Source organism: Chryseobacterium indologenes (assembly GCF_001295265.1).
GTDB classification, from domain to species: Bacteria; Bacteroidota; Bacteroidia; order Flavobacteriales; family Weeksellaceae; genus Chryseobacterium; species Chryseobacterium indologenes_A.
Map to the genome: position 1 here is coordinate 1 of NZ_LJOD01000012.1, position 115,343 is coordinate 115,343.

Consider the following 115,343-nt stretch of genomic DNA (forward strand, 5'->3'; position numbering starts at 1 on the left):
TAGTAACTTATTTCGCTTGTGACCCGGCTGGGATTCGAACCCAGGACCCATACATTAAAAGTGTATTGCTCTACCAGCTGAGCTACCGAGTCGGCCACTTATTTTAACAAGTTTTCATTTAAGTAATGTCCCTTGTTTTAAGTGGTGCAAAGATATGGGTTTTTTCGTTATCTCAAAACTTTTTTGCAAATTTGTTTAAAAAAAATTCATGATAATTTCACTGATCGGATACATGGGTTGTGGCAAATCTCACGTTTCCAAAATATTAAGCGAAAAAATAAATTTCAGGTTAATTGACCTGGATAAAGAGATTTCCAGGCGAAATAAATTAACGATTCCTGAAATTTTTGAAAAAAAGGGTGAAATCTACTTTAGAAAGCTGGAAAGAGAGACATTGGAAGAGATACTTGCTACCGAAGAAAATATAGTTTTAAGCCTGGGTGGAGGAACTCCTGTTTATTATAATAATATGGAGATTATTAATCATAACTCTAAAAGTGTATTTTTAAGAGCTTCTGTGGCCACTTTATCAGAAAGGCTCTCAAAACAGAAAGAAAAAAGGCCTTTAATAGCCCATATTTCTGATGAAGATCTTCCCGAGTTTATTGCCAAGCATTTATTTGAAAGGAATATATTTTACAATAAAGCCCAGTTTAGTGTCATTACGGACTCCCGAACTCCTGAAGACATTGTTAATGAAATAACAGAAAAGCTCTATCTCTAGAACTTTTTTATATCAATCTTCGCTTTCGGCATCATCACCTGTTTCTCCAAAAAAGTCATCCCAGTCTGTGAAATCGGAATCAACATCATTTCCTACGTAATCATCCATATCTCTTCTGTCTTTTTTAGTAGGCCTGCCCTCCCCTTTGCTTCTGTAATAATCCTGGGCCATTTTACGCATCTTCAGCAGTTCATACTGTTCTTTATCCGTTACATCCTGTATATGAAGCGGAACCAGCTTCGCCCCTATTCTGCTTTTGGGAATCTGAAGAACTTTAATTTTATAATCAATCTGATTTTTCCTGATCCTGATTACATCTCCTTCTTTTACTTCTTTTGATGACTTTACGGCAGATGTACCCATTGATACCCTGTTCTTTTTAATTTCCTCTGCTGCAATACTCCTCGTCTTATAAAAACGAATACTCCATAAAAATTTATCTATTCTCATATTTTTTTATACTTTTGCCGTTATATTATCTGTAAAGTAATTAAAGTTTTTTGAAATGAAAAAAATATTTTTATATATCCTTGCGGGGTCTTTGTGTTTTACTGCATGTAAAAAGGATGATGAAGCTGGTGATTATCAGGAGCCTGAAGATATTAATGTCCAGAATATGTATGACGATCAGGCCATTCAAAAATTTATGAATGAGAATTATCTGGATGCCCAGGGAAATATAAAAGCATTTAGCAGCACTGATCCTTCTGATGACAATGAAAAAAAACTGAGCGAGCTGCCTAAAGAAACATTACCTTCAGGTACAATATACATTACAAGACCGGGAGCACAGCCCGATGATATAAATCCAGCTGCCGGAAAAGCCATTGGAGAAAAAGACATCATAAGAATTATGATGAGTGCTAAAACCTATCTTGCAGTTAACACTGACGGGAATTCTATGTTTTCTCCTTCTTCAGTAGCAACCTTTTTAGGCTACAGTCCTGTTGACGGAAGCGGAATTCCTTTGGTAGATCCTAAGTTCTATTATATTGCTCCTTCTGATCCTTTAATTACAGGGGCTACAACTACTGCTGCTGCACAGCAAAGTTATTATATGATAGAAGGGTTTGGTGAAGCTTTGAGAAAATTTAAAGCTTTTGATCAGACCGACGACTCACCTTATAATCTTCAGGGAGTAATCATTGTACCATCAAGAGCTGCTTTTGCAAGGGATGCCCATTATAATTACAGCGGATATTCCTTCAGAAACAGAACATTCGTTTTCAATTTCCAGGTATATAAAACAACGGCAAGACCGTAATAATACACGGCACAGTAAAAATAAAAAACCGTAATCATCAATTGATTACGGTTTTTGTTATTTAAGATCTTGCTTTCTGCTTTACATTTCCTAAAATATCAGGGAAGTAAAGATCCGCCAGATGATCAAATTCATCTCCTCTCATAAACATGGTTGCATCTACTTCTTCATAAGAGCTTCTTCCTGCTGCTGCAATCAGTTCATTACATGTGTGAAGCGTATTTTTATGGAAATGATATACTCTTTCACTTTTATCAGTTACATCAAGCCCTTTAATCAGCATTTTATCCTGTGTGGCAACACCTGTCGGACAGTTATTGGAATTACATCTTAAAGCCTGGATACATCCTAGCGAGAACATGAATCCTCTTGCATTATTACACATATCTGCTCCCATAGCCACAGCTCTTAAAATATCAAGACTTGTCAGTACTTTACCACTGGCAATTACCCTTACTTTATTTCTAACGTTGTAGTTATTAAGGGTTCTGTTAACGAAAATCAATGCTGGTTCCAGAGGCATTCCTACTCCATCTGAGAATTCCGGCGGTGCAGCTCCTGTTCCTCCTTCAGCTCCATCAATGGTGATAAAATCCGGATAAATTTTCAGAACATTCATCTGAACGCAGATATCTTCAAATTCTCTGGTATCTCCTATACAAAGCTTGAAGCCTACCGGCTTTCCTCCTGAAAGCTCTCTAAGCTGCTGTACAAATCTCAACAGGCCTGCAGCATCTGAAAAAGCACTGTGCGATGGCGGTGAAATAACCGTCATTCCTGGTTTCACGTGACGGATTTTTGCAATTTCCGGTGTATTTTTCACTCCCGGGAGCACTCCTCCGTGTCCTGGTTTTGCTCCCTGCGATAATTTGATTTCAATCATCTTCACATTAGGAAGTGTAGAATATTTTGTAAAGAGTTCCGGATTGAATCTTCCTTCTTCATCCCGGCATCCGAAATATCCGGTACCAATCTGCCAGCATAAATCTCCTCCTTCCAGATGATACGGCGAAATTCCGCCTTCTCCTGTATTGTGATAAAAATTTCCTTTTTTGGCTCCTCTGTTTAATGAAATCTGCGCCCTGTCGCTTAATGCTCCAAAACTCATGGCAGAAATATTAAACAGGGAAGCATGGTAAGGCTGTGTACATTGTTCGCCCCCTACCCATACTCTTGGAAGTTCTTCTGATGGCGACTTTGCATAAATGGAATGTTTGATTCCTTCATATTTTCTGTGATTCACTTCTAACTGCGTTCCAAAAGCAACGGTGTCGCTCAGATTTTTGGCACGTCTGTATACTGCAGAGCGCTGATTTCGGGGAAATGGCTTCCCGTCTGTCTCTCTTTCGATGAAATACTGCTGCATTTCGGGTGAAATACTTTCAAAAAAGTATCTGAAGTACCCCAGTACGGGAAAGTTCCTCAAAATAGCATGTTTTGACTGGTAAGCATTGTAAACACCCAATGCATAAATGGCGGACAGCAGGATTGGTATCCAGTAATGCGCTCTGATCAGTAATGCTACAATCCACGTAGCGATTACTAATACAATTCCCCAAGATAAAAACTTATCTCTCATGAATGTAGTATTTTAAAGTTAAAAATAAATTTAGTAGAAATTTTGCAAAGAGACTATGCTTTTGCTAAAAAACTTTCGTAAGAAGATTGCACAGAAACCGTGCCATCTGACAGGATTTTTTCTAAATTCAGAAATTCGATTTGGTTTACGGATGCCTGGTCAAAATCTTTCTGGACTCTCACATAGTTTTCTGTGAAGCCAAACATTTTTCCGTCTTTATTTTCGTGCTCCCAAAGTACTGGAAGCGTTTTCCCAAGCTGGGTCTGATAAAATGCCATTTTTTTCTTTTCAGAAAGTATTCTCAGCATTTTATTACGTTTTTTTCTTTCGGCTACGGGAACAACCCCATCCATGCCTGCCGCTTCCGTATTTTCTCTTTCAGAATAGGTAAATACGTGAAGATAGGTAATAGGAAGCTCATTCAGGAAGTTATATGTTTCCATGAATTTTTCTTCTGTCTCACCGGGAAACCCTACAATAACATCTACACCAACAGCTGCATCAGGCATTACCTCGCGGATCTTACTGATTCTGTCTCTGTATAGCTTAGTCAGGTAGCGGCGTTTCATTTTTTTCAAAAGATCGTCACTCCCGGATTGCAACGGAATATGGAAATGCGGAACAAAGCTTCTGCTTTTGGAAACCAGTTCGATGCTTTCGTTTTTTAACAGATTCGGTTCAATGGAAGATATTCGGATTCTTTCAATGCCTTCTACCTTATCCAGCTCTGAGATCAGATCCAGGAAAGTATGTTCATGTTTTTTATTTCCGAATTCGCCTTTACCGTAATCTCCGATGTTTACTCCGGTAAGAACAATTTCTTTGATGTCTCTACCTGCAATTTCTGCTGCATTTTTAAGAACATTCTCGATGGTATCTGAACGGGAAATTCCTCTTGCCAAAGGAATGGTACAATAGGTACATTTGTAGTCACAACCATCCTGAACTTTCAGGAAAGCTCTGGTTCTGTCACCAATAGAATAGCTTCCGATAAAGAAATCGGTTTCTTCAATTTCGCAGGAATGAACAATACCCTGGTGATCGGTTTTTTGCAGATCATCAAGATAGCTTAAGATATTGAACTTTTCTTTAGCACCTAAAACAAGGTCTACTCCTTCAATCTGCGAAATTTCTTCAGGTTTTAACTGTGCGTAACATCCTACAATAACTACAAGCCCTTCAGGGTTAGCCTTCATCGCTCTTTTTACGTGAAGCTTACACTCGCGATCAGCATTTTCCGTTACAGAACAGGTATTGATTACATAGATATCTGCTCTTTCATCAAAGCTTACCTTATCATAACCTGCATCTGTTAACTGTCGGGCAATAGTAGACGTTTCCGCAAAGTTTAATTTGCAGCCAAGTGTATGAAATGCGGCAGTTCTGTGAAAAGTAGACATTTATTACTCCTGAATTTTCTGGGTGCAAAGATAGTAATTTTAATAAGAATTTCTAAATTGATTCGGTCTATTGTTTATATTCTTCTCTTACTTCAGGGCTGTTAAGGAAGCAGACGGAAGAAAAATTAGAATCAGGCTGATCTTCTTCGGACTTTTGCAAATCTTTAATACATTCTTCCCGGATCCGCCATATTTCCTCTAATTTATAACTGATCTTTTCATCATCCAGCCATTTTTGAAGAAATCTTTTATGAATTGATATTTTCTCAGAGACAATCTGGTCGTATTCTATTTCTGATTCCGATAAAATATTGTTTTTAAAATTATTGTAGCTTGATCCGGACTTTGTAAAATCATAATACTGATCTCCAATCTTTAAATAATTATGGGCTTCGGGAATATAGGGAAGACCATATTTCTGAAGTGTATTTTTTATAGCCGGAGCATATCTGGAATCCATTTTAAACAAGCCAAGCATTAATTTTACAGCATTTTCATTATTCTCCAGTGCCAGTTTTTTCAGTACGGCATGTTTTGTACTGCAGGTTCCGCATTTCTCCTCAAAAATGCAAAGGATATTATTTTTATCCCGGTTTCTCTTATAGGGAATTTTGGCTACAAACTGGGATGCTGTATGGAAATCACGGATATTGAACTCAATACATTTTTCTGAAACAATTCCATTTTCACCATTAATGGTAAAGTTATGCATTTCCATAATCTGAGCTTTTTGAAAACTTATCTTTCATCTCATTATTAAACTCGTCCGATTTATTTCTTGCAATAGAAAGTGTTTTCCAGTCTTCATTCTTCATTATTTTCGCAATATAAACCATCTGCCCGATATGATAGGGGTAGTGAGCTATCTGACGGATAATGGCATCCAGAACGGTATGCGCCTCTCCTCTTATATAGACTTCTGAGTATATATTATCATCATTGACCTGATCTAAGGCTTCAAAAAGACATTGCCAGCCTTTTTCCCAGTATTCCAGAACCTCCTGTTTGGTTTTGAAAGTATTGATGAATTCATCATCGCGGTTCCTCCAGGGCTTTTCACCATCTTCCGTTAAAAAATTCGTCCATCTTGACAGCATATTTCCTGCTATATGCTTTACAATAACCGCAATAGAATTGCTTTCCCCGTTGGGCTGCCAAAAAACCTGTTCTTCGGAAAGCTGCCCGAAAGTTCTATCACCCAGTGATTTATAATATTCAAAACGTTTTACAAATAGTTTCTTCATATCCATGATTCTTTAAATCTAATGTACTATTTTTCACAAAAAAACCATCTCTTTATGAAATGGTTTTATCTATCAATTTTATTTCAAAATGCCTGAAATACTATTCTTTGATTACTTTTTCAGAAGAGGATGTACCATCCCCGAATTCAATATTAACAACATATACTCCTTTAGGAAATGAAGAAAGATCCAGCTTATCAGATGAATCTGCCATTAATACAATTCTGCCCGATCCATCCAGAACCGTTGAGGATTTAATTTTTTTATCCGTCTTTATATAAAGCTCTCCTTTTGTAGGATTAGGATAAATACCGCCCCAGTTCAGTTTTATTTCCTGAGTACCCAGCTCTCTGAAAGTCATTTTATACATGGCCGCAAACTGAGCCGCTGAAGTCCATCCTGCCGAATAACAGCTGTTTCCGAAGCAGTTTACATTCCAATGAGAGACCCCCGGGTCTATAGCCGTCCAATTGGTTCCGTTATCTGTGCTTATCCATGATCCTCTTGCCAAATCATTCGGACTTGTGGCAATCAAAGTATTTTTACCCGGAACATACGCAATGTCATAAATTCTATTCACCACCGATAACCCCGAAAACGGAACTTCCGACCATGTTACTCCTCCATTATCAGTTCTGTATATTTTTAAATCGGTCTGAGCGCCTGACGCCTGTCCTGTCTGTAAAAAAACAACACCTTTATTGGCATCACTCCAGGCCATTAAAAAATCATTGAACTGTCCTCCCTGAAATGAACCTGAAACTGGTGACCAATGTACCCCCTTATCTGTAGATTTATAAATTTTATAATCTGTAATTCCATTGTTTATATTGTAAAAGCATAGAAACATAACACCGTTTACTACATAATACTGGTGATACCCAAATATTCCTGTCATTGGCCCGGAAATGTTACCAAGCGGTACCTGCGACCAGCTGTCACCACCATTTTGAGTGGTATACATATCGTAAGTAGATGCCTGCGATCCGATAACCCAGCCGTTATTGGCATCAAAAAAATGAACTGCGATCCCTATTGATGGCAGTGTAAATTGTTTTATCCAGTTGGTCCCTCCGTTGGTCGTTTTCCAGACTTCTCCAAGAGTGGAAGTGCTGGTTGGACCTGTAGAGCCATTAGGACTCATTACCCAGGCCGTTGTTGCACTGACTCCTGAGATTGATGCTATGCTGTACAGTTTCGCATTATTACCTATATTAAAAACGCCCGGTGTCCAGCTGGTTCCTCCGTTTGAAGTTTTGGTAAAGACACCGCCTGTTGCGGTATTGGCACATGCCCAGACGCTGTTGACATCATATACGTGCATAGATGTCTGACCTGCACCGCCTGATCCGGCATTCTGTAAAATCCATGTTTGGGAAAATGTGGGGATTCCTATTATTAATCCCAGCAAAGTTGTAAAAATTTTGTTCTTCATATATTTAATTTGGAATACACAGGATCTTTAGCTTTTCAGCTTCAGGCCTGTTTTCAGTTTCATAGTTTTTAGTTTGTTTTGAATAAAAGAGTCTCCAACTTATGTGGAGACTCTTTATCGTTTCTAGGTGTATTATTCTCTATTTTTCACAACGATCCATCCTGAATACTTGATTGGTGTACTCTTTTTGTCGTTTTCATTCCAGGTTACAGAGTACCAGTAGTTACCGGTTGGTACTTTCCCGATACCATTCACACTTCCGTCCCATTTGTATCCGTTCTGTTTATTTCCTTCATGGATCTTAATTCCGTATCGGTCAAAAATACTGAACACAAGATTCGTCTTATTGGCTAAAGCAGAATAGTCAATTACATCATTAATACCATCTCCGTTCGGAGTGATTACATTAACAAGATTAGGGACTACCACTCCTACTTCCATTGGTGCACAGTTATAGGAATCTTTTACATAAACTTTATGATCACCTCTTGAAAGATTAGTGAAAATATTAGAATCCTGCCAGTTGATATTATCCATTGAGTATTTATAAGGTACTGTACCTCCCATCACAAATACGGTAATGGTATTGTTTGAAATATCAACCCCGGTGATGACCGGCTGTTCAGAAGCGTATACTTTCACATTCTGTGTCACCACACAACCTCCTGATGTAAGTTTCACCCAATACGTACCCACTCCTACATTGCTGATAGCCTGGGTAGTGGCTCCTGTACTCCATTGATAATTAGTAAATCCTGGACCTGCATCCAGCGTAGTTTTATCAGCTACACAAATAATCTTATCCTGAAGAACATTAGAATAAACCGGGGAAATCACAATCAGGGTAATCTTAGCAACATTGTAGCAGCCCTGTGCATTAAAGACCCTTACATACGCTACTCCGGTAGGTGCTACATACGCCGTAGGAGTAAGAATTTCATTGGTCTGGTTTATTGCATCTGTTAATGAAGGATAATATTTTTTGATGGCACCGGCCTGCGTTGTCACCGTAGGTCCCGTAAGATTAAATGATCCTGTGGAAGGATTATTTTCCAGCGCGCATGTTCTTATTTCAGCATTCTGTACGGCGGGCACAGGATAGAATTTCAGGAAGATCTGAGCTACAGAAGTACATCCGAAAGGTGAAGTAACCTTCACATAAATAGTTCCTTCTGCGGAAGTAAATGTCATAGGATTGGTGATTTCCCCAACTCCAGCATTAAGATCAGGAAGGCTGTGATAATATTTCTTGGTAACGTTAGGATCTCCAATAATATCGGCACTCGTAAGGTCATACACCGCAGTTCCTGCATTGTTATTGTTACATTGCGTTAATGTAGCATTTCTTGTTGTAATTTTTCCGTCTCTGAATTTAAATAATCCAACCTGCTTACATTTATTAAGCGGACTGTTTGGATTAGTCGGATCTGTGTAGCTGATACTGTAATAATAAGTAGGACCTACAGTTACGGAAGTAGGGCCGGTAATTGGATTGGTGCCTGTTAAAGCCGCATTCTGGCTTGTATGATAGCTAACAGAAAAATTAGGGTTTCCATTGATGATTCCTGCAGATAAAGTGGTAAAATCAAATACAGCAGGATTGGAACAGATCACAACCTCTCTTGGGTCTGCCGGGTTAGCGGCAGGCACTCCCGGAGGAGTAAACGGAAACGGCTGAGTAGCAGGGTCTGTAAATGGCGATGCCAATGTTGCCGTTCCTCCCCATGTTAAAGAGAACGGGGCCATGGTTGGATTGCTTGCATTCACCCAGTTATCCAGATATAAATAATAGGTTTGCCCCGGCAGAACATCCAGATATTTACAGTAAGGAGTTGTTGAACCTCCGGCTGCACTGGTAATTGTACTCGTCATATTCAATCCTGTAGAAGCTCCAACTCCTACAACAGTAGCTGCATTACAACGAATGGGCGTACCCAGATTGGAGCAGTTTACATTGGGGCCGTAGATTGCCCAGTCATAATCTGCATCCTGATCATTCGGAACCAGGTTAAAAGTAAGCGTACCGCCTGTAGCAATGGTAATTTTATACCATATGGAATTATGTTCTCCTTCTGTCAGGCAGCCTCTCAGGTTTTCATTAACATTCCCAATCCCTGAAGGACTGTAGGTAATACTGGAATTTCCGCAAACTGCCAGTGCAGACGTACAGTCTGCCTGTGAGAAAAGAAATTGCGAAAGTGAAAGAAAAATAAACAGTAAAAATTTCTTCATAGATATATAGTTTTTTGTTAAAATAAATCACCAAGCATATGATATACAAGGCAATACCAAATATACTCATAATTTAATTATAAACAACAAAAACGATTAAATTTTGAATTATTTTAATTAAATTAAAGATTTAACGAAAAACTACACACTTTAAAAGTAAATTACTTTATGCTTGTAATATTTCCACACAGATTTTCAAGATGAAATATTTTGTGAAAAGGACTTTTCACCTGACTTAAATGTTCTTTATCCTGAATAAAGGTATACCGTGAAGCAATGGAGTTCATATCAGAAACAATGACCAGCCAGCATTCATCTACTGAAGTGTCATAATAAGGGAACTTTTCATTTTTCTTTTCAATAAGTTCAAGAATTTTTTCAGAACAGAGTTCATCAAAAAGGTTCATACTGTATTCGTGGGTAATAAAGACATTTCTGCGGTGAAAAGATTTTCTCAGACTTTTTACACAGCCCACCGCTTTATTTTTTTTAATGCTTTTATAAATATTGAGAATATTTTCCTGCTGTTCCTCGGGGTTATCCAGTTTAAGGTGAGGATGAAATTCTAAAAAATAAACACCACGATATTTCGTAGTGTCTTCCTGTTCTAATATTATTTCTGCCTGACGGAACATTTTATTCAAAGTGCTCTCTGCTTTTTTCATATCCAGATGATTAATCACTTCGGTCAGTTCTATTCCGATTTTTTTGTCATTGAGTTTGGCGATAAAGTCAGGGCTTTCGCAGGTAAGGTTCTCAAATTTTACTTCGGGGAAATGATGCATGAAAGAATTGAGAAGCAGGATTTCAGATTTCTTTCTATACTTTTCACGGTCATGAAGAAGAGACGCATCTATGGTACGGTGATACTTTTCTATCGGCTTTTTTTTCAAATGCCGGTTCAGGTAATACAGGCTGAGATTCTTGGTCAGATCTTCATCAGAAAATGTCTTTTTCATGTGCATTTTTTTATGGGTCTGAAGAATACGTGCGCAATCCGCTTTCACTATTAGAACTTTTTGAAAATCAAAAAATTATATACTAAAGGTAAGTAAAAAAACTATTCGGAGGATACTTTTAAATTAATTTATCAAATAATTAATATAAAGTTTATTTTCATAATTAATACCTTTGCCCCTTCTAATACAAAACTGTAATTTATGGATTTTAGAAATTTTAAAATACCTTACAGCATCAATCCACAATATTCTAAAAAAACTGCTTATTTTTCAATGGAGTTTGCCATTGATCAGGTTTTAAAAATATATTCGGGAGGGCTGGGATTCCTGGCAGGTTCTCACATGAGAAGTGCATACAATCTTAAGCAGGACCTTATCGGGATCGGCATTCTATGGAAATTCGGTTATTATGATCAGGCAAGAAACCATGATCAGACCCTCCAGCCGGTATGGACCCGAAAAATGTACAGCTTTCTGGAAGATACAGGAATAAAGTTCCAGATTGAAATTCACAGTGCCCCGGTTTGGGTAAAAGTATGGTATCTGGATCCTGAAATATTCAATACAGCCCCTATGTTTTTCCTTTCAACAGATGTTCCTGAAAATGATCACGTTTCCAAAACCATCTGCCATAAATTATATGATGCCAACGAATCCACTAAGCTTGCCCAGTATATTTTATTAGGAAAAGGAGGAGCGAAGCTTCTGGACGAAATGAATATTCAAAGAGATGTTTACCATCTTAATGAAGCCCACGGGCTTCCTGCAGCATTCTACCTTCTGAAAAAATACAATGGTGACCTGAACAGGGTAAAAGAAAAACTGGTATTCACAACCCATACTCCGGAAGAGGCAGGCAACGAAAAGCATAATCTTAGATTATGTTATGACATGTCTTATTTCTCCGGATTCAGCATGGAAGAGGTAAAAAGTATTGAAGGCTCTGATGATGACCGTTTCAACCATTCACTGTGTGCCCTGAAAATGGCAAGAATTGCCAACGGGGTTTCCCAGCTGCACGGCGTGGTTTCCAGAGTGATGTGGAACAAATATCCTGGAATCTGTGAGATCACTTCCATTACCAACGCTCAGGAATTTAAATACTGGGCAGACAAACCGCTTTATAATGCGAAAGACGAAAATGATGAAACCGTTTTTGATTACCGCAAGAAACATTTAAAAAGCAGACTCTTCAAAATAGTGGCAGACCAAACCGGAAACCTGTTCAGTCCGAATGTTTTCACCATTGTATGGGCAAGAAGATTTGCAGGATATAAACGGGCAGATCTTCTTTTGCACGATAAGGAAAGATTCTACAGACTTCTGAACAATCCCAAATATCCGGTACAGATCATCTGGGCAGGAAAACCTTACCCTATGGACTATACAGCTATTTCAACATTCAATTCACTGGTGGAAGAAAGTAAAAATCATAAAAATATGGCTGTTCTTACCGGTTATGAACTCTCTTTAAGTAAATCTCTGAAACAGGGATCTGATCTATGGCTCAATAACCCAAGAGTTCCAAGAGAAGCTTCGGGAACATCAGGAATGACTGCTGCGATGAACGGATCTGTCAATCTATCAACGGATGACGGATGGATTCCTGAATTTGCCAGGTCAGGCGAAAACTCTTTCGTTGTTCCTAAAGCAGATTATCTGAATATGAGCATTTACGAACAGGACAATTATGACCTGAATAAGCTTTATGAAATTCTGGAAAATGAAATTCTTCCAACTTATTATGACCATCCTGACCAGTGGAGAAAAATCCAGTATAATGCAATGAACGATGTAAAAGATCAGTTCAACAGCGACAGGATGGCCGATGAATATTACAAGGTTCTTTATAATCAGCAAAATAGTTAATAGCAACCTGTAAATCAGCAAAATAAAAAAACCGTGTGAGATTTTCACGCGGTTTTTTATTGAAATTAATCTTTTTTCTTTTTAGGCACTTTAAGGCCTTTTTCTCTGGCCTCAGAAATACCAATGGCCACGGCCTGTTTTCTGCTTGTTACCTTTTTCCCGGAAGAAGATTTCAGTTTTCCTTCCTTGAATTCGTGCATTACCTTTCCTACTTTGTCCTGAGCTTTTTCTGAATATTTTGTCTTGCTCATGATACGATTTTTTTAAGATTTTGGCAGGGATACCCCTAATTCATACACTTTAGCGTGCTTAAGATATTTACATCGTTCTCTTGAAGTTACCGATTCAAATTGATCATTTTTAATCACAATAATCGGGTCTTCTGAATTTTCAATTTCAAAACTGGCAAAGTACCGTTCATCGGGACTTGTTTTATCGTTTCTTGCTTTTATTTTCTGCAGTTCATCTGCGTATTTTCTGAATCCGGGATCCGAAGAATGGATAAATTTATATTCATCACCTGCATACGCATAGTAATGAAGCTTTTTTTCAATCAGGCCGGCTTCATCTGTGATCTGAGGATTATCATTTCCATCTTTAAAACCTATTTCAACTAAAGTACCCCCTTTTTTATGGGCACATTCTTCGGCATCTTTGAAACTTGAGAAACCGGTATAAATGATGCGGTCATTCAGATCGTAACGGTTAAGTTTCTGGTTGTATGCATTCGTTTCCATAATTATTATTTTAATTGATTGATATTAGTATACATTCAATTTTTTTGCCAAATTTATTTTTTCAATAAAACTCACTACCTGATGATATTTTTAACTCATTTAGAAGTTCAATCCAAAAAAATTCAATATCATTATGAAAAATTCAAAGAAAATCACAAGAGAACAGTTAAAAGAAATACAGGGAGGAGGCCTGCCGGGAATGAGAAGATGTCTGGATCCGGAAACATGCCAGTACAGGCTTGGCTTTATCGGAGGAGACCTGGAAACACCGTGCAACCTGCTCTATCCTATCTGTGCTCCGAGAGACTACTACCGGTGATAGAAGATCCGATTATTGAAGGATAATCAAAACAACCAGGATATGAGGTACTGGTTTTGTTTTATATGGTTATATACGTAAGATTTATTAAATTTGGAATCATTAAAATTTGAAATGAAAAAATTCTTACTCACACTTACCATTGCTGCTGCATTTCAGAGTGTATCGGCTCAGGAAATTACTTTAGATAAAATATATTCAGGATATTACCGTGGAAAAGGGATTGCCGGGATTGCTTCCATGATAAACGGAGAAAACTACCTGGTGATTGAACCTTCCGGAATTGCAAAGTATTCTTATAAAACCTCACAGAAAGAAGGAAACCTGGTGGACGGGAGCTTTGAAAGCTATGAATTTTCTGATGATGAATCCAAAATTCTTTTACAATTAGAAAGCCAGCCTATTTACAGACATTCATTCTTAGGAAAATTTGATGTAAAAGACCTGAAATCCGGAAAAACAATCAGCCTAAATAACGGAAAACCTGTTCAGGAACCAAGATTTTCTCCTGATGCTTCAAAAATAGCGTTCATTGCAGATAATAACTTATTCTATCAGGATCTTAACTCAGGAAAAATTACCCAGATCACCAATGATGGTAAAAAGAATTCAATCATCAACGGTCTTGCAGACTGGGTATATGAAGAGGAATTCGGGCATGCAAGACAATATGAGTGGACGAAAAATTCTGATGCCATTGTATTTGTAAAATCGGATGAAAGCCAGGTTCCGGAAATCTATATTCCTATCTACGGCAAAAAGCTGTATCCGGATGAAATGCGTTATAAATACCCTAAAGCCGGAGAAAAAAACTCTGTAGTTTCCGCACAGCTTTACCGCTTAGATACCGGAAAAATTATGCCGCTCAACTTAAGTTCTTTCAAAAATTATTACATTCCGAATGTTTTCCAGACGGCAAAACCTGATGAAATTGTTCTGATCACTTCCGAAAGAATTCAGAATGCTTCTGATATTTTAAAGGTAAATACCAAAACCGGGGCAGTTCAGAAATTATTCACTGAAACGGATGAAAAATGGATTGATACAGACAGCCCTACCCTGGAATTCCTTGAAGACGACTCTTTCCTCTGGGCTTCTGAAAGAGATGGTAACCGCCATCTGTACTGGTATGATAAAGACGGCAAACTAAAAAAACAGATTACTAAAGGCAACTGGGAAGTAACCGATTATTATGGATTCAACCCGAAATCCAAAGAAATTTATGTTCAGACCACAGAAAAAGGCAGTATTAACAAGGTAGTTTCCAAAGTAAATATTGAAAACGGAAAATCACAGTTGATTTCTAATGCAGAAGGAAATAATTCAGCCAGTTTCAGCAAAAACTATAATTACTTCATTGAAACCTCTTCTACAGCCGGAAAACCTTACACTTTTGTATTGAAAGACGGCAATGGTAAAGCGGTAAAAGAACTTCAGAACAACAATGAGCAGCTTCAGAAGCTGAAAGCAGATAATTTCGTGGAAAAAGAATTCATCACAATTCCAAATGCTGTGGGTGACCAGATGAATGCCTGGATCATGAAGCCTAAGAATTTTGATCCCAATAAAAAATATCCTCTGTTTATGTTCCAGTATTCAGGACCGGGATCGCAGCAGGTGGCTAATTCATGGGATAACGGAAATACATTATGGTTCAATCATCTGGTACAGAAAGGCTACATCGTAGCTTGTGTAGACGGGCGTGGAACAGGGTATAAAGGCGCTAAGTTCAAAAAAGTAACTTATATGAATTTAGGAAAATATGAAATTGAAGACCAGATTACGGCTGCCAAATGGTTCGGAAATCAATCCTATATCGATAAAACAAGAATCGGAATGTTCGGATGGAGCTTTGGTGGGTATATGACCAGCCTGGCGATGACGAAAGGAGCTGATGTTTTCAAAGCCGGAATTGCAGTAGCACCCGTTACCAACTGGAGATATTACGACTCTGTATACACGGAAAGATTTATGAGGACGCCTCAGGAAAATCCTGACGGATATGATAAAAACTCCCCTACAGAATATGCCAGATTACTGAAAGGCAAATTCCTTCTGATCCACGGAACCGCTGATGACAACGTACATTTCCAGAATTCAATGGAATTATCGGAAGCCCTTATCCAGAACAAAAAACAGTTTGATTTTATGGCTTACCCGGACAAAAACCACGGAATTTACGGAGGTCAGACAAGACCACAGCTGTATCAGAAGATGACAGATTTTATCTTAAATAATCTATAAACCAAGATAGTGAAGTGCTGGTTCTCAGTAATCTGTTTATTATGGGGTTGTTTTATGCTCTCTCAAAGAGCATTCATAAAAGATGGAAATGAGGCCATGCTTTATGAAGATAAAACATGGTTACCTTCCGGGAATTATCCGGATTTTGTTCACGCTCCTTCATTAGAAGCTATCATAGATCATCAGGTTAAAGTGCTCCTTTTTAAAGACCACCTGGAAATATGCTGACCAAAAAATAGAAGCGCTTTTTGAAAAGATCCCTGTAAACAAGGAAAACTTTGGAAAGAAAAGAACAGAATCCTCACTTGTGAAAAGCAAAATAGTCTACAGCGGGCTGTATTTTGATCCTGGAAAATGGACCATCACCAGTGAACAGCATGAAAACGGAGCCAATGAGTACAGATTCAGAGGTACTTTTAATCCGGAGCTTCAGGGTTCATTCGGAAGTTATAAGGGCAACCATTCTGTAACTACGCTTGAAAAAGCAAAAAACAGTGTTATTTCTGTCTTCCTTAAATCTCCTGAAATATCAGTCAGAAAGAAGGAGTTCAGGAAGGTAAACGGAATTGATATGTTTTATATAAGATTTTATGAAATAGAAACCGGTTATGAAGTTATCCAGAATCATTTTGTGACCAACGACGGCTACTATACGGTTATAGAAGCAGCAGTACCGGAGAAGGTATTCAATAAGAATGAAGCTGCCATGGAAGAACTGATCAACGGGGGAATAAAAATCCAAACGGAAAAGCTAATATATGACAATACTGCGGCTCCCGTACCGCCTCCTGTTATCCCGAAAAATTAGAAAAAGTCATAACATCCTCTTCATTTATGAAGGGGATTTTTACTATTTGTTTTATTAATCGTTTTACGGATAAATTATTTATTTTATCAATTAAAATTAAAAACTTATTTTTGGAGGAATTTGAAATTTGAATATAATGAAGACTAAACATCCTAAAGGCCTGCCCTACCTCTTTTTCACAGAAATGTGGGAGCGTTTCGGGTATTATCTGATTCTCGGAATCTTTGTTCTTTATGTGATTGAGCCTGCCGGTATGAAAGGCGGACTCGGACTGCCGGACAAAACAGCTGATGACATTTTCGGAACTTACATCGCATTGACCTACCTGACGCCTTTTCTTGGAGGTTTCCTGGCTGACAGGGTTTTAGGCTACATCAAATCCATTTACCTGGGCGGAATTCTGATGGCCGCAGGATATATCGGAATGGGAGTTTTCAAAGAACTTCCTTTATTTTATGCCTCTCTGGCATTGATTATCATAGGAAACGGCTTCTTTAAGCCTACCATTTCTACGCTTTTAGGAAACCTGTATTCTGAAGAACCTTACAAAGCGAATAAAGACTCCGGATATAATATTTTCTATATGGGGATTAATATCGGAGCATTTATCTGTAATATCATTGCAGCATTCATGCGTAATAAATTCGGATGGGGTGAAGCTTTCATTACGGCCGGAGTGGGAATGCTTATTGGTCTTGTGATCTTCAGCATCGGAAGAAAACATTACATCCATGCAGCACAGATGAAACCTGTACAGGAAGGAGATACCAAACTTTCTGAAATCCTGATGAAAGTTTTTGTTCCTGCTTTGGGAGCAGGAGCTATCGGCTGGTTCATGACGGATATTTTAGGTCATAATATTTTCGGAAGCTCAAGTACCGATGCCTTCATCTTTGCGTGTATTCCGGTTATTTATTTCTATGCATCACTTTATTTTAAAGCAAAACCGGAAGAAAAGTCTTCTATTGGGGCATTGCTTTCTGTATTTATGATCAGCATGTTCTTTTGGGCCGTTTTCAAGCAGAACGGTACAGCCTTAACGAGATGGGCTAATTATTATACGGACAGAAGTGTTCCTGCTGCTCTGGAAAAACCTTTGGAAGGAATTTATATGGTTGAAGGAAAAAGCTTTGAAGATAAAGAAGTTCCTGTATATGACAACCAGTTCCGTTCTCAAAAAGACGACAATGGAGACACAAAAAAAGAAATGGGGAAAGATGTTTATTTTAAAAATATTTCACCCGAACAACGTGCTGCTTTAGAAAAAAATCCGGAAAGTAAAGTATATCTTTATAATACAGAACTGTTCCAGTCTATCAACCCATTCTGGGTAATTGCCCTCACACCGGTTGTTGTAGGATTCTGGGCATTATTGAGAAGAAAAGGAAAAGAACCTTTAACACCAACCAAAATCGTACTGGGGCTATTTATTTCCGGTTTATCATGCCTTGTGATGGTTCTTGCCGTAATGGCCGGAGACAACGGAGCTGTAAAAGTTTCCCCGCTTTGGCTGGTAGCAGGATACGGAGTGATTACTATTGGTGAACTATGCCTTTCTCCAATGGGATTGTCCTTTGTTTCCAAGCTTTCGCCTGCCAGAATCACGGCTTTGATGATGGGTGGATTCTTTCTTGCCAACTCTGTAGGAAACAAGCTTTCAGGGATCCTCGCCAGTACATGGTATAATTATGACAACAAAATGAATTATTTCCTTGTAAACTTTGCTTTGTTAATATTTGCCACCCTTTTAGGCCTTTCTATGCTAAAAAGATTAAACAAGATCATGAAAGAAAAAGGACATTAAACATTAATTTGTATAAAGAATAGTAAGCTGCGGAATGGTTCCGCAGCTTTTTTATTTAAATATAAAATTAAAACCTTGTCAAAAACTCAAAATAAACTATATTTGTCAGTCTTAACAAAAATTTAACAAGAAATATGGATACAGCTCAGCAGAAAGGACATCCTAAAGGTCTCTATCTTCTGTTTTTAACAGAAATGTGGGAACGTTTTTCTTACTATGGAATGCGTGCTATTTTTGTACTTTACATGACAAAAATACTCCTTATGGATGATGCCAATGCATCAGAAATTTATGGAAGTTATACAGGATTGGTCTATCTTACGCCACTTTTAGGTGGATATCTGGCTGACCGGTTTTTAGGTAACAGAAGAAGTATTGAAATTGGAGGATTACTGATGGCCATTGGACAATTCATCCTGTTCTTCAGTGCTTCCACTACGGGAGCCAGCGCCCTTACCCTGATGTGGCTGGGACTTACAATGCTGATTATTGGGAACGGATTTTTCAAACCGAATATCTCAACCATGGTTGGGCAGCTTTATCCTCAGGGAGACCGTAGGGTAGATTCGGCGTTTACCATTTTTTATATGGGTATTAACCTTGGTGCATTTATGTCTCCTCTTGTGTGTGGTACTTTGGCAGAAAAAGTAGACTTCAAATGGGGATTCTTAGCAGCAGGAATCGGGATGCTGATCGGTTTGATCACCTTTATCACTCAAAAAAATAAGGTACTGGTAGATGCTGACAATAAGCCTATCGGGATGCCAAGAAATAAGTTCGGACTTGTTCAGCTGCTTATTGTTCTGGGTTCTATTGGTTTGATTTTCTTTTTAATGAATTTCAAAACCATGTTCAACAGTGATCTGGATGTTATCGGATACCTTATTTACGGGGCTATGATCCTTATGCCTCTGATTGTTCTTACCGATAAAACGCTTACCAAAGATGAAAAAGACCGTATTATTGTGATCTTCATCCTGGCATTCTTTGTAATTTTCTTCTGGGGTGCTTTTGAGCAGGCTGGTGCTTCATTAACGATATTTGCAGACAGACAGACGGACCGTAATCTTTTCGGCTGGGAAATGCCTGCAAGTTACTTCCAGTCTGTAAATGCTTTAGCCATTTTACTTTTGGCTCCTCTTTTCTCTTCATTCTGGCTAAGACTGGGGAACCGTGGCAAAGAACCTTCTTCTCCTAAAAAGATGGGATATGGTTTAGCCCTTATTTCTTTCGGTTATGCAGTAATCGCTTATGCGGTTTACGGACTTGGAATGATGGATAAAGTTTCTATGTTCTGGCTTATCGGTCTGTACGTAATCCACACTATGGGAGAACTTTGTCTTTCACCAATCGGGCTTTCCATGGTATCTAAATTATCTCCTGCACGTTTCTCTTCTTTGCTTATGGGAACATGGTTCCTTGCCAATGCAGCAGCCAATAAATTTGCGGGAACATTATCCGCACTAATTCCGGGTGGTGGAGAAAACGGAGGTCCTGCAAAAACAACTTCTTTCTTAGGATTTGAGATTGCCAACCTATTCGATTTCTTCATTGTATTTGTTATTATGTGTGGCCTGGCAGCACTTATTCTTTTCGTGATCAGCAGATGGCTTGAAAAGAAAATGCACGGAATCAAATAATAAATTCAATCAATTATATAAAAACCTCTGTTAAGTCAGAGGTTTTTTTTATTTTCGTATGATGGAAATTTCCGAAGATTCTTTATTTCTGTCCGTAAAGGAAATCATCAGACAGTCGCGCGAAAAAGTTTTTCGAATAGCGAATTCTACCCTGCTGCTTACTTACTGGCAAATCGGAAAATTGATTGTAGAGGATGAACAACAGGGAAAAGAACGTGCAGAATACGGAAAGTATATCCTGAAAAATCTATCCCAAAAGCTTACTCTGGAGTTTGGAAAAGGGTTTGGTGAGAGTAACCTAAGGAACATGCGTTCCCTTTATCAGACATTTCCAATATGTGACGCATTGCGTCATGAATTGAGCCGGACTTACTACAGTCTGATGATAAGGCTTAATAATTCGGATAAAACAAATCATTGATCAGGACAGAATCCGTTTTGAACCGGATCAGAACAACAATAAAAACCCTTATTAAAAACTTAATCATATACAATTATGAGCTTAACTCTAGAAGAAATACAGAATTTTAAAGGAAAATATCCCAGACAGATCTGGAGCCTGTTTTTCTCTGAAATGTGGGAACGTTTCTGCTTTTACGGAATGCGTGGAATGCTGGTCTTCTTTATGATCTCCCAACTTAATTTCCATGAAAAGGAAGCCAATCTTCAATATGGCGCTACACAAGCTTTCGTGTATGCCTTTACATTTGTAGGCGGACTTTTTGCCGACAAAATCCTCGGATTCCGGAAATCGCTGTTCTGGGGAGGTCTTCTGATGATTGCAGGCAGCTTGATTCTGGCTACAGATCCCCATAAATTCTTTTTCTTAGGAATTGCTTTTACGGTTGTAGGAACAGGTTTCTTTAAACCCAATATTTCTTCAATGGTAGGGCAGCTTTACAAACCGAATGATTCAAGAGCGGATGCCGGCTTTTCACTTTTCTATGCCGGGATCAATCTGGGAGCTTTACTAGGCGGGTACCTTTGTATTGCTATTGGTAAAGGTGAGCTTCTTGGGAAAACTATTCCGGAAGCCATGAGATGGAATATAGCTTTCGGACTGGCTTCAGTAGTTATGGTCGTAAGTTTGGTTAATTTTATTTTCACTCAGAAAAGATTAGGAACAATTGGGCTTCAGCCGGGGCATCCTTTGGCAGAAGTTAAAACAGCTCCCATTCCGAAGTGGAAAGAATTCGGAGTATATTTATTGTCATTGGTCTTTATTCCGGTTATTATGATAATGGTTGCCAAAACACAGTACACGGATTATTTTATGTGGACTATTGGCCCTCTTACTCTTCTTTATCTATTCTATGAAATGTCTAAAGTAACAGCTTCTGAGCGAAAAAAACTATGGGCAGCTCTTGTTTTTATTATTTTTTCAATCTTATTCTGGGGAATTTATGAACAAAGTGGCGGTTCCCTGAGTATTTTTGCTGCTAAAAATCTGAATAAAGATCTTTTCGGACTGGATCCCAACGGAGTAAATAATTCCGGAGGAGCATTCTTCATTATTTTCCTTGCCCCGCTTATCGGGCTTTTATGGATCTGGTTGAACAAACGAAAAATTGAACCCAATACCATTATCAAATTCGGTTTAGGATTTATTTTTCTCGGAATAGGTTATTATGTTTTATTTGCCACAAGATTTTTTGCCGACCTTCAGGGAATTACCTCTCTGAACTTCTTTACTCTGGCTTTGCTGGTTATTACATTAGGGGAACTTTGCCTTTCACCTATCGGACTATCCATCATGACTAAACTCTCCACTAAGAATTTACAGGGAATGATGATGGGAATGTGGTTTCTTGCTTCGGCTTACGGACAATATGTTGCCGGAATTATAGGAGCAAGTCTTGCTACGGCAAAAGAAGGATCTACCAATTATGATGCTTTAGTTACTTATACCGATGGTTATAAACAATTGGGATTATATGCAGTAATTGCCGGAGTGGTATTAATTTTGATATCTCCGTTTGTGAAAAAATTAATGCAAGATGTTAAATAAAAAGTAGGCAAATTATGCTTATTTTTACATAAATATCAAAATATGAAGAAATTTTTAAGCATAACCCTATTATTTATATTAAATTTCAGCTTTGCTCAGGTAAAGTGGATGACTGTTGAAGAAGCGATAAAAGCCCAGAAAGAAAATCCAAAAAAAATTCTTATTGACTTTTATGCAGACTGGTGCGGACCGTGCAAGATTATGGATAAAAAAACCTACGGTCATGCAGTAATTGCCCAGATTCTGAATGACAACTTTTATCCTGTAAAATTCAATGCTGAAGAAAAAAAGACATTTGAGATTTTCGGAAGAACATTTGCCAATGAAAATACGGAACATAAAAAAGGAAGAAATTCTCTGCATGAGTTTACCCAGTATATGAATGTAGGCGCTGTTCCAAGCACTGTTTTTCTGGATGAAAACGGTGGTCCCATCACCATACTTCAGGGTGAATTGTCTGCCAAAGAACTGGAACCTTATCTGGAACTGATCTCCAAAGATCTCTTTAAAAAGATCCGTACCAGAGAGCAGTGGGAAGATTACCAGAAAAAATTCAAATCTAAGATCAAAGATTAATCAGGCAGTCCGAAATTCGGATCTCCTTATACTGAATTCAGACTTCCTTTTTTTGGAAGTCTTTTTTATTTTCCCGAAATTCGAAGCTTTGTTTTCCGATAGATGACTTTAGAAACCTCCATAGAATATGTAAAAGGAATAGGTCCTGAAAGAGCCAAACTCATTAAGAATGTGTTGGGCATTTCTACAGTGGATGATCTTCTGAACTTCTACCCTATCCGCTATCTGGACAAAAGTAAGATTCACAAAATCTCCCAGCTTCAGGAAACGAGTCAGGAAATTCAGCTTAAAGGAAAAATAACTCAGGTTCAGGAGATCCAGACCGGAAAAACAAAAAGACTTTCGGCAAAATTTAATGATGATACCGGAACTATGGATCTGGTGTGGTTTCAATATTCAAAATGGCTGAAAGAACAGATTCCTGTCAACCGGGAAGTTTATATTTTCGGAAAAATTAATGTATTCAACCGTCAGTTTTCTATGCCGCATCCGGAAATTGATGCGGAGGAAAAGAAAGAAGGGGACAGCCGGCTGAAACCCATTTATCCAAGTTCTGAAAAACTGACCAAAAGAGGATTGAACCAAAGATTTTTCCAGGTTATACTAAGAAATATCTGCAGGGAAATCCCTAATCTGATTGAGGAAAATTTCCCCGAATACCTGATAAAAGCTTTTAAATTTTTATCCAGGCAGCATACTTTTTTAAACATTCATTTCCCCAAGGATATGGAGCATTTTGAAAAAGCAGATCACAGGCTGAAGTTTGAAGAATCTTTCTTTTTTCAATTGGGATACGGTCTGAAAAAGCTGCATCACAAATCTCAGGCTGTTGGCAACCCCTTTCCTGTCATAGGAGATCATTTTAATACTTTTTACAACCATCATATTCCTTTTGATCTCACCAATGCACAAAAAAGGGTTTTAAAAGAAATACGCATGGATATGAAGAGGCCTATCCAGATGAACAGGCTTCTGCAGGGCGATGTAGGTTCCGGAAAAACAATGGTAGCGTTATTGACAATGCTGATTGCTATGGATAACAGTTTCCAAAGCTGCCTGATGGCGCCCACTGAAATTCTTGCCCAGCAGCATTACAACGGAATCAAAGACCTGTTACATGAAACCGGGATTAATGTCCGTCTTCTGACAGGCTCTACCAAAGCGTCGGAACGTAAAGTTATTCATCAGGAGCTTGAAGACGGTTCTCTTTCTATTTTAGTAGGAACACACGCTGTATTGGAGGATAAGGTAAAATTTAAAAACCTAGGACTTGCCATTATTGATGAGCAACACAGATTTGGTGTTGCACAGCGGGCTAAATTGTGGGCTAAAAACAGAATTCCTCCGCATATTCTGGTGATGACTGCTACCCCAATTCCGAGAACACTGGCAATGAGCTTTTATTCTGATCTGGATGTGTCTGTTATTGATGAGATGCCAGTCGGCAGAAAACCCATTATTACAGCTCACAGACGCGAAAAGGACAGGACTTATGTGTATAATTTCTGCAGAGACGAAATCAGAAAAGGAAGGCAGATTTATTTTGTATATCCTCTGATTGAGGAATCTGAAACTTTAGATTATAAAAATCTGATGGAAGGGCTTGAACATGTGATGAATGCATTTTCAGATTACAATGTCACAATGCTTCACGGTAAAATGAAACCTGATGAAAAGGATGCAGCCATGAATTATTTTGCCTCAGGAAAAGCTGAGATTATGGTGGCCACCACCGTTATTGAAGTTGGGGTGAATGTCCCCAATGCTTCTGTAATGGTTATAGAAAGTTCAGAAAGGTTTGGGCTTTCCCAGCTTCATCAGCTAAGAGGCCGTGTAGGAAGAGGAGCTGAACAGAGTTACTGTATCCTTATGACTTCTGATAAAATGTCTAAGGAAAGCAGGACCCGTATTAAGACGATGACTGAAACAAATGACGGATTCAAAATCTCGGAAGTAGATATGCAGCTCAGAGGCCCGGGAGATATTTTGGGCACACAGCAAAGTGGTGTTGTGGATTTCAAAAAGCTGGATCTTGTTAACGATTCTGCCATTATTAAAACAACCAAAAATGCGGTTGATAAAATACTGGAAACCGATCCTCACCTGAACCGACCGGAAAATATAATCATCAAAAATTATTATCTGAAATACTATAAAGGCAAGAACAAGTGGAGTAAGATATCATAAAAAAACCGCGGAAAGAATCCTTCCGCGGCCCCCTTATAAAACTGTTATTTAGAAGAAATTACTTTTTGTCTTGTTTCAAAAAATTTATTTTAATAGCCGGACTTTAATATTTTGTGATGTGGTGTGAAAATATTTATATATTATTTGAATGCTTTATGGTCCTGGCTATTAAAATAAATTATAAAAAAACAAAATGAATTATTTTTCCAACTTGCTTATTATAAAAACTAACTGTGTCTAAGCTGAAGGTGTGGGAATGAAACGAATATTAATACCCTTCAACCTGGTCAAGTTTTCATGATTGTACCGTTTTGTTTAAAGATCTTCTATGCTTTATAGTTGGAAATTAATATAATTCATTTTGTTAACTAACATCGTTATTTATACTCTGTACATCTGATCGAAATAATCAATCTTCTGCCATTTTCTGCTTCTTAATATAGTTAATTTGTGTTGGCTTATTTTACATTTACAAAATTGATGATATTGACTGAATTTATTCTTATATTATTTTAATTATTCGTTATAAAATTTTCACTTTTCTGTGAATAGTATGCGATAAATACTTTTGTTTACAACAAAAAAAATAATTCAAAAAACTCCTGTTCATCATACTTTCATAATAAAATTATCTTTATTCAATCCTGAGGTATGATATTGCCAATTGATCACAATAACTTCTGTAAGAACCTTTTTTAGTTTTTCGTAAGTTTCAGGTTTTCTGATAAAAATATTAGCGCCGTTTACCAGGAGTTCCTCAATTTCCGCCTCTGAAATTGTATCGGAATATACAGCATTCACCATATTGCTGAATCTGAAATCTTCTTTTATTTCTTTAATGCAGCTCATGCAGGTTCTATCCGACATATCATAATTCATGAACAGAATTTCAGGAATTATGGCATCCTCACTATTCAAATAATCCATCAGGTCATACTTATGATAAAAACACTGAACCTTAACTTCAATTTTAAGGTCTTTAAATATACTTTTAAAGAAGATCAGGTTTCCTTCATCCTGATCTGTGACAATCACATTCAAAAATTCCTTATTCATACTGCATTTTGGAATGAACGATCATACTTTGCGCTTTTCTCCTCTTTGATATGAACTTTTGAAACTGAGAAGGTGTTATTCCTGTTGTATTTTTGAATTGGGTGCTGAGGTGCGCCACACTGGAATAGTTCAATTTATGGGCAATTTCCGTCAGACTTTGCTTATTGCTGATGATCAGTTCTTTGGCATATTCTATCTTTTGAAGAATAATAAAGTTTTCTATTGATGTATAAGCCAGTTCTGAGAACAGATTAGAAAGATATCCATAGCTGTGCTTCAGTTTTTCAGCAATATAAATAGAAGCTTTCACAGAGACAGGCTCTTCAGAGAAGACAAGCTCAACAATAGCATCTTTTATTTTCTGTACCAAAGCTGTTTTTTGGCTTTCAATAATTTCAATCCCGTAATCTTCAAGATTTTTCTTAAAAAGATTATGCTGCTCCTGTGTGATGGGTTCATAAAACTCTACTTCACCAAAGTTCAGCAGCCGGTATTTCAGTCCGTGTTCCTTAAGTTTCTCATCCAACACCTTCTTACAGAGTGCGTTGAAATCAAATTTTACATACATTTTCATCCTTACTATAGTGTGTTAAATTATGAAGTAAATATAATAATTTATTTCAATTGAAAGTGAAATAGGAGAAACTTTTTTATTCTTTTCAGTAAAAACAAAAAACTCCTGCATTATTGAATACAGGAATTAAACACTAAGGATGAAAAAAATATACTGATAAAAAGCTGCTACAGCTCAAAACCAAGCATATGAATGTATTGTATAAGTGATTTGGTTCTGGAACAAAGATGAATTAAAAAATCATTTCACTTGTTATAGAATTACCACATATTTGTTACAGAATTTTAAGTCAATTATTCGTGAATTAAGAATTCCATCATATAATCGTCCATTACAAAGCCATTCCCGATATCAAACACTCCTTCACCATAAACACTATACCCCTGGGATTCATAGAATCGTCTGGCTTCATTATGTTTATTCACATTCAGAATAATTCTCTGATCCCCATTTTCAGCAGCCTTCTGATTCAGAAAAAAGAGCGATTCCTTACCAAAACCTTTGCCTTTGCTCTCCGGCACCAGATAAATACGGTGAAGCTTCGTTGTGTTTCCATCATAATGATGCTCATACCCTATAAATCCTTCATAAGAATCTGTATTTTCATCCTTAATGAGGTAGTAATAATAATTGGCATCCTGAAAATGTCTGGTCAGTTCAGCTTCAGAATACATTTCTGAAAGCATATACTCCATTTGTTCATTGGAAAGGATCTCTGCATAGGCATTTTCCCATGATCTTCTTGCAAGATTCCGGATTAGCGGAATATCTTTTTCTGTTGCTTCTATTAATTTCATAGTTTTTATGATTAAAAAAAGTGAAAAGCCGGAACTTTTCACCTTGTATTTTTATAAATTGTGAAATATATTTCACAGGCAATGGTTCAGCTGAATAAACCATTAACCTGTTAGTTATATAGTAGCCATTTCTGCTTTAATTTTTGCATAAAGTCCTTCTGAAGCCGGAACCAAAGGCAGTCTTAAGTAGTTTTTTACAATACCTTTCTCTGCTAAAACCACTTTAATTCCGCAAGGATTTCCTTCTGCAAAAATAAGCCGGGTGATTTCTACCAGTTTATTGTGGATCTCATAAGCTTCTTTCACTTTTCCGTCAAAAGCCAGTTGAACCATTGTTGAAAATTCTTTCGGATAGGCCTGTCCGATTACCGAAATCACCCCGTTCCCTCCTGCGAGTGTTACCGGAAGTGTATATTCATCATCCCCTGAAACTAAAGAGAACCCTTCAGGTTTCTTTCTAAGGATATCAAAATACTGAAGAATATTCGGTGCTGCCTCTTTAATCATCACCAGGTTTGGAAATTCTTTGGCCAGACGGATTGTAGTATCTGCTTCAATATTCTGCCCCGTTCTGGATGGAACGTTGTAAATAATGATCTTCTTTCCTGTAGATGCCAGTACTTTATAATGCTGGTAAAGTCCTTCCTGATTAGGTTTGTTATAATATGGAGATACGGAAAGCACTGCCTCAAACTCAGAAAGATCTGTTTCTTCAATCTGTTTCTTGACTTCCAGAGTATTGTTGCCGCCAATTCCTAAAACCAAAGGAAGACGTTTATTATTAACCTTAATGATATGCTCAATTACCTGTTTCTTTTCTTCATCAGAAAGCGTTGCAGCCTCAGCTGTTGTTCCCAATACTACCAAATAACTGGTACCGTTATCGATGTTATATTCAACAAGTTTTGTCAAACTATCGAAATCAACGGATAAATCTTCATTAAAGGGCGTTACCAATGCAACACCTACTCCTTTTAAAATGCTCATCTGTTCGAATTATTTTTGTCAAATTTAATAATTTACCGTAAGAATTTATAATAAATAATAATGTTTTATTATACATATAATTATATTTGCATATACTAAAAGATATTATGAAAAATAAATTCTTGTTACTAGGAATTGCTCTGGCCTCACTGACTGCCTGTAAAACAGCATCTACGCTGCAGCTGGCACACGTACAGCCCCAGAAAAACATTTCTATTAATAATGAGCTAAAGAATGATGAGGCATTTGTAAAAGTTATTGAACCTTATAAGCAAAAACTGGATAAAGAGATGAACCAAAAGATCTCCCACACCAGTGTAGATCTTACCAAACAAGGTGATAACAGCAATCTGGGCAATCTTTTGGCAGACTATACATTTGATGGAGCTGATGCATGGGCAGAAACACATCTGAAGAAAAATGTGGATGCCGCACTGATCAATATCGGAGGAATCAGAACCACCATCGGAAAAGGAGACATTCTCCTGAAAAGCATATTTGAAGTAATGCCTTTCGAAAATGAAGTTATCATTGTGAAACTAAAAGGAACAGATCTTCAGGGACTTTATGATTACTATGCAAAAACGCAGGTAAACAATCCGGTTTCCCACTTATACATTGAAACCAATAACGGACAGCTTACTAAAACCTTAATCAACGGAAAACCTGTCAACCCTTCCCAGGAATACTACATTGCAACTTCAGATTATCTGGCTCTGGGAGGTGACAATATGAAGTTTTTCTCAAAAGGAGAAGCTATTCCTACGGGAATCAAATTAAGAGACCTGTTTATTGAATACTTCAAAAAAACTCCTGAAATAGTTCCTAACACAGATGTTCGTTTAAATTTTACCGGCAAGAAATAATGGATAGAAAAAAATTTTTAAAAGCAATAGGCGGCGGATCTTTGGCAATGGCTTTAGCTCCCCAGATGATGATGGCGGAAGAATTAAAATTCAATCCTTTTAAATCCGCAAATAAACTTACCATCCTTCATACAAACGATCAGCACAGCAGGATAGAACCTTTTGATGCCAGTTATACGAAAAACCCCAATCAGGGAGGGTTTGCAAGAAGAGCAAGCCTGATCCAGCAGATCAGAAGCCAGGAAAGCAATGTATTGCTTCTTGATTCAGGGGATATTTTCCAGGGAACTCCTTATTTCAACTTCTTTGGAGGCGAACTGGAGTTCAAACTGATGTCTATGATGAAATATGATGCATCCACAATGGGAAATCATGATTTTGATAACGGTCTGGACGGATTTTTAAAAGTACTTCCGAATGCTAAATTCCCTTTCATCTGTTCCAACTACGATTTCAAAAATACAGTTCTGGACGGCAAAACCTCACCTTATAAAATTTTTAATAAAAACGGGATTAAAGTCGGAATTTTCGGAGTAGGAATCCAATTGGACGGGCTTGTAGGGAAAAAGCAGTATGGAGAAACAATCTATTCAGATCCTGTAGACGTGGCACAGCATTATTCAAACTTCCTGAAAAATGAGCAGAAATGTGATCTGGTGATCTGTCTTTCCCATATCGGCTACGATTATAAAGATGAGCCTAATAAAATAAGTGATAAGATTCTGGCCGCTAAAACCGAAAATATTGATATTATTCTTGGAGGCCACACCCACACTTTCCTTCCGGAACCTCAGACATATACCAACAGACAGGGTAAAAATGTCCTGGTAAACCAGGTTGGATGGGCAGGTCTGCTTTTAGGCAGAATTGATTTTCACTTTGACAGTAATAAAAACATACAGCATATTTCCTGGAATAACCAGGTTATTGACAGCAGCATAACAGCATAATATGAAAAAACTTTCTATAATTTCTCTTGGTATTTTAGCATCCCTGCAGCTGACAAAAGCGCAGGTCATTACCTCAAAAAAATGGACGGATCTTTTTTCCTACAACAATGTCCTGGCTATGAAGGAAGACAACGGGAAAATAATTGCCGCTACCGAAAACGGGATATTCTATTATACAATCTCAACAGGAGAGATTACAAAGTTATCAAAAGCCAATGGTCTTCATGATACGGGGATTACGGCTTTTGACTATAACCCACAGACCAAAACCGGAATCATAGGGTATAGTAACGGATCTTTAGATATTATCACCCCACAGGAAATCAAATATGTTGTTGATATCCCTATTGCAACCGGATACAACGGAAGCAAAAAGATTAACCATATCTCAATCACAGGAGATCAGGCAGTCATTTCTGTAGGTTACGGACTTTCCATATTTAACCTGAAAAAGAAAGAGTTCAGCGACACTACCTTTTTTATGACAGGAGCGGGTATTTATGAAGCCAGCAACGAAGCCGTTATTTTTCAGAATAAAGTGTATTCTGTAACCAATAACGGGCTGAAGACCCATGAAATGAATACCACCTTCCCTGTATATTCTACCTGGGTAACAGAAGTACCGGGTTCATTTAAACATATTGATGCTGAATCTTCCATTGTATTTTCATCTGCAACCACAGCTTTCATGTACAATAATGGAACCCCCACTGCGCTTCCATCAACTTTTGGAGACATTCGGGATGTAGTGGTAGCTTCAGACCACTTTATGGTCACTGATCTGGCCAGAATCTATACGTACAATACCAACGGAATGCCTCAGGGAACTGTAAGCGTAGGTGAAGAATGCAACACAGCTATAAAAGCAGCCGGGAAAATATTTGGAGGAACCATATTATCCGGAATAAAAGATGAAAACAGCGTCATTTATAAACCGTCGGGACCATACTCTAATTTCGCCTACAAAATCAATTTATACGATAATGATCAGATTTTAGTATCCTCCGGTGCAAGAATAGACAGATATAACGGACCTGTAAACAACCCTAAAAAACCTGGTTTTTATTATTTTACCGGCGCTGAATGGATCTATCCGTCCTTTTTCGTAGGAAATACTGGACCTGTTAATGTGATGGATGCTGTTTTAAACCCGGGTGATGCCAGCGAAGTATTTTTTACCAACTATACCATCGGGGCACAAGGAGTATACAGAATGAAATATAACCCGGGCAACAAAGATTTTGATATGGTAAAATATTATGATCTTGGCAACACCAATGCATATTACAGCCGTCCTGTAGGTTTCACAACGGATAATCAGAATAATCTCTTCGTTTCGGTCTCGTTTTACGATCCGGTTGCCTCTATAGGTATTTTTGATAAAGCAGCTGATAATTTCACTATTAAAAAATTTAATATCTCAAGTGATGCCCTGCAAAAGCCTCTCTTTTACGAAAATATGCTATGGATTCCTACTCCAAGAACGAATACCTTCATCGTCTATGATTATAAAAATGCAGCCAACCTGTCTGATGATACTGAATATATTCTAAAAGACTCCAACGGATTTGCCGGTAATGCAAAAGGAACAATATCTGTTGCTATTGATAAATCCGGAGATGCCTGGATCGGTAGTGACAGTGGATTAAGAATATTACCCAATGCCGCTACAGAAATAAAAGCCCCATCTCCAGAGGTATCCCCTATTATTATTGAGCAGAACGGGCTTGGGGAAGAACTTTTCAGAGACGGCCAGATTCTGCAGATAGAAATAGATGCCGGAGATCATAAATGGATTTCCGTAGACGGAGGAGGCGTATATTACCTTTCTTCTGACGGCCAGCAGACGATTAAACATTTTACGAAAGAAAACTCTCCCTTACCTACCAACTCTGTTACCGATATTAAAGTAGATAAAAAAACAGGTAAAGTATATTTTGCCACCTATAACGGAATTGTAGTGTATCAGGGCGATGTAGCCGATGTAACGTCTAACTTCGGAGATGTGGTAGTATATCCCAATCCTGTTGTGTACTCCAACTTTAAAGGAAAAGTAACCATTAAAGGGCTTGCTGAGAAAACCAACATCAGAATAGCCGATGCGGCTGGAAACGTGGTGCATTCTGCTGTCGCAAGAGGAGGGTATTATGAATGGGATCTTAACAATAACAAGGGCACCCGTGTCGCTTCAGGGATTTATTTTGTATTGATGACCAATGAAGACGGTTCAGATAAAGCTACCGCCAAAATAGCTGTAGTTAATTAATGAATTCACAAAACGGATTTCTACTTTCAATCATAAAATATGGCGAAAATGATGCTGTTCTGCATTGTTTTACAGAAGAAGACGGCTTTCAGACCTATTTTCTAAAAGGAGTATATTCTAAAAGAAATAAAAAGAAAGCCCTGCTTCAGCCTTTGAATAAACTCAGCTTTTCCATTAATCCTGCCAGAGGAAACGGAATTCCATCTGTTTCAAGGGTTGAATTACTGAAGACCAACGATACTTTTACCGATATAAAAGCCAGCACGGTTCTGTTTTTCATTTCAGATTTTCTAAATCAGGTATTGAAACATGAAAATAAGAACCTGAATATCTTTTTCACAATTGATGAATTTCTCAATGAGCTGATGAATAAAAATTACCAGTGCCACCTGCTTTTTATGATCAGTATTTTAAAGATTCAGGGAGTAGCCCCGTTGGTTAATGACGGTGTATTTTTAGATCCGGAAACCGGAACATTTTCAGCCGTTGAAGCCCATCAGCTATTCGGACAGGAAATTTCCTCGCTCTGGAAAACAGTCCTTATTTCAGAAAATATATACTCAGCAAAAATTCATTCTGCTTTAAGAAAAGACTTTCTGGACAGCCTGCTCGTCTATTACCATTATCATATAGCAGGCTTTAAAATGCCAGCCTCCCTGGAAGTGATCCAGCAGATTTTTGAATAAAGACCGGAAGCTATTTTTAGGTATAGGTATTGAAGCCTGCTGGTGCCAAAAACTTTGCGATTTCCGAACCAACTCCGCTGAAAGCTTAACGATTGCGACCTGATATGAAGTGATATTTCCATATTTGAATTTGATGTTACTCAAAGTTATGGAAGAAATCAGCAAAGAAGCTTTTGAGTTTAAAATTTTCTTAAAGTTTCCTGTACATCAGATACTGGGGACCGCTTCTCCCGATCCTCGTTTTTCCATCATAAGAATATCCGGCTTTGCGGTAGATATGATAGGCCGATTCGTTTTTCTGGTTGACCGCCAGTACAATTTCATTACACGGGCTGAAATTCTCCCGGACAAAATCATCTACTTTCTGCATCGCTTCTTTTCCGATTCCTTTGCCCTGCATTTCGGGATTTACAGATAAAGATCTTAGCAAAACAGAATGTTCATTATCGGTCAGCTCCAGTTTATCTTCCCCAAAATCAAGGACAAAAAAGCCTGCAGGCAGTTCATTATATATAATCGTAACCGCAAATGACTTATGATCATTTCTTTCTTCTATTCTCCGGAGTGCCTGCTCCGCTGTGGAAGTAAAACGCAGCTGATCTTCATCCAGGGCATAATTAACCCCGGAAAAGTCATCTTTTTTGAAGAACCGCAGGGTTACCATAACTAATGATGATAAATATCTTCATACATTACCCCAGCTTTTATTGCCACCGGAAGCTTGTTTTCTTCCGGAACTATCGGACAGTTGTAATCATAAGCATTATATGCACAGAAAGGCTGATATGACTGGTTAAAATCAAGCACAATTGTATTTCCTTCCGGAATTTTCAGGTCCATATATTTTCCGCCTCCGTAAGTTTCTTTGCCATTGGTTTCATCACGGAAAGGAAGGAAAAGATAATCCTTATATTTTTTCTGCTTCATGAGATCCAGACTCTGGTACAGGGTTAGAGTATAGGGTTTTTCATCCAGCATAAAATTTACTTTTCCATACTCCCTGTACTTCTTGGTTTTCCCGGAAGAAGTAGGAAGTTCAAAAGGTTCTGCATTTCTGGTTTTAATCAGCTTTGCAGTTACTCTGTATTTACGGCTGAACGGAAAAAAAGGATGTCCTTTAAAGTTGGTGAAATGATCTCCGCGCAGAGGTGTCTGCTTAGGGTCTTTGTATTCTGCATTAAGGTCCTGCTGGAATTTTTTAACTGCCATAACTTCTCCTGACACAATTCTCTGTGAGAAAACCATCAGGGGAAACATCAGAAATAAAATGATATATTTTTTCATAATCTGTTCCAAATTATAAGTAAAACTATGAATTTTCAATGGGATGAAAAGTTAAAATTCTGATAAAATAGCATAATCTGTTTTAAATAAATCCCCGCCTTATTTTCCTAGCATATTTTTTGAAAGGCAATGCCTATGAACAGAAAGCAATTTATCAAAACAGGTATTCTGGCTGTATCCGGATTTTATTTCCTTCATTCTGATCTTTTCCGGGCGGCACAGCGTCAATCTGAAAATTCAGAAAACACAATGATTGATGCACCAATCATCATTATCGGAAGCGGTTACGGAGGTGCTGTTTCGGCATTACGCCTTTGTGAAGCCGGAAAAAAGGTAGTTATGTTGGAAATGGGTCTTAACTGGGAAAAAGCCGGAATTCCTTTCTCTAATCTGCTCAAACCCGGGAAGAGCGCAGCATGGCTGAAAAATAAAACAATTGCTCCGTTCATGAATATATTCCCGCTGACTCCTTTTACCGGAACACTGGACCGGATGGATTTTGAAAACATCAGTATCTGGGCAGGCAGAGGTGTTGGCGGCGGTTCCCTCGTTAATGGCGGTATGGCAGTTACTCCTAAAGAAAGCTATTTCAAAGAGATTTTTCCTGATCTTGATGCGGAAAGGTTTTACAATTATTATTTCCCTCTTGTACATGAAGAGCTGAAAGTCAATGTGATTCAGGAACAATTTCTGAAAGACTGCCCTTATTATCAATTTACGAGAGTGGGAGAATCAGAAGCGCACAAAGCCGGATTTAAAACAATGCGGGTTCCTAATGTTTATGATTTCCAGTATATGGAGAAGGAATACAGAAATGAAGTTCCCCGTTCTGCACTCAACACGGAAGTGATTTATGGAAATAACCACGGAAAAAACAGCCTGGATAAAACCTATCTGAAAAAAGCAATGGCAACCGGAAACCTGGAAATTCTTGACCTCCACCGTGTGGATTACATTAAACTGAATGATGACCAGACTTATTCTTTAAAGGTACAGGAAACGGACACTTCCGGAGCCTCTGTTTCTGAAAAAATATTCACCTGCAAAAAGCTGATCCTTGCAGCCGGAACCATGGGAACATTGAAGTTGCTGCTACATTCTAAGGCTGTAAACGGATTTCCTGTTCATGAGCGTATCGGGAAAAACTGGGGCAACAATGGTAATTTTATGACAGGACGAAACTGGGTAAAACCTTTATCCGGGGGAACCGGGGCAAAGCAATCTACGATTCCCGTTGGCGGGATTGATAACTGGGACGACCCTGAACACCCGTTTTTCACAGAGATTGCGCCATTACCTATGGGAATGGATGTTGCTACGGCTTTGTATTTATTAATCAACAGGGTTGACAAAAAAGGGGAAGTCACTTATAATCCCGGAAATGGTGAACTGGTCCTGGACTGGAATGAACAGCATACCGCAAAAATGAGAGCCAATGCAGATTATTTTATAAAAAAAATGAACAGGGCTAACGGGGGCACAAGAAGTCATTTACTTTTTAATAACGGATTCGGAGCCGATATATGTTACCATCCGCTCGGTGGCTGTGTTTTGGGAGAAGCGACCAATGAATATGGAAAGCTGAAAGGACATGAAAACCTTTATGTGATGGACGGATCTTTAATTCCCGGAACTATTGGCGTTAATCCGTTTGTAACAATTACTGCTATTGCAGAATACTGCATGGAAAACCTTATCAGGCAGAATGAATTTACTTATCTTTAAAGCATTGATTTTACTTCTGCAAGATAATTCCGGATATCTTTTTCCAGCTGATCGGGATAGGTAAAACTAAGTTTTCCGGCCAAAGCAGTGCCCAGCTCATGAACGAGATCTGCAAAAGCAAGCAAAGAAGCCCAGTTTTCTTCAATATTACTTCCTGAGAAGGTGGCTTCTACCCTTTTCCATAAATCTTCAGGAAGGTATTTCGGGAAAAGTCTTCCGTGTTTATTGGTTGTAATATTACTCCATCCCTGTGATCCGGCAATATGCCATTCTATGAGGGGAACCAGATAATCTGTCCTTATCACGTTTTCAGACATGAATTTGGCGTAAAAAATATCACCTCGCTGAAGACATTTGGCCACATAGGTTGTATCCCACCAGAAATCATTGATCAGTTTACTGAATTCCTCTTCTTCCGGCTTATGAATCATCACTGACTGATAGGTTGGAGGCTTTAATCCTTTAGTCAGGTCATCTTTATCAACCAGGATTTTATATCCTACATCCCAGTCTTCAGGAAGAGATTCCTGCTGAACTTCTGCAAGAAAATCCACTTTCTGGTAAAGCTTGAAATCCACTTTTACATGATCCCGGTACAAAACCATTTTCATAGCATGTTTTCCTTCAAAAACTCGGTCATCTTCTTCTATCATGGAGATAGGAGTTCCAAAAAGAGAAAGCCATTCATGATGAGATTCATAAGGTTCTCTGTTTTCAAAAACAAGTTCCACGTCAAGATCGCTGAAATTATCTACAGGAGCATAAGGATTCACCAGTGAACTCGTCAGCAACACGGCACGAATATCCGGATTATTTTCTGCCCAGCTGATGATCTGCTTCAGTTTCTCTTCTCTTGTCTTCATAGGCTTAGTAAGACTCTGAAATTTTCACCCGGTATACATCCATTGAATTTCTTTTAATAGATTCCACAAAGAAACCGCCTTCTTCAGGAATTACTTCTTTCAGATCAAAACTTCTGCAATCCCGCGGAAGTCCCGAAAAGATCAGGGTAAACCAAAAGTCCTGCATAAACGGAACGGGTGTCCAGTTGGGATATATGGTGATATTTTCGGCATGAATCAGCCTGCTTTTATGTTCAGACTGGTTATCGAAAAGATAGGTTGAATGCCAGATTCTGATTAGATTTCCTAAAAATGGCGATGCCGGAAAGCAGCAGTGTACAATAACCTGCTTTTCCTCTTCTGCTTTTGTCTGAAGAGATTCCAGGAGTTCTTTTACGATAATTGGCTTTACAACAACTTCTTCCACCTTTTTATGAGTAATAAGTAATGAACCTAACGGATAATGTATTCATTACTTATTACCCGTTACTCATTACTTATGTTAATATTCTAGTTCTAATTTTTCTTTGGTATAATTTCTCAGCTTCTCGGTAAGCTCAGGATGATCGGCCAGCTTCTGTCCATAGGAAGGCACCATTTCCAGCAGCTTTTCTCTCCACTCTCCATTCAGCTTTTCAGGGAAACACTTTTCAAGAACGTTCAGCATGGCATATACCGCTGTGGAAGCCCCCGGTGAAGCTCCAAGAAGGGAGGCAATGGTTCCTTTTTTATTTACAACCACTTCAGTCCCGAATTCCAGCTTACCGCCTTCTTTCTCATCTTTTTTAATGATCTGTACTCTCTGTCCTGCTACTTTAAGCTCCCAGTCCTCTTCTTTGGCATCTTTGATGAATTCTCTCAAGTGCTGCATCCTTTGGGATTTTGTCATGGCAACCTGTTGGATAAGGTATTTGGTAAGAGGGATATTATGCCACCAGGCGCCAAATAATGACCTTAAATTTTTGGTATTAACGCTTTCCGGCAGATCAAGATAGCTTCCTTCTTTCAGAAATTTAGTGGAAAAACCGGCAAAAGGGCCAAATAAAAGCGCTTTTTTACCATCAATAATTCTAAGATCGAGGTGAGGAACCGACATTGGCGGAGCATCTACAGTAGCCTGAGTATATACTTTAGCGTGGTGCTTTTCTACCAGCTCCTGATTATGGCTTACCAGCCACTGTCCTGAAACCGGGAAACCTCCGTACCCTTCACTTTCTTTAATATCTGAACTATCCAGCAGCGGCAGGGCATATCCTCCGGCTCCAATGAACACAAAATCTGCAACCACCTCCTGTTTATGGCTGTGAATCCTGTCTTTTACTTTCATTTCCCATTTACCGTCTTCTCTAGGATCTATATCTTTTACCTCATGATACAGGAACACCTCAACATTGGAATCTTCAAGCAGGTGTCTTCCCATTTTCCTGGTCAGTGTTCCGAAATTCACGTCTGTTCCCATATCCATTTTAGTGGCAGCCATTACTTCAGATCCGTTTCTTTTACTCATTACCAAAGGAATCCATTCTTTAAGCTGTTCGTGATCGGTAGAATATTCCATCCCGGAGAATAAAACAGATTCTGACATTTTTTCGTAGCGCTTTCTGAGATATTCTGCTTCTTTTTCACCGAATACCAGACTCATATGCGGGCATGAGTTAATAAAATCCTTGGGATCCTGAATATATCCTTTAGTAACCAGATATGACCAGAATTGTTTTGAAATTTCAAACTGTTCGGCAATACTTTCTGCCTTGGTAATATCAATGGTTCCGTCTGGCTTTTCAGGGGTATAATTAAGTTCACAAAAAGCAGAATGTCCTGTTCCTGCATTGTTCCAGGCTGCGGTGCTTTCTTTAGCAAACCTTCCAAGCCTTTCAAATATTGCAATTTCCAGTTCAGGATCAAATTCGTGCAGCAGCGTTGCTAAAGTGGCGCTCATAATTCCGCCACCTATCAGGACAACATCGTACTTTGGTTTCGGTGTTCTGCTTGTAAGCGATTGTGACATAATTTAAAATTTTACTTCAAATTTCGGGAAAAGTTTTATAAATAAAAACGCGTTTAACGATTTTAACACGTTATTTTTTGGCGTAAAAATTCTTTCTTCACCTGCAAAATATTATGATGGAAAGTATCAATAGATTTTCATTGAAAGAAGTGATTATAGGCCATATTTCCTGTTTTTTTTATCATCAGACCCCACATTTTTACAAAAATCCACTCTGATTTGGCGATAACAAAATTCTCATCAAAAGGATTTAAGATGTTAAAAAAAATTATAAAAATATAAGTTGTTTTAAGTTTATGATAAAAAATCCTTCAACAGTAATCATTTACACTATAACGATTTATCAATATTTTGTGAAAAACATTGAATACAAATTTGAAATTATCACTTTTTATTGAATAATAAGCAATATTTAACATTTTTGAATGCGAAAAAAATATTAATATATTATATATTTTATGTAATTTGCATTAAAATAAACACAGTTTAAGATATAATTTAATTAAAAATATTTCTTATTAAACATAGTACAGATGAAAATTATTAATTTCGTAAGTACATTTTTCGCAACAGCGGCACTGGCCCAAAGCGGAAATGTAGGAATCAACACGTCCACACCGGACCCCAGTGCAATTCTGCACATTGAAAATTTCAACGGAATACCGGCTACTGCAACGGCCACTGTTTCAGGTGGTACTGTTACCGGCATTACCGTAACAAACGGCGGAAGCGGGTATACTACAGCCCCAACAGTTAATTTCTATGGAGGCGGAACCATTATAAACGGTGGAAATAAAGCCCGTGCCACCGCTGTCATTTCAAATGGTTCTGTAACAGGTATTACCCTTAACAACGGAGGAAGCGGCTATACTTCTGCACCGTCAGTGACTGTATCGGGAGGAAATAAAGGACTTCTTCTTCCTAATCTTAATATTGCCAGCCTTAGCAGCACCACAACCCCGGTTAACGGGCCGGTAAACGGACTTATTGCTTTTAATGGAGGAACAAACAGCAATAATAAGGCACTGCATATTTTCAACAGCACATTAAGCCGCTGGCAGAGCACCATAGATGCTGAAGATACTCCCAAGGTAGCTTATCTGGATTTCACAGGATCTTTATCTGCACTGGATAATGCAGCTGCCGGCATTAATACGTTGCTTCTGGTGAACCCTCCTTCTATTTCCGGGGTTTCCAATATCAATGGCTTTAAGGTCGTCCAGAATACTTTGTCAGGAGGCTATTCACTGGTTCTTCCCCAGGGAAATTATCTGGTAGAGGTTAACCTGAATCTTAATTCTCCGCCGGAAAACCCTTCAGGTCAGGGAGGAACTGCTCCTTTATCTGGAAGTTCTTATTACCTTATGGGATATTTCATTGATTTTTACGGGGATACTTATAACAATTCCACCAATACATTTACGGCGGGAGTCAATACAAGAAAGGAAATTCCGATTGTTTCCAAAACCAGCACCAACCATCTTGCTTCCTGGTCTTATTACTACAGTGTTCCGGCTAATGCGAATGCCAATATCATCGGAGGATTGAGACTGAGATTCGGAAGAATGCAGAACAGCACCTTCTATGACCTGGTTAATATCATCCCAACCGGATCTTACATCAAAATATCTAAAATTTAAACACTTATAACATGAAAAGAAATTATATCCTGCTATTTTTGTCAATAGCTCATATCCTGTGTGCACAAGTTGCCATTGGGAAAACAAATGTAAACACTTCTGCTGTTCTGGAAATATCTGAGTCCACCAATAAAGGTGTACTGCTTCCAAGGGTGGATATTGTGGATATATTAAATAATACGACCCCGATTAACAATCCGGCTGAAGGGCTCCTGGTTTATAATAAAGGAAACTCTATCAGTCCCGGATTATATTTATGGAAAAATAACCGCTGGAGCCAGATTGCAGACACCTATAACCTGGTAAGTTATATGATGCTTCAGAGAAATACTGATTACCCCATATTAGGAGGTTTTGCCAATGGTACTTACAAAAATTTTACTGATGCAGCGTTGACTGTTGTATCCAATGATATCGGAGCCTCTTACAACACAGCTACCGGAGCTATTACTCTTCCGGGAAACAGCGGATATCTGGTGAATGTATGTCTGAATATCAAAACAACCCTGGAAAGCAATTCTGCCGGTATCGGGAGTACGCCAGTACACCTTCATCAGTATCTTGTACGACTCTGGGATCCTGCAACCAATACACAATATGGCAAAACAATCAGCATCAATGCCCAGTCTATTGCCAGTAACAAAACCCATACACTTAACCTGAGCTTTTCTTTTGTAACAACATCCACCACTTCTATCAGTCTGATGCCTTCTATAGCGCATGACGCAGGAGGTACCTATCAGCAGGCAGCCGGGGGAACTCCTCCTAACAATGGAGAAATCATTATCACCAATGCAAAAATTGATATTCAACGGTCTGCACTTAATCAATAAACGAACAAAAAATGAAAAAATATATTTATATCATCTGTATGGCTGTATTGTTTAACAGCGCTACAGTAAAAGCCCAGGTTGGCATTAATACAAACACGCCTAATTCAAGCAGTATACTGGATATTAACTCAACCAACAAAGGTGTTCTTTTTCCACAATATGATCTTATAAGCCTCAACAGCACAAGCAGCCCGGTTTCCAATCCTACGGACGGTCTGATGATATACAACAAAGGAGGGGCCTCTGTTCATCCCAGGGGGTATTATGTCTGGATCAGAAATCAATGGCAGCGTGCTATTCTTTCGGGATCGGAGCCTCAGAGTATGTCCCTGACTATAGGTTCGGGTACTTTGATTCCGGCCAACAGCACCAATAACACGCTTACAGGGTTTACGGTTGCTTCCAATAAAATTACAGGCGCTTCGCTGGGTTCTGACACTTCATCAATTACGTTACCGGCGGGAACCTATATCATCCGGTATTCCGTAGACACCAGCAATGCCAATAATAACAGTGGACCGGCCAATACTCAATATCTGTCCCAGAATTTCACCTGTACACGTTCTTATCTGACGAATTCTGCCGGTACTGCTGCTATAACAGAATCCAACAGGATGTGTGAGCTCTCCAGTTCTTTTACTTTTTTCCAGGGAACCTATTTTCTTACTCTGGCAGCTCCTTTAACGTTTAAACAAAGGTTTGAATTTGATACCGGGAACGGATTTACCGCCAGTAATCTTAATGCAAGATCCTCATTTGTACTGGTGATCACGAAAATGAGCCAGTAAGAAGTTTAAGTATATATAAAAATAAGGCCTTATCGTAAAGGCCTTATTTTTTTGATTATGCAGGTTTTTCTGAAGCCTGATTAAAGATGTTTGTTGATAAGTAATGAACCGGTATAAGGCAAACTATCACTGGCTGCCCAGCCACGTATTCTGAACTGAATCTGTATCTGGGTTCCGGCTGTAATTTGCCCCATCCAATGTACGGGAGTTTGTAATGTAGCAGTACCACCACTCGGCCGATCTCCTGCCATATATGATGTGGCAATTTCCGTATTATCAGTCATATTCATAATCCGTATTCCTTGTATCTGCCCACCACCACCGGTAACAGCCAGCTGAATATTTCCCGAAAAAGAATAAAGCGAGGTTTCGGGAATGGTAAAAGTTCCTGTTGAATGGATATTATTTTGATCATAATACTCTGTAGTAAAATTTATTACAGTCCATTCAGAAAAGTTGGTATTTGGATAATTGAGTGTTCCTGTACTATTTCCCGAAAAAACATGCTGGGTAGTATTGTTATTGGTAATCTCTGTCTGCAATTCCGGAATTTCACTGAAAGCCTGCCAGGCACTATCTGCCCAGATATAAAAGGTGTCTTTTAAGACGTGGTTGGGGGCAGTTCCCGCATTATTCAGGTTATACACGATAAGCCCTTCATCGGCAGGCAGCACAGGAATTGTGGAAATATCTGTAGTACCCTGAAGATTCACCCGCGGGATCAACAACCCTTTATCTGCTGACACAAGATCTAAAACAGCACCCGGGTCCGGAGAGGTTGTACCTATTCCCACCTGAGCTTTTAAAGCAGATATGGTTATAAAAAAGAGAAAAGAGAGTCTGAATTTCATTGTGTTTCATTTTATTGTTAATGTCTGTAAATATTAATCGTACCTGATTCTAACCGGTAAGTTCCTGCACCTAAATTACTAAACCTGTAATTAAAGATCAGGTTGGTATTAGCATTAAAATTTCTGGTTAGGGTAACTGGAATGGATCCTCTATTAAATGATGGTATAACCTTCACAAAGCTGGTTGCAACCGTTGTTCCATTATTTATAATTCTAAGCTCACCTATATTAGTAATCGTTGAACTTTTACTTAAGTCTATCAAAATTTCTACCGTGTAAACTCCACTCTTTGGAAAGATATATCTATCACTGTTCCAGGCGAAATGTTGGTCCAATAAAATTTCTGCACCTGCTAAAGGGATTGTTTTAAAAATAGTAGTTCCAGCAGTATCTGGTTGCTTTGGTCCTACATTAGCACTGAAAACAAGAATAGGTATACGATCCTTATCAGTAATGTTATCGGCAATATTTGTGCTGCCTTGAAAGTGGTACTGGCCATCACTTCCCCAATAAGCAAGCGCTTTGTCTATTCCATTGGAAATATCAGAGCTAGTGTTATATACCATAAGACCGTTAGCCGGAGAAGAAATAGGGGTAAGGGCATCCGTGTTGTTTATTATAGAAAATCCCGGGATACGGAGTGCTTTTGTATTACTATCCAGCTTAAGCATGGCAGACGGTGTCACATTGGAAGACCCTATCACCACCTGTGCCCTACAGATAGATACAGAAATCGTAAAGAATAAAAAAAATAAAAACTTATACATGACTTTATGGTTATTGATTAGATATTTTGCGGATTGATACATTTGGAGTTACTATTCTATAAGCAGAACCTGAAAAAATTAATTGAAAGCTAATTGAATCTCCTACCTCAAGATTAGTAGCAAAAGTATTGGATGCTCCAGCAAATGCCGCTAGCTGATCTTTAGAACTAATAAACTTATGAACAGGTGTTCCATTTTTGAGAATTTGAAAGGTTGTTGTTCCAACTGCTGCTGTATTGGCTCTTATCTCAACTGCATAAGTGATGATATAAACTCCGCGCTCCTGTATCAAATACCTGTTATAAGTAGCACCTTGTCCTAAAGCACCTGCAGGTTCGTCTCTATATAAAGTGTTGAAAGTAAGCAAATTGGAACTTCCGGCTGCAAATGTAGCAGAAATGTTTGTATTGCTTGCGGCAAAAACAGGTTTGACAAAAGGAATTTTAGGTACCTCTGCTTTGCTTTCCGCCTTGGTCCACATCAGCTCCCATGCAGTCCCATTGTACACATAAGGTCCTTTTTTCACTGCATTCTTTCCTGTCCCGGCTATACTTTTGTTGTAGATTACAAATCCAACCTTGGGATTGGGGACTGTAATTTTATCTGCTGCTGAGGTGAGTGAAACCACCGGAAGCATCAGTCCCTTGTCGGATGCTGTAATATCAAGGATGGCAGAAGGATGGGGATTATCTGTCCCGATACCTACACTGCCGAGCTGGGCCATTGCATGGCCGTAAGAAACAGACAATAACAAACAGACCATTGCTTTCCTATTTATCAGTTTGTTTACAATATTGAGAAAATGATAATGTTTTTTCATACGAAAGACCTTATTAATTGAATAAAAAATTAATTGAATAAGAAATTTTTGCCGATATGCAATTTAGGAAAAGCTAAACACAAAAACACGCCTGATAAAAACACTAATACATTGATTATTTACTACTTATAAGTAAAAAAATACAATTATTTTAAAACACAATAAGGTGAAATCAGAAATAATAAAATATAAAGACGAAGAAATAAAGTATTTTTTTCACTTTTAAAAAAAATAAAAATTTAACTTAAAAAAAACATTTTGTATAATATTACACATCAATAAATACAAATTAATTATTTATTTATAAGTATTATTAGGAAATACTCTATGGAGAAGTACAAAGTTTCATAACACAAACTATCTGTACAGCGGGCAAAATAAAACCATAACAGGTATTCTGTTATGGTTTTATGTGAAGACTTAACGTCTGTTTATAAATCATAGCCGGGCTCTCACCGGAATTTCACTAATTCAACTTCGCGGTCAGCTTTTTAAATTGCTTTTCAGCATTCTTACCTTCGTAAAGAATGGCATACACGGTATCAATAATCGGTAATTTAAGACCTTTTTGTTTTGCTGTTTTATAAATGGAATCTGCGGCATAGTAGCCTTCCGCTACCATGTTCATAGACTGGATGGCAGACTTTACAGTATACCCTTTACCGATGAGATTTCCTAAGTTACGGTTTCTTGAGAACAGAGAATAAGCTGTTACCAGAAGGTCCCCCAGATAAGCACTTTCGTTAACATCTCTTGGAGCTTCATAAATAGCTTCCAGGAAGGTTTCCATTTCACGGATCGCATTTGAAACAAAAACAGCGGTAAAGTTGTCTCCATACCCCAATCCGCTGGCTATACCCGCCCCGATGGCAAAAATATTCTTAAGAATTGCACTGTATTCATTTCCCAGAATATCCTTACTTGTATGGACTTTGATAAAGTCTGAGCTGAAAATTCCTTCAAGCTTTTCCGCCGTTTCATCTTCCACGGTTGCTATCGTAAGATAAGAAAGCCTTTCCATAGCCACTTCTTCTGCGTGGCACGGACCAGCAATCACCGCCTGGTTTCTGAACCCTATTTTAAACTCATCACGCAGGTAGTGCGCTACCACATCATTTACTTTAGGAATTATTCCTTTGATTGCTGAAACAAAAATCTTATCTGAATAATCACAGCTCATTTTATCCAATGTATCGGACAGGTAAATGGACGGTGTCGCCAGAACAATCACGTCACAGGCAGATACCAGTTCATTGATATCCGTTGTCAGCTTTAAGCTTTTCAGGTTAAAATGGGCAGCGGTAAGATAGGTCGGGTTATGCCCGCGGAGCTCTATCGCTCCTTTTACAAACTCACTTCTTACACACCAGTGTACTACCTTACAGTTTTCAACAAGCATTTTCACGATAGCAGTGGCAAAACTTCCACTTCCTACCACCCCTACAGAAACCTCTTTATTATTCTTTTTTGGATTCGAGGATTCTGAAATTATTTTCTTTTTAGCCATAATTGGAATGTGAACTGCAAATATATTAAAACAAGATGTAACAAGGCTTTTGAGAGTAATGATAAAACCCATATTCTGAAAAAATTAACACATCCGCACAATTAAATGCTTAATTAAACGTTAAATACAGAAAAATATAATTTTTATTTAAAAATAACCCGCAAAACGTATTTTTACTTAAATTTGCACGCTTACAACCGTTTTATAATATACTAAGAGAAGAAATATGAAGAAATTTCTAAGCAGCAAAAAGAACGTAAACATTCTTCTTGGAGGACTTTTACTAGTAGTTTTTGCACAAGGTGTGGTGATCGCCAGGCTGTTTTCTCAGAAAGATGACAAGACCTACGAGATCAACCTTGTAAAAATAAACACTGAAAAAGACAGTGTAGATTACTTAAAAATGAAAACAGATCTCACTTTAGTAGATCAGACTGTGGCACAGCTTAATTCATTCCTTAAATCCAAAGACATTTCGAATGAAAAACTGATGGCCCTGAGCAAAGACAGTATTTCAAATTCTGTATATCTGGCCAAACAATCCAACCGATACAGCCAGTATTTAATGGATCTGCAGAACAAACTGATGCAGGTTCCCCTTGGAATGCCAACCGATGGCTATATTTCATCTAACTTTGGCATAAGAAAAAATCCTATTCCTTTCAAAACCGTATTTGCATCCGTAAAACCTGCTGTTTCAGCAGAATCCAAACCAGCTACCGCCCCTGCTCCAAAACCAGAGGTAAAACCTGTACCTGTGGAAAAAATTGTAGAAGTTACGGACAGCTATGGAAATAAAAGAGAAATCAAAGTAATGGTTACTCCAAAAGTGGCTCCCGCAGCTCCTGCACCAGCAGCTTCTTCAGCAAAATCTGTTGCAGGAAACATAACTTCCAAAGCGGCAACGGAAAAAAACAACCCTCCTGCAGAAGCTGACCAGATGCAGTTTCACAAAGGACTTGACATTGCTGTTGCTTATGGTTCCGATGTAAGAGCCGCAGCAGCAGGAACTGTTATTTTCTCCGGTCAGAAAGGAGGTTACGGAAACTGTGTTATCGTTTCCCATGGTAACGGACTGGCTACACTTTACGGGCATTTATCACAGCTTGTTTCAAAAGTTAACGATAAGGTAAAAGTGGGACAGGTTATTGCCAAATCCGGAAATTCCGGACGTTCTACCGGACCTCATCTTCATTATGAAGTACACAAAAACAATACACCGGTTAATCCGAAATTGTTTATGAATTTATAACAACCAACGGCTGCCTTTTTAGGCAGCCGTTTTTTCTTTACAGATTTAATTGTGAACGTAAAAAGTCTAAGGTCTGTAGATTTTTATATTGTTATTTAATTAAAACGTAACAGGGTAGAAAAAGCTGCTGTACAAACGGACAGCAGCTGTAGTATTTATTTCAGGATTCTGAATGTAGCTTTCAGATGCCTGAATGATCCATCCGGACCGGCAATATTCGTATACACAAGATTTTTATTGTAATCCTGAATATGGGTAACATTGAAGCCAAGATGAGGTTCATGCCAATAGACCATAAAAATATTCCCAGCAACTTCTACAGCAGTATACTGCACCGTATCTGTACTGTTTTTTGAGCTTCCGCCCGTTCCGGTGAATGTCATTGTTTTGTTATCTTTAAAATCCAGAAGGAATTTTTCGGTTCCGAAATCCACTTCAATCTTACGGCCGATAGCAGGATATGGAGATTGAAGCCTCCATTGCATTTCTCCAAAAAAAACTTTTACGCCCATTTCCAGCTCTTCTTTTCCGGAAAGTTCAGGATACTTTCTGGCCATAAAATTCACAACCGCATCTGTTGTCCTGTTTTCTGTAACTGCTTTTCTGTAATTCTCAAGGTAGTTTTTCATAAAATCAAGAGACTTTGGAGACAGAGAGTTTTCTGAAAAATGAGAAGGGACAACCTGTTCCGGTTTCAGGGCTTTCATCGCATCAATCTGAGCAATCCACAGATCAACAGCCTTCAGGTTCTGAGTATCTGCCATCCACAGATGCGAACCCGTGGAAACAGAAATTCCTCCGGCAACTGTTTTTAAGGAAGGGATCCATAAAAAACTATGGGCCGGATCTTCAGGGTTCTGTTTTATTTCAATCTTATTTCCTTCCAGATCCGGAATAGTATTTACCGCTTGCGGAATGATAATTTCTGCCGGAGCATCTTCTTTGAGCTGCGGTTTCCATACTGCTATTTTATCATCTTTTGAAGCTGAAATAAGGTAAGCAGTCTGAGCAGTGGAAACAATTTCTGCGTCAGGAAATGCTTTATGAATCACATCTAATCCGAAATAGAAATCGGGGTCGCTGTGGGAAATAAAAACAGTTTTCAGATTTTTTCCTGTCGCTTTTATTTCTTTTACCAGCTGTTCAGCGTATTGTTTCTGGAACTGGGCATCAATAAGCACAGCATCCTTATCTCCATAAATGATTGTGGACGTAACAGAAAAAATTGCTTTTGCCCCCGGATTGTATACTTTAATCTTCAGATTTCCGGCTGACAGCATGCTTACGAAAGCCAGCAGAACAATCAGAGGTAATACTTTCTTTTTTAACATGGGTTGGTTTATGATGATTTAATAAGCGGCGGTAAAACGTTCGCGGATGTGGTTGTTCTGTTCCAGCTCATCCACAAGGGCTACTGCTACATCTTCTACGGAAAGACGGCTTCTTCCGTTTTCGTCAAAAACCGGAGTTTCCAGGGAAGTTCTGTATTTTCCTGTTCTTTCTCCTGTATTGGCCTGATTCATTTCAATGGCCGGGCTGAAGAACGTCCAGTCTAAGGTATTATTTTCCTTGATTTTGTTAAGATAATCCCTTGCTGCTGTTGCTCCGGGCTTATAGGCTTCAGGAAAATCAGGTGTGTCTACAATCTGTACGTGGTCTGGTGTATACAGGCTCCCTGCCCCTCCTACTACAATCAGTCTTTTAACCCCGGATTCTTCCACTGCTTTTTCAATGTTCTGAGATCCGTTCAGGAAATCATGGTAAAGATTTGGGTTTGCCCATCCTGCATTGAATGCGCTGATCACAGCATCGCTTCCTTTTAAAGCTTCTGCCAGCTCATTTACATTATTTACATCCACACTTTTTGCGGTTACATTGGTTTGTGTTTTTACCTTCGATGCATCTCTCACTAAAGCTTCCACTGCATATCCTCTTCCTGCTAATTCATTAACGATCTGTGTTCCTACAAATCCTGTTGCTCCAATTACGGCTACTTTTTTCATTTTGTTTTATTTTTAAATTAATTGTAATAAATTTTGTTACATTTACAGATAAAAAATTTTATCCAAACTGTTCGGAAAATTCTTTCAATGACTTGTTTCCCAGGAAGCTGACCACCAGTTTATCGGTTTCTTCAAACAAGGTATCCAGATGTACATTAATTTCTTTCCCAACACTACAGGCCGGATTGGGATTCTGATTTTTCTTCCCTAAAACTTCCGTGTTTTTCACGGCCTGGTAAATTTCAGAAATGCTGATTTCTTCGGCACTTCTCGCTAAATGGCTTCCGCCGTCTTTCCCTTGTCTGCTCGCAATAAGACCTGCCTCTCTCAATACGCTGATCTCCTTTCGGACAACCACCGGATTGACATTGATGCTGCCGGCGATCCAGTCGGATGTAAGCCATTCCTGAGGACTTTTCGCCAGTAGGGTCATAATATGTATTGCTGTAGCAAATCTTGTATTGTTCATTGTAATTACCGGACAAAGGTAAAACATTTTTCTAAATGTAACAAATATTATTACAGTTAAATTTTTCTTAAAGGATTAACCGGTCTAAATCCAGCAGCAGATAATTGATGTTCTGATTAATGGTTCTGGTTGCCGATTGCATCTGGTTGAGCATAGCTGCCCGGTTATGAAGGTCATTCGCCCTGTAGTACCCTCCATCACTGAAAATCACCGACTGATCTGCATTTTGCCTGTCATCATCAAACTGGTAATGCAGCCATCGTTCTTTCATATTTCCGATAATGGAACGGGATTCTCTGTTTGAGAATTTTTTTTCTGTATACATGTACCAGATGAAAGGCGGAAAATTCGGGGACTCCAGTTTTTCTCTCCAAATATCTCTTAAAAGATTTCTCTGATGAATAAATTCCACTTTTTTACCTTTAGGATTGAGAGTAGCAAGACCGAAGCCGGCTCCTAAAACCCCTCCTCCGATATCTATGGCATTACTCCAGCCTTCATCTTTCACAATTCCGCCTGCAATGGAAGCAGCTGCTCCTGCAATAATAGAATATAGAATCAGTTTGTTATTTCTTGAATCATTCAGGTTATCCACATAATTTCCGATCTGGGCCACTCTTTCCCCTTCACAGTCAAATTCTGCAGCAACAGCATCCAGTTCTGTAAGAGCAATGGTAATTTTACTGTTGATTTTACTTTTAAGCTGCAATACTTTCACCTGGGAAGCCAGGGAAGAGTCTTTTTTCAGTTCCATGATCTGGTGAACCTCATCAAGGTTATCCAGTGCATTCAGAATAAGGATACTCTGGTCAGAAAAAGTCTGTTTCAGGTCTTTGTTCGCTGCCAGAATGGAATCGGAATTATAAGACGGGACTTTATTACTGTAATTGTATTTGAAAGGCGCTTTGCAGTAGCTGTCTTTAAGGGTGAGGATATTCTGTCTGATGACCTGGTTTTTTCTGGAAACACAGGAAGCCATCAGCACAGAAACAGCCAAAAAATAAAACAATTTTTTCATTCAGTCGGATATTTAAATACGATCAGGACAGTCCGGACCGCCTGATACAGCTAATTTAAGATAAAATTCTTTCCTTTTAACCACCGAACTTAAAATTTAGTTCAGTTTAGCCGTATTATAAATAAAAAAATTTACCTGAATACAGGTAAATTTTTAAATATTTTCAGGCATTACTTACTTAATATCCAGCAATTCCACTTCAAAAACAAGGGTACTGTTGGGGCCGATCTCTTTACTGATCTGCTGATCTCCATACGCTAAATGCGGCGGGATAATCAGTCTCCATTTGCTGCCTACAGGCATCAGCTGAAGAGCTTCCGTCCATCCTGCAATTACTCTGTTTAAAGGGAATGATGCCGGGGTACCTCTTTTTACGGAGCTGTCAAAAACTTTTCCTGCAATGGTTGTTCCGTGATAGTGGCATTTTACGGTAGATTTAGGTCCCGGTTTTGCTCCGTCGCCTTCGGTAATAATTTCGTATTGTAAACCGCTTGGAAGCTGTACAACGCTTTCTCTCTTACCATATTCATGCATATATTCCTGACCATCTTTCAGGTTTTTCTCCGCCTGTTCTTTTTTACGTTTAAATAACATATCTGCTACTCCCATACTATAATTTTTTACAAAGATAGGTCTTTTTAACGTTGAAAATAGTTTTTCCGTCTGCTGAAAGAATTCAAACATCTTTAATATTATGTTAACACAAAATCAGAAACTTGGCGTTATAATTGAATTTAAAAACTAAATGCCACATTCACTAAAATATAATAAGAAATTCGATGAGCTGAATGAAGAGGAAAAAAAGCTTTTGGAAATCAATAAAAAAAGTATTGCTGATTTTGTTGAACACTCCTCCTCCATCAGCGATGTCAACTACGCTACCCGGAATGCCCATGCCAAAACTTATGCAGTTACGGAAGGCTTTTTCTATGCTGATGAAAATATTCCCGAAGAATTTCGCCATTTCTTTGACAAAGACAGATTCGACCTAATCATCCGGCTTTCCAATGCCCGGCTCAAGATTAAGAATTCCGGGAAAGATATTCCGGCCTATGGATTTGCAGTGAAAATAAAGAATGAAAACGGAGGAACTATCGCTAATTTTCCACTGGTGAATTTTCCTTTATTCCCTGTTAATTCAGTTTCAACATTTCTGAAGCTTTTTACCGCTGTGAACAGGCTGTATATGAAAAAATGGAACAGTATCTTCACTATCCTTGCCCAAAGCATTAAAATAATTCCATCCTTATTAACTTTATCTTTTGCCAGAAATATTCTGAAGCTGATCCGTAAAAGAAATGATTTTATCCTGTCTTTTGATTATCATTCTGTAGGGGCTTACCGTCTTGGTGATCATATCATTAAAATAAAGTTAATCCCACAGTCTGCTGATCCTCATTTTGGAACTCAGCTTACCACCAAAGAAGCCGTAAAAACCTATTTGAAAGATCATGATTTTACAGCTGAAGTTTTGATTCAGCTTTGTTATGATCTGGAAAACCAACCAATTAACAGGCTTAACACAGAATGGAAGAATTCTCCTTTTATTAAAATCGGTGAGGTGCTGATAAAGAAAAATTCTCTTCTTGATCCGCGGGACTGTACCAATGAGTTGCTTTCATTTAACCCGTTTGAAAGTATGGCTGCTTTTCAGCCGGTGGGGAAAATTCAGAAACTGAGGGATGAGGCTTATAAAACTTCAATACAGACGAGAAGGAAGATCAATAAGCTTTTGCATGGGAAATAATTTCCACCTGTCACAGAAGAAAGAATATGCCCAACCTGTGTATTCTGGAGATAAAAATATTCATCAACATTTGTGGAATATGTGGGAAATTTCAAGGAAAAAATTCGGGCATCCCGGCCTATGAAATATTTTTAAACCACAAAAGACACAAAAGGCTTTACGCTTAGTAGAGATAAGTTTACAACACGACGCATAAAAGGACACATGAGTTTTTAGAAATCTATGATTTCTTTTGAATAATTAATTGAAAGAAAAAAAGACTGCCATGATAACAGTCTCTGTGATTATTTAAATTTCCGGTCTTCTTCTTTAATAGGTAAATCGTTGATGCTTGCGAATCTTTTCTTCATTAATCCGTTCTCATCAAATTCCCAGTTTTCATTTCCGTAGGCTCTGAACCAGTTTCCGTCTTTTGTACGGTATTCGTATTCAAAACGGACCGCGATACGGCTGTCTGTATGGGCCCAGTATTCTTTTTTAAGCTTATAATCCAGTTCTTTTTTCCATTTGCTTTGAAGAAACTTTACAATCTCTTCTCTTCCGTTGATAAAAGTATCCCGGTTTCTCCATTCACTATCCCGCGTATAAGCTTCAGATACTTTTTCAGGATTCTGGCTGTTCCATGCGTCTTCTGCCATCTGTATTTTTTGCATTGCCGTTTCAAAGGTGAAAGGCGGAAGCGGATGTTTCTGTTCCATTGTTAAGGTATTAGATTGGTGATTATTTTTTTTGAACGCTCTATTAATTCATTGGTCCTGAAAACCTGGCTTTCGATAATACTGCTTTCAAAAAGCATATAAATGTGATCAGAGAGGGCTTCGTCTTTCAGTAATTCCAGAAAATATTTTCTGAGTGCTGCTTTATGGTCCATGATCTCCTTCATTATTTTTACATTATCTGTAGGAATTTCCGACAGAATATTCAGGAAGCTGCATCCCCTGAAATTCTCTTTTTCATTCATATACATCAGGAAATCAAAGGCTGTGAGGATTCTGGATTTCAGATCTTTACTTTTTGCTGAAAATTGTTCAAGCTCATTAAACCAGTAAACATGTCTTACTTTAAGAAATTCTACGCAAAGGTCTTCTTTGGACTTGAAATACTGGTAAAAGCTGGCTTTTGCCACGCCGGCATCTGAAATGATCTGGTTGATTCCTGTAGAGTTATACCCCTGCCTGGCAAACAACCCGAATGTTGCTTCTACAATTCTTTCTCTTGGAGACATCATAATATTTTGTTTTTGTGTTCTGCAAATCTACAACAAAAAGAAAATATAGACAAACCGGTCTGTATTTTATTGTAAGATAAAAAATGAAGACGGAGCACGGCAGCTGATAGCTTTTACAGGAAATGTCCGGATATTATTGATTCAATATTAAAATTTCTATGAGTTCAAAAAAAATGGTCACACCTGCGTAAAAAAGCAATTCTCCATTATTCAAATCAAAAAAAATCCCCCGGAATAAAAATCCCGGGGGCTTGTCTGTATTATTTTATCTGTTCTTCATTTTCTTCCAGTTTCTCTTTCTCCTCTTCTTCCTTATCAGGGAAAATGATGGATAATAGAACCGAGATGACCAATACCCCTCCTACAATTCCTAAAGAAATCGGAGACGGAATATGGATCCACGGCGCAATAAGCATTTTTACCCCGATAAAGGACAGGATAATCGCCAGTCCGTAAGGAAGCTTGCTGAACATATGGATAAAGTTCGCTAATAAGAAATATAATGATCTAAGTCCCAGGATAGCGAAAATATTTGATGTATACAGGATGAACGGGTCATTGGAGATCGCGAAGATCGCCGGAATTGAATCTACTGCAAAAAGAACGTCTGTAAATTCAATTACCCCAACCACAACTAAAAGTGGTGTTGCCATTTTGATTCCGTTCTGTACTGTAAAGAATTTATCGCCATCGTAATTATCGGAAACTTTCCAGAAACTTTTGATGAGTTTTGCTCCTGCTGTATTGCTGTAATCTTCATCATCACCGTCATCACCATCTCCCCATGATTTGATCCCTGCATATACAAGAAATAATCCGAATAAGGTCATTACGACGTTGATTTTTACGGCTTCTCCGAAGATATTCATTTCAGGAAGGTAGGTCAGATTGATCAGTCCTACTCCGGCAAAGATAAATATCGCCCTGAACACCAATGCACCGATGATTCCCCAGAAGAGAACTTTGTGGTGAAGGTATTTCGGAACTTTAAAGAAACCGAAAACAAGAATAAAGACGAACAGGTTATCTACAGAGAGGGCTTTCTCAATCCAGTAGGCAGCCTGATACTGGGTAAATTTCTCTATCGCCAGCGCATGGCTTTCGGGAGTTCCGTCTGTATTGAAAACCCAGTAAACGACTCCTGAGAATACCATGGACAGCGAGATCCATACGACAGACCAGATGGTAGCTTCTTTGGATGATACTTCGTGACTTTTTTTATTGAATACTCCTAAGTCCAGGAGCAGCATGATAACGACTGTTATCGCGAATCCCCACACCAGGCCAGGGTGCAGATCTATAATACTTTGATGTTCCACTTGAGTTATGTGTTATTATATGACAAAAGCAATAGCTGTACAGGGTACAAGTATTGCTGTTTTATTTATTTTTCTGATTGATAATTCCTTACAAATAATTCATCTGTACGGTCTGTATAGTCTGCTCCAGTTTTCGGTCTGAAGTGGGATCTCCGATAGCATTGAATTTCCACTCTCCGTTTCTCTTGTAGAATACTCCCATAACCATGGCAACATGTCCACTGAAAGAAGCATCGTTAGCAACGTCATATTTAGCAAAAATTTCTTTCACATTCGTTGGAGTTCCTTCGTAAATACGGATGGAAGCAAAGGGAATTGTTGCAAAATCCTGCCCCTGGTAGCTGTTCAGTACCATGGCAACATGCTCAACGTTAGGTTCCAGCTGGCTGAAATCTACCGTGATTACTTCATTATCCAGCCCGTCATCACCGTTTACGTCCCCTGTAAGGTCGTCTCCGCTGTGTCTTACGGAACCGTTTCTTGATTTAAGGTTTCCAAAGTAAATTACCTCTGTAACGTTTTTGTTTGAGTCATATAAAATGCAGCTTCCGTCTAAGTCTACTGCTTCTTTTTTAGTTCCAAATAGTCCTTTTTTTTCAATCGCACCCCAGTTGATCCCCACACACGCCTGGTTAAGCGTTGCACCGTTCTCTTTTTTCAGGTTGATTCTCTGACCTTTTTGTAAGTTAATCGCCATGTTTTAAAGTTTGTAATTGTTGTTATTTTTACGAAAAGCAAATGATTGATCTGCTTCTCAAATTTCGTTTTAATTATTATTCAAATTCAGATTAAGCATTGCGCGCAGGATATTCGTTTCTTCGTCAAAATCGAATACTTTGCTCATAATGTCTATGTTTTCCAGGTTCCGGAGATAGTCTTTCAATACGTTTTCCACTTCCGGAGTGAGGGTCCGCTTTCTTTCATTCATAGAACCTTCCAGCTGCTCATTTTTATTTTTCAGCTGGTTGATGATGGAACTCTGATTGGATTCATTTTCGGATATATCCAACTTATCTAATTCATGCTCAAAAAGATAGAGTTTTTTATCATCTATACTGAAAATAAAATAATCATCGGATTGAAAAATCTTAAAAAGCTCATACTCATGAATCCCGATAAGATAACCGCAGACAAAACGGACTTTAAATCCCTGTATATTCAGTCTTCCCAAAAGTTTTCTTTCGATGGCAAAATCCCTGTATTGATAAGCAGGAAAAGTGCCCGGCTTCAGCAATGTTTCATCTGCCTGTGTGCGGTAAAATTCCTGTGCATATTTTTTATGAAAATACGTCACATCATCCCAGTTAGCCGTAAAGGTATCTTCTGTGAGGTCTTTATACACTGTCTTCAGATGCCGGGAAAATATACCGCTGTACATTTTCCTGTCTGTCTCAAAGCTATCAGCTCTTTTTTCCTCAAATCCTGTAATATATTTGCTGTTGACATCAATTTCGTTAATGACAGCCAGCATTTCGTTTTCCTTCTGCCTTTTGATCTTGTTGAGAAGCTCAATCAGGCTGTCGGTATACTGAAGGTGGAAAAGTTCCAGCTTATTAAAGTCCAGTGCCTTATTTTCCTGGAACAGATTATGGATAATATCGGTTTTAATGTAAATCGATATAATGTCAATATGTTCAAAAAAATTAGCAAGAAGCTTAAGCTTAGTTAACCTTCTTCTGCTCTGAGACATTATGGTTGCTGCATCATCCCCCACCTTGGTATCCTGTTATTTAACCTCTTACGTTGGCTTTTAATTCGTGTTCTAATGTCTGAAGATCCTGATCCAGTTTTCTTCTGCTTTCCGCACCCTGCTTCTGGATTTGTTTTACTTCATTCAGCGTATTGATAAGCATTGAAGTTGTTTCTCTTAATGTTTCCACAGAGACAATAGTCTGCTCGTTCGCTCTGGCAACATTCACTGAATTCTGTCCAAGGCGTTCTGCATTCTTTCTTAGGATCTCTTCTGTTGTGGAAGACACTTTCTGCTGAATTTCAATATTCTGCTGCTGTCTGTACATCGCTACAGCCAGTGACAACTGGTTTTTCCATACCGGAAGTGTTGTCGTAAGGATGGTTTGTGCTTTTTCTGCAATAGAAACGTTGTTATTCTGTACCAGCCTGATCTGCGGAAGGGACTGCATCATGATCACACGAACCACTTTAAGATCTGCCATTCTGCGGTCTAACCTTGCAATGAAATCTCGTTTATCCGCAATCTGATAATCCTGATAGTTCTGCGGAGCAGCTTCCATCTGAGCCAGTTCAGCAGCAGCTCTTTCCATTCTCAGACTTCCTGCAATTACAAGGTCTTCAATCTGCTTGATAGAGTTCACATTGCTTTCAAAGATCGTCTGAAGAACAGCATTATCTTTTGTAGAAGTAATGATTCCTGCATTTACTTTATAGGAGATCTGCTCGATATTATTGATGATCTTGTCGTATTTGGTAAACAGATTTTCAACCTGGGTTATGACCTTCTTCATGAACGGCAATTTGCTCAGGAAGCTTTTTACTTTATTACTGTTCAGTTCATCTACGTCTACATAATTAAGCTCAACAAGCAGGTCATTGATAAGTACCCCTACTTCTCCTGAGTTGGATCTTCTTACATTTCCTAAGAAGCTGTCACTCTGATTGGAAAGCGTTTTCTGAAGCTCGGCACCGTAATTTACGATAGATCCCGGATTGGTTTCATCAATTGAATTGGCCAGTACTTCATACTTCTGACGGTCTTCTGACTGCATCTGCGTCAGGTTTACATTTCCTTCCCTATCCACAAGAACCGGTGGTGCTGTATTTTGAGCAGGCTGCGCCGGAGGCGTCATTGGAGCAGGCTCAAATGTTTTAAGAGGCTCAATAGATCCGTATGGATCCGTTGGCTGATTTCCCTGATTATCCATAATTACTTCTGATAAATTGATACAAACTTGTCAAGGCCATCACGCTGTCCTGCGCCTACGGCCTCAAATTTCCATTCTCCGTTTCTGTTGTAGATTCTTCCGAATTCTACTGCCGTTTCGATTGAGAAATCTTCGTCCAGTTCATATTTTAAGATTTCTTCATTCGTATCTGTATTGAAAATTCTGATGAAAGAATTTCTTACCTGTCCAAAGTTCTGTTTTCTGGAATCAGCTTCGTGGATGGTTACTACAACTGTAATCTCTTTGATAGCGGAATCTATTTTTGTAAGATCTATTTTGATCTGCTCATCATCTCCCGATCCCTCACCGGTAAGGTTATCTCCGGTGTGGATTACAGCTTTATCCGGGGATTCAAGGTTGTTATAGAAGATAAAATGGTTATCTGAAACCAGTTTTTTATCTTCTCCAAGCAGGAATAAAGAAGCGTCAAGGTCAAATGCGGTTCCTGTAGAAGTATTATTGATATCCCATCCTAAACCTACAGTGAATTTAGGTGCGTTAATGTTTTCTCTTTGTCCTTTTTGTAAGTTAATAGCCATAGTGTAATTCCGTTTGTGTTAAAAAATTGATGTTATTTTCGTATTCTTTTATTAAATGATAATTATTGCTGATCGCCAGCTCCAGAAGAAGATCCATCTGCTCCTTCTTTACTTTAGACGTAAGATAGTCAAAATTACTTGAATCCAGCCCTAAAATATATTTTACAATTCTGGTATTAAACTGAAAACTTGGTTTCAGCATGACTTCTGCAATATGTTTTACGTTTTTTACTGCATAATAATTGAAGAAGTTTTCTATTTTCGGATCAATATCAGAATTCATCAGCTCTGCATAATACAGAAACATAAAGTCTGCTTCCACATTATACTGGTTCAGAATTTTGTGAACCGTGTATTCGTGGCTTCCTGTAATTTTTATATCGTCTATAAAAATACAAAGTTTTCCTCTTAAAAAATCTTTATCAATGTAATAAGTATCGTTTGCGATAAGATTTTTACGGTCTTCAAAGTTCAGATTCCCATAATCTGTGATGTATGTATGATTTCTGTTGATCTTAGAAAGGATACTTGACCTTTTTCCTTTCTGAAAAAGAAAATGATCCAAATGCTTTTTAAAATAAAAGCATAAAAAATTAGAGGCTGTAGGAATCGCCATATATGGGCTTGGAAGCACTACGATCTCTTTGTCTGTATCTAAAAGATATTCATATCCGGCAATAAAGCCATCAAATAACTCTTTCGCAAATTTTTCAGCATACGACTTATCGCCGTATTTGAAATAGCTGTATTCTGCGGGCGAAAAAGTAAATTCATCCGCCGAATGAATGTGATGTAAACTGTATCTGTTGTCCATATTGATTTAGTGTTTAAGTAAGTGTGCACTGAAACCGAAATCTTTTGCTCCCTTGTAATCGGCAACCGGATTATCTCCGATATGTAGAATTCGGTGAAGTGGCAGCTCCTGATCTGCAATGTTATTCTTCACTTCCTGAAAAATAAGCGGATTGGGTTTGGAGCAGTTGATCTCATCAGAATAAATATGAAAATCTATGTATTGATCCAGATTTTCACCTTTGAGGAATTTCCTCATCGTTGTTCCTTTAATGAAACCTGTATTGCTTAAGATGTTGATTGTTTTTCCTTTATTTTTAATTTCATCAAAAAAACGATGAATATTTTCAAAAATAACAACAGGCCTGTATTCCAGAAAAAGCGCTTCACTTTTCAGATAAAATTCTTCCAGGCTTTTTCTATCCAACTGTTTTACATCAACATTCATTGAATTCAAGATCAATAAATAGATTTCAAAAGTATCTATATTCCCTCCGGTTACTTCATTGATGGTATTGCAAAGATCATCGTAATATTTTACAGCTTTCGCAACTTCATCAATTGATTTATCAATATTGAAATACGAGGAGAACAGCTCAACTCTTTTTGTTTTAAATTCAGGATGAGATTTGATTAAGGTGAGCCACAGGTCAAAGGAAAAATGACAGTGGTTATGAATGTCGATATCTGTTTTCAATCGTTTTAAGTTAAAAGTTTTATTTAGCTTCTTGAAAAAGATTTAAAAATTTTCAATCATCAACAAGTGTTTAATTTTCATTTCTTCCCAAAGATAAAATTTTTATCATAAATGCATCACTTTCATTATATCTTTTAAGATATTTTAAGATTTTTTTATGGATCAGACCGGTTATAAAGGATAGACTTAAAAATATCTTTAACCAGATTTCGTAAAAAAATGTTCAAAAAATTTTTGACAATTGAAAAAAAATTATAATTTCGCAACCGATTATCAATCAATAATGTCAACAAAAATGATAAATATTATAACTTTAAGCAATCCTGTCAGAGCTGTGTACTTTGGCAGCACTGAATATTTATCTGAATAGTTCTGTAGATCTTTTTTACTAAAAATATGTTAAAAGACCTCTCTGTTCAGACAGGTCTTTTTTGCTGCCCAATTTTCAGACTTTAACCCATCAGAAATTCTGGTGTCCGGTTACGTTTTGCTCTGAAATATACCATATCATCATTCATCAGTTTGATCTCCTATATACATCGTATAAGAATTATAAACTGACAGAAATCCTTCAGGCCGGAAATTTCCCGGTCCGGGAACTGCTATGCATTTTTCAGAAGAAACTTACTTCACCGTACTCCCAGAAACTGATATTCAATAACATAAAATCAACCATATCATTCAACAACATGAAATACAATACACGAAATATAGGAATCATAGCACACGTAGACGCAGGAAAAACCACTTTATCAGAAAGGCTTCTTTATTACACAGGACTTATTCATAAGATCGGCAATGTAGATGACGGCAATACTACTATGGATAAAGACATCCAGGAGAAAAACCGGGGAATTACCATTTCATCGGCTGCTGTCTCTACCCAATGGAAAAAAGGAGGAAATGTATTCAATATTAATATCATTGATACGCCGGGCCACATTGATTTTGCGGTAGAAGTGGAACGCTCTTTAAGGGTTCTGGACAGTGTAGTCGCTGTTTTCTGCGCTTCTTCCGGAGTACAGCCGCAAACCGAAAACGTATGGTTCCAGGCAGAGAAGCACGGTATTCCAAAGATCTGTTTCATTAATAAAATGGATAGAACCGGAGCGGATTTCTTTAGTGTTTTAAAAGAAATTGCAACGAAGCTCAATACCATTCCGTTAGCATTGCAGATTCCAATAGGTGCTGAAGACCATTTTGAAGGCGTTATTGATCTTGTGAAAAAGAAAGCGCTTTACTGGATTGATGAAACCGGGGAAACTATTGTGGAAAAAGAGATTCCGCAAAGCTATATCCAGGAAGCTGATGAATACAGAGCTAAGCTGATGGAAACCCTTGCAGAACATGATGAAGCACTCTTTGAAGTTTTTATGGAATCTGAGCAGGAGGCTTCCCTGGAAATGATCACAGCTTGTATACAGAGAGTTTGTACAGCAAGACTGGCAGTTCCCGTTTTATGCGGTTCTGCTTTTAAAAACAAGGGAGTTCAGCCGCTTCTGGACGCAATTGCTGATTATCTTCCCGCGCCGGAGAAGCTTCCACCAGTTCAGGGCAAAGATCCAGGAACCGGAGAAGCTATTGAAATAGAAAGAAATAGAGCGGCCTCTTTCTCAGGAATCGTTTTCAAGGTAGTGATTGATAAACATATGGGAAGGCTTGCCATGCTCCGTATCTATTCCGGAACGATACAACCGGGCGATACTGTGATGAATGTAAGAACCGGGGAAAGTTTCAGAATTTCCAGAATTCTGAGAATGCAGTCGGATAAAACATTATCGACCGATGAAGGGAAAGCAGGCGATATTGTTGCTTTAACAGGTATAAAAGATGCTAAAACCGGGGATTCCCTGTCTGCATCTGAGAGCCCTGTTCTTCTGGAGTCTATTACGATTCCGGCTCCTGTGATAAGGGTTGCCATAGAGCCTAAAACAAACAGTGATGAAAAATCTTTCGGTTTAGTTCTGGCTAAAATCCAGGAAGAAGATCCTTCCCTGGTTGTGGAAAGAGACGTCCAGACGGGAGAAACTCTGTTAAGCGGCCTTGGTGAACTTCATCTCGAAGTAACGCTGGAAAAAATCCGTCTGAATCACGGAATTGAAGTGAATCAGGGGAAACCCAAAGTTTCCTACCGTGAGATCTTAACGAAAGGACATACCTTCAGGGAAAAGTTTTCTAAACAGAACGGAGGAAGCGGGCAGTTTGCGGATATTACGTTTGAAATCGGCCCCAGAGAAAATAATGAAGCCGGCTTAGACTTCACCAGCCTGATTAAAGGTGGTGCTATTCCCGGTGAGTTTATTCCTTCTGTTGAGAAAGGATTCAGAGAAGCTATGGAAAGCGGACCGTTGAAAGGGTATCCACTGGAAAGCATGAGCATCAGGCTTCTGGACGGATCTTTCCATCCGAATGACTCGGCAGCCCTGGATTTTGAAATCGCCGCAAGAGACGGTTTCAGAAATGCAGCACGGGCATGTTCTCCTAAATTTATGGAACCCATCATGCAGGTGGAGATCCAGAGTATTGAGGAATATACGGGAGCTATAACAGCGGATATCAGCCGCAGAAGAGGAATTATCACTTCCATTGATGAACGTTCAGGAAGAAAAATCTTCACAGCGGAAATTCCATTGGCTTCTACGTTCGGATATATTTCTGATCTGAGAACATTATCCAGCGGAAGGGCTTCCATCAGTATGAAATTATCCCACTATGCTCTGGTGCCGGATTTCATTGCTGAAACATTAATAACCTAAACAACAAGGGCTGTAAAGTGATTTTACAGTCCTTGTTCCGGTTATATGGATATTTTTTTTCGGGTATAATTATTTTAAATGAATATCGGCATTATTCCGCTGATGACACGTTTAATCTTTTAAGGTTGATTTTTTTCTTATTTTTCCGGCATCACCTTATAGGTAGGATCGTCCTGAATATTCACTTCAATCACGGCTTCTGCATTTCCCAGTATTTTACGGCAATCTTCACTGAGATGACGGAGGTATAATTTCTTATTCTGCTGGCTGTACCGTTTTGACAGTTTATCCAAGGCGTCAATTGCACTCATATCTACAATACGGCTTTCTTTAAAGTCTATAACTACTTCATCCGGATCTCCGGCAGGATCAAATTTATCAGTAAATGCAGTTACGGAGCCAAAGAACAGGGGGCCATATATTTCATAGTGTTTAACTCCGTTTTCAGTAATATATTTTTTTGCACGGATTCTCTGGGCATTGTCCCAAGCAAAAACCAATGCAGAAATAACAACTCCAACCAGCACTGCCAACGCCAGATTATGCAGAACAACAGTGATTAAAGCCACAGTAATTCCTACAAATATATCTGATTTCGGCATTTTATTAACAATCCTGATGGAAACCCACTGAAAGGTGCTTATGGAAACCATCATCATCACTCCTACCAAAGCGGCCATCGGAATTTTCTCGATAACAGGGGCTCCGAATAAGATAATCAGTAAAATCATCAATGAAGCTACGATTCCCGATAGTCTGGCTCTTGATCCTGCATTCAGGTTCACTAAGGTCTGTGCTACCATGGCACATCCGCCCATTCCTCCAAAAAATCCGTTGGTGATATTAGCAATTCCCTGCGCAACAGATTCTTTATTGGCATTTCCTTTTGAATTGGTGATCTCGTCTACCATAGACAGGGTCAGTAAAGATTCAATCAGGCCCACACCGGCCATTATCAGCGCATAGGGAAAAATAATCTGTAAAGTTTCCCACGTGAAAGGCAGCTTCGGGATATGAAAGTCAGGAAGGGTTCCACTGATATGGGCAATATCGGCTACTGTTTTTGTCTGAATTCCAAACCCTAAAACAACAGCAAACAATACAATAATGGCGGCCAATGAAGCAGGAATTGCTTTTGTTATTTTCGGAAAGAAATAAACCACGGCGATCGTAAGCGCTGTAAGCCCTCCCATAATGTATAAAGGCATGCCGTGAAACCAGCTGACTACCCCACTGCTGTCTGTAATCTTAAACTGTTCAACCTGAGCCATAAAAATAATTACTGCAAGCCCGTTCAGGAAGCCGTACATAACAGGCTGGGGAATCAGTCTTACAAACTTTCCCAGTTTAAAAATTCCGACCAGCATCTGAAAGATTCCGGCCAGGGCAACTGCGGCAAAAAGATATTCTACACCATGAGATTTTATCAGGGCAATCAGTACAACAATGGTGGCTCCGGCTCCCCCGGATACCATTCCGGGGCGGCCTCCCAAAACTGCAGTAACAAGCCCCATCATAAATGCTGCATAAAGACCGGTTAAGGGAGACAGCCCTGCCAATATAGCAAATGAAAGTGATTCAGGAATCATGGTCATTGCAACCGTAAAGCCTGCCAGCAGTTCATTTTTATAATTAATTTTTTTCGAAAAATCGAATAAGCTTATGGTATTTTTCATTGAGGGACAAAGGTAGGTACTCAACAGATTGTATACAATTATTCTCATTCGGTTTTTTATTTTGGATTTAATTCTTTTTGCTTATTCAGATTAATTAAAATGTTAATTTTCATTAAAATTTACATTTTGAGAAGTTTTTTATAATTTTTAATTAAATTTGAGGATTAACAAATAGATTATTGAACGGCAACTCAAAAGTTTAAAGTAAAATCATAATCTATTTTTATATTTAGAATTATTACGAATAGAATTGCATGAAAGATCTTTAAAAGGTTATATTTGATTCATACCGGACTGTGAAAAAGAAGTTTGAACCAGAGGTCTGCTAAGTAAATTATATGAGAAGAGTTTGCTTTATGTAAAATTTAAAGTGAATGATTTACAGATAAAAATAACCTGAAAACTAACGGAAGACCGTTTAACTGATTGTATCTTTAAGTCATCCACCTGAACATTAAAAAGAACAGGAGGAATTATCATTGTACATCAGTCTGAACTTTTCTCAACAAACTAACTCTGCCCATCACTGCTGTATCAGGTATAATGATTTATTTTTCCTAATGCGTTAATCATAAAATATTGATACATGTTATACAAAGAAATTCATATCGGAAAGTTTATTAAAGAGATGGTTGATGAAAATGAAGTACCGATGGAAAGGATCTGCAATTTCCTCAATAAAGATGAAGAGTTCATAGAAAATGTATATTCCAGCAACTCAATAGATACTGAACTTCTCCTGAGATGGAGCAAGCTGCTTGAGTATGATTTTTTCAGGCTTTACAGTTCACACCTTATTCTGTATGCGCCTCCTTCAGCGGTTAATAAAAACCATAAGAAGTCTGAAAAAATCCCTTATTTCAGAAAAAACATCTATACCCAGGAGATCAAGGATTTTATTATGAGAAGAATTTCTTCAGGAGAAATGACCCACAGTGAAGCCATCAAAGAATATTCTATTCCTAAAAGTACGCTTCACCGCTGGTTTCAGAAAAGCAATGACAATACTAACGGATAAACAGAAATATTATGCGTCCCAATTATAAGAAAATTTACCATGATATGCTTAAGCTGGAACATCCTGAAAAATTAAAGGATCCCAAGATCAGAGAACTTCTTGACAAGCTTCATACAACAGAAGATGTTCTGAACTTCAATGAAAAGATCTTTGAACAGTCCCGGGAGAGCCAGAAAAGCAATCAAAGGCTGAAGACCTATGATAAAAAAACAATGTTTAAACTTTTACAGTATCAGCAGAAGCATGGTTTTACTACCAGCTACATGTCCAGAAAATATAAAATAAGCAGAACCACGATCTCCAACTGGAAAAAGACTTTCGAGGAGGAGCTTAAACAAGTATTAAATGCCGGAGAATAATTTCACCGGCATTTTTTTGTTAAAGGTTACATCCGTAAAAAGCCAGTTTTCATACCGGAATCGAACCGGATAGCTCTGCCGGAATACCCGGCTCCACTATTCCCCCAAAGGGATGATGCGATGGAACTTTTTCCTGACGACACTCTATTTTAAAACAAGGCGACAACTGAATGTGTAATGCGTGCTCTAACCAGCTGAGCTACTCTTCCTGTCCATCGTATTTTGTGGAAGAGGCGGGACTCGAACCCGCGTCCCCGTCGTAATGAGCGAAGTAACACTATTCAACGGCACTTGTTATTGGGACAGATAAGGCAAAAGGCGAAAAAAGTATGCTCATTGAAGAGCGCCGCTCTTACCCATTATGGCAGTGAGCCGGTAATTCGACATCTGCGTGAGACTTGCGTTTTCTGACAGAAAACTTTTACCCTGCCGGATTTCAACCCAGCTTCGCTGATCCGGTCGCCCGGATTACGCTACCTTAGGACCGTTATAGTTACGAAGTAACTTTTTTCTACGACACTTATCTGTTTTATTTTATAAAAAAGAGGCAAAAAGCGAAAAGACAGACGTGCACCTTTTACCTTACTGTTCTTCAGGATTATTGCACTTTTATTAAATTTTGACGTCTAAATTTTTATTCGAAGTAAGCCTTTTCTACAGCACTCTTTTTTTGCATCAGAGTAAAATATCTGAATCTTTCTTTGCCACCTGCTCTGCCTTCTGAGCTACATTCCGTTTACAACAGGAATGACAGGAATTGAACCTGCGTCTGATGGTTTAAATCGAAGTACAATTCTGAAACAACATCTGATGTTTATTTTTTTCTACAATACAGTTTTTTAACAATATCATTATTATTTTTAATCAAGGTAGCAGGGTCAGGATCTTCCGTGCATCTGCTCTACCGTCTGAGCTACCTCTCCTTTTCGAGGGAGTGGGCAGGAATTGAACCTGCGACCCAATGTTCATATTCCCGAAGTATGATCCCGAAACGACACTTGTTTTTTTATCAGGGCTACAGAACAAACAGACGTTCACAACAGAGTGTTCCCTTTTTTACACCATCTGCTATGCAGAGCAGGATTCGAACCTGCATTACTGTTACCCGACGAAGCAATTCTGTTTTACGGCACCTGTTTTTTTATTTTCCATTGTGCTTTCCTGTATTTTTTCCAGTTTCGCTGAAATTTACTGTGCTTTGCATTGACCACTTCAAAGCCGTGTGGAAAACACCGGGAGCATCCCATTTCATCACCGTATAAAATTCTGGAAACCTGTACACCGGAAATTTTCACCGGGAAATCAATCAATCCATATTCATTGATTCCAAACGTTTGTCTTAAAGCTTTAATTTTTTTCATGAGTATTGGGTATTTACCTCAATACACAGCTTCTTTAAGACATGGTTTATAATGATTCATGGTTATTAGTTTTGTATGCTGCAAATTTATATTGCTGCTGCGCATTCTTTTTACGCAGTTTAGTTTTTTTAAATACTTATATATAGTTTTTGCCCTTTTGTGATGATCTCTGACACAAATTTTTTAAAAACGGGATAATAGAAGTTTTCAAAGTCTTCATACAAATATTCTTTCCGGTCGCAGTTTTTAATAGATTCCAAGGTCTGTAGAAAATCATCTGCATTAAGCTCAGTACATTGAGCACTGATATCCTGCCAGCCGATACATTCATTATTTTGTCTCACAAATTCAGGCAGCTTGTTGTATTCTTCCGGGGTGATCCCTTCATAAAACCAATAATTTAAATATCCTCTGAAAGTTCCCCCTCCGAAGAGTGCAGCTTCCCATCTGCCTTCTGATTCCGTCAGAAGCATATATTCTTCACCGCAATCAGGAACTCCACAGCATGGACACAGACAAAGACGTGTTAAATCTTCCTTTATAAAAGGGGTTCTGTTTTCGTTTTCGGACATAGCAATCAGTATTTTGTCAAGGAATCGGGTGATGAACCAATCTGGTTATTGTAAGAATAATCATTATATTTTTAAAAAGCAGTGCCTTTTACAGCACCACTTTTTTAATCATCTGAATTACAGATTTATGGTCTTCCAAAGCATTAAGCACATCGAAAACTTTATCAGACCAGCCTGCAATCAGATATACATCATTTTTTCTGACATCAAGCGGCTGTATACCGTAACCTCCCAGATCGAAAATATACAGTCTGGCATTGGGAGCAATTTCTTTATACCGGTTCCATAAACTTTCAAAAGAATCTTGGGTTCCGTTACTGTTCCAAAGCTGAGTATCCGTAAACAACATCACTTTATCTGCTATTTCTCTTGTACTGATCAGGTCTTTAATCACCAGATAACCGTTGGTGGAATAACCAACCTCTCCTGCACGCTTGTAAAATTCGTCTACGTTTCTCAGGATACCGCTTTTAGGTACCGGAATTCTTTTCCAGATGTCTCCGAACATTCCCGTAATAACATTTTTACACTGCGACTGCAGGATCATGGACATTAATAATCCTATATCGTAAAGCAGCACTTTACTTTTTGGTGAAACAGGAATCTGCATGGATCCGGAAACATCAGCTGCAATGACCACAGAAGTATCGAAGCCAAAACCTTTGATGTTTTCCGCACTTACTTTCACTGCATTTTCCAAAGCTTCCAAAACGGATGACGAATATTTTGATTTTGTGTTTTTTAATTCTCTATAAGCCGCCAGAAATCTGAACGGAAGCTGTTTTGAATTTTTTACGGCTTTTTCATCGGAAAGGTAACGACATATTTTTTCCATAGCCTCTGCTGAGACTTCAGCCTCTAAAATATTTCTCAGGTTCCTCAAAGTAGCCATATAGCCTAATTTGTTACTGAAAATAAGCTCCTCCCATTTATTTCTGAATGCTGATTTCTTTTCCGCTTCATCCGCAAATTTGGTCTGTCCTAATACGGAAAGTTCAACTTCCCAGGTATAAGGAACTGTCAATGTACCATTTGCAATTTTATTAAAAACTGCCTGCTGATCTTGATCTTTTGCTTTTGGATGAACCAGAAATAAAGCATCTTTTAAAGTTACGTCTGTTTTTCGGTTGTATTTAGCAAACTGGTACTCATCAAATCTATTGAAGGATTTTGCAAGACCTTTCTGAATCTGCTTTGAAAGTTTATTCAGTTTTTTAAGGCCTGCTCTTTCATTCGCTATCTGATAATAGGCCAGTAATTCGGTGATTTCATCGGCTCTCTGAATGACTCCATCTACGGTTCTGCTTACAAGGTCTGTCCCGGAAGCTTCCTTGGCCAGTTCTGCTGTCAAAACCATAGGAACTGAGCGCAGGTGCATATTTTTTCTTGCATATACAGCCAGTTTTGCTACAAATTCAGGATCATTTTTCCTGATCAGTGACTGAATTCTGGTTAGTCTTTCATTCCCTTTCTCGTAAGCTGCATTTGATAGTCCTGTTGTAACAACAGCACTGTATAATTCTTCGGCAGGGGTTATGGAATAAGCTTTTGCCCCTTCATGGTTCATTACGGATTCCTTTTCTTTTCTTAAAAAATTAAATTTCATGGTTACTGTTTTTACTGTTAAACATAAGGAAAATCAAAAACTGGCTTTCTGATTTCTGATGCAAAGTAAAATCCTTATCGCGCAATGTTTTTGCGCAGTATGCTTTTTTTGTTTTTTTTTTGTTTTTTTGAGATGAAGTTATCAGAGAAAGCATCATTGCACCGATACACGGATTTTTTATTTTTAAATTGCCCGCAGATTAGGCAGATAAGCAGATTTTTTCTTCAGCAATAAGTAAAAGTTAAAAGTTACTAAAAACCAATAATGGATTTACTGCTTTTAATGATATACAATTCATCTATTATTCATTTTATCTAAAAGAATGGTTAATACCTGCTTTTCACCGTTACATTAACTAGTTTTGTTTCTATTAAAAATCAGTAATAATGATCAAAGGATTATATGAAACTCATGTTCAGGTAAGTAACCTGGAGAATGCGATCCGGTTTTATACGGAAATACTGGGATTAAAGCTGGCTCATAGGGATGAGACACGCCCTATTGCATTTCTGTGGATTGGGGAAAGAAAAGAATTTATGCTGGGGTTATGGGAACAAAAAGAGAATCTCCAGACGAGACATTTTGCTTTTTCCAGCAGTAAAGAAGATATTTTGAATTATTCGGTGGAGTTTTTAAAAAAGAAAGACCTTAAGCCTTACAATTTTCTGAAAGACGGAATTGATAAACCTATGGTTTTTGCATGGATGCCGGCTCTGGCAATTTATTTTAATGATCCTGACGGAAATCAGCTTGAATTTATTTCTATACTGGAAGGCGAAGGAAGGCCTGAACTGGGCGTGATTTCTTATGAAGAATGGCTAGAAACACAGCAACCAGCCTGAGTTGAAAATATGGAAGAAGGAAGATTGAAGTTACTTCCGGTTTATTGAAGGGAATTGTAAAATGGAATGATCTTAAATAACCTTCAAAATTCCCTTTTCCGGTTTTCCAATTCTGGTCCGTCAAAATCAGAAATTCTAATCCCCGGACTGAATTTACTAAAATAAAAAAACAGACTGCTATTCAATCTGTTCTTTGCTTTTTCAGGAAATCTGTATTATTTTTTTTACGGCCAGCATATGTCTGCACGGGCCTCTTTCTCCCTGGTATTTACTGAACCATTCACAGGTACATCTCTCTTTTTCCTCTTCAAGAATAACGGTATGATGCACACCACTCCCCTGTACACGGGCTTCTGTTCTTGTAGCATTGCTGTTCAGAATTTCCACTTTGCCTTCATCAATCAGTTTCTGGGCATTTTTCATCCTTGGATTCAGACTCATGATACGGCTGAGCCTGAATGGCAATCTGCGGTAGAAGAATCCATTGTCATCAAGGTCATACCCCAGTAATCCCATTGCCGCTAATCTCCCTGTAAGATTTTGTGTTTTTTCAAGGCTGATATTTTCGCCTAAAGCAAAAGCTGAAGGATTGAAGGATTGATTGGCATAAGCATATTTATCCAAAGCATCAATCCACTCATCAGAGACTTCACTGATGAGGCTGTCCAGTACAGCTCCTTCTCCTGAAAATCCCCTCCAGCATTCTCTTGACAATGAAAAGCTGAACCTGATGTTTCCTATATAGAGCTGCCATGTTGTAGAATGCATGTCTGCATGTGCAAAAACCTTCATCTGATCAATATAAGGCAGTAGAGGCTCAAGCAGACGTAACCTGTGAAGGCCCCCAACACACACTGAATCTGCCGATTTTACCGGTGAAAACATGGGTTTATTTCCTCTAACGATCAGATAATAATCCGATTTTACAATTCCTTTGGGTATTCCCCTGAACAGCTGCTGCGTCTGGATCTTATTGAAATTGTAAAGGTTCTCCGATTCTGAAAGATAGATCTGAACGGTACTCAAACCTTTAATCCATTTAACAGGCAACGGTACTTTTCTCTCCACTATTTTCTCTTCTTCCTTGTAAAGCCCCATTTCTTTTTCTCCAACAGAGAGCATGATCTTTTCATTGGGACGGATGCTTCCTAAGGCAGTAATCATGGGCTGATTAAAGTCTACATTGGTGGTTCCGTTTTCCAGAAATTCTCCATCCAGACCATCCGGTAATACATCAACTCTTGCATATACTCCCGCACAGTGAGAAAATCCTTCAAAGCGAAGACGTCCGTTCCCGACAGTAACAATAGGATCTTTAAGCATAGCCATCTGAAACGGTGACAGATTAAAACTGGATTTCACAATATTGGAAAGTGCAATCAGACATCTGGCCAGAATAAATGGCTGGCTGACATTTCCCCAGAAAAAGCAGGGCGCGTCTGTTTTTTTCTGAATCTCACTGTATCTTGCCAGAAAGAGTTCTTCAGAAATATCTTTTTTTACCAGAGACGAAGGTCTATGATAGTTGTAAGTAAGCATATCTTCCATAATTTATTTTTTTAGAAGAAGATTGCAGATTTTTTTCAGACTGGAATTTTCTTTCCAGCCGTCAAGTTTGTTTTTTAAGTTTTCATTGACTTCTGACTGATTTAAAGACAGAACCTCATAATATATATCTAATATTCTTTTAAGATTGGTAACGGGAGCATCCATCTTCAGCAGGATATGAACGGTTAATTCTTCAAGAGCCAGATTGTGGTCTCTGCTGACATTCAGCATCTGATGCTGCACCAGGTCTGTAAATCGTTTTACAGGGGCCCATTCCAGTTTTTCATGGAGACCGATTACTTCTCCAAGACGTTTATTATCCATTACTTTATAAGAGACATGTTCCACCCATATTTCCGCAGCTGTACCACGGATTACCTTATCTCCGTTAAGGAATATTGTTCCCAGAAAGAGCATACTCATATCATCCAAAGGCTTTTTCAGCTCATGGAGCGCCTGTGTTGCGTTCAGAACCAGCCCTCTTTCGTACACTTCTGCTATCCCTGAATAATACAGGCAGGTTTTTATTATTTTCGCCAGTATATTTCCGGGGGTATTAGGAAAGCTCCAGATAAAGAACGGAATTTCAGAAAATGAAGCCTGCTCCGCTATGACATACTCCAGAAACAGCTGGTGTTCTTTTTTTTCAAAATGATATTTTGGAATTTTTATATCAAGTTCCACCGGATAGTATGAGTTTTTTCCACTGTCAATGGTCTTCCAGCTATATACCCCGGAAAGAAACTCCTGAGGAATGTTATCATATCCAAAGTCTTTAAATTCTTTAAAAACAGTTTGCGGAGAACGTGTAATACCTGCTGTCATCCACCATGCAGGATGTTCAAATTTTCCCTGAGGGGCTGCATTTTTACTTAAAAAGAAAAGCAGCAGATCTTTATACTCACCTTTTAGCCTGCCTGCCAGCTGTAATGCTTCAGCGGTTCTTTCCAGTGAACAGCGCTGCAATGCCAGCTGCACATCCATAGGATCAGGGTCTGTCCCTTTCTTCTGGTATATTTCAAACCTCTCAACCAGCGTCACAGGAGATATCCAGCATGGCGCATGGGTTGTAGTGGAAAGTAACGGTATCTGATCTCCCGATTTGATCTTCCGGAAAGCATGGATGGCAATCTGTAAAAATGGCTTCATCGCCAGCCCACCTACCACAAGATCTTCAAGAGGTACCAATTTTTTCTGATAGCTTGAATAAACTTCTCTTGTGGCTTCATCCTCGCGTGTTCTGGCATATATTTTTTCCAGATTTTTAAGCTGTACGGGATATTTTTCCAATAAGGAGAGGCCATAGTTAATGATCAGGTTACACAATATAACATTGAAATAAGGAACTTCCCATTTTGCAATAGTTTTACAGGCTTTTTGAAAAACTGGTTCAAACAGCTTTACCGATTCTGCATCTGCTTCTCCTGCAAAACGAACCATTCCTGCTATTGCCAGATCATGGTAATAGGTTCCGGGATTTTCAATAGCCTGGGGAAGGAAAAACATAAGGTCCTCGAAGTTTCCGGGAGCCTGAAGCTTTACATCTTCACTAATTAGCTCTAAGGTTTCAACCCTTACCTCATCCAGCTCCTGATATTTATCGTCTATAAATAGTGCTAATAAAGGTTTAACATTAGCCAGAATATTATCTGAATAATGGGATAAAGCTTCTTTTATCCCTTCAGAAACAGGAATATATTTATAAATAATTTTAGCTGCTTTGGATTGTATGCTTTCATCTTTGCTCACAAATGCCGCACTCAACGCCATTCCGAGATCTTCTGTACCCGATTTCTTCTTCTGAAGGATTTTTTCTGTTACGGAAAGGCTGGACGTAACTACGGTTTTGATCTCTGAGCTTAATAAGTTCGGAAGGAAGTGTGAAAATTCGGAGGTTTTAAATTCCGGGTCAGCCACTATTTTTTTCAGATGAACAAGAATGGTATTGACTGCTTTTGACTGCAGGGAAGCCAGGCCGGCCAGCAATTCATCCTGAAGCATAAGCAGTTCGTCATGAGTGGGTTTCAGGGCATTGAATGCCTCCATGAACCATCCTGTCACATTTTTATTAAAATTTCTGTTGGCCGACAGAAGACATTCTTTAAGAAATCTTTTTCGGTCAATTTTATTTTTGGCTACCAGTTTCTGCACCAGAGGAAGCCATTCTTTATAAAAAGGAAGTGATTTGGAAGGAAATTCACACAGATACCAAAAATGGGTTTCCAGTGTTTCCGGAGATTTTTCCAGATCAGATGGCTGATTACTCAGATGATACCCCAGCAGCTCAGGAGTGGGCTGTACGTAACCTTTTTCTGCCCAACCTAAAATATCCTGATAGTTAAATGCTGTAAATTCAGCTTCTACAGAGGCGTTGATAAAGTCAGAGAACCAGCTTGGACAGCCCCATTCTAATATTTCATCCGTCTGTTCTTTATCATTGAAAAAGCTCCAGTAATTTTTACCGTAATGTTTCTGATCCATACAGACAAATGATGCTATATCTATAATGGAATGCTGATCTGCAGAACCTGCGGTGTGGTAGGAGTTCTTCGTCATTACGATCTTGTTGATCTCCCGGTCCAGTTTTTTTATGGTAGGAATCAGTGCTTTTCTTTCTTCAGCGGTAAGCTGTTTCAAAAAAGGAATAATCTCATGTTTTTTTTCCTCATTAAGAATCTCATAAAGTCTTTCTTTCATTTGTTTTTAATTTGATAATAATTTTTTTCAGGTTATTTTCGTTTTTCCACTCTTCAAGCCTTTTAATCACTATTGCATCGGTTTCCGACTGGTTGAGCTGCAGGAGTTCATAGTAGAATTCAAGCAGCTTTTTAAGGTTAAAAACCGGGTGATTTATTTCCCTGAGAATGGCTGTCAATAGTTTTTCAAAAGCATGATTATGACTGGTACTCAGATTGATAAAATCGTTAAGTCCATCAGCCAGTCTTTTCACGGGAGCCAGCCCGGATCTGAGCATTTCTCCGATTAGGATTCCCACAGCAGATGCATCAAAATCATCAGAAACTATCTTATAAATAAGTGCTTCAAAAGCCGTACCACAAAGGGTTTTATCCTTATTAAGAAGTGCTGCCGACAGGAATAAATAATGAACCGGCTGAAAAGGCAGATCCAGCTTCATCCAGGCGTCCAGTAATTCGGTATTTCCTCTGAGGTCATAATGATAGACTACATTGGAAAGTGTTTCATTGTATTTTTTTGCAAAAACAGATCCCGTAAAGTAAGGAGCTGTATACAGAACAGGAATCAGATCCTCATGATATATTCCATGGTAGGAATTGAACAGATAATCCAGTAATGAAGCATTTTCCGGAATCTCTTTCTGATTTTCGATATTGAAGATCAGCTCCGGAACCTCTTCTGCCTGGTTCCATTTATAAAATTTTCTGGTTCCGGTTTTCCAGGTGAAACGTCCTTCCAGATAGATATTTTCGTATATATTTTTATAATAATCAGGGTTAAAGACCGGATCCAGAAGCTGGCAATAGTTTTCATCCAGATGTTTTTCTGCATATGCCAGGGCTTCATCAAGATTCTCTTTTTTTATTTTGAGCACTGCTCTTTGCAGGTCAAAAGGCATCGGTTTTACCCCCTGATCCTGATAGATTTTCAGTTTATCAGTCAGTACCCGGATACTGATCCAGCATGGCGTATGGTCAGGAACGGAAAGCAGAGGAAGTTTTTTCCCCTGTTTTAATAATTCAAAAATATCCAGCAGAAAACGATGGTACGCTTTAAAAACCAATGGGGTACGTTTTCCTGCCCAATTTTCCAAAGCAGGAAATTCTTTCCTGGCTTCATACAATACGGGCGATACTTTTTGCTGTCTCATGAGAGCATAACTGATAAAAAATGTTGCCAGCAAATGATGCATACCTTCTCCGTTTTTCCTTTTCAAAGCAGCTTTGAAGGCTGGTTCCAGCTGTTTCCAATGTTCTTCATTAATCTCTGTACCGAATCTCATTACTGCATCTAAAAACAGATCAAAATAGCAATGTTCGTTTTTGATAAATGCCTGTGGAGCAAAAAATATAAAATCACTGATTGTTTTGATAGGCTCAATGGTCTCCGGCACATGCCATGCTGATATTTCACGGTTGCCCTCATCAGCTATATCCATATTGTTCTTTGCAGGCAGAAATTTTTTCAATATGCCACCTGCGTCTGTAAGAAATGATTCTGAATAGCAATGGACTGCCTCCTGAATTTTACAGGATGATGCATCTGCATACTTCGCAATTATTTTAGCGGCTTTAGTTTGTACGGCAGCATCTTTATTCAGAAATACAGGCATTACCCGCAGAGAGATTTCTTCGCGCAGTTCCGCATTATTTTTAGCTATTTTTTCTGTTATCTGAAGGAACGCATTTAAAATATTTTTCCCCGGAAGGCTGGTCAGTATTTCTGCGGATTTAAGGAAATCATCAGTTTTAAAGCCCGGCTCAGTACTCACCTTACTTATCATTTTCAATACAGGAACAAAGAGTGATTGCTGGGGTAGCTGAAAAATTAAGAACAGCTCCTCCTGAAGTTTTAAAATTTCACCGGAAGAAGGTTCAAGATAAGAAAACAACTCCAGGAACCAAGTATTATGTTCTTTGGAAAAATTATGGTTTACTGCCTGAAGACTGGATTTCAATATTCTGAAACGATTGATCGTGTTTTCCAGGATAAGCTGTTTCAGGATCTCTTTCCAGTTTCTTCGGTGACCATTGTAAGTAATTTCGGTCTTATATTCAAACATAAGCCATAGGTGAATTTCCAGTGTTTCCGGATGTGCTGAAAAAAGTTCTTCTTTGCTATAACCGGAAACCAGTGACTCTGCAAGAAGTTCTGCCAGAATTTCGTTATTCAGAACGCAATAGCCTTTCTGCATCCATTCCAGTGCTTTAAGATAGCCTATATTCGTTAGAAAGGTATAACTGTTCCCTATCCAGTCCGGAACGTATGAATTGAAAAGTTCATCCACAAGATGGGTCGGAATAGCATAATACCCCGGAGAAAGTTTTTCATATTCTTCTTTAGTTTTACTGCACGCCAAAGCAGTGAGCACAGAAATATGATTATGGCCCCAGTTTTTGTTTAAAGATTTCTTTAAAACAGCTGCAATTTCTCTCTTTTCTTTTATGGTAAGCTTTGTAAGAAAAGGAACGATTTCTTTGATTTTAAAATTCAAATAAATCTTCTTAAATTCTTCTTCAATAAGCATAATTCCAATCTTGGGGGACTAAAATAACAAAAATTGGAAAGCGAATAAAAAATTATCCCTTTAAAGTGAGTTTTTTAACAAAATTTTATACTTTTAGAAGCTACTTAGTCTGAATTTCAGCATAAAAAACTAAAACACATCCCATTTTATTAAAATAAATCCACATTTTAACAATAACTAAGAATGTGGATTTATAAGAAAATTTTTACATAAAAAAGACTTTATCTTAAAGCTTTAAACATCTGCTCAATAGCTTTCTTTTTCTGTTCCATATTAGGATGTACATAAAGATTAAGTGTTGTGCTGATGTTGGAATGCCCCAAAAGAACACTTACCGTCTTATAATCACAATTGCTTTCGATACATCTTGTGGCAAAGCTGTGTCTTAAACCATGAAACTTAAGCTCCGGCATTCCCAGATCTTTCATAAGTTTTTTGTAATAGCTGCGGTAAGTTCGCGGTTCTGTGGGTTGGGCATCATTCGTCAAAACAAAAAATAATGGATTAACAATTTTTTTGAAAGGCTTAAGAATTCTCAGGAGGTCTTTACTGATTGGTATTTCACGGATAGAATTTTTAGTTTTTGGGGTATCAAGAATGAGTTCAGTTCTTCTGTTTCCGTCTTCAATCATATAGATCCGCTGAATGGTTCTGTTAACACTGATTACACCGCTATCGGTATCAATATCCTGCCAGGTTAATGCACAGATTTCTCCGATCCTCATGCCGGCACTCAGGCAGATGTAAACGCCTAAATTCCTAAACGTAAAATGTTCCTGAATATAGTTCATAATTTTCTTCTGATCTGACCGGCTCAGTACTTCAATATTATGTTTTTCTCTTTCTGTAGGAAACTGAATATCGAAAGGTGTATACTCCAGCCATTTGTTTTTTGCCCCGAATTTGAGAATCATTTTCAGGACAATCAGAATATCTTTAATTGTTTTCTGGCTCAGCCCGGCTTCCAGCTTCTGAAAAACAAAGGCCTGTACATCAGCCTCCTCTATCCCATCTTTAGCTCCAAATACCGGTAATAAATGGTTTTCTATCAGCAGCATATACGCTGAGAAACTGGATTTTTTCACATACTGCTTTTTATCTGCTTTCCACAGATCAATAACTTCAGAAAGTTGTTTCTGTTCCTTCATAATAATTTAAGTTTTTAAAATCCAAAGGAAAGTAATTAAGGATAAATAATCTTTACGATTTTTTTGAGTCAAGGTTCCTAATTTGAGATTTCCGGGGTTTGAGGGGGAATGGGTGAAAAAAAGGTTGGGGGAAGTAGCTAAAATTATTGGAGGAGGAACGCCAGATACTAATATTAAAGAATACTGGAGCGGAAATATCCAATGGTTTACACCTACTGAAATAAAATCAAATTTTGTCACAAAAAGCATTAGAACTATCACAGAATTAGGTTTAAAAAAATCCTCAGCAAAGTTATTGCCTAAAGGCACCATTCTTTTGACAACAAGGGCAACGATCGGTGAAGTTGCAATTGCAAATGAAGAGTGTTCTACTAATCAAGGTTTTCAATCGTTAGTAACTAATAAATTAACAAACAATATTTTTATATCAAATTGGATTAAGAGAAATAAAAATGAATTTATTAAGCGTGCTAATGGATCCACATTTCCAGAAATTGGCAAATCAGAGATAGAAAATATTTTAATTTATCTTCCTTTAATTTATGAACAACAAAAAATATCGTCATTTCTCTCATTAATTGATGAGAAAATTTCATCACAAATCAAAATAATTGAGGAGTTAAAGTTGCTAAAGCATACTCTTATTAAAAAATTATTTTCATACCAATTGAAATTTAATGATGATAATGGAAATAATTTTTTTGAATGGAGAGATATAATGCTTGGAGATATAGGACAAGTAATTACAGGGAAAACACCAAGCACTAAAGACTTGGATTTATGGGACGGAGATGTACAATTTGTTACACCCACAGATATGAATGAAAGTAAATATCAATACTCAAGTAAACGAACTATTAAAAGGACTGAAAACTTAAAAATACTACCTCCCAAGAGTATAATGTTCACTTGTATTGCTTCTATTGGTAAAATGAGTTTATCTTTGAAACCTTGTGTAACAAATCAACAAATAAATTCTATTATACCTAATTCGGGTTTCAATAATGAATTTATTTTCTATGCTGTTGCAAATATATCAGAATTTATTAAGTCTATACAGAGTTCTTCTACAATGCCAATTATTAATAAGACTGAATTTTCAAAATTCAAAATTTCAGTTCCTTCTTTAAAAGAACAAACCAAAATTGCTGATTTTCTTACATCAATTGATAAAAAAATTAATATTGAAATTAAAGTAGCTCAAAAATTAGAAGACCAAAAGAGTTTTCTTCTACAACAATTATTCATTTAAATTACCAAAACCCTATTACATAGTAGTTTGCCTTTATCGGCAAAAAACATCTAAAAAAGATTAAAATCATAAATTTTTGCCGATAGCAAATAAGATTAAGGATTCTATTTCTTATATGAATACGATGAGAACTAGAAACCTTAATTAAAGGACTAAGTGAAAAACTATTTGCTCAAAAGATTCGATTTAAAGAATTTAATGGAAAATGGCGATTAAATAAATTAGGAGAAATTTTTTATTCGGAAAAGGGGAAAGGCCTTTCAAAGGATAAACTTGTCGTAAATGGAGAATATGAATGTGTATTATATGGAGAGTTATACACAAAATATAGAGAAGTTATTTTTAATGTTGTAAGCAAGACAAATGAAAATGATGGATTAAAATCTCAAGTAGGCGATTTGCTAATACCAAGTTCAACAACTACAAGTGGGATTGATTTAGCTAATGTGACTGCTATTAATAAGGAAAATGTGTTATTAGGTGGAGACATTACTGTTTTGCGTAGCAGAGAAAAAATAAATAATATCTTCTATGCCTATTACCTCTCAAATTATAAAAAAGAAGAAATAGCTAGTTATGCTCAGGGCAGTACCATTGTACACCTATATTATAACCATATAAAAAATATGTTAATTGATTTCCCGTCGCTTGAAGAACAAACTGTTATATCTCAATTTCTTTCTTCTATTGACAATAAGGCGCAAATAGAAAAAAGTTTGTTAGAGAAATACGAATTGCAAAAAAAACATTTGTTACAAAACTTATTCATATAAATAAGTTTTGCAGTAGATATACTTTCTGTATCTCAAATTGCTGTAGCAATGATTTTTCAATATTTATTTTTTCATTAACAGATGATAATAACTTTTCTGTTTTATGTTGTTCTTCAAAAGAAGGACAATGGATGGAAGTTTCTCCATAATCTTTAAAATAAATATGAGGAATACCAGACCCCACTTTATATTTTTCAAAGTTGAAAAATTTTAAATAGAAGAAAATATATTTTAAATTTATTTCTGCTTTTGCTGTTAAATAGTTTAGAGTGCCAATAACCGAAAATTTGTCTTTTCCATACTGAACTTTTCCAACTCCTGATCCATCCTTAATGATTAAGATTGCATCTTTATCAATTTGGTGACTTTCCGTAAAGGAAATAATTCCTGTTGCCCCATAGACAGGGTAAGTTCCCTTTTCATTTATTATATCTGTTTCTGTCAATGAAGATGAATAACAAGAAACACAATCTTTTAATTTTTTATTAGGGATCTGTGAAAGAAGCAATTTTTGACAAAGTCCTTTAGTTAAGGTTTCTAACTCCTCAATTATTTTGATTTGTGATAGAATTTTCTCATCAATCAATGAAAGGAAATCAGATATTTTTCTTTGTTCCTCAATTGGTGGAAAAGATATCTCAGATTTCATTAACTGATTCTTGGATAAATTGTATCTCGTGCTTCCTTGGGCCATAATTTTCACTATACTTCTGAAACCATTACTCCTAAATAAAAATTGACCAAAAGCAGGATTTAATATTTGAATTGAATACAGTCTGTATCCGAAGCAAAAACTGTTTAAATATAATTCATCAATTTCATCAAGCAGTACTGAAGACATACCAATTTCTTCGGCAGTTTCAGAAGATGTTGTAAATAGAATATCCCCATATTTTACACGATTTTGATTTTCGGTTTCATTAATTTGAACATAGTCAAATCTTGAAGGGTCAATTTTAGGATTGTCAAAAACCTGTTTGTATTGGATGTATGGTTTCCCGGTTCCAAAATCTTCCTTGGTTTTTCCTGATAATCCGCTATAGGTTTCACCAATCTCCCCCAACCTCTTCACCTCCCATTCCCCCTCAAAACCCGGAAATCTCAAATTAGGAACGTTACCTACTTTTAGTTTTGTATTTGCCATCTCGGGGGGTTAATTTTCGTTAGTAATAGCATTAAGGATCGGTGCTTCAAAAGTAAGACCCAGCTCAGCCATGTAAGAATTGATTTCCTCATCAAGTTGGGCACGCTGAGCTTCAAGTTGTTTAATTTCGAACATGACAGCCTGAATATCAACCTGTTCTTCCTCTTCAAAGGTATCTACATATCGCGGAATATTCAAATTATAGTCGTTATCTGCAATTTCCTGTAAAGTGGCATTATGGCTGTATTTTGGGATTTCTGCCCGGGTACGGTAGGTTTCGACAATCTTTTCGATGTGCTCTACCCGCATTTTATTTTGGGTCTTAACTTTATCAAATTCTTTGCTGGCATCAATGAATAAGACCCCTTCATCTTCTTTACGGCATTTTTTGGCTACAATAATACAAGTGGGGATACTTGTTCCGTAGAAAATATTGGCAGGAAGCCCGATAATGGCATCAATATAATTTTTCTTTTCAATCAGGAACTGGCGGATTTTTCCTTCTGCGCTGCCTCTGAACAAAACACCATGTGGAGCTACACAAGCCATTGTTCCCTGATCGTTAAGATGGTGGAGCATATGCAGGATAAAAGCAAAATCGGCTTTTGATTTGGGAGCCAGTACTCCGGCAGGGCTGAAGCGGTCATCCGTATTAAACTTTGAAGCGGCACTCCACTGTGCAGAAAACGGAGGATTGGCTACAATCGCGTCAAACTGCTGGTCTCCAAATTGGTCAGATTCCAGAGTATCTCCGTTGCGTATGTCAAAATCTTTGTATTTTACTCCATGCAGCAGCATATTCATACGACACAGGTTGAAGGTTGTCGGATTTTTTTCCTGTCCATAAATCACATCTGCCCGGCAGTTTTTTGCGGTTCTTAGTAGCAACGAACCACTTCCACAGGTGGGATCAAACACATCTTTCAACCTTATTTTATCGGTAGTAACAATCTCTGCAAGAACCTGGCTGACTTCCTGAGGGGTATAAAATTCTCCTGCTTTTTTCCCGGCTCCGGCTGCAAACTGGGAGATCATATATTCATAAGCATCCCCCAGAATATCAATATCGCCGGCTTCATTTAAACCGAAATCAATACCGTTCAAAGCAATCAGAACTTCACTTACCAGGCGGTTTTTATCCTCGGGTGTTCTTCCCAGTTTTGGGGATGCCAGATCGATATCAGAAAACAATCCGCCAAAATCATCTTCACTCTCCTGTCCTATGGTGCTGTCTTCAATACGCTTCATTGAACGTTCCAGGGCAGGGAGAATATTTTCTTTTTTCTGGATAAGGCTGATGATGTGAGAATACAGATGTTCAGGCTGAATAAAATATCCCAGGTTATCAATACAGGTCCTCTTAATATTCTCTTTTAAGCTTTCATCATTGCCCTCCCACGCCTGTTGAAAATTTACCCCATCATAGGCCAGCTCTTCATTCACGTGAAGCTCAATTTTTTCAGACAGGTATTTATAGAAAATAAAGCCTAATGAAAAGTACATAAAATCGCTTGGAGACATATTCCCTCTCAAAGCATTGGCTACCATCCACAATTGGGTGCGCAGCTTTTCCTGTAATTCTTCGCTCATAATTATTGTTTTTTATATCCGAAATAGATGTTGATAAAGATTTGTCCGGTTTTTAATCCCAGCTGAAGACGCTGATTATGGTTTTTAATTTTTGAGAAACACGATCAATAATAGTACGGCGCTCATTCAGCCCGACTTTGATCTGCTTTACTGCATCCTGAATGATTTCAGGCTTTTCCCTCCGGAGATAGTCATATTCTGCAATAAAAGCGGCCAATGCCTCAACGCTGATACCTTCTTCATCAGCCAATTTATGGATGGCTTCATCACGTTTACGGGTTATGAATTCATTCAGAAGTCTCTCCAGATCCAGGGTTCCGTCGGTTTTTGATCTTTCAAACTCCTCTTTATTGTTATCGATGTTCTCTTCTATAAATTCATGGAAGAGTGGTGTTTTATTACGCGTTTGCGAGTCATTGGAAACGGTATCCAGAATGCGCTGGCGCTCTTTTTGGTAATCATCTTTCTTAGTATCCAATCCTGCTATCAGTTTCAGGATATAGCTTACGTTGATGATGTCGCTATGCAATAATTCGAGACAGAAATCAATATCTTCCAAAGTCTGCTGGCTTCCGTACACCTGCGGATCTTCTCCAACGGTAGGTGAAGTATGAACCCGGTCTGCAATATCCAGGTATTTGCTCCGGAAGTCCATAAATTCCTGATTCGTCATTGGAAAAGAACTGTCTTCGGCATCAAAATCGTCATACACCTGTATTTCAGCCCGCTTTTTAATGATATCCCGGAAGTCCAGTACGAAATCTCGCCTGTCGTCTTCGCTTTGCAGCAGGTCTACGATCTGAACATCAGGATATTTTTCTTTAAAGTCCTGCATAAGTTCAGAAAGCTGTCCTTTGACTACATCATAAGCCCCCCGGATGATATGCTCAACAGGCTGGTTATTACTGAATAATTTAATGGCTTCATCTACATTAGCTTTAAGATCGCGGAAACAGATGATTTTACCAAACTGCTTTTTCTCGTTCAGAATACGGTTCGTTCTGCTGAAAGCCTGTAATAATCCGTGATATTCCAGGTTTTTATCCACATACAGCGTATTCAGTTTTTTAGCATCGAACCCTGTCAGGAACATATTCACCACAAGCAACAGATCTAATGGTTCCATTTCAGGCTTTTTCTTTTTCATTCTCAGATTGACGTCATCGTAATAGGCTCCGAAATTTTCCAGTGAAAAAGAAGTTCCGAACATCTGATTATAGTCGTTCATGATGTCCGCCAGCTCATCGGAAGTTACCTTTTCATTGGCAAACCCCTGATTCATTCCTGTGTTTTCATCATCCTGCGGACTAACAGCTGCATAAGTAAATACGGCACCGATTTTTATTTCAGGATTAAGCTGCTTAAAAAGCTTATAATATTTCACTAATGCCGTTATGGACTGGATGGCAAAAAGGGCATTAAATTCTCCGTTTGCGGTTGATTTATGGAAATTTCCCAAAATGAATTTTGCAATTTCAGTCATTCTGGTCTCATTCATATAATCTCTGCCTAGTTCCGTATTTCCTTTGTAATACTCTACAAGAAAACCCAGTACGTTATCGTCTGCAATTGCATCTTTAATAAGGTATTTGTGCAGGCAGTCATCAAATATTTCAGCGGTTGTATGCTCATTTGCATTTTTTGCAAAAATGGGTGTTCCGGTAAAGCCAAAAATCTGAAGATTGCTGAAAAACTGCCTGATATTACGGTGCGAATCCCCAAACTGGCTCCTGTGGCACTCATCAAAGATCATGACTACTTTCTGTTCGCGTACCTCCTGAAGATGTTTATTGTAACGGTCCCTTGTAACAGCATTATTCAGCTTCTGTATTGTTGTAATAATAATTTTGGAACCTCCTCCCAGCCTCTTTATAAGCTCGAAAGTATTATCAGTACCGTCTACCGCTCCTTTTTCAAAGGCATCATATTCACTTTGGGTCTGGGTATCCAGATCCCTCCGGTCTACAACGAAAATGACCTTATCTACCCCATCTATTTCAGAAGCCAGCTGAGCAGTTTTAAAAGAGGTTAATGTCTTTCCTGCCCCTGTTGTATGCCATATATATCCATTTTTGGCGGTATTTTCTATTCTGGTCAGTATTTTTTCTACTGCGTAATACTGGTAGGGACGAAGTACCATTAAAGCACGGTCTCCTTCATGCAGAACAATATATTTACTGATCATTTTACCTAAGCTGCATCGTTCCAGAAAAGAATTGGCAAATTGGTTCAGATCATTGTAGGGAACATTTTCCGTATCCGTCCAGTTGAATGTGAAGTTATAACCTCCATTAGGGTTGTTGGCAAAATACCGGGTATTTACCCCATTGGAAATCACAAAAAGCTGAACATAGTCAAACAGGCCTGTATAAGAGGTTTTATAGTATTGCTGAATCTGGTTATATGCTTCTTTAAGCTCTGTTCCTTTTCTTTTGAGCTCTATCTGGACTAAGGGAAGTCCGTTGATCAGAATCGTCACATCATATCTGCATTTCTTTCTTCCTTCAGTAGTGATCTGATTGGAAACCTGAAATTCATTTTTACACCATTTCTGCCGGTTCAGAAATTCAACCCAGATGCGCTGACCGTCTTCCGTATCGAGTGGATAGAGATCTCTCAGCTTTTTAGCTTTTTCAAAACGGGTGCCTCCTTCCAGATGAATACGGATTTTTTCAAACTCTTTATCCGTAAAGGCTGATCTTCCGGCTTCAGCCAGTGTCTTTCGGTTATGCTTTTCGAGCTGGCTTTTAAAATTGGCGTACAGATTCTCTTCTCTCAGCTGTACATATTCGTAGCTGTTGTCTATAAGAGTTTTTATCAGTCCGTTTTCCAGTGCCTGTTCGGTTTGGGTAGTCATCGTATTAATTTCTTGGAAGTAAAAGTATAGGCTTCCAGCCTGATGACCTTACGGGTTTCCGTAATATGGATAAATATTTTAAGTTTTGATAAAAAAATAATATTTAAATAGATGAATTACAAATATTTACACAATGCAATAATTCCCATTTAATTGATTATAGCTAGGATTCCGCATTTCTTTTCCTGGAATGAAATATCCTTACTGACATACATTTTCTCCATGAATCATATCAGCACAGACGTATGGATGCATAAGATTGGACATTGTAAGTAAATAAAAACGGGGCAGACCTGCTTATTCACAAGTTTGCCCCTATGGTGATAGTTATTAGTTTCTATTTGGCGAAGATTTCTTTCAGCTGGGAAACGATGTTGCTGTTTCCGGAAACGGTGATATCCCCGATCTTTTCTGCGATCTTCTCCATATATTCCATTTCTTTCAGCTTCCACAGGACTTCGTTTTCCTCCATCAGCTTTGCAGTGTTCAGAAGGCTTCTTGTGGAGGCTGTTTCTTCACGTCTCATGATGCTGTTGGCCTGAGCTTTTTTCTCTGCAATCAGTACCTGGTTGATGATTTCTTTCATTTCACCCGTCAGAATGACATCTCTGATTCCTGCATCTGACACTTTCAGCCCCAGATCTTCTCCTTTATTTCCGAAGTTTTCCAGAATTTCTTTTCCTACCGCATCTTTTTTCAGCAGCAATTCATCCAGAGTAAGAGCTCCTACGAATTCACGCAGAGCCAGCTGCATCAGAACATACAATTGCTTATCGTATTCCTTATTCTGCATTAAAGCCTTTTCAATATCGGTGATCTGAAAGCTTACATAGAAATTGATACGAAGCATGGCTTTATCTTTTGTTAAAAGCTCCTGTCCTGCAATTTCCATCTGCTGCATACGGATATCAGCATATTTTACTTCAATTGGGATTTCATTGATCCAGAAGCTGTATATTCCCGGTTCTAGAACTTTCGTCAGTTTCCCGTTGATAAGCAATAGTCCTTTATATTGGTTTGCAATTGAAAATTTCCTTACGAAGTTTCTCAGCATCGCATTTTCAAGAACGGATCCGGATACGTTTTCGGTGATTTCCACTTTGGTAAGGTCAATTTTCTGGAATTCTCTTTTCAGGATGTCTTTCCAAAATGCATATTGCCCTACTTTCAGAACTTCTTTGAAGATTCCGTTTTCATAGACCAGCACAATTTCGCCGTCTTTTACATCAATAACCTGTAGCATGGTGTTCAGTTGTTCATTTTTAAGCAGAAGGTTCAGGTCATCAGGGGCCTGAAATGCTGTTTTCATGTCATGTACCGTTACGGTTTTATTTCCGAACATCCAGTAATTACCTTCTTTAAGGATCTGAATAAGATTTCCGTTCTGAAAAACAAGACCTGACTGGTATGCTTTAACTGTAATTTTTTTCAACATTTCTAATTGTATTTATGGTTATTATTTAATTTAAAAAAGGGAAAAACCAAGATTGTTTCTTTCAAAAACAACGGAGGAAAAGGGTTTCAGAAAAATTCATTCTGTCTTTGAACAGTTTTTTGAATACTATCATCAATTTCACGATTCTGTATGCTGTTTCTTTTGAAACTCATACAAAAAAGTTTTCCATTAATTCTATTATCCAATAAGGTCTGTTCTTAAGACCGATTTCATTTTCAGAAAAATCTTTTCCTGCAGGTCTTTTCAAAATGCTGATTCAACAGCTGAAAAAACCTCAGATTTTCCTGTAAAAAGATGTTTTTTTAATGAGAAACATTTAAAACTCGGCATAAAAAATAGATTTTGAGTCTATTTCAATGATACTGCAGTCATAGTGCAGCGCGTCAACCATTCCGCCTTACCAATCGAATTGGCAGTGGGATTCGAACCCACACATCATAAACTATTACTCTACCAACTGAGTTATATTCCCGTTCAGGAAATAGAAGGATTCGAACCTTCGACACATAGCACATGGAATTTTATGGAAAATCCCTAACCTTCAGACCTGCTGAACAGAAGAACATCATATTTCTCAATAAAATCTCCTGCAATGGTGCTATACAGAAACACTCCAACATGGCCTGTCTGATATTTTGACTAAAATCTGTTTTTCAAAATTTTAGTAATCTTTCATTTTGATGATGCAAAGTAAGAAGCATATTGCGCAATCTTTTTGCGTAGTAAAAAAATTAAAGAAAATATCTATAATTTTTCATTTGGTTGAAAATGATCACTATTGAAAATCACCGTTTGATTTTATTGGTGAAAGAATTTCTGATCATTGTAGAAAAGCCTTAATAAAATAAGGATCATACGGCTGTACGATCCTTAAATTTACATCTGTATTAAGCCTGATTCAGGCACCAGTGAAGGATTTTAGCGATATTTTTCGCATCATCCACACCTCTGTGGTGAGTCCCTTCAAGTTTCATATTCAATTCACCTAAAGCTCTGGCCATTCCTACACTTTTCCTGACTGTTGGATGCAGCTGCCCAAACAGGGTTTTCACATTGATATGGTCATCACTCAGCGGATAATCTACATTAAATCTCCTGGCCTGGCTTTGCAGCATATTCAGGTCGTAGTTTCCGTAGCTGGCCCAGGTAAGGTTTTCCGAATCGTATTCTGCACGCAGAATGTCCAGTGCATCTTCCAGCATAACTCCTTCTTCGTCCAGCATTTTCTGGGTAAGGGAAGTCAGTTCTGTACAGAATGGGCTTACGGTTGAATATCTTGGCTTTACCAGAATTCCTTCATTTTGAGAGATCCGGCCGGTGGCTGCGTTCATGATGCATAAACCGATTTCGATGATCTCACTTTCCTGACCTCTGGGCGGGCGGCTGTCCCAGCACGTGGCTTCAAGGTCTATAATTAATATATTTTCTGTTGTTTTCATTTATTTAGATATTTAAGATAACCACAAAAGATTAGCTCTTTAGTTGTTGGAAGTAAAAAACTTTATGCTGAGAAGTTCACTTAAGTTTTTTAAAAAATTTTCGATTTTTATTATCCGTTAATGCATAAATCTGCCTTAACTGTAACTTTTCCGAATAAAAAGTATGCTACAAAAAACCGTGTAATCAGTGGGATCTCATAATGATTCGCTTTTTTGTGATTATCAGCTTAATGGTTAATGATTTGATTAAATCTGTTTAATCTTTAGTCGATCATTCTTTTTTATCAGTTTCTGGGAGCAAACGGGGGTGTCCACTTTTTCCGTTTCATAATTTCTTTGACTTCTTCGTAAGAAATCGGGTAAAAATTATGACAGTCTACGCCCACATCAAAGCTCAGGGCCATTTCATCATCCGGTAATGTTCCGTGTGAATGGCCGTAGAGCTGCCATACTCCTCGGTGAGAGCCATTCCAGCTGCGCATAGCGTAATGCAGAAGAATAATTTTCTGATTGCCGTTGCTGTTTTCCGGTTCATCAACTTTCAGTTCGTGATAATCTCTGATGGATTCGAAACGTTTGGGATACGTAAGGGCTGCGCCTTCGTGATTTCCTCTTATCAGGTGAATTTTACCGTTCAGCCTGTCGAGGACTTCTTTGGTAAAATCAGGTTTACCGAGGCTGACATCGCCTAAATGGTAAACGGTATCATTGGCACCGACTTTTTCATTCCATCTTCTGATAAGCTCTTCATTCATCTGTTCCAATGATTCAAAAGGTCTTTCTGAGAATTTTATAATATTGGCATGACCGAAATGATGGTCAGCCGTGAAAAAAATATTAGGTTTCATTTTTTTAAATTGTTTTTAATTCAACCATACAATACTCTATTGAGTTGCCTCTATGGTTGTCAGGCTCTTTAATTATTATTTGTTTTTAATTGCCCGAAAATGCTTTATAAAAAGCCGTTTCGATTTCCTGTACATCGCTTTCGGTGTATCTTCTTGAAAAGTGAACAGGCACTGCTTCTCTTACTCCGCATTCATTCATGATCTTTCCGGATGCTGAAGCAAAGCTGTGATAATTGGCTGCTGCAAATTCCTGGTCTTCATCTTTATAAAAGGTTTCAATATATACTTTATCCGCTCCTTTGAAAACTGCTTTTATCTTTTCATAATTGTCTTCCGACACTGCATGGTCCATAATGACGCCCAGTTTATATCCTTCAGTACGGGTTAAATGATAAAAGAGATCAGAAGCTTTATATACCGTTCCTTCAATTTCAATTTCTTTATCCGGAATATTATTTTCAAAAGCGGTTTTCAGTTCGCTGATCCATTTTCCTTTTTTAAATTCCGAAGCATTTTCATGGAAGGTCACGGAATCTCTTTCTTTGAATAAATACGCTATTGAAGCCGTTTTATGATCAAGAACTGCAAAATCAACTTCCACAGATTCATCTTTAAAAAGGAAATCCCGGGTTCCTTCCGGCTCTGCATTCCAGAACGGGGGATGAATGGTGTAAATATTGATTTTGTCTTCTGAGATAATTTCCCGGATTTCATAAGCAATGGCTCCTTCATCTATTAAATTCCAGGTATAAGACTTTAATCTGGCTTCAACCTGCCTGTGAATATTTTCGGGGCCGCAGATCACTACTTTTTCTCCGCTTCCGATCTGATGCCTGAATATTCCGTCGAAATTGGAGAAATGGTCAATATGGGTATGACTGATGAACAGAGCCGAAACGGACTGTGCTTCCTTCACCGTGAGTAAACTTGCTTCCCCACAGTCACATAAATACTGTTTTGAGGAATTCTGAATTTTCACCAATATGCTGATGTCTTCTTTTAAAAGACTTTTTATTTCTGCCTGTATCATTTTTTCTGGTTTTTTATCACAGAAGTTCTGTTTTTAAAGTTTTAAAACTTCTGCTGTGAGATTATATACATAAAAAAGTTCCGGTAAAAATTTACCGAAACTACACTTTAAGAGTCATCAACTCTTCTTTTATCACATCAATGGCTAAAGAATTCAGTTTTTTGTTGATTCTTTTCTGCTCATCTTTTTCTATTGCTGTAAAAATGCCGGGGAAATCCTTTTCAAGATCAGTCAGAATATCCTGAGAGAAAAGACCAATTACCTGTCCTATCATTTTAGGTTCAAATTCGCCGATCTTGCTCATTACGTTATTCAATCTGTTAACAGTAGCATATTTCTGAATTTCATTCCAGATTTCCTGAGCTTTTTCACTGAAACTGATCTGCTTTTGAATGGTTTTCCTTTCTTTTCTTACCACTTTGGATTTTTCGACCCATTTTTCGTTCTTATTCTTAAGAATGATCCTGGCTCCGTTTCCAAAATAACGGGTTTTCAAAGTTTTAACAATGGTTCCCTCACACCTATTATCCTCAATTTCAGGAAGGCCAAGCCATCCCGGAATTTTTGAATTGAAGGCATTCGGGTACTTTAAAGCTTCTTCCAGAGTTCCCTGGAATAAAATTTTAGCATAGAAAAATCCGGTTTCTTCAAAAATCTGATTGGTTTTGTCTGTATCCAGATAAGTAGTGCCGTTCAGCTTAATGTCGAAAGCATAAAATTCGTTATAAGGTGCATATTCCACCCCAGCCTGTACTTTTACAGCATCTTTTACGGGAGCAACCTCTTTATGCCGGTAGCCGCCGCCGAACAATTCACCATAGATGACTACAATTTCAAGATCCGGAAATAAAGTTTTTACTTTATGGAACAAATCAGTCACATTTTTTCTGTAACGTTCCAAAATCTGATGTGCATTATAAAATTTATCATCTTTTTCGATGAAAGCGGTCCTTTTTCCAATTTTAATTTCCTTTCCATCGGTAAAGAAAGAGAAATTAGCACCGTGGACTTTCTCCTGTACAATGAAAACCTCATCCCCGAAACCCTGCATCCTGATCTGATCAGTCACACGGGTCTGGTAAGCATTTTCTATACTGTTATATGTTTTGAAAATCATTTTTTTAGTTTTTAGTTTAATAGTTCTTAAAATTTTTCAATAGGCTAAGAATATTCTCTTTTCCTATGGGATTCATGGAGTGGCAGTAGAATTTCGGTAAGTCTAAATAGTTATCCATACAGTATTCTATGAGCCATTTCGCGCAGTCGTAACCTGTTTTTTCAACAAAGTCCCGGACATCAGCTTTTACATAATGTTCATCAGCAAGATCGTGGTCAAAAGAAATCATTTCCGGAAGTCCTTTTTCCAGAATCCTGTTGACAAACTGTTCGTAATTCCGGACGATGTGCCAGTCTTTTCTGAGGAATATGTCCTGTTTCGTATAATGATACGCTTCAACCGGGTACCTTACATCATCCAGGAAAAGTAATCTTTTGGTTATTTCCATTGCTTTATTTTTTTAAAACATGATACAGGAGCTTTGCCGTATTAAAGGCATCGTCTGCACCACTGTGTGCACTTCCTTCAAAACTGATATTTCTTGTTTCGAGTTCCTTCAGAAGTCCGACCGGTTTTTCACCGCTCATCAAGCTTACCATCACTTTCAGATCGAGATAGGTTTCACTGAAAGGAAATTTCACTCCCAGTTCGCTGCACTGACTTTCCATGATTGATTTGTCGAATCCGCCGTAACCGGCATAGGTTCTGTGCAGGGAATTATATCTGTTTTTGATATTGGAGCAGGCTTCCTGAAAGGTCATTCCTTCTTTTTCCAGTTTTTCAGCGGTAATTCCTGTAAGATTTGTACAGTATTCGCTTATTTCTGACTGTAAAGGTTTGATCAGATAGCTTCTTTTATCTTCTATGCTTCCGTCTGACATATTCAGTTTGCAGATCCCGATTTCAATGATCTCTCTTTTTGAATTTCCGGGAGCTTCTCCTTTTGCCCAGCAGGTCGCTTCAATATCAATGACTATAACTTTATCATATAAAAACATTTCTGTATTTTTTATTGGGAAAAGTAAATATTCAAGGCTTTGATAATACTCTTCACATTGGTATTAGGATAAAATCCGGAACTGTTGATTTCAGCAACTTTCCATCTTCATCTTTAAAACAAATATTTATTGAGCTGAATAAAAATACATGGTTACCAGTTTTTAAGGTTCTCTTTTATTTGTTTTTCACGGTTTCTGATAGTTTCATTCCTTCTTCTTCCCAGAATATTATTTTTATTTCAGATCAAAAGATTAAACCATCATATCGGCACAGTTGGAGCTTGCAAAGGCAAAGGGTTTTGCTTTGAACACATATCCCATTCCCAGAATGTAGCCCATCGCATCTTTCAGTGCTGTATTGGATTTGAATTCAGGGTCGGTATTGATGTCTGCGTGTACCTCCATTTCTACACCATAAGCATCCAGAACGGCACAGATAGCGTAAGCTGTTGCTACGGATCTGTTCACCTCATTCAGCATCCTTTCTTTGATGCTGATCGTCTGTATCTCTCTTTCTTTTCTGATAAAGGTAAACGCTCCTTTTCCTTCACGAACGAATACTACTGCCGTAGCATAATTAATGGCATCTCCATATACGTGGGAATCTGATCCTACACATACTTTCAGACGGTGTCCGGCTGCCAGTTCGCGGATGATGGCTTCTTCTACCAGCTGTGTGATAGATTTACGGAAAATTTTTCCATTCATATTCTGCCATGTTTCGTGTTGCGTTTCCATTTTTTTTACATTTTAAATTCTACGTTTCAATTCTATAGTTCATAAAAATTATTTTTCCGAATGCTGTTACTCATTCTTTTTTCTGCACTCCGAACCGGATTCGAACCAGTACCAACGGTTTTGGAGACCGGGATGCTGCCATTACACTATCGGAGTATTTTGTTAATCCATCAGGATTCGAACCTGAACTCCAAGAGTCAGAGTCTTGGGTGCTGCCAGTTACACTATGGATCAGTGTTATGCTGTTTTGCGGAACAGACAGGAATTGAACCTGTACCTTTAGTTTTTCAGACTAACGTGCACACCCTGTACACCACTCTTCCGGGTTTTGTGATGGGTAATCGGTAATGAGTAATTGGTAATTTTTTAAAATACTTATTACTGATAATTCTGTACGGGAAGAGGGATTCGAACCCCCAATATCTTGAGCCTAAATCAAGTGCGTCTGCCAGTTCCGCCATTCCCGCGTACTTATATGATAGATAATTGGTGATGAGTAGTGAGTAGTATTTTAAAGTACTTATTGCTCATTGCTCATTGCTTATTACTGATCATTTTTATAAAAAGGTCAGAGAAAGTCTGTCTATAAATAAACTATGCCTGCTAGTGTTTGTAAAGATCTTCTGCGCTTGACAAACGTTTCTCCTTCCATGAGTAATGTATGTTTCCTGAATCAAAACTTCTTATCTGAAGTCTATTATCAACTTTTATCTTTTATTAAAAAACCAACCGGCCAGGAATTGAACCTGAACAACAAGAGTATAGTTCCTGCATGCTGCCGTTACATTACCGGTGGTTTTGTGGAAGTGGTAGGATTCGAACCTACTCAGCTATAAAGCAACAGATTTACAGTCTGCCCCGGCTCTCCAACTCCGGCGCACTTCCCTTTTTCTGAAAAAACAAAGCCTGTCTTAATTTTTTTATTTGATATAAGAACTTCTGCGCCTGACAGGCTTTTATTTTTCCGAACTAACTAGTTTTCATCACTGCTGAAGATCATTCAGCCTTATTTTTCTCTTTCTTCATTTTTTCTCCTTCTTCTTTGAGATGGTTATGGGATTCAAACCCACTCAGCTTACGCAACGGTTTTGCAGACCGCCCCGACTCTTCCACTTCGGCGAACCATCATTTTTGAGGTAAGAAAAAGTCTGTCTGTATTGTGTTTTGGCGTAAAGATCTTCTGCGCTTGACAAACCCTTTCTTTTTCTCATTTGAAACAATTACCATTTAGTTATCTGCGATTCCGGAAAGACTCGAACTTCCAACTTCTGGTTTAACAGACCAGCGCTCTACCATTGAGCTACAGAATCATTTTTGTAATTTCGGAAGGGCTCGAACCTTCAACCTTCGGCTTATGAAACCGATACTCTAACCCATTGAGCTACGAAATCGTTAGCTGGTGAACGGTTGCTGACCGTTTCACTTTTGTACTCCATAAGGGAATCGAACCCTTGTCTTCCGGTAGAAAGCCGGATGCACTCACCACTATGCTAATGGAGCATTGGTCTGGAAAGCAGGATTCGAACCTGCGGCCTCCCGCGTCCAAGGCGGGTAAACAACCACCGTTATCTTTCCAGTTTTTCAGGTTCAGTCTGATTTCTTTTCCGGGAGACAGCCGAAGCTGAAATCTTCCGTGAACCTTTGCGGTCTATGCGGGAATCGAACCCGCAGTGCCCAAGAGACAGTCGGGCAGGTTAGCCATTACCTCAATAGACCGTTTTCTGTAATCCCAGAAGGACTTGAACCTTCAACCTCCGACGTATCAGGCCGGCACTCTAACCAATTGAGCTATGGGATCATTTATTTTGGGGTATCTCCGGGGCTCGAACCCTGTTCTCCGGTTCCACAGACCGGCGCTTTACCAAATAAGCTAAAGAAACCATAAAAAAAGCGCCTCTTTTTGGGAGGCGCTTACTATATTTTTACGTGTCAGGTCATGAGAGACCTACGTATATAAGCACCTTTTCATCCACAAATCCACAGTCAAGAATATTCGCATACCCCAGCTCCATCGGCTCTTGTCCGTGTAGTTTTGAAAACTGACTTTGTATGTTCTGTAATTGTAGCATTGTACTGTTTGTTTTTAAATTATTAGGTGAATCCTGAAAACCTGTTGCTTTCAATTTTCGGTTGCAAAGTAAATATGAAATTTTGAAACCTGCAAATTTATTTTTCAATTAACTATTTGAAAATCAATAAATTAAACTTAAATTTTAGAATAGAAAATTCCTGTCCGCAATAGCCTGCAGATCTCTTAAATACCTAAATGACTGTCTCTCATCGGGTTACTTATCACGTTTTATTTTCTTATTAATTGTTCATTGTTAATTAAAAAATTTTCACTTTTATGGTTATTTTTTTTCGTTCTAAATAATTTTTGCTCTGAAAACACAAAAAACGCCCCGGCAACCGAGGCGTTTTTGCTATATTTTGATAAAATTTTTACGGGTTTACTGTAAATAATTTCCAAAGAATGCACATTTCGCCTCACGTAATATCATCCAATCATACACGAACAATCCCTTTATTGAAGGGCTTCCGCATAGTTCTGCATTGATATGTGTTCTTTGTAGTTTCATATTTTTCTGGCGCAAAGATAAATCTTTTTCTTAATTAATTGATAATCTTCACAGAGGAGGGGAGTAAAAAAAGATGATTCAAAAGCCTTCATTAGTTTGTTTTTTGAACCTTAAACAGACGATCCGCCGTTGATCATTTAACACTTACAGCTCTTTGACTTCTGAAATTCAAAAAAAAACTTCAGACAAAAATGACTGAAGTTTTTATTATTACAAATTAATTTCTGAACATCTTATTCCGTCCTGTCTTATATCTGGAAATATCTTTCAGGATTACCTCATCATCCGGATTAAAATGTTTCAGTTCGTTGACAATTTCAGAATGTTCTGAAATTTTTTCAGTGATGATTTCGTAAGCAATTTTCCGGGTTACTTCCTGAAGTTTGGGGTCTTTTTTAAATTCATGCTTCATGGCATCAAGGTAGGTAATTTTTTTATCCTCCGGCGTTTCCTGATACAGTTCCTGAATAGAATTTCCAAGTTGTTTCACATCATAGATATTGGCGAAATAATTGTTTAAGCAGTTAAAGGCATCTTTGTTTTCTTTCCATCCTTTCAGAAGGATTTTCTGCGCTTCTTCCGGCATCTCCATTTTTTTGCGGTAGATAAGGGAACCTTTTATCATCTGACTGTTGTTTACATAATCATCCACTACCATCTGATAATAGGTATTGGAGTTTTTAATATCATTAATGGTTCTGTACAGATCTCCTACTTTTTCTTTGTGCCCCAGCTCCTTATACAGGTCAATTGCTTTTTTGTACTGTTTTGCTTTTTCATAACAGACCGCCGCATCTGATTTGTTTTTCAGCTTTTTAAGATAGATGACCGCCGCTTCGGTATAAAAGCCTCCGTCTTCCAGTGTTTTTGCTCCCCGGTAATGATCCTGAAGAAGGTTTATATAGACCTTTGCCGCTTTTTTGTAATCCTTTTCTGCGATGTACTTTTCAGCCAGCTCCTCGTATTTATTTCTGATCTTATCAAAAATAGAAGTTTCCACATAAACACTTCCTCTTCTGTTTCTCCCTGATGACAGATTTTGCTCCTTTTCTTTCTTTTCAAGACGAAGCAGAACGGCAAAAATAATAATTGCCACAAAAACGAAAACAGCCAGGGTCCACATGACATCCCCAAAACTCTGATGAAAAAGCTGCGCCAGAATTCCGATGATCTTAAGGATCGCCAGAATGAAGAATGCCGCCATGAATTTATCTATAAACTTCTGCCTATTCATCTTTATCTGATTTTAAAATGGTTTTATCTTCACTGAACAAACGGTAAAGAAGGAGTATAACACAAATGATAAGAATCCATACGAACCAGTTGTAGCCGTACATTTCTATCAAAGGATAGAAGATATAGGCCAGCATAGCTATCAGAACAATCATCAGGAAAATCTTGATTCCTCCCGGAACATTCTCTCCGCCTACGCTCAGGGATCTTTTTTTAATAATGAAGGAATAGAGTCCAACGGCTCCTGTCATGGCCACAATCAGCCAGAAAATATCCGAAAAAGAAATATCATGTTTCTGACGGGGCTTTTTAATTTCTATTTCGCCAATATCTGAATTTTCATTCTTATAAACCGGCGTATCAGCATACTCTTTTGTTCCGTAAAGACGGCCCAGCGAATCTTCCACCAATACCTGCTTTTTCTTCCAGATTGTTTTTACGGTAATGTTATCTACAAACTTTCCGGGATTGGCTTTTTTAATGGAATCTTTAATTTTTTTCCGGTAGCTTACTTCATTCTTTTCGATATATTCTGTAATTCTCTTGCGGTATACTTTTTTAAGGGAGTCTTCAGATGTTTTTACTTTTGCTTTTATGTCGTCAATATCTTTATAAATACTTTCAATAGGTCTTCCTCCCTTATCCAGATACTCCTTGTAAGTGGTTTCTTTTTTCGGATTATGGTACATCATGTTGGCCAGAACACTTTCCTCCATCAACTCACGTCTTTTCCGGCCATACATGGAATCTATTTTCATGTCAACATCAGTAACACCTGACTGATAGGCCACCATAGGTTTCATCAGATTCGGATCCTGTTCTATGACGGGTTCTGTATAAATTTCATCTGAGGCAACTACAGCGTTTCTTGCAGAATCATCTTTGCCCCAATGCCTAAACATGCTTACCAGGCCAAGTATCAGCAAAATTACCCAGAAAACCCAGCGGTAATCTCGTCCGGAACTGTTTGCTCCATTATTATTTTCTTTTCTTCCAAAAAGTTTATCCAGCCAGGAGTTTTCGAATTTAAAATTCCCGAAGCCATCTCCTCTTGAAGTCCCCATCACATCCAGCGGAACTCCGAGGTCTACAGCTCTGTCAGGGTATTTTTCAATATAGTTCAGATATTTTTCAATTTCTTTTTTGTTCCCGGCCATCACTTTTTTCAAATCGAAAGGCAGATCTTTCATCCATTCTTCCTCGGTCTTCGGTTTCTCCAGCTCCTCCAGAACTTTGTCATCATCCATTTCTACGGTGTAGCTCTCAATTTTCTGAGGAATCTTTACTCCGTTGGATGGTTTCCGGACTGTATCTTTTGCCTGTTCCGGTTGCCGGATTAATGAAATCCAGTCGATTTCTTCATTCAATTTTACCAACCCGAATTCAGGATGCATGATCAGAAATTCGGCATCTGTATTCAGCCAGTCTTCGGGATTTATTTTGGGATAGAAAATTGTATTTTCAGGGATAAACAGTTTGTTATCCACACTCTGAAAATAAGCATTCCGCCCGATTTCATCAGGAGCAGAAGCACTAAAAACCAGAAAACAGCCGTATATTCCGTTTGGCCTGTCAGAGGGAACCGGAAAGGAGCGGACCTGATCAAGATCTATTCCTAATATTTCCATTTCCCGAAGCCACATCAAGGGTGAAGCACCTTTTATTAAAAGTCCTTTCTTAGGATAACTATTCTTCGGAAAAGGTTTAATTCTAAGTTCCATATTCTACAATCTGATCTATAAATCTTTTCAAATACTCTTCATATATGTCTTCCATTTTTCTCACCTTCAGCAGGGTATGATCCGGCAGATAATATTCTGAACCTCCAAACTCGGTATCTGAAGCCAATGCCAGGATACTATTTTCTGAGGTAGGAATATAAAATTCCGGAATATTTTTGTTACTGCTTTTAAATGTCAGCATTCCCCGGGAGTCTGTAATAATGTCACTTCCATCAGAAAAGCTGAACTTATTTTTGTTTTTATCTGCAAAAATTTTTATCTGATCCCTGTTTTTACGCAAGGTCAGAGAAATAGCATAATTTTTTTGCAGTTCATGGTTAGAAATCACCAGCTTATTTTCTGAATTAATCCCGATTTTGTTGAAGCTGTTTAAGATTCTGATTCCGGATGATAATTTACTGAGTTCTATTTCTATCTTAGAGTGGCTTTTAGCAATCTCATCATCATTTTTAACCTGTTCAATAGAGATATTTCCTTCTAAGTTAATTTCTGAAATCCAGGGTGCTTTCGGATAAAACAGATAAAAATTCCTGTTAAAATAAACCAGTTTAAATTCCTGTGGAATAACTTTTTCAGAAATGTTCAGTTCAGAATACTCTCTGGTATTCAGGTTAAGCTTTGAAATCAGTTTTTTATCCGGCTGATACTGACACAGGATAAACTGCTGCTGTTTATTTTTTGCCAGGGCAAACTGCCCCTTAGGTTTTACAGAAATATCTTCAAACAGAACTTCACACCCGTGATGGGTTTTATATCGGTCATAATACTCCCTGCTGTAATAATTATCAGAAAGATAGGTTCGGAGCAGCTGTTTTTTACTGCTTAAAATAAAGTACTCTCCTTCATACATGAACTGGGCAATCTGGCCAACGGGAGCAGGAAACAGGATAGGATAATTCATAGGGAGATCCGTTTTCTTTCCTTTTCCGGAATCCTGAGGTGCTTTTGATTTTTTCTGTGGAGGATTAGCCCACAGTTCTTTCAGAGGAAGCAGAATCTTCTGAATATGTTTTCTTGTTCCTTTATGATGCTTATAGAAATTCAGTTCTCCATCTGCAGAGGTAGTGACCAGAAATTTCAGACGGTCCCTGTTTTCGTTAATTACTTTCTGCAGCTTCTGGCTGGCCATATTTTCCTGATGGGTGATGAAAAATACTTCAAGATCTTTTTCCTTGTGATCTTTCTCAAAGAACTTTTCCAGTGCCTGAGAAGATTCCATCGCCGGGCTTACGTGGTTCAGGTTTTCCACTACTTCTTCCACCTTATCCAGGGAAACCGGCACAATGGTCTGCCCTAATGCAAAAACTTTACATTCGGAATGGGCTTTGGGATGCTTAATCACGGCAATGGCTGAAGCAAAGGCCAGTACTTTTGGGGTACCCCAGTTTTTTATGGAAGTATCAATTAAGATAATTCGTTCAAAAATATTTTCCTCAGGCGGGATTTCACGCTGGATATATAGTGCTTCATTATTGGCCACACGGTTCATAAACACGTCATCCTCATTGGCAAATTCTGATAAAAGCATCCGGTGAAGCTCACCTTTATTGGTCATGTCAGAAATTCCTCCTATTGGCTGTTCACCCGGAGAAAGATGACGCATCGGAATTTTCAGGCCGCTCCATATTCTTTTGATAAGGCTTCCTACCTGGAATGTTTTCGGCTCTTCAATCAGTTCCTGAATGAAATCTTTATCGGTTTCAACGGTGGTTTCTTCTTCGGCCACTTCATCTTCCAGTTCTGGAATATCAACAGTGCCTTTCATCACATTGATGATTGATTCTACCGATGGAAATTTTTCATTTAATATCGCTAGCGTACGGATGTCTTTTATCTTAATGGCATCAGTCAGTTCTTTTTTCTCTGCAGATTCCGCAAGGCTGTGAGGTCTTCTGGCAAATCCTTTTAAAATTATTTCTGCACTTACGGAGGATCTAACCAGACGTGGAACATGTCTGAACAGTGTCTGTAAAAGCATAATCCGGTTTTGTCCGGTTTTATAGCGTGGTCCCAGTTTTTTTAGGTTTTCAAGGAATTTAAATCCTGAGTCTATATCCAACCGGACTTCCTCTTTGCTTTCCGTCTGGATTTTATTCAGATAATAATAAATTCCGTCTAAATTCTGGTATCCGTCCTGAGAGGCATACAACACCAGCAATAATGATCCAAAAGGTGGGAACCCCTGCAGCTGAAGTTCTTTCAGAATCTCCATCACATAAGGTCTGTACGCGACCACCCCTACATTCGGAATGGAGATAAGGTTGTTTTCATGATAGCCTGTGGGATCCGGAATATCTTTATCGGTAGCCCATTCCCAGAAATAGTTTTGGTATGATTGGAAATATTCGTTCAGATCCATTCCTTTGATTTTTCAGTCAGGCGAAATGAGCTTACGGAAAGTGTACGGAAATCGGATTTATTAAGAGGTAAAACACTTCCGTCTTCGTTCCATAAAAGCCACAGGTCCTGTGCTGCATTATATTTTCTCTGTAACAGAGCACTTACATTTTTAAATTCAAAATCAAAACCTGCAGGAAGAAGATGATGGTCTTTCATCCAGAAGGTTTTTCCCGGAAGGCTTAATAATGGTGTTCCCAAAAACAGGGCTTTATCATTAATAACCGTCCAGTCTGTTTTTTCCAGTTTAAATTTCGGGAAGGCAATTATTGCTTCTTTAACCTCATCAATAAGGCTTAATAAAGCAACAGCAGGCTGTTCTTCCCCGCTTGGGACCAGCCTTACGTCCACTTTTTCATCAATTCCGAAAAAATTCTGATTGGAAGGTGGAAAGGTAAGTCGTAAAGCTTTATCAATGGGCGTCCACAGCAAAGCGGTTCTTACTTTTTTGCTGGGAACCAGGGCATCTTTCCGGAATAAAAGGCCTTCTCTCAATTCATAAAGTAAAAAATCCGGTAACTGCTGGATTTCCGGAGAAACGGCCTGTTCTCCGGTAAAGCCTTTCAACCAGATCACATTTTCTTCCAAAGCGATCTGAACATTTTTCCAGTCACGAATCGAGCCTAAAAAATCCTCATCTGCACGGGGAAGTTCTGCCCAGAATTCTTTTACACGCTTTGAAGGATCTTCTGCCATAAGCTTTCTATTTCCTGTTGAATATATTGTTTTTGTTCCGGATTTCTGATCCAGTCGCAACGCGTCTGAAGGTATCTCAGCTTATCTTTGATCACGTTCTGCTCTTCAAAACTCAATGTTCCTTCATTCCACTTTTCAACAAGGATTTTTACATCTTTCATTACTTCTTCAGGATTTGGAGTTTTGTTCTGCATGGCCTGTGGATGAGATTTAGGATTTTCATCTTTTTCGATGGTTCTGTTGATGATCCCTTCCAGGATTTCGATCTGCTCTTCGGTATCCCAGATATGTTTCAGTACCCAGAGATCTGAAAGAATGGCTTCGTTTCGTCCACAGATCAGGGCGCTTGCGGCAATCAGATTCTGCAATTTCACAGCACGACGGTCGGAAATGGCAATCCCTGTATTTCTAAGGCTGATGATGGTATTTAAATAGACTTCATATACCGGTTTCAGATCAATCGTTCTGCAAAGGTCCTGCAATTCCCTGATTTCATCGGAAAGGATTTCAGGAGTTTCCGTTTCCACCGGATTTTCAAGTTTTCTTCCGGCTAAAAGTACCTGCTGAAGAAGGTCCGGATTTACATAATCTACATTGATCCTGATCAGGAAACGGTCAAACAATGCATTCAGAGCCTCATCTTCCGGAAGAACGTTACTTGCTCCAACGAACATCAGGGCCGGCAAATGTTTGGTTTCTTTTCCTCTTTTAAAGATCTTTTCGTTTAAAGCCATCAACAGGGAGTTCAGAATCGCTGAGTTGGCATTAAAAATCTCATCCAGGAAGACCATAGAGGCTTCCGGCATCATTCCTTCCGTATTGGTAAGAAGTTCTCCTTCCTTTAATTTTCTGATATCGAAAGGGCCGAAAATTTCGTTCGGCTCTGTAAACCGGGTTAAAAGGTATTCAAAATTTTTACCGTCTTTTACGGTTTTGGAAAGTGTTCTTACGATTGCCGATTTTGCGGTTCCTGGAGGCCCGTACAGAAAGGCATTTTCTCTGGCCAGAAGACAGATTCCCAGAAGATCTACCACGTCATTTTTCCCGACGAAGGTATCTTTTACGTAATTAAGAACGGTATTGAGTTTTGTAATATTATGATTCATTGATTTAAAAAATTAAAATTTCCACCATTTTTTCTTTTTGGGCTTTTCCTCTTCATTTTCCTCCTGCTCACTGTTTTTATTGAAAGCGAAAGTAATTCTCTGATAAATATCTTTAATATCAAAATACATTTCTGTTCCGTCATCAAGCGTGAGTACATCCATGATCCTGTCTCCGTCATTGAACAGTCTCTGCCCTGTATCCTGTTTATCAAAATGGTGCCTTACCAGATCTCTTTCATCGGAAATGCGGGTGACAATATAGGGTGAATCTCTGGTTCCATCGCCAGTTTTCTCAAGGCCTTCAAAAATGCCCTGTGCAATCATCATCTCTATTCTCATCCCTTTCTCGTCCCCCAATTCCTTAAAGGCAAAATATTTATAGATATGAGCACTGGGACTCAATAAGATGTTAACATTCACATACCGGATGACTTCTTCAAACTTTCCTTCATTTAATAATTCCAGCAAATTTCCGGTATCATCCGAATACGGATTATATTCAGGATCATTAATTATGATCTCCCTGCTCTTCAGGAAACTTTCTTTCGTCGGGTCTTTTAAAAATTCAAATACTTCACTAGATTTCCCCATGGTTTTCGGTTATTGTTTTTAGTTCTCTCCAGAAAATGTCTTTATACATCCCGAATTCTGCAATCAGCAATTGATTGATGTATGGAATTTCGGCCAGTCTGTAGGATTTTTTTTCTACAATTCTTTCCAGATACAGCTTCCGGTAGGTTTTATCTTTTAATTCTTCTTCCCAGTTTATGTTTTCAAGATCCAGATCAAATCCGATTCCTGAATAGTGAAACTGCAGAAGTATATTTTCCAGCATTTTGATCAATGGATCTTCCGGATCAGCGCCCTGTAAAGCGGAGATTGTCTGAGGTAAAAACCTCATGGACAAATCCGCTGATAATATGGCAGAGATATTTCTTTTGCCTTTAAACGGAGGGATTAATTTGTTCAGATTCTTCTCCGTGTCCTTTCTGATCAAATATAACTGCGCGCTGTAATACAGAATTTTTGCGGCCCAGACTGCTGTTTCACGGTCACAGCTGATCTGATCGGATAAGAATTCCAACCTTTCTTTTTCAAATTCGGATTCAAAATAATCAGCAGCATCCTGTTCTTCTTTTTTAGAGATTTCATAAAGATCTGTGAAAATTGTAATACATTCATCCTTCCTAAGCAGAAATAAAGTATCTAAAAATGCGGATTTATTTTCCATTATTAAACAAAAATAAAATTATTTCTCTGAGAATAAAATTTTTCAGGAATGATTGACTGTTAAATAATATACCGGCCTTATGAATGGTCAGCTTTGCTTCTTAAGTCAATAGTAAATTGAATCACCATTCACTATTGATACAACTCTTATTCGGTTATTTCTATAATATTACCCTCCGGATCAAGAATGACACTTTCATAGTAACCATCTCCTGTTGTACGGGGTTCTCCGGCAATTCTGCATCCGTCTTGTCTCAAGGTTTCCGTAAGCTGATCTACTTTTTCCCGGCTTCCTGTTGAAAAGGCCAGATGTATAATTCCATACTTCTGTGCTTCAAACGAATTTTCATTCTCCTGAATGTCCGGTTTTGTCATCAGCTCAAGACGGCATCCGTTTTCAAAGCTTAAGAAATAAGACTCGAAGCTCTTAACCGGATTATGGTATTTTTCACCGGAAGCTGCCCCGAAATATTTCTGATAAAACATCCTGGATTTTTCAAGCTCTTTTACCCAAATGGCAATATGTTCAATTTTCATTATCTAAATTTTATTTATCATACAAAAGTAGCTGCCGGAATATTGAGGCACCTGCTCTGTATTGTGCTATCGTTGCTCCGGGTTTGCAATGTTATTGTTGTTAATGGTTAATTTTGCTCTGCAGGTCAATGGTGAACTTATAAACGTAAAAAAATTCATAAGCATTGCAGATTGACTATTCACAATTGAGAACACATAATTCACATATTTAGTATCTTTGCCCACATTCAAAATAAAATTATGAGTATTCACATCAGTGCAAAAAAAGGAGAAATTGCTAAAGTAGTATTACAGCCGGGGGATCCGCTTCGTGCACAATATATTGCTGAAAATTATTTGGAAGATGCTAAACTGGTAAGCAAAACAAGAGGAATCTTTTATTATACCGGTCTTTATAAAGGTAAAGAAATCACTGTAGGTGCCAGCGGAATGGGATTCCCCAGCATCGGAATCTATTCGTTTGAGCTGTTTACAGAATATGAGGTAGATACCATCATCCGAATCGGAACCTGCGGAGCTTATACTACGGATCTTAAACTTTTTGATATTTTAAATATCGAAAATGCAGCCAGCGAAAGCACCTATGCCAAATATGCCTGGGAAATTGAAGACGAAATCCTTTCTCATCAGGGAAATATCTTCGGAACGATCAACGAAACGGCTAAAGAACTTTCTCTGGATGCCAAAGCGATCAATGTACACAGCAGCGATATTTTCTACCGAAAAGATCCTAATGTTCCTGCTATCGCAACTAAATACAACTGCCCGGCAGTAGAAATGGAAGCTTTCGGATTATTTGCCAACGCCCGGTATTTAGGGAAAAATGCGGCAACGATTCTTACGGTTACTGATATTATTCCTACTCATGAAAAAATTTCGGCTGATGAAAGGGAAAAAGCCTTGAAGCCTATGATGGAGCTGGCTTTGGAAGCTGCCTGGAAAAGTATTTAAAACCAAAGTCACCTATAAGCGGTTTGCCTCTGATACACCAATTAATGCTAAGCCTGATAACATACCAGCAAAAGATTGGAGTCAACCCCGTTGATTTTATGAAGCTAACGTTTTAGCGATATTACAGAAATAAAAGAGCTTTACTTTACGGTAGGGCTCTTTTTTATATCCTGAAAAAATTCCTGGCTGTTTCTGTTGTTTCATCTGCAACTTCAGCAATGCTGATTTTTTTCCATCGGGCAATGGTCTGCGCAACATAAGGAAGATAAGATGGTTCGTTGCGTCGGTTCTGCGTTCTGGGCATATTTTTCGGGAGCATAAACGGAGCATCTGTTTCAATCATCATGCGATCCAGGGGTGTATAACTTATTACTTCTTCCAGATGGCTGAATCTTTTCTCATCACTTATTGCTCCTGTAAATCCTAAGTAAAAGCCTTTATCCAGATATATTTTCGCTTCTTCCAGAGTTCCCGTAAAACAGTGTACGACCGCTTCCGGTAATTTGGAAAGATACTCATCCGTAATTTCGTTAAACCTTTTAAATGCAGCTCTTTCATGCAGAAAAAGTGGTTTATTGACTTCAATGGCCAATTCAAGCTGGGCTCTGTAACATTTTTCCTGAACGGGTCTTGGAGAAAAGTCCCTGTCGAAATCCAGTCCACACTCTCCTACTGAGATGACATGATCCAGGTTTAATAATTTTCTGAGTTCGGGGATGCCTTCCGAGTTGAAAGATTTAGCGTCGTGAGGATGGATTCCTGCTGTGGAATATAGGATTTCAGGGTAGTCTGCCGCTATTTCTGCGGATTCTCTGCTTCCTCTGACGCTGGTTCCGGTAAGGATCATGTGGTCTACTCCGTTGTCCAGTGCGCGGTTGATGATTTCGTCGTGCTCGTTGTGGAATTGTTTATTGGTCAGGTTAATGCCAATGTCGATGTATGTGTTCATAATATTTTTTTGTTTTTTATTTCTTTTGTCCTGAAGCAAAAGAAAACCGGGACAGAACCGGTAATTTACTCCTTAAGAATACGTTTTTCCGGTTAAACTATTATCTCCGGGTTAAAAGGGAGTACAGCAGGATTTGAACCTGCAACCTCGTCCATGCTGCGGACGTATTCTTCTTGTTGAACTATGTACTCCTGTGAAACGTGCGGGATTTGAACCCGCATCCTCCGGCGAGGAAAGCCAGCGTTCTTCCATTGAACTAACGTTTCGTTTTTTTTTTGTGAGATAAGCAGGATTCGAACCTGCAACTCATCTTAGCAAAATGTGTTTTTCCAGTTATTACTATTATCTCCGTCTGGTTTTACCAGGTATGAATTTTATAATTTTTCAGCAGAACACCGCTAAAGTAATTTCCTTTGATTCCTTCTGCTACCGGATGCAGAATCCTTGCGGCTCCGTCTACGGAATCCAGCGGTGGAATATACCCCTTCTCAAACTGTTTTTTTCTTAAGCTTTCCTTTGCTCCTGTTGAAATCCATCCTACATCCACTGCACTCATATAGATGTGGTCTTTTTCAAATTCTCTTGCGGAAGTGAGGGTCATCATATTCAAAGCAGCTTTTGTCATATTGGTATGCGGATGAAAGACCGTCTTATTTTCATAGCTGAAAATTCCTTCTGATGAAGTAACATTAATGATGAACTTTTCCTTAAACAAAGAGTTTTTCATTAAAGTTTTCAGTTCCTTGATCAGAAAATACGGAGCGATATGATTGATGAGGTTCACTTCTACCAATTCATACATGGAAATTTCTTCCAGTGTGGAATTCCAGCTTGTTTTCTCACGGTTATCTACCGGCTGTCCGAATCGGGTAAGAGCAATCTGTGATTCTTCATTCTCTGCATATTCCAGCTTCGCAATCTCCTTTGAAATTTCCGTCTGGTTTGGAATAAAATTCGGAATATTTTTAAATTCCAGTTCTTTTTCTTTTTCCTTTTTGATGATCGGAAGGTAGTATTCGTCAGGATATTTAATGGTCTGGGCAGCATTATTGATCAATATATCCAACGTATCAAAGTTCGCTCTGTAAAAATCCACGAATTCCTGAATAGCTTTTAAATTTCTAAGGTCTAAACCATATACCCAGAGTCTGTCCTTCCATTCATTATAATCTGCTTCCTGATGCAGAGTTTCCAGTGCCAGTGCAGGAAAACGGGTTGTCAAAACCAGATTGGCCCCATTTCTCAACAGTTTCAATGCGGTGGCAAAACCTACTTTTACTCTTCCTCCGGTAAGAATGGCATTTCTTCCGGTAAGATCGGACGTCTGAAAACGTTTTTCATAGTTTTCTGCGGCACATTTCGGGCACAACCGGGTATAGAAAGAATGAGCGTACTGATAACTCTGATTACAGCAGTAGCAGTTTTTGGGGATCTGAAGTCTCGTTAATTTCGTTTCATCTTTTTCATCATCATAAAAACCGGAAATCCCTGTCAGTGCTTTTTTCATGAGTACAGCTTCTGAACTGACCTCCAGATCATGTGCTTTCATCCGGGAATAGCTTTCCTGACGGCTCTGTTTTTTCGCATTTTTATGAATCTTCGTGATCAGTCCTGAAAACGTTTTGTTATCCGGATTGAGGAAGGGTTCATCCTTCAGGGCATTTAATACCTTGAGACATGCTTCCCATTCGTGTTGTGAAAATTTTTGTTCCGAAAGTTCCATCGCTTCAGTTTTATGTCTGCAAAATTACCTCCTCAGTGCGCAATCTTTTTACGCAGTAAAAATAAACGTTATTCATTGATAAATTTTTCCAGAAATCCAATCAGCTTCCGGCCGCCGTGGCTCCACCGGATACCATGACCTTCTTTTTCCCTGACTTCAAAAACCAGTTCATGCTTGTAATGGAAAAAAACGTTCCACCATGTTCTGTTATCAAGGATGTAAGTGATTTTCTCTATTACTTTTTCCTGTTTCCGGCTGTTGTTTCCTTTGATCTCGCCCCAGAATTCATCATCCATTCTTCCGACATGTTTTTCCCATGCTCTCTGGGCAATGGTTATTTCACTGTTAAAAGGTTGTTGACAGGCTTCAAGCAGTGTTTCTCTAAGTGGAGGAACTGCATCTTCATCACGGATGCTGGCGGAAGTCAGTCGCTGCCCCAGAATATTCAGCCAATGCTCAAACGGAATTTCTTCAAGCTGAGCTGCTTTAACTTCATCGGGAATATTATTCCGGAATATGTTCATGAACAGATCAAAGCTTTCTTTTCTGCTGATTTTTATTTCTTCATTAAAGTATGGAAGTTCCCAGTCTGATATTTTTTCCTGAAAGTTACTGATGTTATTTTCAAGGTTACTGATGTGTTCTTCAGCCAGGATAGCCCGGTATTTTTCTTTCCATAAATCAGAAAATAAAGGAATGTATGGATCAAATAGCTTCATTTTAATACATTTTTACCAGGTTTACCTCCAGTTTTTCTTCTGTGATCAGATAACCAATCAGATTGAACCATGTTTTACAGTGATCCAGAATCCATGCATCTGAAGAAACGGAAATCTCCGCATTATCCACAAGAAACTGATCCGGATTAAATTGCAGTTCAGCCTCCCAGTCCATCTTATTTTCTACAGCAAAATCAAGAACCATCTGTTTGATCCTGCCACTGTTGGAAACGGGCTTATCAAAGATCCATATCAACTTATGTATTTTTGTTTTCTGAAAGAACTGTGCTATGAGTTCCAGTGCTTTCTGCGTCTGATTCACTCTTTTATAGGTGCCATGAACTCCTGAAAGGTCACGGAAGCAGCCGTCTGTTCCTTCAAAAAGGTAAGCACCGGAGAGCAGACTTTCCAGCAGGATCACTACATTGAACCCGTCCAGATACACGGTTTTATCTTTAAGTTCTGCAGCCTGCAACTGTTTATGCTTTCTGTTTTGGATCTGTTCTTCTGATGCAGCAGCACCCCGAAATGCCTGAATCTGCCGGGTTTTAAGTTTATACCGGTTCCCGGCCAATTCGGAAGAGGCTTTTTCAGCGTAGCCTCTGCTTAATAAGTACTGCATATCCTGAACAGCCATTTTTAGTTTAGCAATCTGCTTTTCTGATCCGAACAGGGCATCGTCACCTGTATTTTTTCCACGGTTTCTGTAGTTCATATTCAAAAATAGAATTTTTACAGCAATGATGGAATATCTTCAGAGCGAGATTCTGGTTTTCATTAGTATTATTTTAAGCCATTAAGTTTTTTTAAGGAAACCTTAGCGAAGGAATACAATGATCAGTTTCGGATATTTTGTATTTTTATAGGAAATGCATCTCAGTTATGAAAAGGATTTATTCAATTTCGTTTTTTCTCTTATTATTTTCTTCTGCTCTGTTTATTTTAAGCTGTGAATATAAGGTAAAAGGGAGTGGTTCAGGCTCAAAGGAAGATTCTGAAAAAAGAGTCCTGAAAAATGTGAAGAACTTTGATGAGAATACAAAAACTATTCATGTTCTTGTGGCTTTATGTGATAACAAGTACCAGGGAATTGTACCTGTTCCTGAAAAGATAGGAAACGGGCAGAATCCTGATCAGAATCTGTATTGGGGAGCTGCTTACGGAGTCCGTACTTATTTTAAGAAAAGTAAGGAATGGATACTTTTAAAAACTGAGAAAAAGGATTCCATCAGGATGGAAAGACTGGTATTTCAGAATACTTCTGATAAAAACTATTATCTGGTAGCTGATGCCTATGACGGGCAATATATAGAAAACTGCACCCGGGATTTTTTCTACAGCAATTCCGGACAGATGAAAGACATTGTTAAAATTGATGGAAAACGGATCGGTATCTTTGGGAATGCAAAGATGATTTCTTATGTAGGCCATGACGGGCTGATGGATTTCCAGCTATCGGAATCATTTAAAAACACGGACGGAAAAACCAGAGACTGTATTATTTTAGCCTGTTACAGTAAGAAGTTTTTTTCACCTCAGCTAAAAGATACGCGAGCCAATCCTTTGGTATGGACTACTCACCTGATGGCTCCCGAAGCTTATATCCTGCATGATGCTCTGGCGGGTTATGTAAAAGGAGAATCCGGGGAACAGATCAGAACCCGTGCTGCATCTGCTTATTCCCAATACCAGAAATGCAGTGTTAAGGCGGCCAGGAATCTGCTGGTAAGCGGATGGTAATTTTTGATTCCCCAGTCTCATTCAGAGATCAATAACTCCACTAATTATCAGTGATATTTTTTACAAAAAAAGAGAGGTTTCATACAAAGTTTTGATGTTCATAAAGAGATAAGTTTGTAAAGATTTAAAAATCCAATTATGAATACATTGAAAAAATTATGTTACCTGCTTGCGGCTGTATTTCTTTCAGCTGCTTTTGTATCATGCTCTGATAATGACGAGGTTATCACTGAGCAGATGACTCCCTCACAAACTCTTGCTTCTACTCCATGGGAAACCACAGGAGCTAAAGACAGAAACGGACAATCTGTAGATCTTAATAACGCCAGCGTAAACGGTTATGTAGGTTTTGCTTACTTTAAAAGTGACGGAAGCTTTGTTATTTACGGGCTTAATGACGCCATCAGATCAAGAGGAACATGGTCTGTAGACGCTTTGGGAACCAAGAGAACGATTACGGCATTAAATCCGGATGGAACAACGATTTTCACCCGTGATGTAGAGATCCTTGTTCTTAACCAATATGAATTTACGTACAGAATCCGTCCCAACGCAGCAGATCAATCGATCTATTATGACATTATCCACAACAGGACTTCGCATGCAGAGCCAGCTAACGGGCAGCTTACCCTTGCCTCTACACCTTGGGAAACCACAGGGGCAAAGAACAACAGCGGGCAGCCTGTTGCTTTAACTGATGCAAGTGTAGCCGGATTTGTAGGGTATTCTTATTTCAAAGCCAATGGAACCTATGCTATTTACGGATTAAATGATGCTCCGAGATCCAAAGGAACCTGGTCTATTTCTCCGGACGGAAAGAAGAGAACCATCACCGCGTTGGATAATAACGGAAATGTACTTTTCACCCGTATTGTTGATATTCTTACCCTGAACAGCAATGAGTTTACCTACAGGATTACTCCTGACGCGACCAATCCTTCTGTATACTATGATATCATCCACACCAAAGTAAACCACAATGAACCCCATTAAACCATAGATATTTTTTAAGTTAGTTGATCATGAATGGTAAAGCCTGCTCTGGCAGCAGGCTTTATTTTTTTATCCGGAATTACCAGCAGTTTTCCCACCATTTTTCCCAATTTACTTTTCCAAGCTCATCCAGATCTGTTTTTTCACCAATCATCGGAAGGGTTATTGGCAGGCTGTTTTCTTCTGCATATTTTGAAACCATCTCCAGGGGTTCAAACCATGGATGCTGTGCCAGCTTAAATTTTGAATTATGTACAGGAATAAAGTTGTCTGCCTTCAGCTCTTTTACTTCCTGAATAATCTGTTCGGGCATGCTGTGAATATATGGCCATTTTTCGTTGTACTGTCCACATTCCATAACAGCCAGGTCGAAGGGACCGTATTTTTCTCCGATGTCGGAGAAGTGGTTTCCGTAGCCGCTGTCTCCACCCAGAAAGAGTTTTTTAGACGGAGTTTTTAATACAAAAGAGGTCCACAACGAGATATTGCGGTTCAGCAATCTTCCTGAAAAATGTCTTGCCGGAGTAAATGCAAGGGTAAAGCCTTCTGCAAGGTTTACACTTTCCCACCAGTTTTTCTCAATGATCTTCTCAGAAGGCCATCCCCAGTACTCGAAATGCTGTCCGGTCCCCAATCCGCATAGTATTTTTCCGGTTTTGTCCTTCAGGGCCTGAACGGTTTTATAATCCAGATGATCCCAGTGATCGTGGGAGATCAGTAAAAAGTCTATATCCGGCATATGTTCCGGCTTGTAATAGTCTGCTCCCGGAAATGCCTTTATAGATCCGGGCATTGGAGACGCATTACCGCTAAAGACAGGATCTACCAGAAACTTTTTACCATCAATCTGAATAAAATAGGAACTGTGACCGAACCATACCAATACATTTTCTTCCGGTTTAAGACTTTTAAGGTCTGTTTTGATAAACGGAAGCGGAAATCCCGGAGTGGTATGCTCTACTTTGCACAAACTGTTCAGGAGGGCCTTGGTCATACTTTCGCCTTCCAGCAAAGCAGGTGTAGGAAGTATATTCTGAAATCTTCCGTTGAGATAATTGGGAAGGGTACTGAAATATCCTTTTCTTTTTTCATCGGGAAACTGCCCGAGCTGTTTTACTAAATTCATTGCTGTATTTTTTTACATTCTGAGCCTTTCTTCTTCCAGATCCAGCCTTGTGAGATAATGTCTTATATATTCTTCGTCGATATGGGAATTCCGCCTGTTTTCTTCCCGTAGCCAGATTCTCTGCTGTTCCAGGGTTTCAAAATAAATTTCTTTGGCTTCATCAGAAAGTTTATGGGTAGAATCCTCTTTATCTTCCTGTTCCCAGCGGTCCATCAGCTTATTGAAATATTCGTTTTCACTGCGTCTTTCTTTATAGTTTTCATTGAGGTAGTTTAAGGCTACACGACGCATTCCTTTTCTTAAAAAGTGTTCTGATTCTTCTTCAGACATATAACTGCTTTCAGACTCGGACAGTTTAAGTTTTTTTATCAATGCAGGCAGCGTGAGTCCCTGAACGATTAATGTCATCAGAATAACGACAAACGTTATAAAAAGGATAAGATCACGATGTGGAAAAGGCTGACCGTTTTCCATCATTACCGGAATTGACAGCGCCGCTGCCAAAGAAACTACCCCGCGCATCCCGGTCCAGCCCATGAGTATGGGGGCTTTCATTCCGGGGTCTCTGTCTGCTACGTTGATAAAATTTCTCATAATCAGTGTAATGAATACGGCTCCAAAAGAAGCCAGAAAACGAACTATAATCAGAACTGCTGTCACCAATAATCCGTAACTGACTGCTTCAGACAGACTGATTCCTTCTTTGTTTAAGCCTACCATAATTTCCGGTAAATCCAACCCGATCAGCAGGAATACAATTCCATTGATCAGAAATACGAAGCTTTCCCAGACGTTTGATCCTTTCAGCCTTGATTCTGAAGTACGGAATATTTCATGCCTGCGGACGGAAAGGTATAATCCTCCGCTTACTACCGCCAATACACCGGAAGCATGAACTTCTTCTGCGGCAATATACATAACATAGGGAGCCACCAGGCTTAATATTGCATCCATATTAACATCCGTGGGAAATATTTTTTCGATTTTTAAAAATAAAAATGCCAATACCAATCCTATTCCCAATCCTCCGAATATCATCCAGCCAAAGCTTAAAGCAGCATCCTGCCACACAAATTGTCCTGTAGCTACGGCTACCATTGCAAACCGGAAAATAATTAATGAGGAAGCGTCATTGAACAGGCTTTCTCCTTCCAGAACTGTGGATACATTTTTGGGAACTTTTACAAATTTCAGAATAGCACCGGCACTCACGGCATCGGGTGGAGAAACAATTCCTCCCAAAACAAATCCTAATGCCAGTGAAAACCCTGGAATATAGGAGTTGGCTACAAATGCCACTGATATGGCCGTAAGAAATACCACAATGAAAGCAAAGCTGGTGATGATCCGCCTCAGTTTCCAGATTTCTTTCCATGAAACGGCAAAAGCTGCTTCATACAGCAAGGGTGGCAGGAAAATGATAAAAATAAGTTCAGGGTCAATTTTTAAAACGGGTAATCCCGGAATGAAACTGATCAGAAGTCCGGCAATCACTAAAATGATAGGATAAGCCACTTTCAGCCGGTTGGACAGCATAATTGAACCAATAATGACCAAGACCAGTGCCAGGTAATAAATAAAATTCTCCACCATTGTTTTTAATTTATGCAATTCCGGTCGTTTTCATTTTACAAAACCGGATTTTTTTTAAATAAATATAAGAATTGACAGGAATGTATGGAAGTATTTTTTTATTTACCTTAATAAAATACAGGCTCCTTTTCATTATATCGGGAAAATTCGGGGATACTGAATATGCCTGTTTTCATTGTTTGTTTTAATATGCGGAAAAATTAAGGCAAACAGATCTGTTTTACGGTTTACATCATTTCAGCTGTCCGGAAAAGTACAGAACTGCGAGTAAAAAAATTCCGGAAAATGCCAGTATTCCAAAGAGAATAACGGCAGATAACATTACTAATTTCCGGAATCTGACCGGATCGAACTGAAAGGTCTCCGGATGAATGCAGAATTCGTCATAAATTAACGGGTCCACTTTCAGATCCGGTCTGAAATATCTGGTCCTTTGTATAAAACCGGCTCTCAGGGCTCTTTTGTTTTTGGGGTAA

At 38.4% G+C, this 115,343-nt stretch carries 105 protein-coding genes and 18 tRNA genes (1 of these 123 running past the window's edge); 33 read left to right on the plus strand and 90 right to left on the minus strand.

The features are described 5' to 3' along the window. Positions 1-19 precede the first annotated feature (19 nt). A tRNA-Lys gene (locus AOB46_RS16160) sits at positions 20-92 on the minus strand. Between the two features lie 116 nt (positions 93-208). Here AOB46_RS16160 and AOB46_RS16165 point away from each other — a divergent pair. Continuing rightward, positions 209-724 carry a shikimate kinase gene (locus tag AOB46_RS16165; protein ID WP_062701271.1) on the plus strand — a complete coding sequence of 172 codons (516 nt, stop codon included), beginning with the start codon at positions 209-211 and terminating at the stop codon, positions 722-724. A 12-nt stretch (positions 725-736) separates the two neighbouring features. Here AOB46_RS16165 and AOB46_RS16170 read toward each other — a convergent pair whose 3' ends face one another. Continuing rightward, positions 737-1,174, minus strand: a complete 438-nt coding sequence (locus AOB46_RS16170) for an RNA-binding S4 domain-containing protein (protein WP_062701274.1) — start codon at positions 1,172-1,174, stop codon at positions 737-739. A gap of 55 nt (positions 1,175-1,229) precedes the next feature. Here AOB46_RS16170 and AOB46_RS16175 point away from each other — a divergent pair, with 55 nt between their 5' ends. Continuing rightward, positions 1,230-1,988 (plus strand): hypothetical protein, encoded by a 759-nt coding sequence (locus AOB46_RS16175; RefSeq protein WP_062701280.1) that lies wholly within the window; start codon positions 1,230-1,232, stop codon positions 1,986-1,988. 61 nt (positions 1,989-2,049) lie between these two features. Here the strand turns inward: AOB46_RS16175 and AOB46_RS16180 are convergent, their stop codons facing one another. The 7 genes from AOB46_RS16180 to AOB46_RS16210 all read right to left on the minus strand — a co-directional run bounded on the left by AOB46_RS16180 (position 2,050) and on the right by AOB46_RS16210 (position 10,837). Then, positions 2,050-3,567 carry an FMN-binding glutamate synthase family protein gene (locus AOB46_RS16180; protein ID WP_062701282.1) on the minus strand — a complete coding sequence of 506 codons (1,518 nt, stop codon included), beginning with the start codon at positions 3,565-3,567 and terminating at the stop codon, positions 2,050-2,052. A 53-nt stretch (positions 3,568-3,620) separates the two neighbouring features. Continuing rightward, entirely contained in the window at positions 3,621-4,967 is a 1,347-nt protein-coding gene (mtaB, locus tag AOB46_RS16185; protein ID WP_062701284.1) for a tRNA (N(6)-L-threonylcarbamoyladenosine(37)-C(2))-methylthiotransferase MtaB, read from the minus strand. Between the two features lie 67 nt (positions 4,968-5,034). Then, positions 5,035-5,685 (minus strand): hypothetical protein, encoded by a 651-nt coding sequence (locus AOB46_RS16190; RefSeq protein WP_185113880.1) that lies wholly within the window; start codon positions 5,683-5,685, stop codon positions 5,035-5,037. Then, complete coding sequence (locus AOB46_RS16195) at positions 5,672-6,211, minus strand: DUF1572 domain-containing protein (RefSeq protein ID WP_062701547.1); 540 nt, start codon at positions 6,209-6,211, stop codon at positions 5,672-5,674. The genes AOB46_RS16190 and AOB46_RS16195 overlap by 14 nt, the downstream gene beginning before the upstream one ends. A gap of 100 nt (positions 6,212-6,311) precedes the next feature. After that, positions 6,312-7,646, minus strand: a complete 1,335-nt coding sequence (locus tag AOB46_RS16200; protein WP_062701285.1) for a T9SS type A sorting domain-containing protein — start codon at positions 7,644-7,646, stop codon at positions 6,312-6,314. Positions 7,647-7,778: 132 nt separating this feature from the next. Next, the gene (locus AOB46_RS16205) at positions 7,779-9,878 is read right to left on the minus strand and encodes a T9SS type B sorting domain-containing protein (RefSeq protein ID WP_062701286.1); all 2,100 of its coding nucleotides are present in this window, start codon (positions 9,876-9,878) and stop codon (positions 7,779-7,781) included. A 161-nt stretch (positions 9,879-10,039) separates the two neighbouring features. Next, on the minus strand, positions 10,040-10,837 hold the full coding sequence (locus AOB46_RS16210) for a hypothetical protein (RefSeq protein ID WP_062701287.1): 798 nt from the start codon (positions 10,835-10,837) through the stop codon (positions 10,040-10,042). 201 nt (positions 10,838-11,038) lie between these two features. Between AOB46_RS16210 and glgP the strand changes: the two genes are divergently transcribed. Continuing rightward, entirely contained in the window at positions 11,039-12,706 is a 1,668-nt protein-coding gene (glgP, locus tag AOB46_RS16215) for an alpha-glucan family phosphorylase (RefSeq protein WP_062701288.1), read from the plus strand. 65 nt (positions 12,707-12,771) lie between these two features. Here the strand turns inward: glgP and AOB46_RS16220 are convergent, their stop codons facing one another. Together AOB46_RS16220 and AOB46_RS16225 are read right to left on the minus strand one after the other, a co-directional pair. Beyond that, positions 12,772-12,957, minus strand: a complete 186-nt coding sequence (locus tag AOB46_RS16220; RefSeq protein WP_062701290.1) for a DUF6496 domain-containing protein — start codon at positions 12,955-12,957, stop codon at positions 12,772-12,774. A gap of 12 nt (positions 12,958-12,969) precedes the next feature. Beyond that, on the minus strand, positions 12,970-13,443 hold the full coding sequence (locus tag AOB46_RS16225; protein ID WP_062701292.1) for a hypothetical protein: 474 nt from the start codon (positions 13,441-13,443) through the stop codon (positions 12,970-12,972). Between the two features lie 133 nt (positions 13,444-13,576). On the opposite strand from AOB46_RS16225, the gene AOB46_RS16230 reads away from it, so the two are divergent. From AOB46_RS16230 to recG, 10 genes are all read left to right on the plus strand, one after another. Further along, entirely contained in the window at positions 13,577-13,762 is a 186-nt protein-coding gene (locus AOB46_RS16230) for a bacteriocin-like protein (protein WP_062701294.1), read from the plus strand. Positions 13,763-13,876: 114 nt separating this feature from the next. After that, a complete protein-coding gene (locus tag AOB46_RS16235; protein ID WP_062701549.1) occupies positions 13,877-16,006 on the plus strand; it encodes a S9 family peptidase in 2,130 nt (709 codons plus the stop codon). 54 nt (positions 16,007-16,060) lie between these two features. Continuing rightward, on the plus strand, positions 16,061-16,234 hold the full coding sequence (locus tag AOB46_RS23420) for a hypothetical protein (RefSeq protein WP_157845076.1): 174 nt from the start codon (positions 16,061-16,063) through the stop codon (positions 16,232-16,234). Positions 16,235-16,313: 79 nt separating this feature from the next. Then, positions 16,314-16,814, plus strand: a complete 501-nt coding sequence (locus tag AOB46_RS16240) for a hypothetical protein (protein WP_062701296.1) — start codon at positions 16,314-16,316, stop codon at positions 16,812-16,814. A 136-nt stretch (positions 16,815-16,950) separates the two neighbouring features. Next, positions 16,951-18,618, plus strand: coding sequence for a peptide MFS transporter (locus AOB46_RS16245; RefSeq protein WP_062701298.1), 1,668 nt, complete (start codon positions 16,951-16,953; stop codon positions 18,616-18,618). A 134-nt stretch (positions 18,619-18,752) separates the two neighbouring features. Then, positions 18,753-20,258 (plus strand): peptide MFS transporter, encoded by a 1,506-nt coding sequence (locus AOB46_RS16250; protein WP_062701300.1) that lies wholly within the window; start codon positions 18,753-18,755, stop codon positions 20,256-20,258. A 58-nt stretch (positions 20,259-20,316) separates the two neighbouring features. After that, positions 20,317-20,679 (plus strand): DUF1016 N-terminal domain-containing protein, encoded by a 363-nt coding sequence (locus tag AOB46_RS16255; RefSeq protein ID WP_241489230.1) that lies wholly within the window; start codon positions 20,317-20,319, stop codon positions 20,677-20,679. 75 nt (positions 20,680-20,754) lie between these two features. After that, on the plus strand, positions 20,755-22,266 hold the full coding sequence (locus tag AOB46_RS16260) for a peptide MFS transporter (RefSeq protein WP_062701303.1): 1,512 nt from the start codon (positions 20,755-20,757) through the stop codon (positions 22,264-22,266). Between the two features lie 42 nt (positions 22,267-22,308). Then, entirely contained in the window at positions 22,309-22,842 is a 534-nt protein-coding gene (locus AOB46_RS16265) for a thioredoxin family protein (RefSeq protein WP_062701305.1), read from the plus strand. Positions 22,843-22,944: 102 nt separating this feature from the next. Then, positions 22,945-25,029 (plus strand): ATP-dependent DNA helicase RecG, encoded by a 2,085-nt coding sequence (gene recG, locus AOB46_RS16270; RefSeq protein WP_062701307.1) that lies wholly within the window; start codon positions 22,945-22,947, stop codon positions 25,027-25,029. Positions 25,030-25,638: 609 nt separating this feature from the next. On the opposite strand, the gene AOB46_RS16275 is transcribed toward recG, so the two are convergent. The 4 genes from AOB46_RS16275 to dapA all read right to left on the minus strand — a co-directional run bounded on the left by AOB46_RS16275 (position 25,639) and on the right by dapA (position 28,443). Continuing rightward, positions 25,639-26,085, minus strand: a complete 447-nt coding sequence (locus AOB46_RS16275) for a response regulator (RefSeq protein ID WP_062701309.1) — start codon at positions 26,083-26,085, stop codon at positions 25,639-25,641. Beyond that, on the minus strand, positions 26,078-26,659 hold the full coding sequence (locus AOB46_RS16280; protein WP_062701311.1) for a helix-turn-helix domain-containing protein: 582 nt from the start codon (positions 26,657-26,659) through the stop codon (positions 26,078-26,080). Before AOB46_RS16280 ends, AOB46_RS16275 begins: the two co-directional genes overlap by 8 nt. Positions 26,660-26,952: 293 nt before the next feature. Then, positions 26,953-27,456, minus strand: coding sequence for a GNAT family N-acetyltransferase (locus tag AOB46_RS16285; RefSeq protein WP_062701312.1), 504 nt, complete (start codon positions 27,454-27,456; stop codon positions 26,953-26,955). A 114-nt stretch (positions 27,457-27,570) separates the two neighbouring features. Continuing rightward, a complete protein-coding gene (dapA, locus tag AOB46_RS16290; RefSeq protein ID WP_062701314.1) occupies positions 27,571-28,443 on the minus strand; it encodes a 4-hydroxy-tetrahydrodipicolinate synthase in 873 nt (290 codons plus the stop codon). A gap of 107 nt (positions 28,444-28,550) precedes the next feature. On the opposite strand from dapA, the gene AOB46_RS16295 reads away from it, so the two are divergent. From AOB46_RS16295 to recO, 4 genes are read left to right on the plus strand one after another with little or no spacing between them, the layout of a single operon-like run. After that, positions 28,551-29,309 (plus strand): 5'-nucleotidase C-terminal domain-containing protein, encoded by a 759-nt coding sequence (locus AOB46_RS16295; RefSeq protein ID WP_062701316.1) that lies wholly within the window; start codon positions 28,551-28,553, stop codon positions 29,307-29,309. After that, positions 29,309-30,259 (plus strand): bifunctional metallophosphatase/5'-nucleotidase, encoded by a 951-nt coding sequence (locus AOB46_RS16300; RefSeq protein ID WP_062701318.1) that lies wholly within the window; start codon positions 29,309-29,311, stop codon positions 30,257-30,259. Before AOB46_RS16295 ends, AOB46_RS16300 begins: the two co-directional genes overlap by 1 nt. Position 30,260: 1 nt before the next feature. Next, positions 30,261-32,525, plus strand: coding sequence for a hypothetical protein (locus AOB46_RS16305; RefSeq protein ID WP_185113881.1), 2,265 nt, complete (start codon positions 30,261-30,263; stop codon positions 32,523-32,525). Beyond that, entirely contained in the window at positions 32,525-33,211 is a 687-nt protein-coding gene (gene recO, locus AOB46_RS16310) for a DNA repair protein RecO (protein ID WP_062701320.1), read from the plus strand. Before AOB46_RS16305 ends, recO begins: the two co-directional genes overlap by 1 nt. A 190-nt stretch (positions 33,212-33,401) precedes the next feature. Here the strand turns inward: recO and AOB46_RS16315 are convergent, their stop codons facing one another. Together AOB46_RS16315 and AOB46_RS16320 are read right to left on the minus strand one after the other, a co-directional pair. Then, complete coding sequence (locus AOB46_RS16315; protein ID WP_062701322.1) at positions 33,402-33,875, minus strand: GNAT family N-acetyltransferase; 474 nt, start codon at positions 33,873-33,875, stop codon at positions 33,402-33,404. Between the two features lie 2 nt (positions 33,876-33,877). Further along, positions 33,878-34,495 (minus strand): DUF1684 domain-containing protein, encoded by a 618-nt coding sequence (locus AOB46_RS16320; RefSeq protein WP_062701553.1) that lies wholly within the window; start codon positions 34,493-34,495, stop codon positions 33,878-33,880. 135 nt (positions 34,496-34,630) lie between these two features. Here AOB46_RS16320 and AOB46_RS16325 point away from each other — a divergent pair, with 135 nt between their 5' ends. Then, on the plus strand, positions 34,631-36,220 hold the full coding sequence (locus AOB46_RS16325) for a GMC family oxidoreductase N-terminal domain-containing protein (RefSeq protein ID WP_062701556.1): 1,590 nt from the start codon (positions 34,631-34,633) through the stop codon (positions 36,218-36,220). Here AOB46_RS16325 and AOB46_RS16330 read toward each other — a convergent pair. The 3 genes from AOB46_RS16330 to mqo form a co-directional block, all read right to left on the minus strand. Continuing rightward, positions 36,217-37,083: an AadS family aminoglycoside 6-adenylyltransferase gene (locus AOB46_RS16330; protein ID WP_062701324.1), complete on the minus strand. Its 867-nt coding sequence runs from the start codon at positions 37,081-37,083 to the stop codon at positions 36,217-36,219. The genes AOB46_RS16325 and AOB46_RS16330 overlap by 4 nt on opposite strands. A gap of 4 nt (positions 37,084-37,087) precedes the next feature. Further along, positions 37,088-37,489, minus strand: a complete 402-nt coding sequence (locus tag AOB46_RS16335) for a hypothetical protein (RefSeq protein WP_062701326.1) — start codon at positions 37,487-37,489, stop codon at positions 37,088-37,090. Positions 37,490-37,564: 75 nt separating this feature from the next. Then, the gene (gene mqo / locus AOB46_RS16340) at positions 37,565-39,070 is read right to left on the minus strand and encodes a malate dehydrogenase (quinone) (RefSeq protein ID WP_062701328.1); all 1,506 of its coding nucleotides are present in this window, start codon (positions 39,068-39,070) and stop codon (positions 37,565-37,567) included. 533 nt (positions 39,071-39,603) lie between these two features. On the opposite strand from mqo, the gene AOB46_RS16345 reads away from it, so the two are divergent. The 3 genes from AOB46_RS16345 to AOB46_RS16355 are packed head-to-tail and all read left to right on the plus strand — an operon-like array spanning position 39,604 to position 42,331. Continuing rightward, the gene (locus tag AOB46_RS16345; RefSeq protein ID WP_062701330.1) at positions 39,604-40,710 is read left to right on the plus strand and encodes a hypothetical protein; all 1,107 of its coding nucleotides are present in this window, start codon (positions 39,604-39,606) and stop codon (positions 40,708-40,710) included. 11 nt (positions 40,711-40,721) lie between these two features. Beyond that, positions 40,722-41,543 carry a hypothetical protein gene (locus AOB46_RS16350; protein ID WP_062701332.1) on the plus strand — a complete coding sequence of 274 codons (822 nt, stop codon included), beginning with the start codon at positions 40,722-40,724 and terminating at the stop codon, positions 41,541-41,543. 11 nt (positions 41,544-41,554) lie between these two features. Beyond that, entirely contained in the window at positions 41,555-42,331 is a 777-nt protein-coding gene (locus AOB46_RS16355) for a hypothetical protein (protein WP_062701334.1), read from the plus strand. 80 nt (positions 42,332-42,411) lie between these two features. Here AOB46_RS16355 and AOB46_RS16360 read toward each other — a convergent pair whose 3' ends face one another. The 4 genes from AOB46_RS16360 to AOB46_RS16375 all read right to left on the minus strand — a co-directional run bounded on the left by AOB46_RS16360 (position 42,412) and on the right by AOB46_RS16375 (position 46,276). Continuing rightward, positions 42,412-43,182, minus strand: coding sequence for a hypothetical protein (locus tag AOB46_RS16360; protein WP_062701336.1), 771 nt, complete (start codon positions 43,180-43,182; stop codon positions 42,412-42,414). Between the two features lie 17 nt (positions 43,183-43,199). Further along, the gene (locus AOB46_RS16365; RefSeq protein ID WP_131724396.1) at positions 43,200-43,949 is read right to left on the minus strand and encodes a hypothetical protein; all 750 of its coding nucleotides are present in this window, start codon (positions 43,947-43,949) and stop codon (positions 43,200-43,202) included. 10 nt (positions 43,950-43,959) lie between these two features. Further along, complete coding sequence (locus AOB46_RS16370) at positions 43,960-44,712, minus strand: hypothetical protein (RefSeq protein WP_185113882.1); 753 nt, start codon at positions 44,710-44,712, stop codon at positions 43,960-43,962. A 523-nt stretch (positions 44,713-45,235) separates the two neighbouring features. Beyond that, entirely contained in the window at positions 45,236-46,276 is a 1,041-nt protein-coding gene (locus AOB46_RS16375) for an NAD(P)H-dependent glycerol-3-phosphate dehydrogenase (RefSeq protein ID WP_062701342.1), read from the minus strand. A gap of 226 nt (positions 46,277-46,502) precedes the next feature. On the opposite strand from AOB46_RS16375, the gene AOB46_RS16380 reads away from it, so the two are divergent. Beyond that, on the plus strand, positions 46,503-47,528 hold the full coding sequence (locus AOB46_RS16380) for a M23 family metallopeptidase (protein WP_062701344.1): 1,026 nt from the start codon (positions 46,503-46,505) through the stop codon (positions 47,526-47,528). A gap of 155 nt (positions 47,529-47,683) precedes the next feature. On the opposite strand, the gene AOB46_RS16385 is transcribed toward AOB46_RS16380, so the two are convergent. From AOB46_RS16385 to AOB46_RS16405, 5 genes are all read right to left on the minus strand, one after another. Continuing rightward, positions 47,684-48,859: an MBL fold metallo-hydrolase gene (locus AOB46_RS16385; RefSeq protein ID WP_062701346.1), complete on the minus strand. Its 1,176-nt coding sequence runs from the start codon at positions 48,857-48,859 to the stop codon at positions 47,684-47,686. A gap of 18 nt (positions 48,860-48,877) precedes the next feature. Continuing rightward, a complete protein-coding gene (locus tag AOB46_RS16390) occupies positions 48,878-49,531 on the minus strand; it encodes an NAD(P)-dependent oxidoreductase (RefSeq protein WP_062701348.1) in 654 nt (217 codons plus the stop codon). A gap of 58 nt (positions 49,532-49,589) precedes the next feature. Continuing rightward, positions 49,590-50,027, minus strand: a complete 438-nt coding sequence (locus tag AOB46_RS16395; RefSeq protein ID WP_241489231.1) for an Rrf2 family transcriptional regulator — start codon at positions 50,025-50,027, stop codon at positions 49,590-49,592. A gap of 40 nt (positions 50,028-50,067) precedes the next feature. Continuing rightward, positions 50,068-51,018, minus strand: coding sequence for a hypothetical protein (locus tag AOB46_RS16400; RefSeq protein WP_062701350.1), 951 nt, complete (start codon positions 51,016-51,018; stop codon positions 50,068-50,070). Between the two features lie 174 nt (positions 51,019-51,192). Further along, entirely contained in the window at positions 51,193-51,702 is a 510-nt protein-coding gene (locus tag AOB46_RS16405) for an FKBP-type peptidyl-prolyl cis-trans isomerase (RefSeq protein ID WP_062701352.1), read from the minus strand. 61 nt (positions 51,703-51,763) lie between these two features. Here AOB46_RS16405 and AOB46_RS16410 point away from each other — a divergent pair, with 61 nt between their 5' ends. Beyond that, positions 51,764-52,765: a catalase gene (locus tag AOB46_RS16410; protein WP_062701360.1), complete on the plus strand. Its 1,002-nt coding sequence runs from the start codon at positions 51,764-51,766 to the stop codon at positions 52,763-52,765. 284 nt (positions 52,766-53,049) lie between these two features. Here the strand turns inward: AOB46_RS16410 and AOB46_RS16415 are convergent, their stop codons facing one another. From AOB46_RS16415 to AOB46_RS16455, 9 genes are all read right to left on the minus strand, one after another. Then, a complete protein-coding gene (locus tag AOB46_RS16415; protein ID WP_062701362.1) occupies positions 53,050-53,463 on the minus strand; it encodes a DUF1348 family protein in 414 nt (137 codons plus the stop codon). Positions 53,464-53,465: 2 nt separating this feature from the next. After that, entirely contained in the window at positions 53,466-53,990 is a 525-nt protein-coding gene (locus AOB46_RS16420; protein ID WP_206542263.1) for a TetR/AcrR family transcriptional regulator, read from the minus strand. Positions 53,991-54,253: 263 nt separating this feature from the next. Beyond that, positions 54,254-55,312 carry a TerC/Alx family metal homeostasis membrane protein gene (locus AOB46_RS16425; RefSeq protein ID WP_062701366.1) on the minus strand — a complete coding sequence of 353 codons (1,059 nt, stop codon included), beginning with the start codon at positions 55,310-55,312 and terminating at the stop codon, positions 54,254-54,256. An 88-nt stretch (positions 55,313-55,400) separates the two neighbouring features. Next, on the minus strand, positions 55,401-56,009 hold the full coding sequence (locus AOB46_RS16430) for a TerD family protein (protein WP_062701368.1): 609 nt from the start codon (positions 56,007-56,009) through the stop codon (positions 55,401-55,403). A 69-nt stretch (positions 56,010-56,078) separates the two neighbouring features. Beyond that, the gene (locus tag AOB46_RS16435; RefSeq protein ID WP_062701370.1) at positions 56,079-57,026 is read right to left on the minus strand and encodes a hypothetical protein; all 948 of its coding nucleotides are present in this window, start codon (positions 57,024-57,026) and stop codon (positions 56,079-56,081) included. 16 nt (positions 57,027-57,042) lie between these two features. Next, entirely contained in the window at positions 57,043-58,212 is a 1,170-nt protein-coding gene (locus AOB46_RS16440) for a toxic anion resistance protein (RefSeq protein ID WP_185113883.1), read from the minus strand. A 2-nt stretch (positions 58,213-58,214) separates the two neighbouring features. Beyond that, entirely contained in the window at positions 58,215-58,772 is a 558-nt protein-coding gene (locus AOB46_RS16445; RefSeq protein ID WP_062701372.1) for a TerD family protein, read from the minus strand. Beyond that, positions 58,762-59,586, minus strand: coding sequence for a phosphoribosyltransferase family protein (locus AOB46_RS16450; RefSeq protein WP_062701374.1), 825 nt, complete (start codon positions 59,584-59,586; stop codon positions 58,762-58,764). Before AOB46_RS16450 ends, AOB46_RS16445 begins: the two co-directional genes overlap by 11 nt. A gap of 6 nt (positions 59,587-59,592) precedes the next feature. Further along, positions 59,593-60,261, minus strand: coding sequence for an HAD family hydrolase (locus AOB46_RS16455; protein ID WP_062701376.1), 669 nt, complete (start codon positions 60,259-60,261; stop codon positions 59,593-59,595). 431 nt (positions 60,262-60,692) lie between these two features. Here AOB46_RS16455 and fusA point away from each other — a divergent pair, with 431 nt between their 5' ends. Next, complete coding sequence (gene fusA, locus AOB46_RS16460) at positions 60,693-63,017, plus strand: elongation factor G (RefSeq protein WP_241489232.1); 2,325 nt, start codon at positions 60,693-60,695, stop codon at positions 63,015-63,017. Positions 63,018-63,154: 137 nt separating this feature from the next. Here fusA and AOB46_RS16465 read toward each other — a convergent pair whose 3' ends face one another. Further along, positions 63,155-64,693, minus strand: a complete 1,539-nt coding sequence (locus tag AOB46_RS16465) for a SulP family inorganic anion transporter (protein ID WP_062701378.1) — start codon at positions 64,691-64,693, stop codon at positions 63,155-63,157. 586 nt (positions 64,694-65,279) lie between these two features. On the opposite strand from AOB46_RS16465, the gene AOB46_RS16470 reads away from it, so the two are divergent. Both AOB46_RS16470 and AOB46_RS16475 read left to right on the plus strand, forming a co-directional pair. Beyond that, positions 65,280-65,711 carry a helix-turn-helix domain-containing protein gene (locus AOB46_RS16470; protein ID WP_062701380.1) on the plus strand — a complete coding sequence of 144 codons (432 nt, stop codon included), beginning with the start codon at positions 65,280-65,282 and terminating at the stop codon, positions 65,709-65,711. 11 nt (positions 65,712-65,722) lie between these two features. Further along, positions 65,723-66,070, plus strand: a complete 348-nt coding sequence (locus AOB46_RS16475; protein ID WP_062701382.1) for a hypothetical protein — start codon at positions 65,723-65,725, stop codon at positions 66,068-66,070. A gap of 1,124 nt (positions 66,071-67,194) precedes the next feature. Here AOB46_RS16475 and AOB46_RS16480 read toward each other — a convergent pair. The 3 genes from AOB46_RS16480 to AOB46_RS16490 form a co-directional block, all read right to left on the minus strand. Next, the gene (locus AOB46_RS16480; protein ID WP_062701384.1) at positions 67,195-67,431 is read right to left on the minus strand and encodes a hypothetical protein; all 237 of its coding nucleotides are present in this window, start codon (positions 67,429-67,431) and stop codon (positions 67,195-67,197) included. Positions 67,432-67,559: 128 nt separating this feature from the next. Next, positions 67,560-68,003, minus strand: a complete 444-nt coding sequence (locus tag AOB46_RS16485; RefSeq protein ID WP_062701386.1) for a hypothetical protein — start codon at positions 68,001-68,003, stop codon at positions 67,560-67,562. A gap of 88 nt (positions 68,004-68,091) precedes the next feature. Beyond that, a complete protein-coding gene (locus AOB46_RS16490; protein ID WP_062701388.1) occupies positions 68,092-69,609 on the minus strand; it encodes a TROVE domain-containing protein in 1,518 nt (505 codons plus the stop codon). Positions 69,610-69,995: 386 nt separating this feature from the next. Here AOB46_RS16490 and AOB46_RS16495 point away from each other — a divergent pair, with 386 nt between their 5' ends. Continuing rightward, positions 69,996-70,451, plus strand: a complete 456-nt coding sequence (locus AOB46_RS16495) for a VOC family protein (protein ID WP_062701390.1) — start codon at positions 69,996-69,998, stop codon at positions 70,449-70,451. Between the two features lie 201 nt (positions 70,452-70,652). Here AOB46_RS16495 and AOB46_RS16500 read toward each other — a convergent pair whose 3' ends face one another. The 4 genes from AOB46_RS16500 to AOB46_RS16515 form a co-directional block, all read right to left on the minus strand. After that, on the minus strand, positions 70,653-71,999 hold the full coding sequence (locus AOB46_RS16500) for an SWIM zinc finger family protein (RefSeq protein ID WP_062701392.1): 1,347 nt from the start codon (positions 71,997-71,999) through the stop codon (positions 70,653-70,655). Positions 72,000-72,002: 3 nt separating this feature from the next. Continuing rightward, positions 72,003-74,696: a DUF6493 family protein gene (locus AOB46_RS16505; protein ID WP_062701394.1), complete on the minus strand. Its 2,694-nt coding sequence runs from the start codon at positions 74,694-74,696 to the stop codon at positions 72,003-72,005. After that, complete coding sequence (locus tag AOB46_RS16510) at positions 74,677-77,223, minus strand: DUF6493 family protein (RefSeq protein ID WP_062701396.1); 2,547 nt, start codon at positions 77,221-77,223, stop codon at positions 74,677-74,679. Before AOB46_RS16510 ends, AOB46_RS16505 begins: the two co-directional genes overlap by 20 nt. Before the next feature lie 221 nt (positions 77,224-77,444). After that, complete coding sequence (locus AOB46_RS16515; RefSeq protein WP_062701398.1) at positions 77,445-78,371, minus strand: tyrosine-type recombinase/integrase; 927 nt, start codon at positions 78,369-78,371, stop codon at positions 77,445-77,447. Between the two features lie 112 nt (positions 78,372-78,483). On the opposite strand from AOB46_RS16515, the gene AOB46_RS16520 reads away from it, so the two are divergent. Next, positions 78,484-79,623 carry a restriction endonuclease subunit S gene (locus AOB46_RS16520; protein ID WP_262486721.1) on the plus strand — a complete coding sequence of 380 codons (1,140 nt, stop codon included), beginning with the start codon at positions 78,484-78,486 and terminating at the stop codon, positions 79,621-79,623. 179 nt (positions 79,624-79,802) lie between these two features. Then, positions 79,803-80,396 (plus strand): restriction endonuclease subunit S, encoded by a 594-nt coding sequence (locus AOB46_RS22970; RefSeq protein WP_262486722.1) that lies wholly within the window; start codon positions 79,803-79,805, stop codon positions 80,394-80,396. Here AOB46_RS22970 and AOB46_RS16530 read toward each other — a convergent pair. From AOB46_RS16530 to AOB46_RS16600, 16 genes are all read right to left on the minus strand, one after another. After that, positions 80,389-81,540, minus strand: coding sequence for a restriction endonuclease subunit S (locus tag AOB46_RS16530; RefSeq protein WP_062701405.1), 1,152 nt, complete (start codon positions 81,538-81,540; stop codon positions 80,389-80,391). The genes AOB46_RS22970 and AOB46_RS16530 overlap by 8 nt on opposite strands. Before the next feature lie 9 nt (positions 81,541-81,549). Then, the gene (locus AOB46_RS16535) at positions 81,550-83,130 is read right to left on the minus strand and encodes a type I restriction-modification system subunit M (protein WP_062701406.1); all 1,581 of its coding nucleotides are present in this window, start codon (positions 83,128-83,130) and stop codon (positions 81,550-81,552) included. 52 nt (positions 83,131-83,182) lie between these two features. Next, a complete protein-coding gene (locus AOB46_RS16540) occupies positions 83,183-85,987 on the minus strand; it encodes a type I restriction endonuclease subunit R (protein ID WP_062701408.1) in 2,805 nt (934 codons plus the stop codon). 337 nt (positions 85,988-86,324) lie between these two features. Then, entirely contained in the window at positions 86,325-87,422 is a 1,098-nt protein-coding gene (locus tag AOB46_RS16545; RefSeq protein WP_062701410.1) for a slipin family protein, read from the minus strand. Positions 87,423-87,853: 431 nt separating this feature from the next. Next, a tRNA-Ser gene (locus AOB46_RS23425) sits at positions 87,854-87,915 on the minus strand. A gap of 415 nt (positions 87,916-88,330) precedes the next feature. Beyond that, the gene (locus AOB46_RS16550; protein ID WP_062701412.1) at positions 88,331-88,882 is read right to left on the minus strand and encodes a 3'-5' exonuclease; all 552 of its coding nucleotides are present in this window, start codon (positions 88,880-88,882) and stop codon (positions 88,331-88,333) included. A gap of 284 nt (positions 88,883-89,166) precedes the next feature. After that, complete coding sequence (locus AOB46_RS16555; RefSeq protein ID WP_062701414.1) at positions 89,167-89,730, minus strand: metallophosphoesterase; 564 nt, start codon at positions 89,728-89,730, stop codon at positions 89,167-89,169. A gap of 85 nt (positions 89,731-89,815) precedes the next feature. Continuing rightward, a complete protein-coding gene (locus AOB46_RS16560; protein WP_062701416.1) occupies positions 89,816-90,760 on the minus strand; it encodes a peptidase in 945 nt (314 codons plus the stop codon). A 100-nt stretch (positions 90,761-90,860) separates the two neighbouring features. Then, positions 90,861-91,877: an RNA ligase, Rnl2 family gene (locus AOB46_RS16565; RefSeq protein WP_062701418.1), complete on the minus strand. Its 1,017-nt coding sequence runs from the start codon at positions 91,875-91,877 to the stop codon at positions 90,861-90,863. A 16-nt stretch (positions 91,878-91,893) separates the two neighbouring features. After that, positions 91,894-92,265 carry a cyclic-phosphate processing receiver domain-containing protein gene (locus AOB46_RS16570; RefSeq protein ID WP_062701420.1) on the minus strand — a complete coding sequence of 124 codons (372 nt, stop codon included), beginning with the start codon at positions 92,263-92,265 and terminating at the stop codon, positions 91,894-91,896. 4 nt (positions 92,266-92,269) lie between these two features. Beyond that, positions 92,270-92,815, minus strand: a complete 546-nt coding sequence (locus AOB46_RS16575; protein WP_062701422.1) for a 3'-5' exonuclease — start codon at positions 92,813-92,815, stop codon at positions 92,270-92,272. Positions 92,816-93,067: 252 nt separating this feature from the next. After that, a complete protein-coding gene (locus AOB46_RS16580; RefSeq protein ID WP_062701424.1) occupies positions 93,068-93,553 on the minus strand; it encodes a ribonuclease H-like YkuK family protein in 486 nt (161 codons plus the stop codon). Positions 93,554-93,638: 85 nt separating this feature from the next. Beyond that, a tRNA-Trp gene (locus tag AOB46_RS16585) sits at positions 93,639-93,709 on the minus strand. A gap of 6 nt (positions 93,710-93,715) precedes the next feature. After that, positions 93,716-93,787 (minus strand) — tRNA-Gln (locus AOB46_RS16590). A 16-nt stretch (positions 93,788-93,803) separates the two neighbouring features. Next, positions 93,804-93,876 (minus strand) — tRNA-Phe (locus AOB46_RS16595). A 70-nt stretch (positions 93,877-93,946) separates the two neighbouring features. Continuing rightward, a tRNA-Leu gene (locus AOB46_RS16600) sits at positions 93,947-94,020 on the minus strand. Positions 94,021-94,149: 129 nt separating this feature from the next. On the opposite strand from AOB46_RS16600, the gene AOB46_RS22975 reads away from it, so the two are divergent. Next, positions 94,150-94,389, plus strand: coding sequence for a hypothetical protein (locus tag AOB46_RS22975; RefSeq protein WP_131724397.1), 240 nt, complete (start codon positions 94,150-94,152; stop codon positions 94,387-94,389). On the opposite strand, the gene AOB46_RS16605 is transcribed toward AOB46_RS22975, so the two are convergent. The 18 genes from AOB46_RS16605 to AOB46_RS16680 all read right to left on the minus strand — a co-directional run bounded on the left by AOB46_RS16605 (position 94,355) and on the right by AOB46_RS16680 (position 105,073). Further along, positions 94,355-94,438, minus strand: a tRNA-Tyr gene (locus AOB46_RS16605). The two genes, AOB46_RS22975 and AOB46_RS16605, sit on opposite strands and share 35 nt — an antisense overlap. Positions 94,439-94,598: 160 nt before the next feature. After that, positions 94,599-94,680: transfer RNA gene (locus tag AOB46_RS23430), tRNA-Cys, on the minus strand. A gap of 111 nt (positions 94,681-94,791) precedes the next feature. Continuing rightward, positions 94,792-94,863: transfer RNA gene (locus AOB46_RS16610), tRNA-Asn, on the minus strand. Between the two features lie 7 nt (positions 94,864-94,870). Beyond that, positions 94,871-94,944, minus strand: a tRNA-Met gene (locus AOB46_RS16615). A gap of 37 nt (positions 94,945-94,981) precedes the next feature. Next, positions 94,982-95,053, minus strand: a tRNA-Glu gene (locus AOB46_RS16620). Positions 95,054-95,055: 2 nt separating this feature from the next. Continuing rightward, positions 95,056-95,130, minus strand: a tRNA-Pro gene (locus AOB46_RS16625). Positions 95,131-95,197: 67 nt separating this feature from the next. After that, positions 95,198-95,269 (minus strand) — tRNA-Asp (locus tag AOB46_RS23435). Positions 95,270-95,277: 8 nt separating this feature from the next. Continuing rightward, positions 95,278-95,351 (minus strand) — tRNA-Ile (locus tag AOB46_RS16630). Between the two features lie 10 nt (positions 95,352-95,361). Next, a tRNA-His gene (locus tag AOB46_RS16635) sits at positions 95,362-95,434 on the minus strand. A 53-nt stretch (positions 95,435-95,487) separates the two neighbouring features. Then, the gene (locus AOB46_RS23990; protein WP_262486719.1) at positions 95,488-95,622 is read right to left on the minus strand and encodes a hypothetical protein; all 135 of its coding nucleotides are present in this window, start codon (positions 95,620-95,622) and stop codon (positions 95,488-95,490) included. 727 nt (positions 95,623-96,349) lie between these two features. Continuing rightward, positions 96,350-97,366, minus strand: coding sequence for a tetratricopeptide repeat protein (locus AOB46_RS16645; RefSeq protein WP_062701428.1), 1,017 nt, complete (start codon positions 97,364-97,366; stop codon positions 96,350-96,352). Further along, the gene (locus AOB46_RS16650) at positions 97,359-99,086 is read right to left on the minus strand and encodes a hypothetical protein (RefSeq protein ID WP_062701430.1); all 1,728 of its coding nucleotides are present in this window, start codon (positions 99,084-99,086) and stop codon (positions 97,359-97,361) included. The genes AOB46_RS16645 and AOB46_RS16650 overlap by 8 nt, the downstream gene beginning before the upstream one ends. Beyond that, positions 99,076-101,466, minus strand: coding sequence for a hypothetical protein (locus AOB46_RS16655; protein ID WP_062701433.1), 2,391 nt, complete (start codon positions 101,464-101,466; stop codon positions 99,076-99,078). Before AOB46_RS16655 ends, AOB46_RS16650 begins: the two co-directional genes overlap by 11 nt. Continuing rightward, entirely contained in the window at positions 101,457-102,200 is a 744-nt protein-coding gene (locus tag AOB46_RS16660; RefSeq protein ID WP_062701435.1) for a hypothetical protein, read from the minus strand. Before AOB46_RS16660 ends, AOB46_RS16655 begins: the two co-directional genes overlap by 10 nt. Beyond that, a complete protein-coding gene (locus tag AOB46_RS16665) occupies positions 102,173-103,306 on the minus strand; it encodes an AAA family ATPase (protein WP_062701437.1) in 1,134 nt (377 codons plus the stop codon). Before AOB46_RS16665 ends, AOB46_RS16660 begins: the two co-directional genes overlap by 28 nt. Positions 103,307-103,318: 12 nt before the next feature. After that, positions 103,319-103,897 (minus strand): DUF4919 domain-containing protein, encoded by a 579-nt coding sequence (locus tag AOB46_RS16670; RefSeq protein ID WP_062701439.1) that lies wholly within the window; start codon positions 103,895-103,897, stop codon positions 103,319-103,321. Beyond that, positions 103,884-104,537 carry a hypothetical protein gene (locus AOB46_RS16675; protein ID WP_062701441.1) on the minus strand — a complete coding sequence of 218 codons (654 nt, stop codon included), beginning with the start codon at positions 104,535-104,537 and terminating at the stop codon, positions 103,884-103,886. The genes AOB46_RS16670 and AOB46_RS16675 overlap by 14 nt, the downstream gene beginning before the upstream one ends. A gap of 146 nt (positions 104,538-104,683) precedes the next feature. Further along, complete coding sequence (locus tag AOB46_RS16680) at positions 104,684-105,073, minus strand: VOC family protein (RefSeq protein WP_062701443.1); 390 nt, start codon at positions 105,071-105,073, stop codon at positions 104,684-104,686. 240 nt (positions 105,074-105,313) lie between these two features. Here AOB46_RS16680 and deoD point away from each other — a divergent pair, with 240 nt between their 5' ends. Beyond that, positions 105,314-106,024: a purine-nucleoside phosphorylase gene (deoD, locus tag AOB46_RS16685; RefSeq protein ID WP_062701445.1), complete on the plus strand. Its 711-nt coding sequence runs from the start codon at positions 105,314-105,316 to the stop codon at positions 106,022-106,024. A 163-nt stretch (positions 106,025-106,187) separates the two neighbouring features. On the opposite strand, the gene AOB46_RS16690 is transcribed toward deoD, so the two are convergent. The 7 genes from AOB46_RS16690 to AOB46_RS16710 form a co-directional block, all read right to left on the minus strand. Further along, the gene (locus tag AOB46_RS16690; protein WP_062701565.1) at positions 106,188-106,973 is read right to left on the minus strand and encodes a TatD family hydrolase; all 786 of its coding nucleotides are present in this window, start codon (positions 106,971-106,973) and stop codon (positions 106,188-106,190) included. Positions 106,974-107,091: 118 nt separating this feature from the next. Further along, a tRNA-Ala gene (locus AOB46_RS23440) sits at positions 107,092-107,164 on the minus strand. A 3-nt stretch (positions 107,165-107,167) separates the two neighbouring features. After that, a tRNA-Gly gene (locus AOB46_RS16695) sits at positions 107,168-107,239 on the minus strand. A 12-nt stretch (positions 107,240-107,251) separates the two neighbouring features. After that, positions 107,252-107,322, minus strand: a tRNA-Ser gene (locus AOB46_RS23445). A gap of 9 nt (positions 107,323-107,331) precedes the next feature. Beyond that, entirely contained in the window at positions 107,332-108,696 is a 1,365-nt protein-coding gene (locus AOB46_RS16700; protein ID WP_062701447.1) for an SDR family NAD(P)-dependent oxidoreductase, read from the minus strand. 68 nt (positions 108,697-108,764) lie between these two features. Then, positions 108,765-109,415 carry a hypothetical protein gene (locus tag AOB46_RS16705; RefSeq protein ID WP_062701449.1) on the minus strand — a complete coding sequence of 217 codons (651 nt, stop codon included), beginning with the start codon at positions 109,413-109,415 and terminating at the stop codon, positions 108,765-108,767. Between the two features lies 1 nt (position 109,416). Further along, complete coding sequence (locus AOB46_RS16710; protein WP_062701450.1) at positions 109,417-110,130, minus strand: DUF434 domain-containing protein; 714 nt, start codon at positions 110,128-110,130, stop codon at positions 109,417-109,419. Positions 110,131-110,297: 167 nt separating this feature from the next. Between AOB46_RS16710 and AOB46_RS16715 the strand changes: the two genes are divergently transcribed. Together AOB46_RS16715 and AOB46_RS23715 are read left to right on the plus strand one after the other, a co-directional pair. Further along, the gene (locus AOB46_RS16715; RefSeq protein WP_241489233.1) at positions 110,298-111,155 is read left to right on the plus strand and encodes a hypothetical protein; all 858 of its coding nucleotides are present in this window, start codon (positions 110,298-110,300) and stop codon (positions 111,153-111,155) included. A gap of 138 nt (positions 111,156-111,293) precedes the next feature. Next, the gene (locus AOB46_RS23715; RefSeq protein WP_206542261.1) at positions 111,294-112,148 is read left to right on the plus strand and encodes a DUF4822 domain-containing protein; all 855 of its coding nucleotides are present in this window, start codon (positions 111,294-111,296) and stop codon (positions 112,146-112,148) included. A 79-nt stretch (positions 112,149-112,227) separates the two neighbouring features. On the opposite strand, the gene AOB46_RS16725 is transcribed toward AOB46_RS23715, so the two are convergent. The 3 genes from AOB46_RS16725 to AOB46_RS16735 form a co-directional block, all read right to left on the minus strand. Then, positions 112,228-113,274, minus strand: coding sequence for an MBL fold metallo-hydrolase (locus AOB46_RS16725; protein ID WP_062701452.1), 1,047 nt, complete (start codon positions 113,272-113,274; stop codon positions 112,228-112,230). A 12-nt stretch (positions 113,275-113,286) separates the two neighbouring features. Next, the gene (locus AOB46_RS16730; RefSeq protein WP_062701569.1) at positions 113,287-114,867 is read right to left on the minus strand and encodes a Na+/H+ antiporter; all 1,581 of its coding nucleotides are present in this window, start codon (positions 114,865-114,867) and stop codon (positions 113,287-113,289) included. Between the two features lie 232 nt (positions 114,868-115,099). Continuing rightward, a protein-coding gene (locus tag AOB46_RS16735; protein WP_131724398.1) for a hypothetical protein crosses the window boundary here: on the minus strand, positions 115,100-115,343 show its 3' portion. It continues 200 nt past the right edge of the window; 244 of the gene's 444 nt are visible here — the last part of the coding sequence; the start codon falls outside the window, past its right edge — the gene reads right to left on this strand; the stop codon is at positions 115,100-115,102.

Bases quoted from the DNA above. Each gene is read 5' to 3' on its own strand.
- AOB46_RS16165 (WP_062701271.1), top strand. From the start codon at position 209: ATGATAATTTCACTGATCGGATACATGGGTTGTGGCAAATCTCACGTT.
- AOB46_RS16170 (WP_062701274.1), bottom strand. From the start codon at position 1,174: ATGAGAATAGATAAATTTTTATGGAGTATTCGTTTTTATAAGACGAGG.
- AOB46_RS16175 (WP_062701280.1), top strand. From the start codon at position 1,230: ATGAAAAAAATATTTTTATATATCCTTGCGGGGTCTTTGTGTTTTACT.
- AOB46_RS16180 (WP_062701282.1), bottom strand. From the start codon at position 3,567: ATGAGAGATAAGTTTTTATCTTGGGGAATTGTATTAGTAATCGCTACG.
- mtaB (WP_062701284.1), bottom strand. From the start codon at position 4,967: ATGTCTACTTTTCACAGAACTGCCGCATTTCATACACTTGGCTGCAAA.
- AOB46_RS16190 (WP_185113880.1), bottom strand. From the start codon at position 5,685: ATGGAAATGCATAACTTTACCATTAATGGTGAAAATGGAATTGTTTCA.
- AOB46_RS16195 (WP_062701547.1), bottom strand. From the start codon at position 6,211: ATGAAGAAACTATTTGTAAAACGTTTTGAATATTATAAATCACTGGGT.
- AOB46_RS16200 (WP_062701285.1), bottom strand. From the start codon at position 7,646: ATGAAGAACAAAATTTTTACAACTTTGCTGGGATTAATAATAGGAATC.
- AOB46_RS16205 (WP_062701286.1), bottom strand. From the start codon at position 9,878: ATGAAGAAATTTTTACTGTTTATTTTTCTTTCACTTTCGCAATTTCTT.
- AOB46_RS16210 (WP_062701287.1), bottom strand. From the start codon at position 10,837: ATGAAAAAGACATTTTCTGATGAAGATCTGACCAAGAATCTCAGCCTG.
- glgP (WP_062701288.1), top strand. From the start codon at position 11,039: ATGGATTTTAGAAATTTTAAAATACCTTACAGCATCAATCCACAATAT.
- AOB46_RS16220 (WP_062701290.1), bottom strand. From the start codon at position 12,957: ATGAGCAAGACAAAATATTCAGAAAAAGCTCAGGACAAAGTAGGAAAG.
- AOB46_RS16225 (WP_062701292.1), bottom strand. From the start codon at position 13,443: ATGGAAACGAATGCATACAACCAGAAACTTAACCGTTACGATCTGAAT.
- AOB46_RS16230 (WP_062701294.1), top strand. From the start codon at position 13,577: ATGAAAAATTCAAAGAAAATCACAAGAGAACAGTTAAAAGAAATACAG.
- AOB46_RS16235 (WP_062701549.1), top strand. From the start codon at position 13,877: ATGAAAAAATTCTTACTCACACTTACCATTGCTGCTGCATTTCAGAGT.
- AOB46_RS23420 (WP_157845076.1), top strand. From the start codon at position 16,061: ATGCTCTCTCAAAGAGCATTCATAAAAGATGGAAATGAGGCCATGCTT.
- AOB46_RS16245 (WP_062701298.1), top strand. From the start codon at position 16,951: ATGAAGACTAAACATCCTAAAGGCCTGCCCTACCTCTTTTTCACAGAA.
- AOB46_RS16250 (WP_062701300.1), top strand. From the start codon at position 18,753: ATGGATACAGCTCAGCAGAAAGGACATCCTAAAGGTCTCTATCTTCTG.
- AOB46_RS16255 (WP_241489230.1), top strand. From the start codon at position 20,317: ATGATGGAAATTTCCGAAGATTCTTTATTTCTGTCCGTAAAGGAAATC.
- AOB46_RS16260 (WP_062701303.1), top strand. From the start codon at position 20,755: ATGAGCTTAACTCTAGAAGAAATACAGAATTTTAAAGGAAAATATCCC.
- AOB46_RS16265 (WP_062701305.1), top strand. From the start codon at position 22,309: ATGAAGAAATTTTTAAGCATAACCCTATTATTTATATTAAATTTCAGC.
- recG (WP_062701307.1), top strand. From the start codon at position 22,945: ATGACTTTAGAAACCTCCATAGAATATGTAAAAGGAATAGGTCCTGAA.
- AOB46_RS16275 (WP_062701309.1), bottom strand. From the start codon at position 26,085: ATGAATAAGGAATTTTTGAATGTGATTGTCACAGATCAGGATGAAGGA.
- AOB46_RS16280 (WP_062701311.1), bottom strand. From the start codon at position 26,659: ATGAAAATGTATGTAAAATTTGATTTCAACGCACTCTGTAAGAAGGTG.
- AOB46_RS16285 (WP_062701312.1), bottom strand. From the start codon at position 27,456: ATGAAATTAATAGAAGCAACAGAAAAAGATATTCCGCTAATCCGGAAT.
- dapA (WP_062701314.1), bottom strand. From the start codon at position 28,443: ATGAGCATTTTAAAAGGAGTAGGTGTTGCATTGGTAACGCCCTTTAAT.
- AOB46_RS16295 (WP_062701316.1), top strand. From the start codon at position 28,551: ATGAAAAATAAATTCTTGTTACTAGGAATTGCTCTGGCCTCACTGACT.
- AOB46_RS16300 (WP_062701318.1), top strand. From the start codon at position 29,309: ATGGATAGAAAAAAATTTTTAAAAGCAATAGGCGGCGGATCTTTGGCA.
- AOB46_RS16305 (WP_185113881.1), top strand. From the start codon at position 30,261: ATGAAAAAACTTTCTATAATTTCTCTTGGTATTTTAGCATCCCTGCAG.
- recO (WP_062701320.1), top strand. From the start codon at position 32,525: ATGAATTCACAAAACGGATTTCTACTTTCAATCATAAAATATGGCGAA.
- AOB46_RS16315 (WP_062701322.1), bottom strand. From the start codon at position 33,875: ATGGTAACCCTGCGGTTCTTCAAAAAAGATGACTTTTCCGGGGTTAAT.
- AOB46_RS16320 (WP_062701553.1), bottom strand. From the start codon at position 34,495: ATGAAAAAATATATCATTTTATTTCTGATGTTTCCCCTGATGGTTTTC.
- AOB46_RS16325 (WP_062701556.1), top strand. From the start codon at position 34,631: ATGAACAGAAAGCAATTTATCAAAACAGGTATTCTGGCTGTATCCGGA.
- AOB46_RS16330 (WP_062701324.1), bottom strand. From the start codon at position 37,083: ATGAAGACAAGAGAAGAGAAACTGAAGCAGATCATCAGCTGGGCAGAA.
- mqo (WP_062701328.1), bottom strand. From the start codon at position 39,070: ATGTCACAATCGCTTACAAGCAGAACACCGAAACCAAAGTACGATGTT.
- AOB46_RS16345 (WP_062701330.1), top strand. From the start codon at position 39,604: ATGAAAATTATTAATTTCGTAAGTACATTTTTCGCAACAGCGGCACTG.
- AOB46_RS16350 (WP_062701332.1), top strand. From the start codon at position 40,722: ATGAAAAGAAATTATATCCTGCTATTTTTGTCAATAGCTCATATCCTG.
- AOB46_RS16355 (WP_062701334.1), top strand. From the start codon at position 41,555: ATGAAAAAATATATTTATATCATCTGTATGGCTGTATTGTTTAACAGC.
- AOB46_RS16360 (WP_062701336.1), bottom strand. From the start codon at position 43,182: ATGAAATTCAGACTCTCTTTTCTCTTTTTTATAACCATATCTGCTTTA.
- AOB46_RS16365 (WP_131724396.1), bottom strand. From the start codon at position 43,949: ATGTATAAGTTTTTATTTTTTTTATTCTTTACGATTTCTGTATCTATC.
- AOB46_RS16370 (WP_185113882.1), bottom strand. From the start codon at position 44,712: ATGGTCTGTTTGTTATTGTCTGTTTCTTACGGCCATGCAATGGCCCAG.
- AOB46_RS16375 (WP_062701342.1), bottom strand. From the start codon at position 46,276: ATGGCTAAAAAGAAAATAATTTCAGAATCCTCGAATCCAAAAAAGAAT.
- AOB46_RS16380 (WP_062701344.1), top strand. From the start codon at position 46,503: ATGAAGAAATTTCTAAGCAGCAAAAAGAACGTAAACATTCTTCTTGGA.
- AOB46_RS16385 (WP_062701346.1), bottom strand. From the start codon at position 48,859: ATGTTAAAAAAGAAAGTATTACCTCTGATTGTTCTGCTGGCTTTCGTA.
- AOB46_RS16390 (WP_062701348.1), bottom strand. From the start codon at position 49,531: ATGAAAAAAGTAGCCGTAATTGGAGCAACAGGATTTGTAGGAACACAG.
- AOB46_RS16395 (WP_241489231.1), bottom strand. From the start codon at position 50,027: ATGTTTTACCTTTGTCCGGTAATTACAATGAACAATACAAGATTTGCT.
- AOB46_RS16400 (WP_062701350.1), bottom strand. From the start codon at position 51,018: ATGAAAAAATTGTTTTATTTTTTGGCTGTTTCTGTGCTGATGGCTTCC.
- AOB46_RS16405 (WP_062701352.1), bottom strand. From the start codon at position 51,702: ATGTTTGAATTCTTTCAGCAGACGGAAAAACTATTTTCAACGTTAAAA.
- AOB46_RS16410 (WP_062701360.1), top strand. From the start codon at position 51,764: ATGCCACATTCACTAAAATATAATAAGAAATTCGATGAGCTGAATGAA.
- AOB46_RS16415 (WP_062701362.1), bottom strand. From the start codon at position 53,463: ATGGAACAGAAACATCCGCTTCCGCCTTTCACCTTTGAAACGGCAATG.
- AOB46_RS16420 (WP_206542263.1), bottom strand. From the start codon at position 53,990: ATGTCTCCAAGAGAAAGAATTGTAGAAGCAACATTCGGGTTGTTTGCC.
- AOB46_RS16430 (WP_062701368.1), bottom strand. From the start codon at position 56,009: ATGGCGATTAACTTACAAAAAGGTCAGAGAATCAACCTGAAAAAAGAG.
- AOB46_RS16440 (WP_185113883.1), bottom strand. From the start codon at position 58,212: ATGGATAATCAGGGAAATCAGCCAACGGATCCATACGGATCTATTGAG.
- AOB46_RS16445 (WP_062701372.1), bottom strand. From the start codon at position 58,772: ATGGCTATTAACTTACAAAAAGGACAAAGAGAAAACATTAACGCACCT.
- AOB46_RS16450 (WP_062701374.1), bottom strand. From the start codon at position 59,586: ATGGACAACAGATACAGTTTACATCACATTCATTCGGCGGATGAATTT.
- AOB46_RS16465 (WP_062701378.1), bottom strand. From the start codon at position 64,693: ATGAAAAATACCATAAGCTTATTCGATTTTTCGAAAAAAATTAATTAT.
- AOB46_RS16470 (WP_062701380.1), top strand. From the start codon at position 65,280: ATGTTATACAAAGAAATTCATATCGGAAAGTTTATTAAAGAGATGGTT.
- AOB46_RS16475 (WP_062701382.1), top strand. From the start codon at position 65,723: ATGCGTCCCAATTATAAGAAAATTTACCATGATATGCTTAAGCTGGAA.
- AOB46_RS16480 (WP_062701384.1), bottom strand. From the start codon at position 67,431: ATGAAAAAAATTAAAGCTTTAAGACAAACGTTTGGAATCAATGAATAT.
- AOB46_RS16485 (WP_062701386.1), bottom strand. From the start codon at position 68,003: ATGTCCGAAAACGAAAACAGAACCCCTTTTATAAAGGAAGATTTAACA.
- AOB46_RS16490 (WP_062701388.1), bottom strand. From the start codon at position 69,609: ATGAAATTTAATTTTTTAAGAAAAGAAAAGGAATCCGTAATGAACCAT.
- AOB46_RS16495 (WP_062701390.1), top strand. From the start codon at position 69,996: ATGATCAAAGGATTATATGAAACTCATGTTCAGGTAAGTAACCTGGAG.
- AOB46_RS16500 (WP_062701392.1), bottom strand. From the start codon at position 71,999: ATGGAAGATATGCTTACTTACAACTATCATAGACCTTCGTCTCTGGTA.
- AOB46_RS16505 (WP_062701394.1), bottom strand. From the start codon at position 74,696: ATGAAAGAAAGACTTTATGAGATTCTTAATGAGGAAAAAAAACATGAG.
- AOB46_RS16510 (WP_062701396.1), bottom strand. From the start codon at position 77,223: ATGCTTATTGAAGAAGAATTTAAGAAGATTTATTTGAATTTTAAAATC.
- AOB46_RS16515 (WP_062701398.1), bottom strand. From the start codon at position 78,371: ATGAAGGAACAGAAACAACTTTCTGAAGTTATTGATCTGTGGAAAGCA.
- AOB46_RS16530 (WP_062701405.1), bottom strand. From the start codon at position 81,540: ATGGCAAATACAAAACTAAAAGTAGGTAACGTTCCTAATTTGAGATTT.
- AOB46_RS16535 (WP_062701406.1), bottom strand. From the start codon at position 83,130: ATGAGCGAAGAATTACAGGAAAAGCTGCGCACCCAATTGTGGATGGTA.
- AOB46_RS16540 (WP_062701408.1), bottom strand. From the start codon at position 85,987: ATGACTACCCAAACCGAACAGGCACTGGAAAACGGACTGATAAAAACT.
- AOB46_RS16545 (WP_062701410.1), bottom strand. From the start codon at position 87,422: ATGTTGAAAAAAATTACAGTTAAAGCATACCAGTCAGGTCTTGTTTTT.
- AOB46_RS16550 (WP_062701412.1), bottom strand. From the start codon at position 88,882: ATGAAAACAACAGAAAATATATTAATTATAGACCTTGAAGCCACGTGC.
- AOB46_RS16555 (WP_062701414.1), bottom strand. From the start codon at position 89,730: ATGAAACCTAATATTTTTTTCACGGCTGACCATCATTTCGGTCATGCC.
- AOB46_RS16560 (WP_062701416.1), bottom strand. From the start codon at position 90,760: ATGATACAGGCAGAAATAAAAAGTCTTTTAAAAGAAGACATCAGCATA.
- AOB46_RS16565 (WP_062701418.1), bottom strand. From the start codon at position 91,877: ATGATTTTCAAAACATATAACAGTATAGAAAATGCTTACCAGACCCGT.
- AOB46_RS16570 (WP_062701420.1), bottom strand. From the start codon at position 92,265: ATGGAAATAACCAAAAGATTACTTTTCCTGGATGATGTAAGGTACCCG.
- AOB46_RS16575 (WP_062701422.1), bottom strand. From the start codon at position 92,815: ATGTTTTTATATGATAAAGTTATAGTCATTGATATTGAAGCGACCTGC.
- AOB46_RS16580 (WP_062701424.1), bottom strand. From the start codon at position 93,553: ATGGAAACGCAACACGAAACATGGCAGAATATGAATGGAAAAATTTTC.
- AOB46_RS22975 (WP_131724397.1), top strand. From the start codon at position 94,150: ATGCCTGCTAGTGTTTGTAAAGATCTTCTGCGCTTGACAAACGTTTCT.
- AOB46_RS23990 (WP_262486719.1), bottom strand. From the start codon at position 95,622: ATGCTACAATTACAGAACATACAAAGTCAGTTTTCAAAACTACACGGA.
- AOB46_RS16645 (WP_062701428.1), bottom strand. From the start codon at position 97,366: ATGAATAGGCAGAAGTTTATAGATAAATTCATGGCGGCATTCTTCATT.
- AOB46_RS16650 (WP_062701430.1), bottom strand. From the start codon at position 99,086: ATGGAACTTAGAATTAAACCTTTTCCGAAGAATAGTTATCCTAAGAAA.
- AOB46_RS16655 (WP_062701433.1), bottom strand. From the start codon at position 101,466: ATGGATCTGAACGAATATTTCCAATCATACCAAAACTATTTCTGGGAA.
- AOB46_RS16660 (WP_062701435.1), bottom strand. From the start codon at position 102,200: ATGGCAGAAGATCCTTCAAAGCGTGTAAAAGAATTCTGGGCAGAACTT.
- AOB46_RS16665 (WP_062701437.1), bottom strand. From the start codon at position 103,306: ATGAATCATAATATTACAAAACTCAATACCGTTCTTAATTACGTAAAA.
- AOB46_RS16670 (WP_062701439.1), bottom strand. From the start codon at position 103,897: ATGGGGAAATCTAGTGAAGTATTTGAATTTTTAAAAGACCCGACGAAA.
- AOB46_RS16675 (WP_062701441.1), bottom strand. From the start codon at position 104,537: ATGGAAAATAAATCCGCATTTTTAGATACTTTATTTCTGCTTAGGAAG.
- AOB46_RS16680 (WP_062701443.1), bottom strand. From the start codon at position 105,073: ATGAAAATTGAACATATTGCCATTTGGGTAAAAGAGCTTGAAAAATCC.
- deoD (WP_062701445.1), top strand. From the start codon at position 105,314: ATGAGTATTCACATCAGTGCAAAAAAAGGAGAAATTGCTAAAGTAGTA.
- AOB46_RS16690 (WP_062701565.1), bottom strand. From the start codon at position 106,973: ATGAACACATACATCGACATTGGCATTAACCTGACCAATAAACAATTC.
- AOB46_RS16700 (WP_062701447.1), bottom strand. From the start codon at position 108,696: ATGGAACTTTCGGAACAAAAATTTTCACAACACGAATGGGAAGCATGT.
- AOB46_RS16705 (WP_062701449.1), bottom strand. From the start codon at position 109,415: ATGAAGCTATTTGATCCATACATTCCTTTATTTTCTGATTTATGGAAA.
- AOB46_RS16710 (WP_062701450.1), bottom strand. From the start codon at position 110,130: ATGAACTACAGAAACCGTGGAAAAAATACAGGTGACGATGCCCTGTTC.
- AOB46_RS16715 (WP_241489233.1), top strand. From the start codon at position 110,298: ATGAAAAGGATTTATTCAATTTCGTTTTTTCTCTTATTATTTTCTTCT.
- AOB46_RS23715 (WP_206542261.1), top strand. From the start codon at position 111,294: ATGAATACATTGAAAAAATTATGTTACCTGCTTGCGGCTGTATTTCTT.
- AOB46_RS16725 (WP_062701452.1), bottom strand. From the start codon at position 113,274: ATGAATTTAGTAAAACAGCTCGGGCAGTTTCCCGATGAAAAAAGAAAA.
- AOB46_RS16730 (WP_062701569.1), bottom strand. From the start codon at position 114,867: ATGGTGGAGAATTTTATTTATTACCTGGCACTGGTCTTGGTCATTATT.